Source organism: Streptomyces sp. NPDC052687 (genome assembly GCF_040678395.1).
Taxonomy (GTDB): Bacteria; Actinomycetota; Actinomycetes; order Streptomycetales; family Streptomycetaceae; genus Streptomyces.
Genome location: NZ_JBFATR010000004.1, coordinates 55,911 through 169,271 on the forward strand (window position 1 = coordinate 55,911; position 113,361 = coordinate 169,271).

Consider the following 113,361-nt stretch of genomic DNA (forward strand, 5'->3'; position numbering starts at 1 on the left):
CCAGGGCGGGAAGTACCTGATGTACTACTCCGTCTCGAAGTTCGGCTCCAACACCTCCGCGATCGGTCTCGCCACCTCCACCACCGGCCAGCCGGGCAGCTGGGCCGACCAGGGCATCGTCTACACCTCGAACGCGTCCAGCGACTACAACGCCATCGACCCCAACCTGTTCGTCGACGGCGACGGCAAGTGGTGGCTGTCCTTCGGCAGTTGGTGGAGCGGGATCAAGATGATCCAGCTCAACCCCGGCACCGGGAAGCAGCTCTCGACCAACACCACCCGCTACTCCCTGGCCTCGCGGCCGACCGGCACGAAGGCCGTCGAGGCGCCGTTCATCGTCAAGCGGGGCGGCTACTACTACCTCTTCGCCTCGTACGACACCTGCTGCGCCGGCACCAGCTCCACGTACAAGGTCAAGGTCGGCCGCGCCACCTCCGTCACCGGGCCGTACGTCGACAAGAACGGCGTCTCCCTCATGAACAACGGCGGGACGCCGGTCCTGGAGTCGCACGGCAGCGTCATCGGGCCCGGCGGACAGTCGATCCTCAAGGACGTGGACGGCGACCTGATCGTCTACCACTACTACGACGGCAACGACAACGGCACGCCCAAGCTCGGCATCAACCTGCTGAACTGGAGCAGCGGGTGGCCCGTCGCCTACTGACCCGCCGCCCGGCCCATCCCGGGCGCGTTCGGCACGCCGCCGGGGGCGGGCCAGCCCGTCGCGGGGGCCGGGCTCAGGCCGTCGGTGCCGCGGACCTGTGCGGCCGTGAGGCCGCCGCGCGCGGGCACGCCGGGCGGGGTGGGACCCACCGGGGCCACCGGACCCATCGGGGCCATCGGAGCCATCGGAGCCACCGGGGCCGGGGCCGGAGCCGGGGCCGGGAAGGACGCCGGGGACGGGAACGGGGCCGGAGCGGGGGCCGGTGCCGGTGCCGGGGGCTGGGACACCGGAAGCGCGGCGGCCGGCGCGGAGAAGGGCATCGGCTCGGCCGCGGGCATCGGCACGGGCAGCGGCTCGGGCGCGGGCGCGGTCACGGGCAGCGGCTCGGGTACCGGCACGGGCATGGGCTGCGGCGCCGCGGACCGGGCCGCCGCCGGCTGGGGCACCGCGGGCCCGGTCACCGGCTGGGGCGCGGGCTGGGCCGCCGGCGGGGGCACGCCCGCGTCGAGCCCCGCGTTCAGCCCCGCCGCGAGGCCCTGCACCCCCGCCCCGTTCGTCGCCCCCACCAGCCGGTCAACCGCCGCCGTGCCCGAGCTGTAGCCGGTCCCGGTGCCCAGCTCGGGCACGGCGGCTCCCCTCCTGGTCCCGTAGAGCACCTGTTCCAGGCCGGACACCAGGCGACGCACGTCGACCTGGGGGCGCACCACGAGCCGCAGGAAGCGACTGGACGAACCGATCTTGTTGCCGCACTCGCGGACGAGGATCCGGTGCTCGGTGAGCAGCCGGTCCCGCACCACGGTGCCCTCCGCGCCGACGGGAAGCCGGACGAAGAGGAAGTTGCCCTGTGAGGGGTAGACGGTGAGGCCGGGCAGGGCCGAGAGCAGGCTCGACATCTCCAGGCGGTCCCGGCGCACCTGCTCCAGGCTCCGCGCGTACTCCCGGCCGTGGTCACGCAGCATGAACACGACGTGCTCGGCGAACGCGTTCAGGTTCCACTTCGGCAGCATGGAGCGGATCCGCCCGGCCAGCGCCGGGTTGGCCACCAGGTAGCCGAAGCGGATGCCGTGCAGGCCGAAGTTCTTGCCGAGGCTGCGCAGCACGATCACATTGGGGCGGAGCATCGCCTCCTGGACGACGGACGGTTCGCTCTCGGCGTCGCAGAACTCCAGGAACGACTCGTCGACGATCACCAGGTCCCGGTCCGCCATCGCGTCCAGGAACTCCACCACCGCCTGCTTGCGGAGGTAGCCGCCGTCGGGGTTGTTGGGGTTGCACAGCACGACGGCCCGGGTGCCCCGCGTGCGGATGAAGTCCGCGTACCGGGCGAGGTCGAGGGCGAAACCGCCGGACTCCTGGAGCGGGAACATGTCGACCCGCTTGCCGGTCTCCATCGGCTGGTCGGTCCACCGGCCGAAGGTGGGGACGGGCACCGCCAGCGACTCGCGCACCAGCAGGTGGTCGATCCAGGTGATCAGCTCCGTGGAGCCGTTGCCCATGGCGACGCACTGCGGCGGCAACTGGAGCAGGTCGCACAGCTCGGCGGTGATGGTGTCGGCGCCGCTCGGGTAGTACGTGAGGATGTCCCGCAGCCTCGCCGCCATGTCCTCGAACATCGCGGGGGTGGGGAAGTACGGGTTGCAGGGGATGCAGAAGTCCACCGGGCCGGCCCCGTCGCCCCCGCCGTGCCGGGTCAGCGCCGCCATCGACGGGCTGTGCGCCGAGCCGCCGCGGAACAGCGCGGTGACGTTGTCAGCCATGGGGCCGGCCAAGGGAACCTCCGTCTCTGGGTGGCCCGCGCGGGGGAGCACGGGCCGCCCATGGATACGGAGCCGGCCGAGGCGCCGTTCAACTCCTGTGAAGGAAGCGTGATGTCACGCGCTGAACGAGTGCACCGTCGTCGAGCGGTACGTCTGCCCGGGGCGCAGCACCGTCGACGGGAACGACGGCTGGTTCGGCGAGTCCGGGAAGTGCTGGGTCTCCAGGCAGAGCGCGTCGCCCTGCCGGTAGACCCGGCCGCCGGAGCCGACGAGGGTGCCGTCGAGGAAGTTGCCGGAGTAGAACTGCAGGCCCGGCTCGGTCGTCGCGATCCGCAGGGTACGGCCGGAGCGCGGGTCGCGCAGCGTGGCGACGTGCTCGGGCCGGCCGGTGATGCCCTTGTCCAGCACCCAGTTGTGGTCGAACCCCTGGCCGTAGAGCACCTGCTGGTGGGCGTCCCGGATGTCCTCGCCGACGGTCTTGGCGCGGCGGAAGTCGAAGGGGGTGCCCGCGACCTTCGCCAGCTCGCCGGTGGGGATCAGGCCCGCGTCGACCGGCGTGTAGCGGGAGGCGGCGATGGACAGCTCGTGGTCGTAGACGGTGCCGCTGCCCTCGCCCGCGAGGTTGAAGTACACGTGGCTGGTGAGGTTGCAGACCGTCGGCTCGTCCGTCGTCGCCTCGTAGTCGATACGCCAGTCGCCGGCCCGGGTGAGGGTGTACGTCACCCTCGTCCGCAGCGTGCCGGGGTAGCCCATCTCGCCGTCGGCGCTCGTGTAGGACAGGCGCAGGCCCACGTCGGAGCCGCGGGTGAACGGCTCGACGTCCCACACCCGCTTGTCGAAGCCCTGCGCGCCGCCGTGCAGGCTGTTCTCGCCGTCGTTGACGGACAGCCGGTACTCCGTGCCGTCCAGGGTGAAGCGGCCCTGGGCGATGCGGTTGCCGTAGCGGCCGATCAGCGCGCCGAAGTAGGGGCTGGAGGAGACGTAGTCCTCGATGGTGTCGAAGCCCAGCGACACGTTCGCGTACCGGCCGCGCCGGTCGGGCAGCTCCAGGGACTGCACGATCCCGCCGTAGGACAGCACCTTCATCCGGGTGCCGCCGTTCTCCAGCGTCCAGCGGTGCACCTTCGTGCCGTCGGCGAGCTTGCCGAAGAGCTCCTTCACCGGCTTCCTTCCTCCCGTGGCGTGGGCGGTGCCGCTGAGCGCGGCGGTGACACCGGCGGCGGCCGCCCCGGCGATGACGGTACGTCTGCTCATGTCCATGTGCATAGTGCGGCTCCCGGATAAGGAGGGGGCCCCGCCTTCCGGCGGGGCCCCGGCTGACTTACGAACCGGACTTGCGCTTGTTCCACACGTCGAACCCGACCGCCGCCAGCAGGGCGAGTCCCTTGATGACCTGCTGCCAGTCGGTGCCGACGCTGAGGAGGTTCATGCCGTTGTTCAGCACGCCGAGGACCAGGCCGCCGATGATCGCGCCGAGCACGGTGCCGACACCGCCGCTCATGGACGCGCCGCCGATGAACGCCGAGGCGATCGCCTCGAGTTCGTAGTTCAGGCCGGCCTTCGGAGACGCCGCGTTCAGCCGGGCGGCGATCGCCAGACCGGCCAGGGCCGCGAGCACGCCCATGTTCAGGAAGACCAGGAAGGTGACCTTCTTGTCCTTCACACCGGACAGCTTCGCCGCCGGCAGGTTGCCGCCGATCGCGTAGATGTGCCGGCCGAAGACCGAGTTGCGCATCAGATAGCCGTAGCCGACCACCAGCGCGCCCAGGATCAGCAGAATGATCGGCGCGCCCTTGTAGCTGGCGAGCAGCAGGGTGACGGTGAGCAGCGCGGCGGCGATGGCGACCAGCTTGAGCAGGAACAGGTTCAGCGGGACGACGTCCAGCGCGAACTCCTGCTGCCGCTTGCGGTCGCGCAGCTCCTGCAGGACCACGAAGGCGATCAGGACGAAGCCCAGCAGCAGCGTGATGTTGTGGTAGTTCGTCTCGGGGCCGACCTCCGGCAGGAAGCCGTTGCCCATCTTCTGCAGGCCGTCGGGGAACGGGCCGAGGGTCTGGCCCTCCAGCAGGATCTCGGTGACGCCGCGGAAGACCAGCATCCCGGCGAGGGTGACGATGAACGACGGGATGCCGAGATACGCGATGAAGAACCCTTGCGCCGCGCCCGCGACCGCGCCCGCCAGCAGGCACAGGACGACCGCGACCGGCCACGCCATGTCGTGCTGCACGGTCAGTACGGCCGCGAACGCGCCCACGAACGCGGTCAGCGAGCCGACCGACAGGTCGATGTGGCCCGCGATGATCACCAGCATCATGCCGATCGCGAGGATCAGGATGTAGCTGTTCTGCAGGACCAGGTTGGAGACGTTGCGCGGCAGCAGCAGGTCGCCGTCGGTCCACACGGCGAACAGGGCAACGATCAGGCCGAGGGCGAGCAGCATGCCGTACTGGCGCATGTTGCGTCGCAGGCCGTCCAGCACCAGGTGGAGCAGGCCTCCGCCCGACGCCGGTCCGGAGGAGCCCGGCGGCGCCGGGGCCGGGCTCTTGGCGGTCACATCCGTGCTCATCGGGTTACCTCTTTGTCCTTCGTCATCTGGCGCATCAGCGATTCCTGCGTGGCCTCGGCCCGCGAGAACTCACCCGTCAGCCGCCCGGCGGCCATGGTGTAGATGCGGTCGCACATGCCGAGCAGCTCGGGCAGCTCGGAGGAGATGAAGACGACCGCCTTGCCCTCGGCGGCCAGCTTGTCGATGACCGTGTAGATCTCGTACTTGGCGCCGACGTCGATCCCCCGCGTCGGCTCGTCCAGGATCAGCACGTCCGGACCCGCGAAGATCCACTTGCTGAGGACGACCTTCTGCTGGTTGCCGCCGGACAGCTTGCCCACCGGCTCGAACACCGTGGGCGCCTTGATGTTCATCGACGTCCGGAAGCCCTCGGCGACCTGGCGTTCCTCGTGCTCGTCGACGACGCCGCGCCGGGCGACCTTGTGCAGCGCGGTCAGCGAGATGTTCCGGTTGATGGTGTCGATCAGGTTCAGGCCGTAGTGCTTGCGGTCCTCGGTGACGTACGCGATGCCGTTCGCCACCGCCTCCGCGACCGTCCTGGTGCGGATCTCCTTGCCGTCCTTGAGGACCGTGCCGCCCGCGTAGCGGCCGTAGGTGCGGCCGAATACGCTCATCGCCAGCTCGGTGCGGCCGGCGCCCATCAGGCCCGCGATGCCGACGATCTCCCCGCGCCGCACCTGGAGCGACACCTCGTCGACCACCTTGCGCTGCTGGTCGATCGGGTGGTGCACGGTCCAGCCCCGGATCTCCAGGGCGGGCGCCCGGCCCTCCTCCGGCTGGTGCGGGGTGCGCTCGGGGAAGCGGTGGTCGAGGTCGCGGCCGACCATGCCGCTGATGATCCGGTCCTCGGTGGTGCCCGGGTCCTTCACGTCGAGCGTCTCGATCGACCGGCCGTCCCGGATGATCGTCACCGAGTCGGCGACCTTGCGGATCTCGTTCAGCTTGTGGGAGATGATGATCGAGGTGATGCCCTGGTTCTTCAGCTCCAGGATCAGATCGAGGAGCTTGTCGCTGTCCTCGTCGTTCAGCGCCGCCGTCGGCTCGTCCAGGATCAGCAGCTTCACCTTCTTGGCGAGCGCCTTGGCGATCTCCACCAGCTGCTGCTTGCCCACGCCGATGTCGGCGACCCGGGTCTCCGGGTGGTCGCTCAGCCCCACCCGGCGCAGCAGCTCGGTGGCGTGCCGCAGGGTCTCGTTCCAGTTGATCAGCCCGCGGGTGGCGTGCTCGTTGCCGAGGAAGATGTTCTCCGCGATCGACAGGAACGGCACCAGCGCCAGCTCCTGGTGGATGATCACGATGCCGTGCTGCTCGCTGGCCCGGATGTCCTTGAACCGGCAGACCTCTCCCTCGAAGAGGATCTCGCCCTCGTAGCTGCCGTACGGGTGGACGCCGGAGAGCACCTTCATCAGGGTGGACTTGCCGGCGCCGTTCTCCCCGCAGATGGCGTGGACCTCGCCCTGCCGGACGGTCAGCGTGACGTCCGACAGCGCCTTGACGCCGGGAAAGGTCTTGACGATCGAGCGCATTTCCAGGACGGGTCCCGCCATGGTCGTGCCTTCCAGTCGGTGATGGGTCGTCGGTCGGTGGCGACGGCTACTTGAGGTCCGACTCCTTGATGTAGCCGGAGTCGACGACGGTCTTCTGGTAGTTGCCCTTGTCGACGGCGACCGGCTCCAGCAGGTACGCCGGCACGACCTTCGCCCCGTTGTCGTAGGTCTTGGTGTCGTTGACCTCGGGCTTCTTGTCGTTCAGCACCGCGTCGACCATGTTCGAGGCGACCTTGGCCAGCTCGCGGGTGTCCTTGTAGACGGTCATCGACTGCTCGTCGGCGATGATCGACTTCACCGAGGCGACCTCGGCGTCCTGGCCCGTGACGACCGGCAGCGGCTTGTCCTTGGAGCCGTAGCCGTCCGACTTCAGCGCGGAGAGGATGCCGATGGAGATGCCGTCGTACGGCGACAGGACCGCGTCGACCTTGCCGCTCTTGTACGACTTGGTGAGGATGTCGTCCATGCGGCGCTGGGCGGTCGCGCCGTCCCAGCGCAGCGTGGTGACCTGGGTCAGCTCGGTCTGCCCGGACTTCACGACCAGCTGCTTCTTGTCGATGTACGGCTTCAGGACGTTCATCGCGCCCTGGAAGAAGTAGCGGGTGTTGTTGTCGTCGTTGGAGCCGGCGAACAGCTCGATGTTGAACGGGCCCTTCTCGCCGCCGTCCTTCAGGCCCAGCTTCTCGACGATGTAGGTGCCCTGCAGCTCGCCGACCTTCTCGTTGTCGAAGGAGGCGTAGTAGTCGACGTCGTCCGTGCCGAGGATCAGGCGGTCGTAGGAGATCACCGGGATGTCGGCGTCCTTGGCCTGCTGCAGGACGTTGTTCATCGACTTGTTGTCGATGGCCGCGATGATCAGGGCGTCCACACCCTGGGTGATCATGTTCTCGATCTGGGAGACCTGCTGGTCGGGGTCGTCCTCCCCGTAGACCAGCTTGGTCTTGTAGCCCTTGTCCTCCAGGTGCTGGACAACGTTGTTCCCGTCGGCGATCCAGCGCTCGGAGGACTTGGTGGGCATCGAGATGCCGATGGTGGCGTCCTCGGCGCTGCCCTTGCCCTCCTCGCTGCCGCCCTCGCCGTTCTGGCCGCAGGCGGTCAGGGTGAGGGCCAGGGAGGCGGCGGTGGCGATGGCGGCGACTGCGGCTCTGCGGTTGCGCATGGTCATCTTCCTTGATGTCGGTGCACAGCGGGGTGGGGATGTGTGGGATTCTGTTGGGCTGCGTCGGCTTCTGTGAAGGGGCCGTTCGAAAAGTTATGAATGCGTTTCGAACCGCTGGAGCTTTCCGGGCAGCCGCGAACCCAGCGGTGCCATGTCCCCGTCGGCCCCGTGCCGGGCCAGCAGGTCGAGCGCCAGGCGCCCGCGGCGCACCCGCTCCTTGGCGGTGGCCAGGGTCAGCTCGCGCAGGTGGTGGCCGTAGGGGTAGATGCCGGGGGCCTTCGACAGGCCGAACTTCAGATACAGCGGCGCCCCGCGCCGGATCAGCTCGGCCACCTCGTACATCCGGACATAGCCGCCCAGGTCGTCGGGCGCCTCGATGTACATGTCCATCGGCGCGGCCGACACCCGCCGGATCTCGGTGAGGTGATCCAGCGTCAGGTCGCTCGGCACGTTGACGGAGTCCGCGCCCAGCCGCTCGTACACCGCGAACGAGGCCGGGTTGACGGGGCCGATCAGCGCCGAAACTTTCAGCGTCGTGTCGGCGGGGACGATCCCGGCCTCGCGCGCCCGGTGCAGCGTCCACAGCACGCCCTCGTCGGCCACCAGCAGGCACTTCACCCCCAGCTCGGTGGCGCGGACGGCGTCCTCGACGCAGCCGGCGACCGCGTCGTGGCCCCGGGCGCGCAGCCCGGCCCCGCGCGAGTCGGTGCGGGTGGAGCCGCCGATGTCCCAGGTGCCGCGCGGGCCGGTGAACAGGCACAGCTCGATGTCGCGTTCGGCGGTCGCCTCGACCATCTCGGTGATCTCGGCGTCGGTCAGCATCCACACGCCGCTGCCCTGGCTGATCCGGTGGATCGGCACATCGAGGCGGGAGGCCTCCTTGAGCACCACGGCCAGCGCCTCCGGACCCTCGCAGGAGGGGATCTCGGTGCGCCAGCGGCCGCCGCCGGGAAAGGAGTGCGGCGAGGCGTCGGCGGGGTCGAGGCCGGGCGCGCCCAGGCCGAGTGCGGCGAGCGCCTGCTCACCGGGTCGTCGGGGGGCCGTGGCGGAAGCGTCGGTCACAGGGTGTCCTTCGTGTTCGAGATATCGGACGAGGTTCGCGGCTCAAGGCGTACGGGGTGGGAAGTACGCCGGTACGGGGGCCGTCAGGTAACCCTCGTACCGGCGTACGGCTGGGATGACTAGGGGCGCAGCAGGACCTTGCCCACCGTCGGGTCACCGGCCCCCACCAGCTCGATGGCCCGCGAGAACTCGGTGAGCGGCAGCTCGTGCGTGACCAGCGGCACCGGGTCCAGGAGCCCCGCCCCGAACACCCGCACCGCGTGCGACCAGGCGTCCGGCGGCGCCCCGAAGACGGTGTGCACCTCCAGCTGCCGTACCACCAGGTCCGTCGGGTCCAGACCCTCCGCGCCCGGCGCCGGGATGCCCGTCAGCACCAGCCGGCCGCCGCGCCGCAGCAGCGCCGCCGAGAGCCGGGCCGCGTCCGCGGACCCGGCGGTCTCGATCACGACGTCGAAGTCGCCCGGCAGCTCCTGGTCCCTGGTCCGGAAATCGGTCGCCCCGAACCGCCGGGACAGCTCCTCGCGGTCCCGCCGGGTGCCGACCACCAGCAGCTCGGCCGGGGACGCCGCGCGCAGGAACTGCACGGCGAACATGCCGAGCGTGCCCGTGCCCACCACGGCGGCCCGCTCACCCGGGCGGGCGTTCGCCTTCAGCGCGGCGGCCGCGATACAGGCCGCCGGCTCCAGCAGCGCCGCCGCGGTCAGGTCCGCGTCGCCGGGGAGCACGTGCAGCAGCCGCGCGGGGAGCGTCAGCGTCGCGGCCATCGCGCCCGGCTGGGTGAACCCGGTCTCCTCGTACCCGGCCGTGCACAGCGTCGTCTCCCCCGCGTGGCAGCGGTCGCAGACCTGGCAGTTGCGGAAGCCCTCGCCGACGACCTTGCGGCCGACCAGGCTCTCCGGCACCCCGGCGCCGACCGCCTCCACGGTCCCGGACCACTCGTGGCCAGGGGTCAGCGGATAGCGGACGTACCCCTCGGGCCGGTTGCCCTGGTACACCTCGCGGTCACTGCCGCAGATGCCCACGGCGTGCACCCGCACCAGCGCCTCCCCGGCCTCGGGGCGGCGCGGCGTGTGCTCCACCAGCCGGTGGCTGCCGGGGGAGTCGACGACGACGGCGGAGCTCACCGGGCGTCCTTGGGGTTCCGCTTCTCCCAGCCCTCGGCCCACAGATCGAAGTGGGCCCGCTGCTGCGGGAACTCCGCGGCGGCGTCCACGTCCAGCTCCACACCCAGGCCGGGCGCGTCGGAGAGGTGGAAGTACCCGTCGATCACCTGGGGCGCGCCCTTGACGACCTTCTTGATCTCCGCGTCCGCGAAGTCGTTGAAGTGCTCCAGGATCTTGAAGTTCGGGGAGGTGAAGCCGACCTGGAGGGAGGCCGCGGTGAGCACGGAACCGCCCACGTTGTGCGGGGCGATCAGCATGTAGTGGGTCTCGGCGGTCGCGGCCAGCTTGCGGGTCTCCCAGATGCCGCCGATGTGGCCGACGTCCGGCTGGATGATGTCCACGGCCTGGCTGTCGAACAGCTCGCGGAACTCGATGCGGTCGTGGATGCGCTCACCGGTGGCGACCGGGATGTCCACCTTCGCGGCGACCTTCTCCAGCGCCTTCAGGTTCTCCGGCGGGCACGGCTCCTCCAGCCAGGCCGGCTTGAACGGCGCCATCTCCTTGGCCAGCCGGACGGCGGTGGCGGGGGAGAAGCGGCCGTGCATCTCCAGCATCAGCTCGGCGTCGGGACCGATCGCGTCACGGACGGCCTCGATCAGGGAGACCGCGTACAGCGTCTCCTGGTGGTCCAGCTCGAAGTGGCCGGTGCCGAAGGGGTCGATCTTCAGCGCCTTGTACCCGCGCTCCATGACCCCCTGGGCGGCCTTGTGGTACGCCTCGGGCGTCCGCTCGGTCGTGTACCACCCGTTGGCGTAGGCCTTCACCTTGTCGGTGACCTTGCCGCCGAGCAGCTGCCAGACCGGCACGCCCAGCGCCTTGCCCTTGATGTCCCAGCAGGCCATCTCGATGACGGCGATACCGGACATGACGATCTCGCCGGCCCGGCCGTAGTCGCCGTACTTCATCCTCTTCACGAGGTCCTCGACGGCGAACGGGTCCGAGCCGAGAATGTGGTTGACCTCGGCTTCCTTCAGATAGCCGAGGAGGGCGTCGGTGTGTCCCAGCATCCGGGTCTCGCCGACTCCGGTGATGCCCTCGTCGGTGTGCACCTGGACGTACGTCAGGTTGCGCCACGGCGTCCCGACCACGTGTGTGCTGATTCCGGTGATGCGCACGGCAGTTGCCCCTCGTGAAGCGTTCGGCTCTGTTCGAGATTTCGGCACTCGTTCGAAATGCTGGCGTGACAGTAAGGACGCGGCGGCGGGGGTGTCAATGGGTCGAACGGATAACGGTTTCGGCACTTTCGAAAGCCGTCGGCGGCGTCGCTTTCGGCCGAAGGGGGAGAGATGCCGGGGCTGTCCTCGGCTCACCATGCCGGAACTGCGCGTTTCCCACAGAACATTCACAGCGTCGACTAGGCACGTTACCGGCCCGGAACTTAATCTTCCCGCGTCATGGACTACTGCCACCCGTGCCGACGGCACCTGAACGGCGCCCTCGCCTGCCCCGGGTGCGGCACGCCGGCCGAGCAGCTCCGCGCGTACGCGGAGGAGGACGTCGCGGGCGCCGGGGGCGCGTACGAGGGCGCGCCCGCCGCCCACCACGCGCCCTCCGGCCACCCCACCGCCGGCTACGGCGCCTACGCGGCGGCCCCGGCACACGCCGCCCACGGCACGGCACCCTGGCACCCCGGCTACGGCACGTCCCCCGCACCCGCCGCCCACGGGACGACGCAGGGCTACGCCCCCCACGGCCACGCCGACTACCAGGCCACGCCCGTCCACGGTGACCACGGATCGGCTCCCGCTCACGGTGACTACGGGCCGGCCGCCGCGCACGGTGACCACGGCACGCCGGCCCCCGCGCACGGCGACTACGGCACGCCCCCTGCCCACGGCCTCCACCAGCCGGCACCCGGCCACCCCGTCGGCCGGGCGGCACCCGGCCACGGTGACCCCGCGCGCCACGGTCTCCACCAGTCGGCTCCCGGTCACCTTGTCGGCCAGGCGGCACCCGGCCACGGTGACCCGGCGCCCCAGTCCGGCGTCGTCGACCACCCCGACGACGGGACCGCACCCGACACCCACGGCCGCGACGACCACCACGACGACCAGCACGCCCACGACGAGCACGACGAGCACGACGACCGCGACGAGTCGACGTCCTCCGCCCGCCGCGACCGGCGGGCCGAGGACAGCCGCCGGGACCGCAAGGCCGCGGCGCACCGGCGCCGCCGGCGCCGGGCCCTCCTCGTCACCGCCGGCTTCGTGCTGGCCGCGGGCGGCCTGAGCCTCGCGGAACTCGGCATGGACGCCGCCGGCTCCGACCCGGCGCCCGCGGCGGCGGGCGACGCGTCCGCGGACGGCGGCGCGGAGGAGGAGGCGGGCGAGACGGCGGACCCGCTGTCCGGCACGACGGGCGCCCCCGGCACCGGCCCCGGCGGGACCGGGTCCCCCTCGGACTCGGCGTCCCCGTCCGCGTCCTCCTCCGAAGACGAGGACAAGGACAAGGACAAGAAGGGCAAAGACAAGGACGACGAAGAGGAGTCGGACGAGCCGGCGGACCGGGCCACCCTGACCAGGGACCCCCAGTCGGGCCACGCCGACCCCCCTCAGGACACGGCCCCCACCACCACGGCCGCCCCGCCCGCCCCTGACCCCACCCCGGCCCCCACCTCGGACCCGACCACCGCCCCGCCGCCCCCGGACCCCGAACCGTCGCAGACCTGCGACCGGTTCCTGTGGTGGTGCACCTAGGCGCTGGAACAGCGCCTGGACGAGGCCGCGATGGTCCCGACGGACCCCTTCCGCGCCTCGGTCGTCTGGCCGACGGGACGTCAAGTCCCCCTTGTGACGGATGAGTCGAACAGGTAGACCTCGCCGTACCGATCTCAGGAACCCCGGAGGAGGTACGCGTGCGCACCAAGAGGACCGCGAGAACCGCCCCTGCGAGACCCGTCCTGACCACCGCCCTCGCCCTCACCTCGGCGAGTGCCCTGCTGCTCGCCGCGCCCGGCCCGGCCGGCGCGGACCCGGCTCCCGTCACCAGGGAGACCGCGGAGTCCCCGGCGCTCGACCACCGGAACGCCGCCACGTCGCCGCAGAGCGCGGCCCGCAGAGCCCTCACCGACCCGGGGCCCGGCCGCCCCGGCGACACGGAACGCACCCATGACGCGCGCGGCTATCCGCGCGAGCAGACCCTCGCCCCCGACCCCGAGAACCCGGCCGACAAGTCCCTCAAGCTGGGCCTGACGCCGTATCACGCGATCGCGAGCCGGCTGAACGCCCTGCAAGCCCTCGGCGACCGGGTGAGCGTGGAGGTCGCGGGCCGCTCGGCGGGCGGCCACCGGCTGTACCTCGTCACCGTCACCGCCCCGGAGACCCCCGCCCGGACCCGCGCCCAGCACCGGATGCGGGACCTCATCGAACGGGCCCCGGCGACGGCGGCCGGGGACCCGCGGCTGAAGAAGGCGTACAAGACCCCGGTCTTCTTCAACAGCAACATCCACGGCAACGAGTGGGAGGGCACCGACGCCGCCCTCCGCCTCGTCGAACGCCTCGCGACCGCGAAGGACGACAAGACCCGTGACCTGCTCGCGCACAGCCGCCTCTACTTCAACGTCACCGCCAACCCGGACGGCCGCATCGCCGGCACCCGCGCCAACGCGAACGGCTTCGACCTCAACCGGGACTTCGTCACCGCCTCACAGCCCGAGACCCGCGCGATGCGGCAGATCCTGCTCGACAAGCAGCCCGTGGTGATGCTCGACCTGCACGGCTACGTCAACGGCACCCTGATCGAGCCCACGACCCCGCCGCACGGCGAGAACTACGAGTACGACCTGTTCCTGAAGAACACCTACGCCAACGCCCTGGGCATGGAGGCCGCCGTCAACGGCCTCGGCTACACCGCCGAAAAGGACGGCGTCCAGCCCGCGCAGATCCCCTTCCGCGACCAGGACGAGGGCTGGGACGACTGGCCGCCGATCTTCACCCCGCAGTACGCCGCCTTCCACGGCGCGGTCGCCGCGCACACCGTCGAGATCCCGCTGCGGGTGAACAACGCCTCCTACGACACCCTGCCGGCCGCCGAACTGCGCCGCCGCGCTGCCGTCAACACGGACGTCGCGCAGGCCGCCATGACCGCCACCCTCGACCATGTGCGGCGCCACCGCGAAGCACTCGTCGCCGACCAGATCGAGGTGTTCCGCCGCGGCGCGGCCGGCGCCCCGCAGGTCCCGGTGTCGCCCGCGACCGTGCCCGGCGTGCCCGGCATCGGACCGGAGGACGTCTACACCACCACCTTCCCGCGCGCCTACGTCCTGCCGCCCGGCGGCCCGGCCACCGCCCGCCTCGTCGGCCACCTCCTCGCCAACGACATTCGCGTCGCCCGCGTCGCCCACCCCGCGCCGGGCTACCCGAAGGGCGCGTACGTCGTCGACATGCGCCAGCCCAAACGGGGACTCGCGGCCGCGCTCCTCGCGGACGGGCGGGACATCAGTGACAAGGTGTCCGTCATGTACGACATCTCCGGCTGGAGCCTCGGCCGGCTCTGGGGCGCCCCGGTGCGGCCCGTCACCGGCGGCGCCCTGCCCCACGCCGCGCTGCGCCCGGTGCGCGCCGCCGCGCCCGTCGCCCACGTCGCCCCGCGCGGCGACCTGCGCCTGCGCCTGGACGACGCCCGCGAGATCGCCGCTCTCAACGGGCTGCTGCGCCGGGGCGTGCCGGTGCGGCGGTCCGCCGACGGCGCCGCCGCGATCGTGCCGGGCTCCGCGCGCCGGCAGGCCGCCGAGGCGGCCCGGACGTACGACGTCTCCTTCGACCGGACCACGGACCGGGGCACCGCCCCGCTGCGCCACGTCCGCGTCGCCGCCGCCGTGACACCGGGCGAGCTGTTCGCGCTGCGGGAGATGGGGTTCGAGGTCACCCCGGTCTCCACGGCCGTGCTGAACGCGGGCTTCGACTGGTCCGGGACGGACGTCCTGTTCGTGTCGGCGGGCCTCGACCGGGACGCCCTGAACGAGCCGGCGCGCCGCGCCCTCGACGCCTTCCTCGACGGGCACGGCTTCGTCGGCCGCGGCGCCGCCGGTGCGCAGCTGAACGCCGGCGCCGGGCTGCTCGCCGTCAAGGCCGTCCAGGGCAACGGGGACGCCAACGGCGTGGTCCGGGTGGTGAACTCCGGCCCGCTGACCCGCGGCGCGCCCGCGCACGGCTTCGTCTACGCGCCGCTGTGGTTCACCGACCTCGGCCCCGGCGTGCGCGCCGAGCAGGCGTACGCGGCCGGGAACCCGCTGCTGTCCGGCCACTGGCGCCCGGCCGCCGACGGCACCGGCGGCCCGGCGGACGCGGCCGGACGGGCCTCGGTGGTGAGCGGACCCGGTGCGGTGCTCTTCGGCACGGAACCGCTCTTCCGGGCGCATCCCAAGGGAGAATTCCCGCAGGTCGGCCGGGCTTTGCTGACCACATCACGGACACAGGTCGAGGAGAGCGGATGACACAGGAGATCCACGGCACGGTCGCCGACGGCTTCGAGGGCGTACGGGAGGAGTTCGCCGCGTTCGTCGCCCGGGAGCGGCGCGAACGGCCGGACTACGAGGGGCAGCTGTGCGCCTATGTGCACGGCAGGCGGGTCGTCGACCTGTGGGCCGGACCGGAGGTGACCGCCGGGTCCCTGTACGGCGTGTTCTCCTGCACCAAGGGCGCCGCCCACCTGGTCACCGCGCTGCTCGTGCAGGACGGCACGCTGGAGCCGGACCGGAAGGTGACGTACTACTGGCCGGAGTTCGGCGCCGAGGGCAAGGGCGCGCTGACCCTGCGCGATCTGCTCGCGCACCGGGCGGGCCTGGTCGGTCTGGACGCCGGGTTCACCGCCGAGGAGCTGGCCGACGACCGGCTGATCGCGGAGCGGCTGGCGGACCAGCGGCCGTTCTGGCGGCCGGGCACCGCGTTCGGCTACCACGCGCTGGTGATCGGCGCGCTCACCGGCGAGGTGGTCCGCCGCGCCACCGGCCGCACCCTCCAGGAGGTGTACGAGGAGCGGGTGCGCGCCCCGTACGGTCTGGACTTCTTCCTGGGCCTGCCCGAGTCCGAGGAGCCCCGCTTCCGTTCCGTGCAGCCGATGGCGCCGACGCCCGAGCAGCGGTCGGTGCTGGACGACCGGCAGACGGGACCGCACACGCTGGCCTCGATCGCGTTCAACACGCACGTGCCGGGCGCGGTCGAGCTGGTGGACCACGCCAACTCGCGGCTGGTGCGGGCCAAGGGCCCGGCGTCCGCGGGCGGGGTCGCCTCGGCGCGCGGGCTCGCCGGGATGTACGCGGCGGCGATCAGCGAGGTCGACGGGCGTCCCGCGCTGCTGAAGCCGGACACGATCGCCGAGGTCGGGCAGATCCACTCCATCGGCCACGACCTGGTGGCCCGCGCGCACAAGGCGTTCGGGCTGGGCTTCCAGGCGACGGCCGAGAACTGGTACCCGTTCCTGGGCGCCGGCGCCTTCGGGCACAGCGGGGCGGGCGGCGCGCAGGCGTTCGCCGACCCGCGCAGCGGACTGGCGTACGGCTACACGCGGCGCCGGTGCGCGTTCCCGGGCGGGGCGGCGCCGGAGAACGTGGCGTTCGTCCGGGCCGCGCACCGGGCGGCGCTGGCCCTCTGAGCGCGGGCTCGTCCGCGCGCGGGCACGGGCGGAGGCCGCACCCCACGTCCAAGGGTGCGGCCTCCGCCGTACGCAACGAGTGCCGTCAGGCGAGCGTCACGGTGATGTTCCCGCGGGTCGCCTTGGAGTACGGGCACACCTCGTGGGCCTTCTTGACCAGGCTCCGCGCGGTCTCCGCGTCCACGTTCGGGATGTCCGCGGAGATCTCGACGATCAGGCCGAAGCCCTCGTCGTTCCTGCCGATGCCGACCTTGGCGGTCACGGTCGAGCCCGAGACGTCGGCGCCCTCCTGGCGGGCGACGACGCCGAGCGCGCCCTGGAAGCAGGCGCTGTAGCCGGCGGCGAACAGCTGCTCCGGGTTGGTGCCGGCGCCGCTGCCGCCCATCTCGGCGGGCGGGTTGACGACGACGTCGAGCTTGCCGTCGTCGGTGGAGACCCGGCCGTCGCGACCGTTCTCGGCGGTGGCGACGGCGGTGTACAGGACGTCCGACTGCTGAATGGCCATGCGGTGGTCTTCCTCCTCGGTCCGCCGCGACTCGCGCCCACGATCGCCGACGGTTTCCGGAAAGAAGTTACCGCATAACGGAAAGCGGCAGAAGGGGTGTCCAGAGGTCAGACAGCGGGACCGGGCCGGGTCAGAGCTTGACGATCATCTTCCCGGTGTTGTCGCCGCGCAGGACGCCGAGGAAGGCCTCCAGGTTGTTCTCGATGCCCTCGACGACCGTCTCGTGGTACTTCAGCGCGCCCGAGGCGACCCAGGGTCCGACCTCCTGGACGAACTGCGGCTGCAGGTCGTAGTGGTCACCGACCAGGAAGCCCTCGATCCGGCCGCGGGTCTGGATCAGCCGGGCCAGGTTCCTCGGGCCGGGCGCGGGCTCGGTGTTGTTGTAGACCGAGATCATCCCGCAGACCGCGATCCGGCCACCCTCGTTCAGGGAGCCGATGGCGGCCTCCAGGTGGTCGCCGCCCACGTTGTCGAAGTACACGTCGATGCCGTCCGGGGCGGCCGCGCGCAGCTGCTCGCCGACGGGGCCGTCCTTGTAGTTGAACGCGGCGTCGAAGCCGTACTCCTCGACCAGCAGCTTCACCTTCTCCGCGGACCCGGCCGAGCCGATCACCCGCGAGGCGCCCTTGAGCTTGGCGATCTGCCCCACCTGGCTGCCCACGGCGCCGGCCGCGCCGGAGACGAAGACGCTGTCGCCCTCCTTGAAGGCGGCGGTGCGCAGCAGGCCGGCGTAGGCGGTCAGGCCGGTCATGCCGAGCACGCCGAGGTACGTGGACAGCGGCGCCGCGTTCGCGTCGACCTTGACCGCGTGCTGGGCGCTCACCGCGGCGTACTCGCGCCAGCCCAGGAAGTGCAGCACGTGGTCGCCGGCCTCGAAGCCCTCGGCGTTGGAGGCGACGACCTCGCCGACCGCGCCGCCCTGCATGACCTTGCCCAGCTCGAACGGGGCGACGTAGGACTTGGCGGCGCTCATCCGGCCGCGCATGTACGGGTCCACCGACAGGTACAGGTTCCGCACCAGCACCTGGCCCTCGCGCGGGGTCGGGACCTCCGCCTCGACCAGGGCGAAGTTCTCGGGCTCGGGCCAGCCGACCGGGCGGCTGAGCAGGTGCCATTCACGGTGGACGGCGGGAAGCGTGGGGGTGTCGGACATGAGCCGGCCTCTCGTGCGGGGTGCGCTGTCTCGTGGTTCCGGAACCAGTCGCTCGGGAACCAGTGGTTTCCGTACCGGTGGTTCCCTACCGGTTGTTTCAGGACCTGAAACAACCATGCGCCTGAATATTTCAGGATGTCAAGCAAACGGGTACCCTGGACGCCATGGCCGCCACCCCGCCCCCCGCCCGCCGCCCCGACGACCTCACCCTGGAGGTCGTCGATCTCATCGGCGCGGTCGTGGCCCGCTACCACGAGGAGTTCGAGGAGGCCGCCGCAGGGCACGCCCTCACCGGCGCCCAGGCCAAGCTCCTGTCCCTGCTCTCCCTCGGCCCGCTGCCCATGCGCAAGCTCGCCCGCAAGCTGCGCTGCGAGCCGTCCAACGTCACCGGCATCGTCGACCGCCTGGAATCCCGCGGCCTGGTCGAACGCCGCCCCGACCCCGCCGACCGCCGCATCAAGGTCGCCGCCGTCACCGACGAGGGCCGCCGCGTCGCCCGCGGCCTGCGCGAGTCCCTGCACTTCGCCCGCGAGCCGCTGGCCGCGCTCGGCGAGGCGGAGCGCCTCGCCCTGCGCGACCTGCTGCGCCGCATGGTCGAGTCCGGGGCCGGGCCCGAGGAGACCCCCGGCGGTTAAAGTGCACCCATGCGCGATCTCGGGGTGGGCTTCGGCTATCTGATCAAGGGCCAGCGTTGGGTGGCCCGGCACGGCAGGCAGTTCGGCTTCGGGCTGCTGCCCGGACTGATCACCCTCGTGCTCTACGCCGCCGCGATCACCGCGCTCGCGCTGTGGGGCGCGGACTTCGTCGCCTGGGCGACCCCGTTCGCCGACGACTGGTCCAGCCCCTGGCCCGGACTGTTCCGCGGTCTGCTCACCGCCGTGCTGTTCGCGCTGTCGCTGCTGCTGGCCGTCGTCACCTTCACGGCGGTCACCCTGCTGATCGGCCAGCCCTTCTACGAGAGCCTGTCGGAGGCGGTCGACCGGGACGTCTCCCCGGACGGCACCGCCCCCGAGTCCGGGCTGCCGCTCTGGCGCGAGCTGTGGATCTCCGGCCGGGACAGCCTGCGGATCGTGATCCGGGCCGCCCTGTGGGGCGTCGCGCTGTTCGCGCTCGGGTTCGTGCCCGTCGCCGGACAGACCGCCGTCCCCGTCCTCGGCTTCTTCGTCACCGGCTTTTTCCTCACCGAGGAGCTGACCGGCGTGGCCCTGCAGCGCCGCGGCGTCGAACTGCGCGACCGCCTCGCCCTGCTCCGCTCCCGCAGGACCCTGGTCTGGGGCTTCGGAACGCCCCTCGCCCTCGCCTTCGTCGTCCCCTTCGTCGCGGTCTTCCTGATGCCGGGCGCGGTCGCGGGCGCCACCCTGCTCGCCCGTGACCTGCGCAGCGAGGAGACCACCGGGCACGACACCACCGACCGCCGGCAGGAGGACGCCGTCCAGTGACCGAGATCCTCGCCGTGGCCGTCATCACCGTGCTCGCGGTGATCGCCCCCGGCGCCGACTTCGCCATGATCGTCCGCAACAGCTACCTGTACGGCCGCCGCACCGGCCTGCTGGGCGCCGTCGGCGTCGCCGCGGGCGTCCTGGTGCACGTCACCTACACCATGCTCGGCGTGGGCCTGCTGATCGCCTCCTCGACGTTCCTGTTCACGGTCGTCAAGCTGACCGGCGCCGCCTACCTCGTCTACATCGGCGTCCGCACCTTCCGCGCCCGCGGCGACGTCCGCGTCGACCTCGGTGACAAGACGGAACTGACCCCGCTCGCCGCCCTGCGCACCGGCTTCCTCACCAACGTCCTCAACCCGAAGACCACCCTGTTCGTCGTCTCCACGTTCGCCCAGGTCGTCGACCCCGGCACCCCGCTGTGGCAGCAGGCGGGCTACGGCCTGTTCATGTCCCTCGCCCACCTGCTGTGGTTCGCCGTCGTCGCCGTGTTCTTCTCGCAGGACCGGATGCGCACCCTGATGCTGCGCGCCCAGAAGGTCCTCAACAAGGTCATCGGCTCGGTGCTGGCCGGCCTCGGCGTCAGCCTCGCGTTCGCCCCGTCGCACTGACGGCGACCGCCACGACGGACCGCACCTGCGCGACGATGTCCCGCCGGTTGCGGACGAACTCCGGATCGGTGACCTCGGTGGTGTTCCCCGCGCCGAACCGGAGCACCGGCGTGTGGACATGCCCGCCCGGCAGGCCCTTCAGCCGCAGCCGGTCCCGCAGCAGCGTGGCCCGGTAGGCGATCTCGTTGGACAGGTAGTCCCCGCCGCCCCCGGCCCGCGCCGTCGAACCGGGGGTCGGCCCGTCCGGCCGTACGACGGGCTCGGTGCCCCCGGCCGGGATCTCCGTCACGGACGTGTTGTCGTACACCGGGAAACGGCCGGTGTCCGCCGCCACGATGTCCCGGTACGGCAGGGTCGTCGACGTCCACTGCGGCGCCGCACCCGGACCGGGGACCGGGATGGTCTCCGTGCGGCCGGTGTTCTCGTTGTCGGGGAAGCCGCCCCGCCAGGCCCCGTTGGTCCGCTCGATGTCGAACCGGCCCACCCGCCCCTGGCTGACCGTCGCGAACAGGTCCACCCCGGCCAGATACGGCCGCAGCGTCCGCTCCACCGTCCCGTCCGTGAAGTCCCGCCAGCGCACCGGGAACACCACGGTCTCCACCCGCGCCGGCCCGTCCGCCGTCTCGATCACCGTGCCGTCGAGGGCGAGCGCGGCGGCCCCGGACGGATTGGAGATCCGGATGTCCCGGTCCAGCGTGAATGGGTCGAACCCGGTGACCAGGACCCGCCTGACGCCCTCGCCGCGGTGCGGGAAACCGATGTCTTCCTGCCCGCGCGAGGTCCGCTCCAACGCGTCCAGCAGCGCCGCCCGTTGCCGCTCGGACAGAGCGAACTGCGGTCGCCACGACCGTACTTCGCGGGTCATTGCCAGCCGCGCCCAGTACAGCGGCCGGTCGTCGTCCCGGCTCAGCTCCCCGCCCGCCGGACCGCGCCCCTGCGCCCGCGCCACCGCCCGCCGCCACAGCGCCGACCCCTCACGGACGACGACGGCGCGCGCCTGCGCGTAGGAGCGCGCCGCGCCCAGCGCCTCGGCGAACCGCGGTGCGGCGCCGGCGAATCCGGAGCGCCGCAGGATCTCCTGCGGGACGGCCTGGTCGAGGCGCCGCTCCTCGACCGAGACGGCGGGAGCGGCGGCGGGGGAGTCGGCGGGGGTGGTGGTGGCGGTCGCGGCGGAGTCAGCGGGGGTGGTGGCGGTCGCGGGGGCGGCGAGGCCGGTGACGAGCGCCAGGGACAGCAGGGCGCCGATCCGGACACGGGGGGATATCAAGGCGGTGGGGTCCTTCCGTCGCCGTGGGCAGGGACGTGCTGCGCAACGGCGGAAGTCTCCCCGCGCCCCGCCCGATCTACGCGGTCACTCCTCGCCCAGCAGGCTCAGGAAGTCCCGGAACGCCCCCGGCATGTCCACCGACTCCGGGTCCAGCAGCCACTGGTACTGCAGGCCGTCCATCACGGCGACCAGCAGCGGTGCCACGCGCTCGGGCGTGAGCCCGTTCGGCAGCCGGTCGCCGTACTCGGCGCGCAGGACCTCCGTCATCGACCGGCGGACCTGGACGTACCGCTCGGTGAAGTAGCCGCGGGCGGGATGACCGCCCGTCACGCTCTCGCCGAGCAGCGCCGCGAAGGTCTGGATGATGCCGGGGCGCATCGCGTTGTACTCCACCAGCGGGGCCAGCAGGTCCATCCGCCACTGCCGGGCCGGCATCGCGTCCCAGCGGTCGCGCTCCTCCAGCACGGCGACGAGCAGGGCGTCCTTGGTCGGGAAGTAGTGCAGCAGTCCCTGCTGGGTGAGCCCGACCCGCTCCGCGACCGCCGCCATGCTCGCGCCCCGGTAGCCGCGCTCGGCGATGACCTCCAGCGCGGCCCGCACGATCGCGGCCCGCCGCTCCTCGCTTCTGACCCTCGCGCCCATGGCGTCACCGTACGACATCCGTGTGCTCGTCATATAACGACAAGATAACGAAACCTAATGCTTCACAGGCGCCCGGTGCACCATGAGGAGGCGCCCGCACCGGCCCGACAAGGAGGCACCGCCATGGCCAGCACCCCGGCACCCCTGGACACGGCCGTCGAGGCGGCCCTCGCCCGGCTCGACCTGGACACCAAGACCCGCCTGCTGGCCGGCCAGGACGCCTGGACCCTGCCCGCGCTGCCCGCGATCGGCCTCGGCTCCCTGGTGATGTCGGACGGGCCGGTCGGGGTGCGCGGCGTGCGCTGGAGCGCCGACGACCCCTCCGTCGCCCTGCCCTCGCCCACCGCCCTCGCCGCCGCCTGGGACCCGGACCTGGCCCGCCGCGCCGGCGTCCTGCTCGCCCAGGAGGCCCGCCGCAAGGGCGTCCACGTGCTGCTCGCCCCCACCGTCAACCTGCACCGCTCCCCGCTCGGCGGCCGCCACTTCGAGGCCTACAGCGAGGACCCGTACCTGACCGGCCGGATCGGCGCCGCCTATGTGACGGGCGTCCAGTCCGGCGGCGTCGGCACCACCGTGAAGCACTTCGTCGCCAACGACGCCGAGACCGACCGCTTCACCGTGAACAACGTGATCCCCGCCCGCGCCCTGCGCGAGCTGTACCTGGCCCCCTTCGAGGCGATCGTCGGCAGCGCCCGCCCCTGGGGCGTCATGACCGCCTACAACTCGGTCAACGGCACCACCATGACCGAGCACCGGTACCTCGTGAACGAGGTGCTGCGCGGCGAGTGGGGCTTCGACGGCGTCAACGTCTCCGACTGGACCGCCGCCCGCGACACCGTCGCCGCCCTGCACGGCGGCCTCGACATCGCCATGCCGGGCCCGGACACCGTTTACGGCCCCGCCCTCGCCGAGGCCGTCCGCGCCGGCCGGGTCCGGGAGGCCGCGGTCGACGACGCCGTCCGCAACGTCCTGCGCCTCGCCGCCCGCGTCGGCCTCCTCGACGGCGCCGAGCCCGCCGTCACCGAGCCGCCCGCCGACGTGGACGGCGCCGCCCTGGCCCGCGAGATCGCCCGCCGCTCCTTCGTCCTGGTCCGCAACGAGCGCAGCCTTCTGCCGCTGAGGCCCGGCCGCACGGTCGCCCTCACCGGCGCCGCCGCCCGCGACGCCCGCGTCCTCGGCGGCGGCTCCGCCACGGTCTTCCCCGCCCGCACCGTCTCCCCGCTCGACGGCCTCACCGCCGCCCTCCCCGAAGGCACCCTCACCTACACCGTCGGCGCCGACCCCAGCACCGAACTCGCCGTCGCGGGCTCGGGCTTCGAGCTGCGCGCCGACTGCCGCGACGCGCACGGCGCCCCCATCGCCACCGCCACCGCCCCCAACGGCCGGATCCAGTGGCTGGGCGACGACCTCCCCGACGGCGTCACGCACGACAACCTGCACTCCGTCGAGCTGACCGGCACCTTCACCCCCCGCGAGACCGGCACCCACACCTTCGGCGTCCAGGGCACGGGCCGCTTCACCCTCACCGTCGACGGCACCACGTACTACGACGACGACCAGCGCCCCGCCAAGGACGACCCCTTCGAGGCGGTCTTCGCCGCTCCCGTGCCGCGCGCCCGGGTCGCCCTCACCGCCGGGCAGCCGGTGCCGGTCTCCCTCACCCACGTCGTCGACCCGCCCGCCGGCGTCCGCGTCAAGGCCGTCGCCTTCTCCCTCGCCCACCAAGAGCCGCAGCGCGACCCCGACGAGCTGATCGCCGAGGCGGTGCGCGCCGCCCGCGCCGCCGACACGGCCGTCGTCGTGGTCGCCACCACCGAACACGTCGAGTCCGAGGGCTTCGACCGCACCGACCTGCGGCTGCCCGGCCGCCAGGACGACCTGGTCCGCGCGGTCGCCGCCGCCAACCCCGACACCGTGGTCGTCGTCAACGCGGGCTCCCCGGTGGAGCTGCCGTGGCGCGACGAGGTCGCCGCCGTGCTGCTGACCTGGTTCCCGGGCCAGGAGGGCGGCGCCGCCCTGGCGGACGTGCTCACGGGCGCCCACGAACCCGGCGGACGCCTCCCCACCACCTGGGGCGCCCTCGCCGACGCCCCGGTCACCCGGGTCACCCCGGAGAACGGCGAACTCCGTTACGAGGAGGGCGTCTTCATCGGCTACCGCGCCTGGCAGAAGGCGGGCCGCACCCCCGCGTACCCCTTCGGCCACGGCCTCGGCTACACCACCTGGGCCTACGAGTCCGCCGAGGTCCACGGCAGCACGGTCACGGTCCGCGTCCGCAACACCGGCGAGCGCCCCGGCCGCGAGGTCGTCCAGGTCTACCTGGCCCCCGCCGAGCCCGGCGCCGAGCGCCCGGCGCGCTGGCTCGCCGGATTCGCGGGCGTCGAGGCGGCCCCCGGCGAGACCGCCGAGGCCCGCATCGACCTCCCCCGCCGGGCGTTCGAGATCTGGGACGAGACGACCAACTCGTGGTCGTTTGTGAAGGGTTCGTACGAGATCCAGGCGGGACGCTCGATCGCCGACCGCAGGATCACCGTGCCGGCTACCGTCTGAACCCTGGGACGACTCGTCCTGCCGAGCAGCCCCGGTCCGGCACCTGACACCGGACCGGGGCTCGTCCCGTCAGCCCGCGATCCGCCGCCCGTGCCCACCCGGCCGGCGCCACCACCCCCTAGGGCGCCTCGCGGGCCGTCACCGTGCGATAGGCGATCTCCGCGAGCCGCGCCTGGCCGTCCACACTCGGATGGAACCAGTCCCACTGGCTCAGCTGCGCCACCCCGAACCGGTACGCGAACACCGCGCCGCCGTCGGAGCGGCAGTACCGGTCCTGCGCGCACACCTCGCGCAGCACCCGGTTGTACGCCTCCACCCGCTCATGCACCGTCGACCGCCGCAGCCGCGCCGCCGCGTCCAGCGCCTCGGCGTCACCCAGCATCGACGGACAGATCCCCAGCTTCCACACCTGCAGGCCGAGCGCGCTGGTCCGCCCCTGCTGCCACAGCCGCAGCAGATTGGGCACGCTCGCCACGTACACCTGCGCCTTGGGCGCGCCGCGGCGCAGGGTGCGCAGGGCCTCCGTGAAGTCCGCGCGGAAGTCGGCGACCGGCGTCATCGCGTCCGCCGAGGCCCGGCAGGCGTCGTTCGCGCCCGCCATCACCGTCACCAGCTCCGGCCGGCGCGCCGCCGCCCGCGCCATCTGCCCGGGCAGATCCGCCATCCGCGCCCCGGTCACCGCGTAGTTCCAGCTGTGCGAGGCCGCCCGCGACCGCCCCAGCAGCCGCACGGCCAGACTGTCGACCTCGGGACTGCTGCCGGTCGCCCACGACACCTCGGGGCAGTCCGACAGGACCGTGCAGGCGTCGAAGCCGCGGGTGATGGAGTCGCCGACCGCGGCGACCGACCGCGGGGTGGTGTCCCAGTCCGGGGTCGGCGTGGGCGACGCGCGGCGTTCGGCGCTGCCCGGCGGGCTCGGCGCGTCACCGCCCACGGCGTCACACCCGGTGACCCCCAGCACGGCGGCCGCGGTCATCCCCGCCAGGACCGCCCGCGCACGGCGGCGACGGTCGCGCGGCTTCCGCATGCCCTGGTCCATCCCTTGTCACCCGTGATGTCGTGTCATGTTCTCCAACCCATGACAGCGTCCCAGGGTTCCCGGCGCACCTCATGGAACGGGTCACACCCGCACAGGCGTCCTGCCGGGTGAATGGCGGAGGTTTCCCGGTACCGGGACCGACGGTACGTCACACTCCTTGCGCCGCCGCACGGTAGCCTCGCCATCAACGTGGCCTGCAGGGCCACCGCCGCCCGCCCGTCCGCCCCCAGTCCCGCTCAGCCCGGAGGTACCGGTGACGACACGTGGAGTTCTGTACGTGCACTCCGCGCCGCGCGCGCTGTGCCCGCACGTCGAGTGGGCCGTCGCCGGGGTGCTCGGCACGCGCGTCAACCTCGACTGGATCCGGCAGCCCGCCGCCCCCGGCACCTGGCGCTCGGAGTTCTCCTGGCAGGGCGAGGCGGGCACGGCCTCCAAGCTGGCCTCCGCGCTGCGCGGCTGGCACCTGCTGCGCTTCGAGGTCACCGCGGAACCCTGCCCCACCGCCGAGGGCGAGCGCTACAGCTGCACCCCGGACCTCGGCATCTTCCACGCCGTCACCGGCATCCACGGCGACATCCTGATCCCCGAGGACCGGCTGCGCGCCGCCCTGCTGCGCTCCCAGCGCGGCGAGACCGACCTGGAAGCGGAGATCGCCAAGCTGCTGGGCAAGCCCTGGGACGACGAGCTGGAGCCGTTCAGATACGCGGGCGAGGGCGCCCCGGTCCGCTGGCTCCACCAGGTCGTGTAGACCACGGCCGGGAGAACCCACCCAAGGGGCGCGGGGAACTGCGCGAGAACCCCCCACGGTCCGACCCGGCAACGCACCGTCGACAGAACGGCGAACGGCCCGCCCCCCGAAGGGGACGGGCCGCTCTTCACAACCGACGGAGTCACACCGTCCGGAACGCCAGCACCACGTTGTGCCCACCGAAGCCGAACGAGTCGTTGAGGGCAGCGATACGGCCCTCGACGGGCAGCTTCCGCGCCTCCCCGCGGACGATGTCCGCGTGCGCCTCCGCCTCCGGGTCGAGGTTCTCGATGTTGATGGTGGGCGGCGCCACCCGGTGGTACAGCGCCAGGATCGCGGCGACGGACTCGACACCGCCCGCACCACCCAGCAGATGCCCGGTCATCGACTTCGTCGCGGACACCGCGAAGTGGTCCGCCTCGTCACCGAACACCTTCCGCAGCGCCTTCAGCTCGGCCACGTCACCGGCCGGCGTCGACGTCGCGTGCGCGTTGACGTGCACGATCTCCGCCGGGTCCAGGTCGGTGCGCTCCAGCAGGTTCTGCAGCGCGTGCGCGATGCCGCGGCCCTCCGGCTCCGGCTGCACGATGTCGTGGCTGTCGGCGGAGATGCCCTGCCCGACCGCCTCGGCGTACACCCGCGCCCCGCGCTTGGCGGCGTGCTCGGCGGACTCCAGGACGATCACACCGGCGCCCTCGCCGAGGACGAAGCCGTCCCGCGCGACGTCGTACGGCCGGGACGCGCCCTGCGGGTCGTCGTTGTTCTTGGACATCGCCATCATGTTGCCGAACGCGGCGATCGGCAGCGGGTGGATGGCCGCCTCCGTACCGCCCGCGACGACCACGTCCGCGCGGCCGGTGCGGATCATCTCGATGGCGTAGCCGATGGCCTCGGCGCCGGACGCGCACGCGGAGACCGGCGTGTGCACACCCGCGCGGGCGTTCACGGCCAGACCGACGTTCGCCGACGGGCTGTTCGGCATGAGCATGGGGACGGTGTGCGGGGAGACGCGGCGGACGCCCTTCTCCTTCAGCACGTCGTACTGGTCCAGCAGGGTCGTCACACCACCGATGCCGGAGGCGATGACCGCGCCCAGCCGGTCGGGGTCGACCGAGCCGTCCTCACCGGCCTTGCCGGTGAAGCCCGCGTCGGCCCACGCCTCCTGGGCGGCGACCAGCGCGAACTGCGCGGACCGGTCCAGCCGGCGGGCCTGCGGCCGCGGGATGACCTCGGAGGGCTCCACGGCCACGGACGCGGCGATCCGGACCGCCTGCTCGGCGGCCCAGTCCTGTTCGAGGGGCTTGACGCCGGAGCGCCCGGCGACCAGGCCCTCCCAGGTGGAGGCTGCGTCGCCACCCAGCGGTGTGGTTGCGCCGATACCGGTGACGACCACGGTGCGATTGGTCGGGCTCACGGGAATTCTTTCTCCAGATCGGTGGATTCAGCGGCGCCACCGCCGGGTGGCGGGGCAGGCAGCAGCCTGATCGAGGATCAGGCCTGGTGCTTGAGGATGTACTCGGTCGCGTCGCCGACGGTCTTGAGGTTCTTGACGTCCTCGTCGGGGATCTTGACGTCGAAGCGCTCCTCGGCGGCGACGACGACCTCGACCATGGACAGCGAGTCGACGTCCAGGTCGTCGGTGAAGGACTTGTCCAGCTGGACGTCCTCAACCGGGATGCCGGCGATCTCGTTCACGATTTCGGCGAGACCGGCGACGATCTCTTCCTGAGTGGCGGCCATGTTGGCGCTCCTTCGTTGTTTTCCAGAGGGTGTGGCGGTGGCGTCCGCGACGGATCGGCTCGATCCGGCACGGAGTGCCTAGGGGAGGGTAACGACCGACGCGGCGTAGACGAGACCCGCCCCGAATCCGATGACGAGCGCGGTGTCGCCGCTCTTCGCCTCGCCGGTCGCCAGAAGCCGCTCCATCGCGAGCGGGATCGAGGCGGCCGAGGTGTTGCCGGTGGTGCGCACGTCGCGGGCGACCGTGACGGTCTCCGGCAGCTTGAGGGTCTTCACCATCGAGTCGATGATCCGCTCGTTGGCCTGGTGCGGGATGAAGACGTCCAGGTCGTCGGCGGTGATGCCGGCCGCGTCCAGCGCCTGCTGGGCGACCTTCGCCATCTCGAAGACGGCCCAGCGGAACACCGCCTGGCCCTCCTGCGTGATCGCGGGGAACCGCTCGACGTCGCCCGTGCGGTAGTCCGTCCACGGCACGGTCTGCTTGATGGTCTCGGCCTTGTCGCCCTCGGAGCCCCAGATGGTGGGGCCGATGGCGGGCTCGTCCGAGGGGCCGACGACGACGGCGCCGGCGCCGTCACCGAACAGGAAGGCCGTCGCGCGGTCCTCCAGATCGGTGAGGTCGCTCAGCCGCTCCACGCCGATGACCAGGACGTACTCGGCGGAACCCTCGACGATCATGCCCTTGGCGAGGGTGAGGCCGTACCCGAAGCCGGCGCAGCCCGCCGAGATGTCGAAGGCGGCGGCCTTGTTCGTACCGAGCTTGTCGGCGATCTCGGTGGCGACGGCCGGGGTCTGCTTGAAGTGCGTGACGGTGGAGACGATCACCGCGCCGATCTGCCCGGCGGTGATCCCGGCGTCCGCGATGGCCTTGCCGGACGCCTCCAGCGACATCGCGGCGACGGTCTCCTCGTCGTTCGCCCAGTGACGGGTCTGGATGCCGGACCGCGAACGGATCCACTCGTCCGACGAGTCGATCGTCTCGAGGATCACCTCGTTGGGCACCACGCGGGTGGGCCGGTAGCCGCCCACGCCCAGGATGCGGGCGTACGGGGCGCCCTTCGCGGGCTTGATCTTCGACATGGGTCGGTCGGCTCCTTCGGGCTCAGGCGCCCGCCGCGTCGGCGGCAGCTTCGGTGGCGGCCGCGATCAGCTCACGGGCCGCGTCGAGGTCGTCGGGGGTCTTCAGGGCCAGCGTCCGCACACCGGGCAGGGCGCGCTTGGCCAGACCGGTGAGGGTGCCGCCGGGGCAGACCTCCAGCAGGGCGGTGACGCCCATGGCCTTGAAGGTCTCCATGCACAGGTCCCAGCGGACCGGGTTGGCGACCTGGCCGACCAGCCGGGAGACGACCTCGTCACCGGTGGCGACGGTCTGCCCGTCCTTGTTGGAGACGTACGGCACCGCCGGGTCGGCGGGCGTGAGCGCGCGGGCGGCCTCGGCCAGCTTGTCGACCGCGGGGGCCATGTGGTGGGTGTGGAACGCGCCGGCCACCTGCAGCGGAACGATCTTGCGGACGCCCTCGGGCTTGTCCTCGTTCAGCGCGGCCAGCTGCTCCAGCGTGCCCGCGGCGACGATCTGGCCGGCGCCGTTGACGTTCGCCGGGGTCAGGCCCAGCTTCTCCAGGTGGGCGACGCTCACCTCGGGGTCGCCGCCGAGCAGCGCCGACATGCCGGTCGCGGTGATCGCGGCGGCCTCCGCCATGGCCAGCCCGCGCTTGCGCACGAGGGTCAGCGCGGCGGTGTCGTCGAGGACGCCGGAGAGGGCGGCGGCGGTGATCTCACCGACGCTGTGGCCCGCGACCGCACCCGGCCGGATGTCACCGAGTGCCGTGGCCGACAGGATGCCGGCGGCGACCAGCAGCGGCTGGGCGACGGCGGTGTCGCGGATCTCCTCCGCGTCGGCCCTCGTGCCGTAGTGGGCGAGGTCCAGTCCGATGGCCTCCGACCAGGCGGCGACGCGTTCGGCGGCACCGGGCAGGTCGAGCCAGGGGGTCAGGAAGCCGGGCGTCTGAGCGCCCTGGCCGGGAGCGACGAGTACGAGCACTCTCACACTCTCTCTTGGGGACGGGCACGGCCGCCCGTGGGGACAAGGACGAAGAACAGCAGGGGGTTTTGTGGATCCCGCACAAAAGCCTAGGGCTGGGCATCCCCGTCGGCCAGACGCCCCAGGATGAGCGCGATCCGCAGTGTGAAGGCGGAGCGTACATCGGAAGGGGACCAGCCGGTGACGTCAGTCACACGTCGGAGCCGGTAGCGGACGGTGTTCGGGTGAACGAAGAGCATCCGGGCGGCCCCCTCCAGACTGCTCGCCTGCTCCAGGTACACACTCAGCGTCTCCAGGAGCGCGGACCCGGCCTCCTCCAGCGGTCTGTAGATCTCCTCCACCAACTGCTCGCGGGCGCCCGGGTCTCCGGCGATCGCGCGCTCCGGCAGCAGATCGTCCGCCAGCACCGGCCGCGGGGCGTCCTGCCAGGCGGAACACGCCTTCAGCCCGGCCGCGGCGGCCTGCGCGGACCGGGTCGCGGCCAGCAGGTCCGGCACGATCGGACCCGCCACCACGGGCCCCGCCGCGAACGGCCCGATCAGCGACTTCGCGACCGCCAGCGGGTTGTCGCTGCCGCCGGCGATGACGACCAGCCGGTCCCCGAGGACCCCGGTGAGCACCTGCAGCTTGGCGTGCCGGGCCGCCCGCCGGATCGCCTCCACGGTCAGCTCGGAGTCGCCGTCGGGTGCCGTGCCCAGCACCACGCAGACGTGCTCCGGCGAGTTCCAGCCCAGCGCGGCGGCCCGCGAGACCGCCCCCTCGTCGGCCTCCCCGCTCAGCACCGCGTTCACCACCAGCGACTCCAGGCGGGCGTCCCAGGCACCGCGTGCCTCGGCGGCCTGGGCGTAGACCTGCGCGGTGGCGAAGGCGATCTCCCGCGCGTACACCAGCAGCGCCTCGCGCAGCACGGACTCGTCACCGGGCGCCGCGACCTCGTCGATGGCCGACTCCATGACCTCGATGGTGGTCCGCACCATCTCCACGGTCTGCCGCAGCGTGATCGCCCGGGTCAGCTCGCGCGGCGCGGTCCCGAAGACATCGGTGGAGATCGCCTGCGGGGCGTCCGGGCGCCGGAACCACTCCGTGAACGCCGCGATACCCGCCTGCGCGACCAGCCCGATCCAGGAACGGTTCTCCGGTGGCATGGCCCGGTACCACGGCAGGGTCTCGTCCATGCGCGCGATGGCCTGCGCGGCGAGGGATCCGGAGGACTTCTCCAGCCGCTTCAGGGTCGCGTCGTGCGGATGGGCGCGGCGTGCGGCTACGGGGCTGCTGGATTCGGGTTCGGGCACGGGGACAAGACTGCCTTATCGGAACGGGAGCATGCTCCGCCGGGTCGTCATGGACGTCTACGGTGGGATGCGTGATGGACATACGGCGCGCCGGCGAGCGCTCTCCCGGAGGGGACCCGGAGTCGGGGATCGTATCCCGGCACGCCTTCTCCTTCGGCTCGCACTACGACCCCGACAACCTGCGCTTCGGCGCGCTGATCGCCTGCAACGAGGAGCGGCTCGCCCCGGGCGCCGGCTTCGACGAGCACCCGCACAGCCACACCGAGATCGTCACCTGGGTCGTCGAGGGGGAGCTGACCCACCGTGACTCCACGGGCCGCGAGAGCGTCGTACGCCCCGGAGACGTCCAGCACCTGAGCGCCGCGGCCGGCGTCCGCCACGTCGAACGCAACGACGGCGACACCCCGCTCACCTTCCTGCAGATGTGGCTGACCCCCCTGACACCCGGCGGCACCCCCTCCTACGCGGTCACCCGGGCGCTCACCACCCCGTACCCGGTGCCCGCCGCCGGCGCCACCCTCCATGTGCTCAGCCTCACACCGGGCGGGCGGACCGCCCTGCCGGACGCGCCCCTCCGCTATCTCCACGTCGTCCGGGGCGACCTGCGCCTGGACACGCGGACACTGGGCCCCGGCGACTCGGCGAGGATCACCGGGACGCAGGCCGTGGAGGCGCGGGCGCGGACGGCGACGGACGTCCTGCTCTGGGAGATGACCGCGTAACCCGCACGCGGTCACCGCTCCCGCCGGCTCAGCCGCGCACCTCGGCCAGCACCGCGTCCGTGAACGGCGGCCACGCCTCGACCGCCCAGGGCCCGAAAGCGCGGTCGGCCAGGGCGACGCAGGCCACGCCCGCGTCCGGGTCGATCCACAGGAACGTCCCGGACTGCCCGAAGTGACCGAACGTCCGCGGCGAGGACGACGATCCGGTCCAGTGCGGTGACTTCCCGTCCCGGATCTCGAAGCCGAGCCCCCAGTCGTTGGGGTTCTGGTGCCCGTACCCCGGCAGCACCCCCTTGGTCCCCGGGTACTGCACGCTCATCGCCTCGGCCACCGTCCGCGGATCCAGCAGCCGCGGCGCCTGCACCTCCGCCGCGAACCGCAGCAGGTCCGCCACGCTCGACACCCCGTCCTTCGCGGGGGACCCCTCCAGCGAGGTCGACGTCATCCCCAGCGGCTCCAGCACCGCCTGCCGCAGATACTCGGCGAACGGGATGTCCGTGGCCTTCGCCACATGATCACCCAGCACCTCGAACCCGGCGTTCGAGTACAGCCGCCGCTCGCCGGGCGTCCCCGTCGAACGGTGCTCGTCGAAGGCCAGCCCCGAGGTGTGCGCCAGCAGATGACGCACCGTCGAGCCCTGTGGCCCGGCCGGCTCGTCCAGCTCGATCGCGCCCTCCTCGTAGGCGACCAGCACCGCGTACGCGGCCAGTGGCTTGGTCACCGAGGCCAGCGGGAAGGGCCGGTCCACCGGCCCGTGGGTCCCGAGGACCGTGCCGTCGGCCCGTACGACACCCGCTGCGGCGGCGGGAACAGGCCAGTTCTCGATCAACGCGAGGCTGTTCAGCGACATGCGTCGAGCCTAAGCGCTCACCGCTGTGCTCCCGTCGACGGGTCCGGCGGGATTCTCCTTGCCTGGAGTGCACTCCAAGGTCATAGCGTGGTGGCCATGACGGTGATGCAGACCATGCCCGCGGCCACCGACGACCAGCCCAGCACGACCGACATCTGCTCCGCCGCGCCACCCCGGCACCCCCGCCCGGACGGCCAGGACCGCTACACGATCAGCGAGGTCGCCGCCTTCACCGGCCTGAGCGCCCACACCCTGCGCTGGTACGAGCGCATCGGCCTGATGTCCCACATCGACCGCTCGCACACCGGCCAGCGCCGCTACACCAACCGCGACCTGGACTGGCTGGACCTGGTCGGCAAGCTGCGGCTGACCGGAATGCCGGTCGCGGACATGGTCCGGTACGCCGAGCTGGTGCGCCAGGGCGACGACACCTACCCCGAACGGCGCGAACTGCTGGAGGCGACCCGCCGGGACGTCCTCAAGAGGATCACCGAACTGCAGGACACGCTCGCCGTACTCGACCGCAAGATCGGCATTTACTCCGAGAGGACCCGATGACCACCACCACCCTCCCCACCGTCCGGCTCGGCGCGCACGGCCCGGAGGTGGGAGGACAGGGCCTCGGCTGCATGGGCATGAGCTTCGCCTACGGCCCGGCCGACGCCGGGGAGTCCCGGGCCACGCTGGAACGGGCCCTGGAACGCGGCGTCACCCTGTTCGACACGGCGGACGCCTACGGCGACGGGGACAACGAACGCTTCCTCGCCCCCTTCGTACGGGCGCACCGCGACGAGCTGGTCATCGCCACCAAGTTCGGGCTGTCGATACCGCCGGACGACCCCGCCCGGCGCATCATCCGCAACGACCCGCCGTACCTGCGCCGGGCCGTCGAGGCCAGCCTGAAGCGCCTCGGCACCGACGTCATCGACCTCTACTACATGCACCGCCGGGACCCGCGGGTCCCCATCGAGGAGACCGTCGGCGCCATGGCCGAACTGGTCCGCGAGGGCAAGGTCAAACACCTCGGCCTCAGCGAGGTGACGGCCGGCGAGCTGCGCGCCGCGCACGCCGTGCACCCGATCGCCGCCGTGCAGTCGGAGTGGTCGCTGTTCAGCCGCGACATCGAACGCAACGTCGTCCCGGCCGCCGCCGCGCTCGGCGTCGCCCTGGTCGCCTACTCCCCGCTCGGCCGGGGCTTCCTCACCGGCTCCTTCGCCCGCGCCGAGGACCTCACCCCCGACGACTTCCGCCGTCGGCAGCCCCGCTACACCGGCGACAACGCGGCGGCCAACGCGGTGCTGCTGGACCGGGTCCGCGAGGTCGCCGCCCGCCGCGACGCCACCCCCGGCCAGATCGCCCTGGCCTGGGTCCACCACCGGCAGACGGTCCACGGCCTCCCGGTGATCCCCCTCCCGGGCACCAGCAAGCCCGGCCGGGTGGACGAGAACACCGCGGCGGCCCGCCTCACCCTCACGGAAGAGGACCTGGCCGTCCTGGAACCGCTCGCCTCCCTGGTGGCAGGTGACCGGTACGCGGACATGGCGTTCACGTCCGCGGGGCGGGAGTGAACCCGCCCGGCCCCCGGCGGCCGCTCACAGCTCGGCGAGCAGCTCCGCCTTCTTCACGGAGAACTCCTCGTCGGTGACCAGCCCGGCCTGATGCAGCTCCCCGAGGTGCCGGATCCGCTCGGCGATGTCCGCGGGGTCGCGGCGCCGGTGCGCCACGGCCACCGCGGGCACCGGCCCCTGCGCCCGCACCGCCGCCAGCACCGCCGCCGCGAACGGCAACGACTCGTGCACGGGCCCGTACCCCAGCCCGAACACCACCGCCGCCGGATCCTGATCGGCCTGCGCGGGCTGGTCCTGACCGCACCCGTCCCGCCGCAGCAGCCGCAGATACCCCTCGAACAGCTCGGGGGAGCGCCACTCGACGCCCCCCAGCTCCGTGACGGGGAAGCTCTGGTCGCCGGCCTTCCACTTCGCCGACGACGCCCCGGTCCAGAACCACCGGAACCGCACGGTCGTCCCGTCGAAGGAGGCCTTCCCGTCGTACGCCTTGAAGGACAGCGGGGCGCCGGGCGCGGCCACGAGGAACCGGTCCGCCGGTCCCGACTCGGTCAGCCGTGCCCGCAGCTCGTCGGCGTAGTACTCGGCGAGCATCTCCTGCTCGGCCGGCAGTACCAGCCGGTACGGATCCCCGTTCTCCTTCAGCTGCCCGTCCGCCGCCTCCAGCACGGGGTCGGCGCCCGGCCGCACCTCCGCGCGCAGCACGACGGTCCCGCGCTTCCCGGGGGTCAGCGTGACCCCCTGCAACGCCGCCAGCGGCACCCGGCGCTCACCGAGCGCCTGGAACAGCTTGGGTGTCCGAATCCCCCGTTCGTAACGGATGAGCACGGAGTCGGACTCGAACTCCCAGGCGGCATGAAATCCGGCCAGTACGTCACCCATGCGGCTCATCGTATGCGGCGCACGCTCTTTCGTCCCCTCCCTGCGCATACCGCTGTTCTTCCGTCCTCTACGCGCGTCCGGCCGGGAACGCACCGGACAAACCCGCCCGGCACATGCCCCGATCGTCGGCGCAGTCCACCGCGCGGTACGCGCCAACCCCGATCTCGGCGAGGTTCGCCAGGCTCTCCGTGCCCGGTTCGAAGTACCCGGCGTGCCCCCGGGCGCCGCGCGCCGACAGCAGCCGGGCGCCGAAGGCGGCGGACATCGGGTCCGCGCCGTGCCCGAGGCCGCCGAGGTCGAGATACGGCACGTCCTGGATCCAGTCGTCGGCGTCCCGCATGGCCCACACATGGGCGGAGGTGCCCAGGTGCGCCGCCTTCGCGACCCGCATGCCGGGGCTGCCGGCCACCGCTATGTCGGCGACCCGCCGCGGCAGCGCGGGCGCGGCGACGCCGCACACCACCGAGCCGTAGCTGTGGCAGAACAGGGAGACCGGCGCGTCGCCGGGCAGCGCGCGCACCAGCGCGGTCAGCCGGACGGCGCCGTCCGCGGCGCGGTGCGCGGTGGCCGCGTCCATGCCGATGCCGCTGGGGGCGGTGTAGTCGGCCCAGGCGATCACGGCGGTGCGGGTGCCGGGGCTCGCCGCGCGTTCGGCGGCGTACAGCGACTTCGCCATGCCGACCGGGGCGGAGTGGGCGCGGCGGGTGCGCTGGAAGGTGAGCAGGTCGGTGTCGACGCCGGGGACGACGACGGAGATCCGCTCGGCCCGGGTGAGGTCGCCGAAGACCTCGGCGATCCGGCCCGAACCCTCGGGGTCGAAGGCGAGGATGTGCCGCCCCTCGCGCATCAGCGCCTCGAAGCGGTGCATCCGGCGGCCGGCCTCCTGCTGTCCGGCCGGGGTGAGCCGGCTGTCGCGCATGCGCCGCCGCTCCACTTTCCCGGCCTGGGCGAGGGCGACGCGGTTGGCGCGGTAGCGCAGGTCCACGGGGGCGCCGTTCATGTTGCCGACCGCGAGCGGATAGCGGTGGGCGAGACGGGTGCGCTGGGCCTCGGTGAGCGAGGCGAAGAAGCGGGCCAGCCGGTCGGGGCCGGAGTCCGGGTCCGGCAGCGGGTGCCCGTCGATCCGCCCCCGCTCCCAGGCGGTGAGGGAGGCCTGCAACGGGGTGGTCTCCCGGTGGCCCTTCAGCGCGGTCCAGCCGGTGGTCGCCAGCATGACGAAGACGACCGCCAGCGCGAGCAGCGCGCGCCAGAGGTTGAGTTGCGGGGAGGTGCCGAAGGAAGTCACTGGGAGGACACACTAGGAGAACGAGAGGGTCTCGCGTGACCCGTGTGACAGGCATCACGTTTGGGTGTCCGGTCGCGGAGCAGGCGGATGGGTTGCGCGTTCCGCGGGGGTGGCGAGGCGTGACCCCGTGGGGACGATGGCCCCCGTTTCCGCGGCTCTACGGCGTGCGCCAGTTCTCCGCGAGCGCCGGCCCCACCTGATCGAGGTAGGCCGCCGTCAGCGCGCGCAGCGCCTCCACGCTGAAGTCGTCCCCCGCGCTCCACAGCCGCTCGGTGACCCTTATCACCCCGCCGAAGACGGCCACCGCCACCCGGGGGCGCGGATCGGCGTCCACGTCCAGGCCCTCCCGCCGCGCGATCAGCCGGGCGATCCGCTCCTCGGCCTCCGCGGAGCTGCGCAGGTAGGCGGCGAGCAGGACCGGCGTCGACTCGATCACCCGGTACATCCGCAGATACAGCTCGATCGGCACGACGGCCTCGACGATCTCGTGCAGGGTGTCCCAGCCCTCCTGCACGGCCCGGCGCATCGCCTCCAGCGGCGGCTCCTGGGCGGGGCGGGCGCACAGGGCCTCGACGAAGTGGTCCATGGCCAGCTGCTGGGCGGCGAGGGCGGCCTCCTCCTTGCCCGCGAAGTAGCGGAAGAAGGTGCGCTGCGAGACGTCGACGGCCGCGGCGATCTCGTCGACGGTGGTCTGCTCGTAGCCCCGCGTGGTGAACAGTTCGAGGGCGGCCCGGATCAGCGCGTCCCGGGTGCGCTGTTTCTTGCGCTCGCGCAGGCCGGGCGGTGTCGCCGTGTTCATGGCACCTCTTCTCCGAACTGTCTGAACTGTCCCGCCGGCCCGGACCGTACCCAGGTGACGTGTCAGTTACCGAAACCTGAAATCGTTTGTCAACTGTCAGCGGCTGTCACTAGCCTCGAAAGTATGACTAGTCAGACCACCATCGACTCGACGGGGCCGGGGGACGGCGCATCAGCCCCGTCCGGTCCGGCACCCGCCAAGGGGCTGCGCGGCCACCCGTGGTTCACCCTCATCACCGTCGCCGTCGGGGTCATGATGGTGGCCCTCGACGGCACCATCGTGGCCATCGCCAACCCCGCGATCAAGGACGACCTGAAGGCGAGCTTCGCCGACGTCCAGTGGATCACCAACGGCTACTTCCTCGCCCTCGCGGTCTCCCTGATCACCGCCGGCAAGCTCGGTGACCGCTTCGGCCACCGGCAGACCTTCCTCATCGGCGTCGTCGGCTTCGCCGTCGCCTCCGGGCTCATCGGCATGTCCGGCAGCATCGCGCTGGTCGTCACCTTCCGGGTCCTCCAGGGCCTGTTCGGCGCGCTGCTCATGCCGGCCGCGCTCGGCCTGCTGCGGGCCACCTTCCCGGCCGAGAAGCTCAACATGGCGATCGGCATCTGGGGCATGGTCATCGGCGCCTCCACCGCCGGCGGCCCGATCCTCGGCGGTGTGCTCGTCGAGCACGTCAACTGGCAGTCGGTGTTCTTCATCAACGTGCCGGTCGGTGTCCTCGCCGTCGTCCTCGGCGTCCTGATCCTGGTCGACCACCGCGCCGAGAACGCGCCGCGCTCCTTCGACCTGCCGGGCATCGCTCTGCTGTCCGGCGCGATGTTCTGCCTGGTCTGGGGCATCATCAAGGCCCCGCCGTCCGAGTGGGGCTGGGGCGACGGCCGGACGTGGGCCTTCCTCGGCGCCTCCCTGGTCGGCTTCGCGCTGTTCACCTTCTGGGAGACGAAGGTGAAGGAGCCGCTGATCCCCCTGGGCCTGTTCCGCTCGCTCTCGCTGTCCGCGGGTGTCGTGCTGATGGTCCTGATGGCCATCGCCTTCATGGGCGGCCTGTTCTTCGTGACGTTCTACCTGCAGAACGTGCACGGCATGGGCCCGGTCGACGCCGGCCTGCACCTGCTGCCCCTCACCGGCATGATGATCGTCGGCTCCCCGCTGGCCGGCGCGATGATCACCAAGTTCGGCCCGCGGATCCCGCTGGCCGGCGGCATGGCCGTCACCGCGCTCGCCATGTGGGGCATGTCCACGCTGCGGGAGGACACCGGCAGCGGGGTGATGTCCCTGTGGTTCGCCCTGCTCGGCCTGGGGCTCGCGCCGGTCATGGTCGGCGCCACCGAGGTCATCGTGGGCAACGCCCCGATGGAGCTGTCGGGCGTCGCGGGCGGTCTCCAGCAGGCGGCGATGCAGATCGGCGGCAGCCTCGGCACGGCCGTGCTGGGTGCCGTGATGGTCTCCAAGGTCGACAGCGACCTCGCCGGCAACTGGGCCGACGCGGGCCTCCCGCCGCTCAGCCCGGAGCAGGAGGCGCAGGCCTCCGAGGCCATCCAGGCCGGTGCGGCCCCGGTCCCGCCCGGCACCCCGCCGGAGATCGCCGCGAAGATCACCGACGTCGCGCACGACACCTTCATCTCCGGCATGTCCCTGGCGTCGCTGGTCGCCGCGGGCGTCGCCGTCGTGGCGGTGTTCGTCGCCTTCCTCACCAAGCGCGGCGAGAACGCGCAGGCCGGAGCGGGCGCGGCGCACATCTGACGGCACATCCGCCCCAGGCGTCGTTTCCCCTATCAGGGTGACAACGCTCAAGATCCCTCCCCACCCGGGCGCGCCGCAGGTCACAGTGGGTCAAGCCCTCCGTACGGCATGTTCCGTCGGCACGTTCCACGCGAGCAGGGCGACCTGGGCTGCGGCGCGCCGCTGGAGGGGGGTGGCGCGCCGGCAGGCAGGATTGAGAAGCGCGACGGGGGTACCCGCACCTCATCGGAAAACCCGAGGAACCGAGCGGTTCAGGGACTTGTCGATGGCGGGCTGTCCGGACACGGACCGCGCGGGTACCCCCGCTCACGCGACCGGATGAGGCCACGGACCGGGCAGGACCGCGCAGGCCCGCCATCGCCCGACTCCCGCTTCCCCGCGCGGCAAGACGCCTCGGCGCGGGCTCTCACCTGGACTCCCGCAGGGCGGCCACCTCCGACCGCAGCGCCCGCACCTCCTGGGTCAGCGCGGCGATCGCCTCCGTCTGCCGCCGCTCCTCCGCGTCGTCGCTCTCGAACCGCGAGATGAACCACGCGGCGATGTTCGCGGTCACCAGACCCAGCAGCGCGATCCCGGACAGCATCAGCCCCACCGCCAGCAACCGCCCCACCCCGGTGGTCGGCGCGTGGTCCCCGTACCCCACGGTCGTCATCGTCGTGAACGACCACCACACCGCGTCACCCAGTGTCCGGATGTTCCCGTCCGGCGCCTCGCGTTCCACGGACAGCACGGCCAGTGACCCGAACATCAGCAGGCCCACCACCGCCCCGGCGACATACGTCGTCAGCCGGATCTGCGAGGCCATCCGCGCCCGCTGCCCCACCAGCAGCAGCGTCGACACCAGCCGCAGCAGCCGCAGCGGCTGGATCATCGGCAGCAGCACCGCGCACAGATCGATCCAGTGCCGCCGGACGAACTCCACGCGCCGCCCGGCAAGCGCCAGCCGCACCAGGTAATCGGTGGCGAACGCGCCCCACACCGTCCACTCGACGACCGCGCACGCGAACGTGACCGGCTCGCTCGCCGAACTGTGCACGATGGGCACGGCATAGGCGACGGCGAAGGCCACGGCCAGCGCCATCAGCGGTTTCTGGGTGCGCTCTTCCCACCGGATCCGCGCGGACTCTTCCCTCATGCCGGGCATCGTAGGGAACGCGGATGGGGGGCGGCGGACCCGCAGGTCCGCCGCCCCCGTCCGGCACGGCCCGTGCTACGCGTCGCCGCCCGCGACGCCGGGGTCCGCCGCCGACACGTCGAGCAGCCGGTACCGGTCCACGGCCTGCTTCAGCACCGACCGGTCCACCTTCCCCTCCTTCGCCAGCTCGGCGAGGACCGCCACCACGATCGACTGCGCGTCGATGTGGAAGAACCGCCGCGCCGCGCCCCGGGTGTCGGCGAAGCCGAAGCCGTCGGCGCCGAGCGACTGGTACGTCCCGGGCACCCAGCGGGCGATCTGGTCCGGGACCGACCGCATCCAGTCGGAGACGGCCACGAACGGCCCCTCCGCCCCGGACAGCTTCCGCGTCACGTACGGCACCCGCTGCTCCTCCTCCGGGTGCAGCAGATTGTGCTCCTCGCACGCGACCGCGTCCCGCCGCAGCTCGTTCCAGGAGGTCGCGGACCACACGTCGGCCCGTACGTCCCACTCCTCGGCGAGGATCTTCTGCGCCTCGACCGCCCACGGCACGGCCACGCCGGAGGCGATGATCTGCGCCGGGATCCGGCCGGCCGTGCCCTCGCTGAACCGGTGGACGCCCTTGAGGATGCCCTCGACGTCGACGTTCTCCGGCTCGGCCGGGTGCTGGATCGGCTCGTTGTAGACGGTCAGGTAGTAGAAGACGTCCTCGCCGTGCGGGTGCTCCTCACTGGCGCCGTACATCCGGCGCAGCCCGTCCTTGACGATGTGCGCGATCTCGAACCCGAAGGCGGGGTCGTACGCCACACAGCCCGGATTGGTGGAGGCGAGCAGCTGGGAGTGGCCGTCCGCGTGCTGCAACCCCTCACCCGTCAGGGTCGTGCGCCCTGCGGTCGCGCCCAGCACGAAACCGCGCGCCAGCTGGTCGGACATCTGCCAGAACTGGTCGCCGGTGCGCTGGAAACCGAACATCGAGTAGAAGACGTACACCGGGATCAGCGGCTCGCCGTGCGTGGCGTACGACGAGCCCGCCGCGATCAGCGAGGCCGTGCAGCCCGCCTCCGAGATGCCGTCGTGCAGCATCTGCCCGGTCGGCGACTCCTTGTACGCGAGCAGCAGATCGCGGTCGACCGCCTCGTACTGCTGGCCGAGCGGGTTGTAGATCTTCGCGCTCGGGAAGAACGAGTCCATGCCGAAGGTGCGGTACTCGTCCGGCGCGATCAGCACGAACCGCTTGCCGATCTCCTTGTCCCGCATGAGGTCCTTCAGCAGCCGGACGAACGCCATGGTCGTCGCGATGGACTGCTGACCGGAGCCCTTCTTCACGGTCGCGTACGCCTGGTCGCCCGGCAGGGTGAGCGGCTTGGAGCGCACGACCCGGGTCGGCACGTACCCGCCCAGCGACTTGCGCCGGTCGTGCATGTACTGGATCTCCTCGGAGTCCCGCCCCGGGTGGTAGTACGGCGGGAGCCCGCCCTCCAGCTCCTTGTCGGGGATCGGCAGGTGCAGCCGGTCCCGGAACCGCTTGAGGTCGTCGACCGTCAGCTTCTTCATCTGGTGGGTGGCGTTGCGGCCCTCGAAGTTCGGGCCCAGCGTCCAGCCCTTGATCGTCTTGGCCAGGATCACCGTCGGCTGGCCCTTGTGCGCGCGGGCCGCCGCGTACGCCGCGTAGATCTTCCGGTGGTCGTGACCGCCGCGCCCCAGGTGCAGTATCTGGTCGTCGGTCATGTTCGCGACCATCGCGCGCAGCCGGTGGTCGTCGCCGAAGAAGTGCTCGCGGATGTAGGCGCCGGACTCCGTGGCGTACGTCTGGAACTGGCCGTCCGGCGTCGTGTTCATCTTGTTGACCAGCACGCCGTCGCGGTCCTGCGCGAGCAGCGGGTCCCAGCTGCGGTCCCAGACCAGCTTGATCACGTTCCAGCCGGCGCCCCGGAAGACCGACTCCAGCTCCTGGATGATCTTGCCGTTGCCGCGCACCGGGCCGTCGAGGCGCTGGAGGTTGCAGTTGACCACGAAGGTCAGGTTGTCCAGGCCCTCGCGGGCGGCGATGGTCAGCTGGCCCAGCGACTCCGGCTCGTCCATCTCGCCGTCGCCGAGGAACGCCCACACATGGGACTTCGAGGTGTCCGCGATGCCGCGCGCGTGCAGGTAGCGGTTCATCCGGGCCTGGTAGATCGCGCCGATCGGGCCGAGGCCCATCGACACGGTCGGGAACTCCCAGAAGTCCGGCATCAGCCGCGGGTGCGGGTAGGAGGACAACCCGTACGGCGCCTTCGACTTCTCCTGGCGGAAGCCGTCCAGGTGCCGCTCGCTCAGCCGGTCCAGCAGGAACGCGCGGGCGTAGATTCCCGGCGAGGCGTGCCCCTGGAAGAAGACCTGGTCGCCGCCGTCGCCCTCGTCCTTGCCCCGGAAGAAGTGGTTGAAGCCCACGTCGTACAAGGACGCCGAGGAGGCGAAGGTGGCGATGTGGCCGCCGACGCCGATGCCGGGGCGCTGGGCGCGCGAGACCATCACGGCGGCGTTCCAGCGGGTGGCGTTGAGGATCCTGCGCTCGATCTCCTCGTTGCCCGGGAAGAACGGCTCGTCCTTGGTCGCGATGGTGTTGACGTAGTCCGTGCTGCGCATCTCGGGCACGGCCACGCGCTTCTCGCGGGCCCGCTCGATCAGCCGCAGCATCAGATAGCGGGCGCGCTCACGGCCCCGCTCGTCGATGGCGGCGTCGAGGGAGTCGAGCCACTCCCGCGTCTCCTCGGGGTCGAAGTCAGGAACCTGACTCGGAAGGCCGCCAATGATGATCGGATTGCGATCGGATCCGGAAGCCACGCTGGTCCTTACCTGTCAGAGGGCTGGGTGAGAGCTGTTCGAAGACGTGTGCCACAGGCTTGCGCCGTTCCCCCATCGTGTACCTCACTGCGCCGAACGTCACCTCTACCGAGAAGTAACCGCCATAGGTTCGAATGTCGTACCCCTGGATGGTTCCCAAACGCACAAACAGGGCAGATAGGTGTGGTGTGTGTCACCTTGGCCTTGGCGCACGTGCCTGAAGTTGCGGCGACACGGCCGGGATCGTCACCGTTTCGGCGGTCTGAACCGCCGGGTACTTGCGCGATCCGCCCCGCCCGTGTGGACTACGGCCAATGCTTCGCGCACGCGCGTGGCTGAGATATTCCCAAGACATGATCAGGAGGCAACCCGTGAGCGCGACCGCGGACCACGCGGAGGAGCGGACGAACCCTGCCGCCAGGCTGGGGTTCCAGCCCGGGCAGGTGGTCCAGGAGATCGGCTACGACGACGACGTCGACCAGGACCTTCGCGAGGCCATCGAGGAAGCCATCGAGGGCGACCTGATGGACGAGGAATACGACGACGTGGCCGACGCCGTTGTGCTCTGGTTCCGTGACGACGACGGCGACCTGACGGATGCGCTGGTGGATGCCACCACGTACATCGAGGAAGGCGGCGCGATCCTGCTCCTCACGCCGAAGACGGGCCGTGCGGGGTACGTGGAGCCGAGCGACATCTCGGAAGCCGCGACGACCGCCGGTCTGACGGCGTCCAAGAGCGTCAGCGTGGGCAAGGACTGGAGCGGGAGCCGCCTGGCCACGCCGAAGGCCGCCAAGTCGAAGCGGTGACCGTTCCGGTCGTCCGCTGAGAACAGCCGAGCACGGACGGGCTGAGTTCGCTCAGCCCGTCCGTCGTCTTGTGCTGGCCGCTGCGTAAGGTGTCATCGTCCGAACGGCCCACCGAAGGGATGACACGACGATGGCGATCCAGGTCGGCGACAAGGCGCCCGACTTCGAGCTGAAGGACAACCACGGCCGGACCGTGAAGCTGTCGGACTTCCGCGGCGAGAAGAACGTGGTGCTGCTCTTCTACCCGTTCGCCTTCACCGGCGTGTGCACGGGCGAGCTGTGCGAGGTGCGCGACAACCTGCCGCGGTTCGCCGACCGCGACACCCAGGTGCTCGCCGTCTCCAACGACTCCATCCACACCCTGCGCGTCTTCGCCGAGCAGGAGTCCCTGGAGTACCCGCTGCTGAGCGACTTCTGGCCGCACGGCGAGGTCTCCCGCGCCTACGGCGTCTTCGACGAGGACAAGGGCTGCGCGGTGCGCGGCACCTTCGTCATCGACAAGGAGGGCGTGGTCCGCTGGACGGTCGTCAACGGCCTGCCGGACGCCCGTGACCTGAACGAGTACGTCAAGGCCCTCGACACCCTCTGATTGTTCGTCCACAGGGCCTGCGGGGCACGGGAACCCGTCACTAGGATCGACTCGTTTGATCCGTTAGCAACGCACGACGGGGCTCCCCGCCCCAGGACACCAATGGAGGGACTCGTGGGAGTCAGCCTCAGCAAGGGCGGCAACGTATCGCTGACCAAGGAGGCCCCGGGCCTGACCGCGGTCATCGTCGGTCTGGGGTGGGACGTGCGCACCACGACCGGCACGGACTTCGACCTCGACGCCAGCGCACTGCTGCTGAACAACGCCGGCAAGGTCATCAGCGACGGGCACTTCGTCTTCTTCAACAACCTCAAGAGCCCCGACGGCTCGGTGGAGCACACCGGTGACAACCTCACCGGTGAGGGCGAGGGCGACGACGAGCAGATCAAGGTCAACCTCGCCGCTGTCCCGGCCGAGGTCGACAAGATCGTCTTCCCGGTGTCGATCTACGACGCCGAGAACCGCCAGCAGTCCTTCGGCCAGGTCCGCAACGCCTTCATCCGCGTGGTGAACCAGGCCGGCGGCGCCGAGATCGCCCGGTACGACCTCAGTGAGGACGCCTCCACCGAGACCGCCATGGTCTTCGGCGAGCTGTACCGGCACGGCGCCGAGTGGAAGTTCCGCGCCATCGGCCAGGGCTACGCCTCGGGTCTGCGCGGCATCGCGCAGGACTTCGGCGTGAACGTCTGAGCGAGCGGCCCAGCCGTCTCGAAGGTCACCGTCCGGCGTCGCACGGTTTACGTGCGGCGCCGGACGCGCAGGACAGCCAGTGAAGCATCGCCTCGGGGAGGGACAGCATCATGGGCGTCACGCTCGCCAAGGGGGGCAACGTCTCCCTGTCCAAGGCCGCGCCGAACCTCACGCAGGTGATGATCGGACTCGGCTGGGACGCGCGCTCCACCACCGGAGCGCCCTTCGACCTCGACGCCAGCGCCCTGGTGTGCAGCGGCGGCCGGGTCATGGGCGACGAGTGGTTCGTCTTCTACAACCAGCTCAAGAGCCCCGACGGCTCGGTGGAGCACACCGGTGACAACCTCACCGGCGAGGGCGACGGCGACGACGAGTCGATCCTGGTCGACCTGTCCAAGGTGCCCCCGCAGTGCGACAAGATCGTCTTCCCCGTCTCGATCCATCTGGCCGACGAGCGCGGCCAGACCTTCGGCCAGGTCAGCAACGCCTTCATCCGCGTCGTCAACCAGGCCGACGGCGTCGAGCTGGCCCGGTACGACCTCAGTGAGGACGCCTCCACCGAGACCGCCATGATCTTTGGCGAGGTCTACCGCCACCGGGGAGAATGGAAGTTCCGGGCCGTAGGCCAGGGGTACGCGTCGGGCTTGCGGGGCATCGCCCTAGACTTCGGAGTCAACGTTTCGTAAAGCCGGGTGCGGCGCGGGGGAGACCCGTACACCCCGTACACAAGGGATTGGGTAGCCAGTGGTTCTGAAAACGTTCGGCTGGTCGTTCGCGGTCACCGCGCTCGGCCTCGTCGCAGCGGTCTTCTACGGGGGGTGGACCGCCTTCGGCGTCGTGGCGATCCTTTCCATCCTCGAGATCTCGCTGTCCTTCGACAACGCGGTGGTCAACGCCGGAATCCTCAAGAAGATGAGCCCGTTCTGGCAGAAGATCTTCCTGACGATCGGCATCCTGATCGCCGTCTTCGGCATGCGGCTGGTCTTCCCCGTCGTCATCGTCGCCATCAGCGCCCAGCTCGGGCCGATCGAGGCCGTCGACCTCGCGCTCACCGACAAGGACCGCTACCAGGAACTGGTCACCGACGCCCACCCGGCGATCGCCGCCTTCGGTGGCATGTTCCTGTTGATGATTTTCCTGGACTTCATCTTCGAGGACCGGGACATCAAGTGGCTCGGCTGGCTGGAGCGCCCGCTGGCCAAGCTCGGCAAGGTCGACATGCTGTCGGTCTGCGTCGCGCTGATCGTCCTGCTGATCACGTCGATGACCTTCGCCACCCACGCCCACCTGCACGCCGGGCCCGCCGACAAGGCGGAGACGGTGCTGCTCTCCGGCGTCGCCGGCCTGATCACGTACATGATCGTCGGCGGTCTCTCCGGCTACTTCGAGGACAAGCTGGAGGAAGAGGAGGAGCGCGAGCACGAGATGGAGGAAGAGGCCGAGCGCAGCGGCAAGCAGCGCCCGGCGATCGTCCTCGTCGGCCGCGCCGCGTTCTTCATGTTCCTCTACCTCGAGGTCCTGGACGCCTCCTTCTCCTTCGACGGCGTCATCGGCGCCTTCGCCATCACCAACGACATCGTGATGATGGCCCTCGGCCTCGGCATCGGCGCCATGTACGTCCGGTCGCTGACCGTGTACCTGGTCCGCCAGGGCACCCTCGACGACTACGTCTACCTGGAGCACGGCGCCCACTACGCCATCGGCGCCCTCGCGATCATCCTGCTGGTCACCATCCAGTACGAGATCTCCGAGCTGATCACCGGCGGCATCGGCGTCGTCCTGATCGCCGCCTCCTTCTGGTCCTCCGTCCGCCGCAACAAGGCGCTCGCGGCGGCCGAGGGAAAAGCTGACTCCTCGGGCAAGACCGAGGTGTCGTCCGGGGTGTGACGCCCGCGCGGGTGAGGAACGCTCTGAGCGGGGCGGTCGTCGAGGACGTACGTGTCCTGGGCGACCGCCCCGCCGTCGTGTGCGACCGGTGATATCCAGGGTTTACAGGGGGCGGGAATGGGCTTGCTGGACGGGTTCCGGCGTGGGCGGACGGTCGAGTTCGACTCGGGCAACGCGGCCACGAACGCGATCGAGCTGACCAAGCGGCACGGCCAGGTGTCGCTGACCAAGCAGGGCGCGGCCACCGGGCACCTGCGGATCAACCTGGCCTGGCGGATGCGCAGCTCGGACATCGGGGGACCGCAGCGGGAGAGCCTGCTGCGCCATCCCCTCAAGGCGCTGCGGCCGCCGGAGGTGATGGGGCACACCCAGAGCATGGTCAACGTCGACCTGGACCTGGGGTGCCTGTACGAGCTGCAGGACGGGACCAAGGGCGTGGTGCAGCCGCTGGGCGGCTACTTCGGGGACGTCAACGCGCCGCCGTACGTGAAGCTCACCGGCGACGACCGGTTCGGGTCCGGGTCCGGGGAGACGCTCTACGTCAACCTCGACCAGCGCGAGGCGATCAAGCGGCTGCTGGTGTTCGTCTACATCTACGACCAGACGCCCGCGTTCGACCGGACGCAGGCGGTGGTGACGCTGTACCCGACCAGCGGGCCGCGAGTAGAGATCCAGCTGGACGAGCGGCATCCGCAGGCACGGTCCTGCGCGGTGGTGATGATCGAGAACGTGAAGGGCGAGATGATCGTCCGGCGGGAAGTGAAGTTCGTGTACGGGTTCCAGGCCGAGCTGGACCGGCTCTACGGGTGGGGGCTGCAGTGGGGGCGGGGGCACAAGACCAAGGCCGAGCGGTGAGCGCCCGCCCGTGCCCTCACCGTCCGATGAACTGCGGGCCCTGCGGCGGCATGCGGAACTCGGACGTGGGCTGGGGAGTGCCGTAGGACGGCGGGCTCGTCGGCTGCGGGTAGCCGTAGGCCGGCGGCGCGGCGGGCGGCTGCTGGGTGGCCGGGGGCTGCGGGTAGCCGTAGCCGGGCTGCGGAGGGATCGCCTGGGTGGGCTGTTCCGGCGGGAGGGGCTGGGAGACCTCCGCGGACGGCGGCGCCGGGGCCGGCTCGTCCGCGGCCTCCGACTCGTCCACCGAGATGCCGAAGTCCGTGGCCAGGCCCTTCAGGCCGTTCGAGTAACCCTCGCCGAGCGCGCGGAACTTCCAGGTGTCGCCGCGCCGGTACAGCTCGCCGCAGATCAGCGCGGTCTCCTCGCCCGTCTCCGGCTTCACGTCGAAGTACGCCAGCGGTTCCCCGTCCGGCGCGGCGGCGTCGTACAGCAGGATGCGCAGATCCCGTACGCGGTCGAAGGCGACGCCGTCCGCCGAAGCGACGAGGAGTATCTGTCCGACGGCGGGCTCGACACCGGCCAGATCCGTCTGGATCGTATCGGTCAGGCCCTCGGCGATCCGCTTCTTGCCGAGCCGCCAGACCGTGCCGGAGGGGTGCCGGGGCTGGTTGTAGAAGACGAAGTCCTCGTCGGAGCGCACCCGGCCGTCGGGGCCGAGGAGCAGCGCCGAGGCGTCGACATCCGGGACCCCCTGCCCGGGCGTCCAGCGCAGCACGGCGCGCACCGTCGTGGCTTCGAGCGGGACGTTCGACCCCTTCAGCATGGCGTGCGTCATGCGGTCATCCTGCCTTCTCCGTCCTGGTCACGACAACGCGGGGTCGGGTGGCGCCGAGCCCGCGATGTGGAGACCTGGTTACGTGAAATTCATGCCTGGTGGGAACCCGGGACATGGAGATCTACGTACTATTACCGGCCACCTAACGGCACTTTTCTCGACACACCACCGGCCGATCCGTCGCCACGGGGGAGCTTTATGCGTCATTTCGGGCACCTCGCCCCTGAGGTGCGGCAGCGCCTTTTCCACCGGGAGCCCTGCGAGTTCACCGCCGACTCCCCGGCCCGGCTGCTCGCCGCCGCCCTCGGCGCCACGCTGTACAGCCCGGCCACCCGGCCCCGGCTCGCCGACGACATCCTCAAACAGGCCGGACGTGGCGTGGTCTCGATGGTGCTGTGCCTGGAGGACTCGATCGACGACGCGGACGTCGGCGCGGGCGAGGAGAACCTGGTCCGCCAGTTCGCCGACCTCGCCGGCCGCCCCGGCGCCGCCGAGCCGCCGCTGCTGTTCATCCGCGTCCGCACCCCCGAGCAGATACCCGACCTGGTGCGCCGGCTCGGCCCGGCCGTGCGGCTGCTGTCCGGGTTCGTGCTGCCGAAGTTCACCGAGGAACGCGGCATCCCGTTCCTGGAGGCCCTGGCCACCGCGGAGGCGGCGAGCGGGCGGCGGCTGTTCGCCATGCCCGTGCTGGAGTCGCCGGAGCTGCTGTACCGCGAGTCGCGCGTGGAGACCCTGGAGGGCATCTCCCGGGCCGTCGACAAGTACCGCGACCGTGTCCTGGCGCTGCGCCTCGGCGTCACCGACTTCTGCTCGTCGTACGGCCTGCGCCGGGCCCCCGACATGACGGCGTACGACGTCCAGATCGTCGCCTCGGTGATCGCCGACGTGGTGAACATGCTCGCCCGCGCCGACGGCACCGGGTTCACCGTGACCGGGCCCGTGTGGGAGTACTTCCGGGTCCAGGAGCGCATGTTCAAGCCACAGTTGCGCCGCAGCCCCTTCCTTGAGGGGCAGGCGGAGGAATTGCGCGAGAGACTGATCGAGCACGCCATGGACGGGCTGCTGCGGGAGATCTCGCTCGACCAGGCCAACGGCCTGCTCGGCAAGACCTGCATCCACCCCTCCCACGTGCTGCCCGTGCACGCGCTGTCCGTGGTCAGTCACGAGGAGTTCAGCGACGCCCAGGACATCCTGCGGCCGGAACGCGGCGGCGGGGGTGTCCTCAGGTCGGCGTACACGAACAAGATGAACGAGGTGAAGCCGCACCGCGCGTGGGCCGAGCGGACCCTGCTGCGCGCCGAGGTCTTCGGCGTGGCGCACGAGGACGTCGGCTTCGTGGAACTGCTGGCCGCGGGCATACCGGCCTGAACCGGCCACCATCCGGCCTCCTGGGCCTCTATTCAAGGGACGCATGAACAAGGCAGTGAACGACGGGGTTTGGTCCGGCAGCTGGGTCGCCCAGCGGCTGGGCCTCGAACTCATGGGCGACGACCGGCTGACCGACCTGCTGGGACTCGCGCTGCGCCGCAACCCCAAGCGGGCGCACCTGCTGGTGTCGAACGTGCTCGGCAAGCACGTGCCCCAGTCACCGTCCGTGGTCTACGGCCACGGTCTCGCCCTCGGCCGCCGGGTCCGCGCCCTGCTGGGCGACGACGCGGCCCGCCGGGCGGTCGTCCTCGGCTACGCGGAGACCGCCACCGGCCTCGGCCACTCCGTCGCCGACGGCCTGGCCCTCGCCCCCTTCCTGCACTCCACCCGCCGCCCCGTGGCCGGCCTCACCCCGGCGGGCGGCTTCGAGGAGTCCCACTCCCACGCCACCAGCCACCTCCTGCTCCCCGAGGACCCGGCCCTGCTCGCGGGCTCCGGCCCCCTCGTCCTCGTCGACGACGAGTTCTCCACCGGCAACACGGTCCTCAACACCATCCGCGACCTGCACGCCCGCCACCCCCGCGAGCACTACGTCGTGGTCGCCCTCGTCGACATGCGCTCGGCGGCGGACGCGGGGCGCCTGAAGGCGTTCGCCGAGGAGATAGGTGCCCGGATAGACCTGGTGACGACGGCCTCGGGCACCGTGAAGCTTCCCGAGGGGGTGCTGGAGAAGGGGCAGGCTCTGGTCGCCGAGTACGACCCCGAGCCAGGGGCGCGACCGGCCCCCGCCGGTCCGCGGACACCCGACGGCCGTGTCACCCGAGTCGACCTGCGATGGCCCCCCGGCCTCCCCGACGGCGGCCGCCACGGCTTCACCCCCGAACACCGCACCCGGCTGGAGGCCGCCCTCCCCGCGATGGCGGCCCGACTCGCCGACGCCCTGCCCGGCGGGGCCCGCCGGGTGCTGGTGCTCGGCTTCGAAGAGCTGATGTACGCGCCGCTCCGGCTCGCCCACGAGCTGGAACGACTCCGGCCGGGGGCGGAGATACGCTTCTCCACCACCACCCGCTCACCCGTCCTCGCCGTCGACGACCCGGGCTACGCGATCCGCACCCGCCTGGTCTTCCCCGCCCACGACGACCCGGCCGACGGCCCCGGCGACCGCTACGCCTACAACGTCGCGGGTGCCGACTTCGACGCCGTCGTCGCCGTCGTCGACTCGGCCGCCGACACCCCCGCGCTGCACGCCCCCGACGGCCTGCTCGCCCGGCTCGCCGAGCACATCCCGCACGTCCTGCTGACGGTCGTCCCGTCGTACGTCCCCGGGGCCGCGACGGCCCCCGAAAGGCCCGCCATGCTGCCCGAGCCCCTCCGCGGCCCCGCCTTCTCCTCGTACGCGCCCGACGAGGTCGGCTGGCTGCTCCAGGACCTGTCGGACGTCACGCTGGAGGCGCCGACCGAGGAGCGCGAGGAGGCCATCCAGCGCGGCGGCGCCCACTACGCCGAGTCGCTGCCGGTGGAGTACCAGCCCAGCGAGGACTACCAGCGGCTGTTCCACTCCGCGCTGGACGCCTCGGCCGCCCGGATCGCCACCGCCGTCGGCGTGGTCACCGAGACCGTGCTCGCCGAGCGGTCCCCGCGCCCGGTCCTCGTCTCGCTGGCCCGCGCCGGGACCCCCGTCGGCATCCTGATGCGCCGCTGGGCGCAGCACCGCCACGGCCTCGACCTGCCGCACTACGCGGTCTCCATCGTGCGCGGCCGCGGCATCGACGCCAACGCGCTGCGCTGGCTGGCCGCCCACCACGACCCGGCCGACGTCGTGTTCGTCGACGGCTGGACCGGCAAGGGCGCGATCACCCGGGAACTCGCGGCGGCCCTGCAGGAGTTCGAGAAGGCGGAGGGCGTCACCGGCTTCGACCCGGAGATCGCGGTGCTCGCCGACCCCGGCTCGTGCGTGCGCACCTACGGCACCCGCGAGGACTTCCTGATCCCCTCCGCCTGCCTCAACTCCACGGTCTCCGGGCTGATCTCCCGCACCGTGCTGCGCGCCGACCTGGTCGGCCCGCACGACTACCACGGCGCCAAGTTCTACCGCGAACTCGCCGGCGCGGACGTCTCGGCCGCCTTCCTCGACGCGGTCTCCGCCCGCTTCGCCGAGGCCGACGACGCGGTGGACGCGCAGGTCAAGGAGTTGCTCGCCGCCGACCGCACCCCCACCTGGGAGGGCTGGGCCGCGGTGGAGCGGATCAGCGAGGAGTACGGCATCCACGACGTCAACCTGGTCAAGCCGGGCGTCGGCGAGACCACGCGCGTGCTGCTGCGCCGCGTACCGTGGAAGATCCTCGCGCGCGCGGGGGCCGGCGCGGACCTGGACCACGTGCGGCTGCTGGCCGAGCAGCGCGGGGTGCCGGTCGAGGAGGTCGCCGAGCTGCCCTACACCTGCGTGGGGCTGATCCATCCCCAGTTCACACGCGGCGCGACGGGCGCCGACGGAAAGGCGGTGGCCGTCTGATGCCGGTGCTCGTGGCGAGCGACCTGGACCGCACGTTGATCTACTCGGCGGCGGCCCTGTCGCTGACCATGCCGGACGCGCGGGCCCCCCGGCTGCTGTGCGTCGAGGTGCACGAGAGCAAACCGCTGTCGTACCTGACCGAGACCGCGGCGGGGCTGCTCGGCGACCTCGGGGACGCGGCGGTGTTCGTCCCGGCCACGACCCGGACCCGCAAGCAGTACCAGCGCATCAGCCTGCCGGGCCCGCCGCCCGCCTACGCCATCTGCGCCAACGGCGGCCATCTGCTGGTGGACGGTGTCTCCGACCCCGCCTGGCACGCCCGGGTGAGGGCGCGGCTCGCCGACGAGTGCGCCTCGCTGGACGAGGTGCGGGCCCATCTGCTGGCCACGGCCGACCCGGCGTGGGTGCGCAAGCACCGGGTCGCCGAGGACCTGTTCGCCTACCTCGTCGTCGAACGGGAGCTGCTGCCCGAGGAGTGGGTGAAGGAGCTGGCCGTCTGGGCGGAGAACCGCGGCTGGACGGTCTCCCTGCAGGGCCGCAAGATCTACGCCGTGCCGAAGCCGCTCACCAAGAGCGCCGCCCTGCACGAGGTCGCCCGCCGCACCGGCGCCGAGCTGACGCTGGCCGCGGGCGACTCGCTGCTCGACGCCGACCTGCTCCTCGCCGCGGACCGCGCCTGGCGCCCGGGCCACGGCGAACTGGCGGACACCGACTGGACGGCCCCCACGGTCACGGCCCTGCCGGAACGGGGGGTACTGGCGGGCGAGCGCATCCTGCGAGAACTACTGAGAGCGACCCGAACCGCGACCCCCAGGGCCGCGGGGAACTGCGCGACCGGCCACGACGGGCCCGCGGACGGCGACGCACCTGCGGGCGGCGACGGGCCCGCGGACGACACGGGTCCGCGGGCGGGTGTCGTGCTATCCGCAGCACCAGCCCCCGCAGCCGCCGCCCGGGCCGCTTGCCGCGCGGGGCGTGGCGGCCGGGGCGAACACAGTCCCGCCCACCGGGGAACCCCCTAGGGGCGCGGGGAACTGCGCGACCGGCCACGACGCACCCGCAGACGGCGACGCACCTCCGGGCGGCGACGGGCCCGCGGGCGGCGACGGGCCAGTGGACGACACGGGTCCGCGGGCGGGTGTCGTGCTATCCGCAGCAGCCGCCCCCGCAGCAGCCGCCGCCCCCGCCGCCTGTCGCGCGGGGCGCGGCGGACGGGGCGGACGCGGTTCCGCCCACCGCCACCGTCGACAACAGCTTCACCGTGTCGTCATGCCCGGCAGGGCACGCCGCGGGCTGCGCGGACTCCGCCATCGGACGGCTCAGTTCGAATGTGTCGCCGCAGGTCCGGCACCGGTACTCATAGCGTGGCATGCGCCCAGGTTAACGGTCCGCCTCCGGCGGACGCAGCGCCTTCGGGCGCTGTTCGGCGCGCTGCACGCGGTCCTCGTCGACCTCCCTGGCCAGCTCCGGATGGCGGGCGCGGAAGTACGGGTTGTCCGCGGGCAGGGCCGAGCCGACCCGCCCGTACATCCCGAAGGTCATCAGCACCACGCCGTAGACGAAGCTGAACAGCACGTTCTGGATGCGGAACGCGAGGAAGTTGTGCTCGGTGTTCAGCAGGCCCAGGTTCAGGAAGCCGCTGAGGATGAAGGCCACGCCGACGATCATGTTGAGCGTCGAGGCGAAGTTGCCGCCGATGACCATGCCGACGAACAGCAGCAGCCCCACGCAGATCGACAGCACGCTCAGCGCGCCGTTGGTGTTGAGCCCGGCGACCTGGTCCCCGCGCGTGTCGAAGAACCCCACCTTGTCGATCAGGCCGAGGATGCCGAACGCGATCAGCACCAGGCCCATCAGGCCCGCGCCGATCCGGTAGACCCGGTTCAGCCGGTGGTCGACAGGCAGATGGTCGTTGAAGCTGATCCGGCCCCGCGATCCCCTGTGCACTGCGTGTGTGGCCATATCCGCCTCCCTCGGGCGTCAGCGGGCGGCACGTTCATCCCTTTCGTTCACCAATATCCGCCTCCGCCGGAGGCGGCGCCACCACACCGGACCGGGGTGCCGGGGCTGTCGGGACCGCCGGGCCGTCGGGGGGCGGGGTCAGTGACCGGTGCTCGCCGCGCGCTCCTCGCGGATCAGGGCGACCACCCGCGCCACCGTCTGCCGCACCGCCTCCGTCTCCCCGAGGAAGTGCCAGTAGTCGGGGTGGCGCCCGTCCAGGCCGGCGACGGCGCGCTCCAGGCGGGCCACGGAGTCGTCCAGCGGGCGGGCGTGGCGCGGGTCGGGGGTGTGACGGCCGGCCATGGCGAGCCGCTGGGCGTCCCGGATGGCGAACCGGGTCCGGTCGATCTCGGCCTGCGGGTCCTTCTGCACGGCGTTCAGCCGCCGCAGCCGGTCCCCGGCGGCGGAGACGGCCTCGTCGGTGGAGTTCAGCAGCGCCCGTGCCGTCGACAGCAGCGCGGTGGCGTCCGGCCAGCGCTGGGCGTCGCGCGCGGCCTGCGCCTCGCGGAGCTTGGCCTCGGCCTGGCGGAGGGTCTGCGCCGCCTGCTCGGGGACCCGCTGGAGGTCCTGCCAGCAGGCCAGCGTGAAGCGCCGGCGCAGCTCGCTCAGGATCGGTTCCACCTGCCCGGCGCGGGTGGTCAGGGCCTCGGCGCGGGTGCGCAGGGACACCAGCCGGTGGTCGATCTCGGCGGCCCGCTCCGGCAGCCGTTCGGCCTGCGTGCGGATCGTCTCGGCCTCGCGGGCGACCCGCTCGGCGCGCTCCAGGGTCTGCGGGACGCCGTGCTGTCCGGCGCCCTGGTTGAGCTTGGTCAGCTCGGGCGCGAGCGCGGCGAGCCGGGCGGCGAGGTCGTCGGCCTTCAGCCCCGAGCCCCGGACGGTGTCCAGCGCGTCGGAGGCGGCGAGCAGGGCCTGGCGGGCCCGCTCGACGGCCGGGGCGAGCCGGGCCAGCTGGGTCTCGGCCTTGCCGAGCAGCGGACCGAGGCCCTCCGCGAACCGGTCGAGGTCCCTCTTGACCAGCGTCAGCTCGTCCTTGGCGGCGGTCAGCTCGGTGCGGGCCCGGGCGGCGGCCGAGGCCTCGAGGTCGTCGCGGTCGAGGTCGTGGGCGTCGACCGCCTGGATGTACCGGTGGCTGGCCTCGTCGATGCGCCGGCCCAGCTCCGCGAAGTCGGCGCCGGCCCGGCGGGCGGCGGGGGAGTCGTCGACGGCGGCGATGGTCTCGATGGAGATATGCAGGTCCCGCTGGGCGGTGTCCAGCTCGTAGAAGGCCTCGGCGGCGGCGTCCTTCGCGGCCTGCGCCTCGGCCCGCTGGCTCTCCGCCCGCCCGCCGAACCACCGCCGGGTGCCGCCCCCGGTGAAGGCACCGGGCAGCGCGAGCACGGCGACGAGCGGCAGGGCGATCAGGGCGAGGGTGTCGCGGACGGCGGCGGACCGCGGGGCTCGCGGCCGGGTGGCGCGATGGCGCCCGCGCGGCATCGACGGCGAGTACGGCTGCTGCGGTGTCGCCGTCACATCCCTCTCCCGTGCTGTCATCCGCCCTGCCCGGTGTCATTCTCCCACCGGTTGAGGACGAACACACGGGCCCGTCAGTTCACCGTACGGACCGTGACGTTGCCGTCGCCGGTGCGGGCGGAGACCACATGGCCGCTGGAGTCGTCGCGCGGGACCGACACGTCGACCGAGCCGTCGCCGGTCTCGGTGGCCACCCGGTAGGCGGCGCGGGGCAGGTCGATGCTGACGGAACCGTCGCCGCTGCGGGTCTCCACCAGGTGCGGTATCGCGCCCAGTTCGAGCCGCACCGAGCCGTCGCCGGTGCGGGCGCGGACCTCGCGGGAGTCGACGTCCGCGTGGATGGAGCCGTCCTCGGTGTGCACCCGCAGCGGTCCGCCGGCGTCCTCCACGCGGACCGAGCCGTCGCCGGTGCGCAGGTCGAGCGGGCCGGTGGCGTCGGTGACCCGCACCGATCCGTCGGCCGTACGGATGCTCAGCGCGTCCGCGAACCCGGCGGCGCGGACGCTGCCGTCGCCGTTCTCCACCTTCACCCGGATGCCGCGCGGCACCTCGACGCGGTGCTTGGAGGAGCAGTCGGAGATGAACCCGGAGCAGTCCTCCCGCAGCACCAGCCGGTTTCCGTCGCGCAGCTCCCAGGTGGGCTTCGGGTCGCCGCCCGCCACCACCGAGCCGTCGAACCAGCGGGTGACCTCGATCCGGCCTTCGGCGTGCTCGTCGGAGGCGACGATCTCCAGGGCGGAGTCCTCCGCGTCCACGGTCAGGGTGGTGCCCTCCAGCGCGAAGGAGCGCGTCTCGGGGTCCTGGTCGTCGCCGGCCGAGGAACAGGCGCCGAGCCCCACGACGAGCAGTGCGACGGCACCGGCGACTAGGGCCGCGCGAACGGGAACGGAACGGGCCATGACGGTCTCCCCCTGGGTCGGGCCGCGGCGGGACGCCCTTGCGGCTGCGATGTGCTTCGACCGTACGGATCCGCCGCCCGCCGGGGCATCCGGGACGCTCCCTGAACCGGGGTGGGGATAACCCCCGGAGATCCCCGATGCCCGCCCCTGAGCCCCGGCCGTCCCCTCCGTCCCCGGGTTTGCGGGGCAGTGCCCCGGGCAAGGTAGGCTGTCGACTCGTTCTCGGGTGCGTAGCTCAGGGGTAGAGCGCCTGCCTTACAAGCAGGATGTCGGCGGTTCGAAACCGTCCGCGCCCACCGCACGAAGACCCCGGCCGCGTCATCGGCCGGGGTCTTCGCCGTTCCGCGCCGTTCCGCGCCGCTCCCGGCGCCGTGCAGGGCGGTTCCGGGCTGTCCACGGGGGCCCTCCGGCCGCTCCGGCCGTGTTCCGGCGCCCGCCGGCTCAGCTCGGGCGGGAGTCCGCCGCGTCCTCCGGGCCCTCCGGGGTCTCGTGGGCGTGTTTCAGCTGGGAGCGGGCTTCGACGCGGTCGGAGCCGGAGAGTTCGGACCAGTAGCGGTGGGTGCTGACGAAGACCGCGAGTTCGTGCTCGCGGCGGCGCAGTTTCTCCACCTCGGCCTGCTCGTCGGCGGACCAGCCGGGGGAGGCGGGGCGCTCCACCTTGCGCCAGCCGCCGTCGTCGCTGAAGCCGTCCAGAGGCTCGACCGACCAGGGGAGCCGCTTCAGCAGGGCCGACAGTTCGGCCCGGACCTGATGCAGCTCCTCCTGACCGGCGCGGAGGTCGCTGGGGAAGTCATAGGTCGTAGCCACGAGCCAATGCTACGCCTGTTCGATTTTGGGTCGCGAGTGACTTCGCTCGTTCGGGGGAGCAATGGCGGCGGTGCGCGTCGGAGGCTGCACAGAGTCGGGGCACATCCCTCATTTTCCGACAGAGGAGAGAGAACGGGCGCACTATCCCGAGGATCGCCGTGACCGTCGTCGCCGGTGCCGCCCTGGCCCTCGGCGGGGCCGCCACCGCCACCGCCACCGCCACCGCCACCGCCGACACCGACGGCGGCAAGGGCGGCAAGGGCGGCGACGGCGTCTGCGGCAGCAGCGGCGCCTGCGCCTACGGCGTGGCCGTCGGCTCGCCCGGCGTCCTGTCCGGCAACGTCATCCAGATCCCGGTGGACCTGGACCTGAACGTCTGCGGCAACTCCATCAACGTCGGCGGGCTGGGCAACCCCGCGACGGGCAACTACTGCTCCAACGACTGACGCCCACGCCTGGAAGGACCCGGCTTTCGAGTGGAACGAGCCGGGTCCTTGTCAGTGCCGGCGCCTACCGTGGCGGTATGGACGGTGACGTGCGGCTGGTGCCGTGGGGGGAAGACGACTTCTGGCTGTTGCGCAGGACCAACAGCCCCGAGATGACCGAGCACCTGGGCGGACCGGAGAGCGAGGAGCAGCTCGCCGGCCGGCACCGGCGGTATGCCGGGCTGAGCGTGGGGCGGATGTACCGGGTGGTGCTCGCGGAGGGGGAGGAGACCGTCGGCTCGATCGGATTCTGGGAGCGCGAGTGGCGGGGCGGGACGGTGTGGGAGACCGGCTGGGCGGTGCTGCCCGAGTTCCAGGGACGCGGGCTGGCCGCGCGGGCGGCCCGCGCCGTCGTCGGGGAGGCACGGGCCGCCGGGCGGCACAGATGGCTGCACGCCTTTCCCGCGACGACGCACCCGGCGTCCAACAAGGTGTGCGAGCGGGCCGGATTCACCCTGCTCGGCCCCGTCGACTTCGAATACCCGAAAGGGCACTGGATCAGATGCAATGACTGGCGGTCCGAGCTGAGCGGTGAGGCAGGGGGTGGGCGCGAGGCGGGGTGAGAGAGGGGGTCGGGCGCGAGGCGGGGTGGGAGGGGGACGGGGAGGCCGTGGCCGCCGGGTGCCTCAGTGGCCGGCGTCGCGCAGGGCCCGTACCAGCTTCTCCGTGACCGGTACGGGAATGCCGTGCCGCTGTGCCGCGCGCAGCAACGCCCCGCCGATCGCGTCCAGTTCCAGCGGGCGGCCGGCTTCCGCGTCGCGCTGCATGGAGGACTTGGTGGCCGGCGGGAAGGCGTCGTAACGGGCCAGGGCCTGGGCCGGGTCGCCCGGTCCGCCGCAGGCGCCGCTCACCGCGGCGGTCTCCTCGACCAGCGCCGTCAGCTCCTCGCGGTGCCGGGTGCGGACCTCGCCGAGCGGGACCGCGTACCGGGTGGTGAGCAGGGCGAAGGGCGCCAGGAACGACATCTTGGCCCACAGCGTCGCCGCCTCGTCGTCCCGTACGCGGGTGGCGGGGCCGGCCGCCGTGAGCACCGCCGCGAGGGTGTCGAGGCGGGCGCGCGGGACCGCGTCGCCGGTCAGGTCGATCTCGGCGAACGGGCTGCCGTGCTCGATCTCGCCGGGCGCGACGCGGGTCGACTCCACGCGGATCACGGCCGGCGCGACCCGGTCGGGGCGGTGGCGGTCGCGGAGCAGGGAAGGATGCTCCACACCGTTGAGGAAGGGGACGAGCAGGGTGTCGCCGAGGACGTCCGGGTCCGCCGGGAGGCGGGTGAGGGCGGCGTCCAGGGCGGTGTGCTTGACGGTGATCAGGCAGGCGTCGACCGGTTCGCGCAGCGCGGTGCCGGCCTCGACGCGGGCGGTGAAGTCGCCGAAGCGCGCGCTGCGCACGCGGAGGCCGCCGGTGCGCAGCGCGCGGGCGGTGTCCTCGCCGGACAGGCAGATCACGCGGTGGCCGGCGCGGGACAGCAGGGCGGCGAGCAGGCCGCCCACGCCGCCGGGACCGAGCACGGCGAAGGTGTGTGCCACGAGTGGCTCCTCTCGTTGGTCGGCCCCGGAACCGGTGGCCGCCTCGGTGGTGATCATGGCAGACGGGTGTGGGTGCGGACAGCCCGGTTGCGGAAGGCGGGGACGGGCCCGCCGGGGGAGGAGGACACTGGAGCCATGTGCCGGAGTATCAAGACGCTTCGTCCGCCCGCGTTGCCCGAGGAGGCGACGGAGGAGGACATTCGGGCCGCCGCGTTGCAGTACGTGCGGAAGGTGTCCGGCTTCCGGGCGCCGGCCGCCCACAACCAGGAGGTCTTCGACCACGCCGTCGAGGCCATCGCCGAGGCCACGGCCGAGCTGCTGTCCGGACTGGAGGTACGCGGCCGCCCCGCCCGCAGCGCGGGCTAGTGCCGCCTCAGGCAACGTTCGCCCTGTTGTGAGGTCCTGCCTGTCGACGGGTTCGGCCGCTGGCGATAATCGACCGATGGCCATCATCGAACGCCCTATGCCACCCCTGAACGCCGACGAGCGCACCACGCTCGAAAGCTGGCTCGACTTTCATCGCACCACCCTCGCCATGAAGTGCGAGGGCCTGGACGATGAGAAGGCCGCCGTCGCATCCGTGCCGCCGTCCGCCTTCACACTGACCGGCCTCGTCCAGCACATGGCGGAGGTGGAGCGGAACTGGTTCCGCCGAGTGCTCGCCGGAGAACAGGCCCCGCCCATCTACGACCCGCAGGCTGACCCCGATGCCCCCGACGGCGGCTTCGAGCTGGCCGAGGGCGCCACCCTGCGCGACGCTCTGGCCACCTGGCACGCGGAGATCGCCCGCGCCCGCGAGCACTGCGCCGACCGCGCTCTGACCGACACCGGCCGCTTCATGGAGCAGGACGTCAGCCTCCGCTGGATCTACGTCCACATGATCGAGGAGTACGCCCGCCACAACGGCCACGCCGACCTGCTCCGGGAACGCATCGACGGCACCACCGGCGTATAGCGCTTCCGGCTCAGGCAGTGTCGGCCCGGTCGACGACGGCGCGTAGGTGCCGGTCGTCGGCGTGGCGGTTTCGCCAGATGACGTAGCGGCGGATCATGCTGCCCTGTTCCTTGTGGTCAGCGTGGTCCGTGCCGTCGAGCGTGAAGTAGCGCAGGGCCGTGAACTGGGCCTCGATCCGGTTCCACCAGGTGGCGACCAGGAAGTCCGCCGGCTTGGTCAAGCTCCAGGTGGAGAACGGCAGGTCGTGCTCGGTCGGCTTGGACGTCGCGATCTTCTTGATCTCGCGGCGCTCGGGCAGCGTGAAAGTCCTGGGCCGGCCACCCTTGTACTTCGGGTACAGCGAGTCGAAGCCGTCGGCATTGAAGTTGTGGATCACGTCCCGGACCCGGTCGGCGCTGGTGAACGACACCTCAGCGATCTTCGCTACGGGCATGCCTTGTGTGGACAGCAGCGCCATCTGGGCCCGCCGCCAGGTCACCACCGATCCGGTGCCCCTGCGGATGATCCGCAGCAGTCATTTGCCCGTGGCTCGGGCGGACTGTCTGCGGGATGGTCGGCCCTCCAAGGTGCGGGCCGGCTGCCTGCGGCACGGGCCGGCTGTCCGAGGTGCGGGTCGGCTTTCCCAGGCGCGGACCGGCGGTCCAAGGCGCGGACCGGCGGTCCAAGGCGCGGACCGGCCGTCTGAGGTGTGGGCCGGTTCAGACGCGCTCGCGTATGCGCTACGTCCGTCGCACCAGATACGTCGCCGCCGCTCCCGCCGCGAGCAGTGCCAGTGCGGACACGCCCGTCGCCAGCCAGGTGGCGCCCAGCCAGTGGGCACCGAAGTAGCCGAGGGCGACGCTGTAGGTGGCCCAGGACAGGCCGGCGAGGGCGGACCAGGGGAGGAAGTCGCGGGCGCGGCGGCGGGCGGCGCCGGCGCCGAGGGAGACGACGGAGCGGCCGGCGGGCGCGAAGCGGGCCAGGACGACGAGGGCGCCGCCCCCGCGGGACAGCGCCGTGCCGAGACGTTCCTGCGCGAGGCTCAGGCGGGGCGAGCGGGCGAGGGCGCGGTCCAGCCGGTCGCCGCCGCGCCAGGCGAGGCGGTAGGCGACGAGGTCGCCGGCGACGGACGCGGTCGTGGCGCACAGCGTCAGCACGAGGATGTCGGGCACGTCGTGCGGGACCTCGCCGGTCGCCGCGCCGGTGCCCGCCGCGGCCGCGGTGGCCGCCATGATGACCAGCACCCCGCTGGGCAGTACCGGCAGGAACACATCAAAAAGGACCGATACGGCCACCACCGCGTAGATCCATGGGCTGCCGGTCAGCGACCCCACACTCTCCAGCACCGTTACTCCCCGTTGTCCCCCGTAAGCCCCACGAGCGTACGGGGCGGCCCCGGAGCGCGGTGTCCGGGGCCGACGAGGTGCACGGCGTTCCGGCGCCGGTGCGTGCCCGTCAGGGCGTCACGCCGCGACCGCGGGCTTGCGCTCCGCGGACTCCGTCCCGGTCTCCGTCCGCGCGGAACGCCTGGCGATCAGCCGGTCCAGGCCGAACGCGCCGGAGCCGGTGAAGACCAGCAGGAAGAAGGACCAGCAGAACATCGCGGCGGCCTCGCCGCTGTTCTGCAGCGGCCACAGGGCCATGGGCTGGTGGACGTCGAAGTAGGCGTACGCCATCGAGCCGGAGGCGATGAAGGCGGCCGCGCGGGTGCCCAGGCCGAGTAGCACCAGCCCGCCCGCGACGAGCTGGATGACGGCCGCGTACCAGCCGGGCCAGGTGCCGGTGGGTATGGTGCCGCCGTCACCGCCCGAGGCGCCGCCGAGGACGCCGAACAGGGAGGCGGCGCCGTGGCAGGCGAAGAGCAGGCCGACGACGATGCGGAACAGGCCGATCACATAGGGCTGCGCGCGGTCGAGGCGTGCGGTCATGTGGGGGCTCCTTCGGTCGGGCGGGTCGCGCGGACCCGTCGGGGACAGAACCGAGTGGAGCCCTCACGGTAGGAGCGCCTCATCAATGCTTGCAAGTTCAACATTTAGCCATTGCTTAACTTCCGCTCCCGGTTCCGCAGCCGTCTCGCCCGCCGCCTCCGCCTCACGCTCCGCCTCGTCCTCCGCCTCGTCCTGCGCCGCCCGGCGCAGCACCGCCCGCGCCACCGCGTCCGCGTCCGCCAGCGTCACCGAGTCCACCCCGGGCCGCGCGCCCGCCGCGGTGACCCAGTGCACCCCTTCCGTGGGCACGCCGAACGCGAACCGGCGCGTGTGCGGGCGTCCCTGACGGTCAATCAGGAAGTAGGGGCGCGGGGTCACGTCCAGTCCACCGGTCTCGTACTCGTCGACCGTGTGCGGGCGCGCCTGGCCGGTGGCCAGCAGTCCGGCCAGCAGCTCGTCGGCCGTGCGCCGCACGTCCGGCTCCGGCAGCCGGGCCTCGATCAGCGTCGTCACCCGCACCTCCGACCCGGGTACGACCGGCGAGCGGGCCACCCACGCGCCGTCCGCGCACCGCACGTCCAGCCGCGGCCCCACCACCTCGACCACGCCCGCGGCGATCAGCGCGGCCAGTTCCTCGACGCGCCGGCGCGGCGGGCCGATGGAGAGGAAGGCGTTGAGCGGGGTGTACCAGCGGTCGAGGTGGTCCCGGCGGGACGCGCCGGTCAGTCCCGCGTGGTCCACGATCAGCCGGATCTCGTTGCGCAGATCGCGCAGCACGTCGAGCGCCGCCTTCAGCGGCCCGCGGACGTTGCCCCGCGCGGCCTGCGCGGCGTCCTCCCGCAGATGGTCCAGCAGCCACGCCCGCCACTGCCCCGGACCGGTGAACTCCCGTTCCCCGTACGGCCGGGCCAGGCGCTCCCAGGACCAGCGCTCGTCCTCCGGCACGCCCCACTCGTCCAGCAGCCGCGCCTCCTCGGGGTCCCCGTGCGGCACGGCGAGGAAGCGGTCGGTGAAGTCCGGGACGGCGAGGCCCAGTCGGGCGGGATCCGGCCCGGGGGACGCCGCGTCGGCGGTGTCCCGGCCCCGCAGCAGCGTCGCGTAGTAGACGGTCTCCACCTCCTTCGCGACCAGCGGCCATATCTCCGCGAGGAAGTCCGGCGCGTCGCCCGAGTCCGCGCGCTTGCGGAAGCCCGAGACGACCTCCGGCGTGAGCACCAGCGGGAGGTGCCGGCCGTACGGACCCTTGGCGTTGTCGCCGCGCGCCTGGTACGGGACGCCGCGCCGGGACCCGGCGTACAGCCGTGGCTCGCGGCCGGAGGGGACGTAGCGCAGTGCCCGTCCCTCACGTCCCTCCTGCCCCTGCCGCTCCTCCCGTACGAAGCGACCGCCGCGGCCCGTCGTCAACAGGGCCAGGTGGTCGAAGAAGTTGAGGCCGAGGCCGCGCAGGAGGACCGGCTCGCCGGGGGCCACGCCGGTCAGGTCGACGTCGGCCGGGTTGGCGGGCGGCACATGGCGCAGACCGTGCGCGGCGGCGTACGACGCGAGGCGGCGCTGCTCCGGGTCGGCGGTGGCCGAAAGATGACCCTGCGCGAGGACGACCGCGGCGAGCCCGGTCAGGACGCGGCCGTCGTCCAGGGTGAGGGTCTGGCGGCCGTCGGGGGCGTCCGTCAGGGCGACCGCGCGGGCCGCGTGGGTCTCGACCCGCACCCCGGGCGGGGCCGCGCGCACGACCTCGGCGAACACCCACTCCAGATAGCGGCCGTAGTGGGCGCGGGTCGGGTAGTCGTCGGGGCCGAGGTCGCCGCCGGCCCACTCGTACAGGCTCGGTCCCGGACGGATCGGGCCGGAGCAGTCCACGCTGTCGTCGGTGAAGAGGGTCACCTGTGAGGCGACCGTGTTCATCAGCAGCTCGGGGGACTGGGTGGTGCGCCAGACCCGGCCGGGTCCGGGCGGCGCCGGGTCGACGACGTGCACCGTGAGCCGGGTGCCGGGCGGAAGGAGGGACGGGGCGGAGGCGCAGAGGCGTTCGAGGACGCTGGTGCCGCGCGGACCGGCACCGACGAGGGCGACGGAGAGCGGAGCGGTGGGGGCGCTGTTCTCCGTGTTCGCTATAGACAAAGGGGGGACTCCCGGGCGAGTGGGGCGCGTTGGAGCATGAGGTCCGCCGAAGCGGACGACCTGCCGAGACGGACGACCTGCCGAGACGGACAGCCCGCCGAGACGGACGGGCCGCCGAAGCGGACGGGCCGCCGAAGCGGACGGTCCGCCTCATCATGCCGTCGGCCGCCACTCAAGCCAACGCGCGTCCCGAGAGATCCCGGAGGTCCCAGAGATCCCGGACGTCCCGGAGACCCGAGAGATCCCGGAGGTCCGGGAGGTCCGGGAGGTCCCCGGACGTACCAAACAGCCCGGACATCCCCAAGTCCCGGCGAAGCCACGGCCCCTGACCCCACGTACAGGGCTCATGGACCGGTCAGCACCGACTCCTCCACCGTGACCAGCCGGGCCCCGTCCGGATTGCCCCGCTCGCCCCGCCCGCTCGCCCGTGCCTGTTCCAGCCGCAGCCGCGCCGAACGCCCGTGCAGCGTCAGCGTCATGAGCTGGTTGCCGAACCAGGGGCCGCCCGTGCGCCGCCAGTCCACCGGCGGACGCGGGAGCCGCCCGTGCCCGGCGAGCCGGCGCCCCACGAACCGCGCGGCGCCGCCCCAGCCGAGCCGGAGGCCGAGGCGCATGGACAGGGGCACGGAGTTGTGGACGGGGGAGCAGGTCAGCTGCAGCACCCGGGCGTCGGGGCCGCGGCCGTCCGGCCAGGAGGGCTCGGCCACATAGGCGTGGTGGACGTCGCCCGACAGCACGGAGACGGTGGCCGGGGCGCCGGGCCCGGAGCCGGCCTCGGCGAGCAGGCCGGCCAGGTCGGCGAAGGACTCCGGGAAGGCGGCCCAGTGCTCCAGGTCGGCGGCCCGGCGCAGCCGTTCCCCGAGCCGCGCCCAGCGCGGGCCCTTCTCGCCCCGGCACAGGGCCGCGCTCCACCGCTCGGTGTCGTGCATCAGGTGCGGCAGCAGCCAGGGCAGGGAGCTGCCGATGAGGAGGTGGTCGCAGGAACCGGGGTCGGCGAGGGCCTGCTCGCGCAGCCAGGCGGCCTCGCCCGGGTCGAGCATCGCGCGGGCCTCCTCGTCGAGGACGCGGGCCGCGCGGCTGTCGGCCATCAGCAGCCGGACCCGGCCGAAGTCGCGCCGGTAGCTCCAGCGCACGGAGGCCAGGTCGGCGTCGGCCCGGGCGGCGAACTCGCGCAGCGCGGCGGTGGCGTCGGGGGTGGCCCGGACGGCGGCGTACAGGGGGTTCTCGGCCAGCTCCGACGGGGTGAGGTTGCCGAGGTGCTGGTACACCCAGTACGACATCAGCCCGCTCAGGATGCGCTCGCGCCACCAGGAGGTGGCCCGCATGTCGGCGAGCCAGGCGGCGGAGGTGTTCCAGTCGTCGATGACGTCGTGGTCGTCGAAGATCATGCAGCTGGGGACGGTGGAGAGCAGCCAGCGCACCGCGGGGTCGCTCCAGGACTCGTCGTAGAGCTGGGTGTACTCCTCGTAGTCCGCGACCTGCGCGCCCGGCGGTTCGTCGAGGCCGCCGCGGCGCTCGGCCAGCCGGCGGCGGGTGGCCGGGGAGAGCTCGTCGGCGTAGACCTGGTCGCCGAGCAGGAGCAGGACGTCGGGCCGCTCGCCGTCCGGATCGGCGGCCAGGCGCGTGGCGAGCGCGTCGAGGGCGTCGGGCCCGACCGGGTCCTTGCCGTCGGCGGGCGGCGCGGCCCAGCGGCAGGAGCCGAAGACGACGCGCACCGGGTCCTCGGTGAGCCCGCTGCGGATCACCGAGGGCGGGAACGGGGAGTCCGGCGGCGGCCACACGCGCGTGCCGTCGAGGATCACCTCGTACGGCGTGGACGTACCCGGGGTGAGTCCGGTGACCGGCACCAGCGCGTAGTGGTGGCCGGCCACCTGGAAGGTCCGGGCGGTGCCGTGGGCGCCGTCGGCGCAGCGCACCTCGGCGGCGCAGGGGCGGCTGGTCTCGACCCAGACGGTCGCGGTCGTGCCGTCGGCGTATCTCAGCAGCGGCCCGAGGCGCAGTTCGGCCATGGCAGTCCCCTCTCCGTCGTCCCGTACGGTACGGAACGACGGAGACGGTCGGGAACGTTCCGCGCACACGGGTGAGCGGGTGTCGCGGCGGGGGCGCGCGCCGGGCGGGATCTGGGGGTGTCGCGGCGGGGGCGCGCGCCGGGCGCGGTCAGCGGGCGCCGGGGCGGAGTCAGCAGGCGGCGAGGCGGTTCTGCAGCGCGCTCTTCTCCGCGGAGTCCACGGACAGGCCGTAGTAGTACTTCACCTGCACCCACGCGCGGACGTACGTGCAGTGGTAGGCGGTGCGGGCCGGCATCCACTCGGCCGGGTCCTTGTCGCCCTTCGCCTGGTTCACGTCGTCGGTGACGGCGAGCAGCTGGGGGCGGGTCAGGTCGTTGGCGAAGGCCTGGCGGCGCGAGGTCGTCCAGCTGTCGGCGCCGGAGTCCCAGGCCTCGGCGAGCGGCACGAGGTGGTCGATGTCGACGTCGGAGGCGGCGGTCCAGGTGGCGCCGTCGTACGGGGAGTACCAGCTGCCGCTGGTGGCGTAGCAGGAGGAGTCGGTGACGACGTTGGAGCCGTCGCGCTTGAGGACGGTCTCGCGGGTGTTGCAGGTGCCGCTGACGGTGATCCAGTGCGGGAACAGGTCGCGGTTGTAGCCGGTGCGGTCCTCGGTGGCGACGGGGAGGGAGGCGAGGTAGGTGCGGGCGGTGGCGGCGCTCACCGGGGTGGGGAGGGCGGCGGAGGCGGCGGGGGCCTGGAAGAGGGCGGCGAAGGACAGCAGTGCGCCGGCCGCCGCGGCTATGCCGAGCCGTCGACGCGCGTAGCGTGTGGGCATGCGAACTCCCTTGCGGTGTGGGGGTCTTGGCGTGCGAGCGAGGGAATGCTCGCGGTGGGGTGTTGCGGGCGGGTGTGCGCCCGGTGAGAAGCTAATGACGTGCACATGACGTGACAAGGGTCATGGTGCGGTTCGGTGCGAAAAGGTTCGTTGCGAAACGATCACGTACGATGGAGGGCGCAGAAGGGGAGTAGCTCTTCGCCGGACCGTCGACATACTGCTCAGCTCAGCTGGGCCGGCGCCCGGAGCCGGGCCTCACGTGGATTCCCGAGGGATTTTCGTGGGCCGGCCAGCGAGACCTTCGGCAAGCAGTGCACGCCCGTGCCGCACGGCACGGGTGCCGAGTGTGCTGCCCTTGCCGAGGTGTCCTGACGAATAGGGCTCAGCACTCTCGGCGGGGGCGGTCCCGACCGATTGAGGAACCTTGATCAGCTTCACCGTCACGGCGCTCGTCTTCGGCGTCGTCTTCCTCGCCGAGCTGCCCGACAAGACCGCGCTGGCCGGTCTGGTGCTCGGCACCCGCTACCGCGCGTCCTACGTCTTCGCCGGCGTCGCCGCCGCGTTCGCCCTGCACGTCGCGCTCGCCGTCGCGGCCGGCAGCGTGCTGACCCTGCTGCCGCAGCAGATCACCCACGCGCTGACCGGTGTGCTCTTCCTCGGGGGCGCGGCGGTGCTGCTGATGAAGAGGGACGAGGACGAGGAGGAGATCCGCAAGCCGGAGAACCAGTCCTTCTGGAAGGTCGCGGGGTCCGGGTTCATGCTGATCCTGGTCGCGGAGTTCGGCGATCTCACCCAGATCATGACCGCGAACCTCGCCGCGCGCTACGACGACCCGCTGTCCGTCGGCCTCGGCGCGGTGCTGGCGTTGTGGGCGGTGGCGGGACTGGGCATCGTCGGCGGGAAGGCGCTGATGAAGCGGGTTCCGCTGCGGCTGATCACGAAGATCGCGGCGATGGTGATGCTGGTGCTGGGTGTGTGGAGCCTGTGGGAGGCGGTGGCGGGCTGAGCCGCGGCCCGGAGGCCGGGCTCCCCTCCCGTCTCGGGTGCCCCCGAGTTGAACGCCCGGTGAAGCTTTCGCCGGGGCGCTGGCGGGATGCCGGATTTGTTTTGTACCGTAGAGAAACAAAGTGGCTCCCGCCCGTTTTCCCTGACCGGCGGGCGGGGCCGCTCTGTTCCCCCAAGCTCTGGAGCTGCTGCCGATGACGGCCACGACCGTGCTCACCGCCCGCGCCCTCCTGCTCGACATGGACGGCACCCTCGTGAACTCCGACGCCGTGGTGGAGCGCGTCTGGCGTCGCTGGGCCGAGCGGCACGGACTCGACGGCGACGAGGTGATGAAGGTGGTGCACGGCCGCCAGGGCTACGCCTCGATGGCCGTCCTGCTGCCGCACCGGCCCATGGAGCAGAACCACGCGGACAACGCCCGCATGCTCGCCGAGGAGACCGCCGACCTCGACGGCGTCGTCCCGGTCCCCGGCGCCCCCGCCTTCCTCGCCGCCCTGCGCGGCCTCCCGCACGCCCTCGTGACCTCGGCCGACGTGCCGCTGTCCACGGCCCGGATGGCCGCCGCCGGGCTGCCGCTGCCCGACATCCGGATCACCGCCGAGTCCGTCGGCGCCAGCAAGCCCGACCCCGAGGGCTTCCTCAAGGGCGCCGCCGAGCTGGGTGTCGCGCCCGCCGACTGCGTCGTCTTCGAGGACTCCGGCGCGGGTATCGCCGCCGGGCGCGCGGCCGGCATGCGCGTGGTCGGCGTCGGCCCGCGCGCCGCCGTACACCGGCCGGACATGCTGGTCCGGGACCTGACCGAGGTGCGCGTGGAGGACGCCGGGGACGGCACGATCCGGCTCCACGTCACCGCTCGCCGCTAGGGGGCGTCTCCCCGATCATGCCGGGCTCCCGGCGTCTGGCACCGCGCCTCGCCGCGTTGTCGTCGGTCGCCGACTCCCCACGCTCGGCTGCGCTCGCGCGGGGGCACCCCCATCGCGTCGACTCCCTCCTCCGCCTTGCGATGCACGGCACCGGACGCCGTTCGCTGATCCGGCCTGATCGACGAGACACCCCCCAGGACCGCCTGCCACCGGGTCCGCCAGGGGTGGGACCGCCAAGGGCGGGCAAGGCGGCCGGGCGGGTGCGGGCAGGCGCGGTCTCAGGGCTCCCGTGTCTCCGACTCCAGCAGGCCGCGGGTCTTCGGGCCGTACACGCTCAGCTCGTCCTGGAGGCCCCGGGACCACTGGTAGTTGCGCAGGGACTGCTCGACGGCCTCGTCGAAGTGGCCGTGGGGCGCGTCGTTGTAGAGGTAGAGCTGGTGCAGGCGCTGCTGGAGTTCCGTGACCTCCGGGCCCCGGTCGCCGCGCCGCAGTACGGGCGCGGTCTCGGCGGGGGCCTCGGGCGAGGAGGTCGCGCGGGCCGCCGTCGTGGACTCGGTCGGTGTGGGCGTCGGGGTCGGGGTCGCGGAGGCGCTGGACCGTGACGGGCTCGGCGAGGGGGACGCGCTCGCGCTCGCCGACGGGGACGGGGAGGCGGAGGCCGGCGGCGCCGACGCGGTGCTCGGGACCGGGCTCCGGGGCGGCTCGGTGGTCCGCGCCTCGGGGACGGCCTCCCGGACGTCCGTGGGCAGCGCGGTGTTCCGCGACGGCGTGTCGTACGAGAAGAGGCCACTGGTCACCGCCACCACCGTGGCGACCGCGACCACCGCTGCTGACACCAGGAGCGCGACCGTGCGGCGGCTGGTGCCCGGGCGCCCCGCCCCGGTGACGAGTTCCCCGGGCGCCGACTCCCGCGGTGCCGGCACATCCCGTGCCGGCACATCCCCGGCCGGCTCCGCGAACAGGTCCAGGTCGTCGGCGCTCGGCGCGGCGGACGGCGGTGCCAGCGGCGTGGGCAGCACGGTCGTGGGCTGCTGGGCCGTGGGCAGGGCGGCCGTGGGCAGGGCGGTCGTGGGCGGCTCCTCCGCCGGCGGGACGGTCGTGGGTGCCTCGGCCGTCGGCAGAGCGGTCGTGGGCGGCTCCGCCACAGGCACGACGGTCGTGGGCGGCTCCTCCGCCGACAGGGCGGCCGTGGGCGGCTCCTCCGCCGGCAGGACGGTCGTGGGCGGCTCCTCCGCCGGCGGGACGGTCGTGGGTGCCTCGGTGGTCGGGAGCGCCGTCGTGGGTGGTTCCGGCGCCGGCGGCTCGGGCTCGACCGGGCGCAGTGGCATGGTCGGCTCCACGTCACCGGACGACGGGGTCACCACCGGGGCGCCGGCGCCGTCCAGCTCGACGTACGGCCGGATCCGCAGCGGATCGAAGTCCTCGGCCGCCGCCTGCTCCGCCGTACGGGCGTCGCGCAGCGCCTCGGACGCCCGCGGGCCGCAGCCGCACGACGGCGTGTTGTCGGTGCCGCGGGCCGCCCCGCACTCCGGGCACGCATGCCCTCTCGGCTCCGCCACGCGTCCGCCCCCTCCCTGCACGATGTGCCCCGTGCGCGCCCCCGCGCGTACGAACTGGCGTCCGCCCCCTGCGAACTCCAGTGATTATGCAGATCCCGTGGAGGCGACGGCCGGGAGTCCTGCCGATTCACAGGACTCAACAGGCCATAACTGGACACACCGATCACGATGGAAGGTGCCGGCTCACGACGGCAGCGGTCGACCGAGCCTCGGGAGGTCCCATGGCCGAGGATGCGCGCAGCACAGCGGCACAGCCGCGCGGCCCGCAGCGGGGGGTGAGCAGCCGGGAACACGTGCCCGGCGACGTCCTCGTCTCGATCGGGGCACTGCTCCTCGGCATGCTGCTCGCCGCGCTCGACCAGACGATCGTCTCCACGGCGCTGCCCACGATCGTCAGCGAGCTGGGCGGCATGGACCATTTGTCGTGGGTGGTCACCGCCTATCTGCTGGCGTCGACCGCCGCGACCCCGCTGTGGGGCAAGCTGGGCGACCAGTACGGGCGCAAGCGGCTCTACCAGACCGCCATCGTGATCTTCCTGATCGGTTCGGCGCTGTGCGGCATGGCGCAGAACATGGCCGAGCTGATCGCGTTCCGCGCGCTGCAGGGCCTGGGCGGCGGCGGGCTGATGGTGCTGTCGATGGCGATCGTCGGTGATCTGGTGCCGCCCCGCGACCGGGGCCGCTACCAAGGCCTGTTCGGCGCGGTCTTCGGCGCCACCAGCGTCCTCGGCCCGCTGCTGGGCGGCGTGTTCACCGAGCACCTGAGCTGGCGGTGGGTCTTCTACGTCAACCTGCCGGTCGGCGTGGTCGCGCTCGCCGTGATCGCCTCCGTGCTGCACATCCCGCGCAAGGGCACCCGGCACGTCATCGACTACCTCGGCACCTTCCTCATCGCCGCCGTCGCCACCTGCCTGGTCCTCGCCGCCTCCCTCGGCGGCACCACCTGGCGCTGGACCTCACCGCAGATCACCGGCCTGGCGGTGCTCGGCGTGCTGCTCGCGGCCGTGTTCGTCGCCGTGGAGCGCAGGGCGGCGGAGCCGGTGCTTCCGCTGAAGCTGTTCCGGACCCGCACCTTCACCCTGTCCGCCGTGATCAGCCTGGTCGTCGGCTTCGCGATGTTCGGCACGATGACCTACCTGCCGACGTTCCTCCAGGTCGTCCAAGGCGTCTCGCCGACCATGTCCGGCGTCCACATGCTGCCCATGGTGCTGGGCCTGCTGCTCGCCTCGACCGCCTCCGGGCAGATCGTCAGCCGCACCGGCCGCTGGAAGGTGTTCCCGATCGCCGGCACCGGCATCACCACGCTCGGCCTGCTGCTCCTGCAGGAACTCGACGAGCGCAGCTCGGACGCGCAGATCAGCACCTTCTTCTTCGTCTTCGGCCTGGGTCTCGGCCTGGTCATGCAGGTGCTGGTGCTGATCGTGCAGAACGCCGTGTCGTACGAGGACCTGGGCGTCGCCACCTCCGGCGTCACCTTCTTCCGCTCGATCGGGGCCGCGTTCGGCGTGGCCGTCTTCGGGACGATCTTCGCCGGGCGCCTCGGCGACAAGCTCACCGCCGCCCTCCGCGGCGCGGAACTCCCGCCCGGCGTCTCGGCCGACGCCCTGGAGGCCGACCCGCGCGGCCTGGCCCAGCTGCCGCCGGAGCTGCGCCCCACGGCCCTGCACGCGTACGCGACGGCCCTCACGGACGTCTTCCTGTACGCCGCGCCGGTCGCCCTCGCCGGGTTCGTGCTGGCCTGGTTCCTCAAGGAGGACCGGCTGCGCGGCTCGGTCACCGCGCCGGACATGTCGGAGACCCTGGCAGGCAACCCGGTCGAGCGGTCCTCGCACGACGAGGTGTGCCGCGCCCTGTCCGTGCTCGGCACCCGCGAGGGCCGGCACGAGGTCTACCGGAAGATCGCCGCACGGGCGGGCTACGACCTGCTGCCCGCCGCGAGCTGGCTGCTGCTGCGGATGAAGCGGTACGGCTGGGTGGAGCCCGCCGTGCTCGCCGAACGCAGCACCGTGCCCCTCGGCGTCATCCTCGACGGCGCCCGCCAGGTCGAGGAACGGCGGCTGGCCGTGCGCGACGGACTCGACCTGGTCCTCACCGAACAGGGCCGCGAGGTCGCCGGACGGCTGGCCGCCGCCCGCGAGGAGTCCCTGGCGGAACTCCTGGGCGACTGGTGGGGACCGGACCGGCCGACCGACCTGACGGACCTCGTGCGGGAGCTGAACGACGAGCTGTGCGGCTCGGACCGGGAGGAGCCGCACGACGGGCGCCCGGCGGCGTCGAGGTCCCGCTGACGGCCGAGATCCCGCCGGCGGCCGAGGTCCAGCCGAAAGCCGAGGTGCCGCTGAGGGCCGAGGCCTCGCCGACGGCCGCGGTCCCGCCGACGGCCGAGGGCCCGCCGACGGCCGCGGTCCCGCCGACGGCCGCGGTCCCGCCGACGGCCGAGGGCCCGCCGACAGCCGAGGCCTCGCCGATACCGACCGGCGAGCCTCAGGTCGCGGCGGGGCCCACGAGGTCCTTGGCGAACCAGTGCTCGGCGTACGGCTCGTCGTTGTGCGGGGGCGTCTCCGCGTAGCCGAGCCGCGCGTACAGCGCCCGCGCCTCGCGCAGATCACCGCGCGTGTCCAGGATCAGCCGCCGCGCGCCCAGCGCCCGGGCGGTTTCCTCGGCGGCGGCCACCAGCAGCGCGGCGCCGCCCCGGCCGCGCAGCTCCGGCCGGACGAAGACCCGGGTCAGCTCGGCGACGGCCGGGTCCGCGGTGCGCCGTACACCCGCGGTGCCGGCGGGCGCGCCGCCGTAACGCGCCACCAGCAGCCGCCCGCCGGGCGGGGTGAGCCCGCCCTCGGCCCCGGCGGCGATCTCCCGCTCCAGCTCGTCCGGGTCGGTACGGCTGCCCTCGTGGAACAGGTACCAGCGGTCGCTGACCTCCGTGTAGTACGCCCGCCACAGGGCGGCGGCATCGAAGGAGCCGACGGGTTCGGGGGCGACGGTCCAGGCCGTCGTCTGCGCGGTCATGGCGGCCATTGTCGGGACCGCGCGCCGAGTGGGCTCAACCGGATTAAGGCGCCACGCGGCCCGGCGCGGCGGCCCTTTCGTTTGGGGCGGGGCCCCGGGGCAACCCGGTCAGCGTTCCGAGGTCCGAGAGCCCGGAGGCAACCTACATGTCCACTGGTTTGATCGTTGCGTTGATCGTGATCGGGGCGGTCGTCGTCATAGGCGCGGCCGTCCTGCTGACCCTGCGGCGGCGCCGCGGCGTCGGCGGACGGGACCTGAAGCGGCGCTTCGGGCCCGAGTACGAGCGGACCGTCGCCCGTTACGACGGCGACACCAGGGCCGCGGAGCGGGAACTCGCCGAGCGCCTGGAACGCCACGGCGAGCTGCGTGAACGTCCGTTGGAGGCGGAGCGGCGCCGCGCGTACGAGCAGCGCTGGCAGGCCGCGCAGGAGCTGTTCGTCGACTCGCCGCGCGACGCGGTGACCGAGGCGGACCGACTGCTCGCCGAAGTGGCCGGCGCCCGCGGCTTCCCCGACGGCGGCCACTACGAGGAACAGGTCGCCGCGCTGTCCGTGCACCACGCGGACCACGTCCACGGCTACCGACGCGTCCACCGCATCGCCCGCGCGGGCGTCGGCGCCGACGGGCAGCCCGAGCAGGCCGCCACCGAGGAGATGCGCGAGGCCATGGTCGAGGCCCGCGCCCTCTTCGAGGACCTGGTCGCGCCCACCCGCCACGACGCCGGCGGCTCCGGCGACCGCCGGTCCCCGTCCCACGCCCGCCACGACCGCGCCCGCCAGCCGTGGGGGTTCACCCGGCATCACGCGAAGGGGAGTTGAGCCCGATGACCGAGACGCCACGGCAGGGCGGGGACGACCCGCGGAGGCCGGGCACGCCGCGCTCCGCGCGGGCCCAGGAGAGCAGGGGTTCCGCATCGGGTGACGAGGCGATGCGGCCCGCGCCCGGAGGCCGGGTGCCGGGCCTGGCCGGCGAGATGCCGCCGGGCACCCGCGAGGTGCCGGGGACGGCCGGTGACGTGCCGGAAGCCAGCGGCGGGGCGGGCCGGTCCGGCACCGCCGGGGAGACCCCGTCCGGGGGCACCGCCGCCGGTGAGGCCCCGCCCGGGGCCGGCGCACCCGGCACGGCGGGCACGCCCGGCGCGTACGGCGCGTTCGGCACGCCGGGCTCAGCGGGCGCGGCGGGCACGGCGGGTCCGGCGGGCACGAGCGGGTTCCCAGGCGCGCCGGGCACTGGGGGCGCGCCTCACACCGCAGGTGCGTCCGGCACCGCGGGGACACCCGGCGGTCCCGGCGCGTCCGGTACGGCCGGTACTGGTACGGCCGGTACTGGTACGGCCGGTACTGGTGTTGCCGGTACTGGTACTGCCGGTACGCCCGGCACGCAGGGCATACCGGGAGCCCCCGGCGAGCCCGGCCCCACAGGTACGGAAACCCCGCAGGGCACACCGGGATCGGCGGGCACACCCGGCTACTCGGCCGGCACCCCCGCCCGGTCCGGCGTCGAGGCGGGCACGTCCCGCGCGCAGAAGGCCTCCCACCTCGCCCCGCTGCTGCCGCACGACGAGGCGGAGAAGCTCGCGCAGCGGCTCCAGCACGCGGTGACCGGGTTCGTCGACGGGCCGCGGGCGGCCGTGGAGGAGGCCGACCACGTCCTGGAGGACATCGTGAACCGCTTCACGGAGGCGGTGGCCCAGCGGCGCCGCACCCTGCGCCGTTCCTGGGAGTCGACCGACGAGTCCACCCCGCCGGCGACGGACACCGAGCAACTCCGGCTGGCGCTGCGCGACTACCGCGAACTCGCCGACCGGCTCCTGCACCACTGAGCACCACGGAGCACCGCGGACGGCGCCGGCGGCTCGGGCCGCCGGCGCCGTGCCGTGTCCGTCAGCCGTTCCCGCGGTCCTCGCGGGTTTCCCGCCGGCGGCGTACGACGTCCTCCACGTCGTAGGGCTTCAGGCCCAGTGGGGGTCCGGGCGGGGGCTTGAACATCATGTCGCGGATCTTCACGTTGACCGACTCGATGATCTTGCGGGCCAGTCGCTCCGACGGGGCGGCGAGTGCCGCGACCAGCGCGTCCTCGGCCTCCTTGCGCAGGGCCAGCGTCGGGGGCAGTACCGAGACGCCCTCGCGGGCCAGCTTCCGCCGGATCCACCAGCGCTCGTCGTAGTCGGCCTCGATGTCGCTCGGCAGCGGTCTGCCCGCTCCGGGAAGGTGCTCGAACTCGCCGCGGGCCAGCGCGTCACGGATCTGTTTGTCGGTCCAGGACTCGAAGCTCACGCCGGGAGGCTTTCGCTCGGTCATGCGGCCATTGTGCCGGACGCGGCCGCACCGGGCGATCTATCATGCAGCGGCGCCGACGGACGCCGGCGCCACCGGACATGAAGGAGCGGCACGTGCTCGAACTGACCATGGCCTCCGTCTCGGGCACGGACACGGGCGCCACGGCCGGCATGCTCATGGCCGACGCGCCCAGCGAGCCGGGAGCCGTGCTGCGGGTGGGCCGGGACACCTCGGTGTGCCGGCTGGCGACGCCGGAGGACTGGCTGTTCGTCTCCCGCGTGCACCTGGAGTTCCTGTGCGGCCACGACGGCGCCTGGCACCTCACCTGGCTGCGCGGCTCCCAGGCGGAGCCGTCCTCCGAGGTCCGGCTGACCGTCGGCGACCACGCGCAGCCCCTCGCGTACGGCGGCACGCTGCCCCTCCCGCGCGGCGGCAACGGAGAGGTGGTCATCCAGGACCGCACCGCCGCGCGGAGCGTCAACGTGGGCTTCTACCACGAGATCTGACGGTCATACGGCGGACTCCGGCGCCGCCGGGTCCACGAACCGCCGGACGAACGCCAGCGCCGTCTCGGCGACCTCGCGCCACCCGTGGTCGATGGTGAGCGCGTGACCGCGGCCGGGCAGCTCGGTGATCTCGGTGACCGCGTGCCGGTTGCGGGCCTGCTTCTTGTAGGAGGCGTTGGCGATGGCCCACGGCACGGTGTTGTCCTGCTCGCCGGAGATGATCAGCAGGGGGCCGCGCTCGGGAGCGGTGGTGTCGACCTTGACCTCGGTCCACGGGTTGAGGTTCGCGGCCGCCGCCTGGAAGAGCGGCTCCCCGGACGCCGGGACCGCGTAGGTGTCGTACAGCTCGCGTGCCTCGTCCTCGCCGACGGCGTTGGCGAAGGAGTACCGGAACTGCTCGTACGTCAGGGGCACCGCCCGGTGGTGGTTCGCCGGGTTGCCGAGCACCACGCTCGCCGCCCGCAGCGAGGACAGCGGCAGCGGCAGCACCCCGCGGAACGGCGCCGGGTCGATCGCGACGGACGCCCGGGACAGCCCGCGTCCCGCGCTGATCTGGGCGATCAGGCCCCCGAAGGAGTGGCCGATCACCACGGGCGCGCGGTCCAGCCGGCGGATCAGGTCGCAGAAGTGGTCGGCGACCTGGCCGACGCTCTTGCCCGCGAAGACCTCGGGGTGCTCGCGGGCCGCCTCGACCGTCTCCGGGTCGTCCGGCCAGCCCGGGGCCACGGCGGCGAACCCGGCCTCCTCGAACAGCGCCGCCCACCGCTCCCAGCTGGTGGGCAGCAGCCACAGGCCGTGCACGAACACCGCCGGGACGCGGCCCGTGGCGTTGGCCCGTTCGATCAGCGCGAGGTCGCGGGCGTAGGAGTCGGGGGACGGGGTCGGGGACGGGGTCGGGGAAGGGGGAGTGGGCGCGGGACGGGTCACGGCTGGCTCCTGTGTGGGTGGGGCGGAGGCCGGCGTCGCGGGGATCGCGGCCGGCGTCCGCGGTGGCTCGGTCGTCGCGGGCGCGCGGCGCGGCTCAGTCCTCGGCCAGCGCCCGCCGCAGCGTGTTCACCGCCAGCTCGATCGCGGACCCGGCCGCCCGCGTCTCGCGCAGTGCGTTGAGCATCACGAAGTCGTGGATGGTGCCCTGGTAGCGGACGGCGGTGACCGGTACGCCCGCGGCGCGCAGCTTGGCCGCGTACGCCTCGCCCTCGTCGCGCAGCACATCGGCCTCGGCCGTGACGACCAGCGCCGGGGGCAGCCCGGCCAGTTGCCCGGTGGTGGCGCGCAGCGGCGAGGCGGTTACGCGGGCGCGCTCCCCGGCGTCCGTCGTGTACTGGTCCCAGAACCAGCGCATGGCGTCGCGGCGCAGGAAGTAGCCCTCGGCGAACTGCTCGTAGGAGGCGGTGTCGAAGGAGGCGTCGGTCACCGGGTAGAACAGCACCTGCTGCCGCAGCGGCAGCCCGCCCCGCTCCTTGGCCAGCAGGGTCAGCGCGGCGCTCAGGTTGCCGCCGACCGAGTCGCCCGCGACGGCGAGGCGGGCGCCGTCCAGGCCGTGCGCGGCGCCGTCGGTGACGATCCAGCGGGCCACCGTCCAGCTCTGTTCGAGGGCGACCGGGTAGCGGTGCTCAGGCGCGAGGCCGTACTCGGGGAAGACCACGGCCGCGCCGGTGCCGACGGCCAGCTCCCGCACCAGCCGGTCGTGGGTGTGGGCGTTGCCGAACACCCAGCCCGCGCCGTGGACGTAGAGGACGACCGGCAGCCGGCCCGAGGCCCCCGCGGGCCGGACGACACGGGCCCGGACCTCCCCGGTGGGGCCGCCGGCGACCGTCACCCACTCCTCGTCGACGTCGGGCAGGGCCACGGGGCCGGACTGCACCTCGTCCACGGCCTTGCGGCCCTCGGCCGGCGGCAGCTCGTACAGATACGGCGGTTCGGCCGTGGCCCGGGCGAACGCCGCCGCGGCGGGTTCCAGGACGGGAGCGACGGGGCGGTGGTCGGTCATGTTCGGCCTCTCACGGGGACGGGGGCGGGCGCCGCGTCCCCGCGCCTCGGCCGCGGGGACGCAGGAACCGTATGCGCGCGCCGGCCGCACGGGTCGCCCCTGCGCGCAGGGGACTTGCCCCTCGGTGCACGGCCGGATCTGGCAGCCGGCGCCGCGGCACCGCACAATGCGCAGAAGCCAGGTCACACGGACTGAGGGGGCGGGACCCGGTGCTGCTGCTGGACCTCGACACCGTCGCGCCGCGGGAGCGGGCGGATGCCTTCCATCACGCGCTGACGGACGGGTCGGTGCCGAACGACGTCGTGCACGAGGAGCCCGAGACCGGGATACACGCTCGGTTCGAGCTCTGGCGGGTGGGCGGACTGGACCTGTTCACCGCGCGCAGCAGCGGATTCGAGGTCCGGCGCACGGCCCGGCACGTGCGCCGGCACCGGGAGCGGCCGGTGGTCTCCGTCTCGCTGCAGACCGAGGGCGTCCACCGCGCCGAGAACGGCGGGCAGCGCTACCACCTGGGCCCGGACGACATCGCCGTCTTCCACGAGCTGGCGCCGCGCCGCTACGGCTGGTCCGGGCACGGGGCCTCCCAGGCCCTCACCATCGACATGGACCACCTGGGCGTGCCCGTCGACGCCGTCGTACGCGCCTCCCTGCGCCTGCGCGCCAGCCCGATGCACGACCTGGTCCTGGGCCACCTGCGCACCCTCTGGCGGGACCCCGCCCGCCTGGAGGTCGACCCGGGCGCCGCCGCCCTGGCCGGCGCCACCACCGAGCTGGTCCGGGCGCTGCTGGTCTCGGCGGCGCACGACGAGGACGACCGGCGGGTGCGGTCGGCCCTGGACGACTCCCTCGCCGTGCGGATCATGGCGTACGTGCGCCGCCACCTGACCGATCCGGAGCTGAGCCCGGAGCACATCGCGCGGGAGCACGCCGTGTCCCTGCGCCAGTTGTACGTGGTGCTCGGCCGGGCGGGCATCGGGCTGGAGCAGTGGATCATCGGCGAGCGGCTGGAGGCGGCCTGCCGGCTGCTCGCCTCGCCCCGCCACGCCGGGCTGCCCGTGGCCGCCGTGGCGGCCCGCTGCGGCTTCACCAGCCCCAGCCACTTCACCCGCCGCTTCCGGGCGGCCTACGGCGTCACCCCGCGCGAGTGGCGACGGCACCGCGTCCACGGCCCGGCGGGCGACGGCCGGGGCGCGGCGGGAGACGGCCGGGGCGCGGCGGGAGACGGCCGGAGTGCCGTGGGCGACGACCGGGGTGCGGCAGGCGACGGCCATAGCAGGGCGGGCGACGGTCACGGCAGGGCGGGCGACGGTCACGGCAGGGCGGGCGGCGCTGCCGCGGGCGTACGGTGACCGCGCGTCCGGTCCGGGTCGCGCCGCGGCCCGGGTGAGGCAGCCGCGGAACCCGCGCCTCCTCGCCCTCATCAGCCGGCTGCCCCCATCCCGCCGCCTCCTCGCCCCCACCCTCAGCCGGCCGCCCTCATCCCACCACCCGGGCCAGCGCGAACCCGTCGTACCCCTTCGCGCCCACCGTCTGGATCGCCGTCCCGCTCAGCCTCGGGTGGGAGGCGATCAGGTCGATGGCCGCGCGGGTGCCGCGCACGTCCGGCGCGTCGGTGTCCGCGTCGGCGACGCGACCGCCGCGCACCACGTTGTCGACGACGATCACACTGCCCGCGCGGGTGAGCCGCAGCGCCCACTCCACATAGCCGGCGTTGTTGGCCTTGTCCGCGTCGATGAAGACCAGGTCGAACGGTGGCGGGTTCTCATCGGCCAGCTGCGGCAGCGACTCCAGCGCGGGCCCCACCCGCACCTCGGCGACCTTGTCCAGCCCCGCGCGGGCGAGGTTGCGGGTGGCGACCTCGGCGTGCTTCGGGTCGTACTCCAGCGAGATGAGCCTGCCGTCGGCGGGCAGCGCGCGGGCCAGCCAGATGGTGCTGTACCCGCCGAGCGTGCCGATCTCCAGGATGTGCCGCGCCCCCTGGATCTCGGCCAGCAGCTGGAGCAGCTTGCCCTGCGGCGCGGTGACGCCGATCTCCGGCAGCCCGGCGGCCCGGCTGTCGCGCAGCGCCGCCCGCAGCACCTCGTCGTCGGGGGAGAGACGGGCGGAGACGTACTCGTCGACGGTGTCCCAGATCTGCGACTCGCTCATGCGCTCAGCCTCTCCCATCCGGGGCGCCGGGACACCTGCACGGTGCGCGGCGACCGTCTTCGGACCTCAGAACGCCATATATCAGGCGAACGGGAGGCGGCCCGCGTCTTCCTGCGGGGGCGCCGTGAGCCTCGTAGGGTTCGCAACGCATACCCTTCGGCACGCTCCTGCTCGTCGTCGCCCCCGGCCTGGTCGCCGCCCACGCCCTGCCCCGCCCCGTCGGCCGCCGTACGGCCCTGCTCGCGGCCCCGGTGGCGATCAGTGTGCTGATGCTGTCGCGGAGGAACGCCCGAAGGCGGCGGCCCAGGGGATCGGGGGCCGCCGCCTTCGGGCGTGCTTGCGGGGGTGCGGGTCCGGCCGGGAGCCCTGGCGGCTCAGTACCAGCCGTTCGCCTGCCAGAACTGCCAGGCGCCGACCGGGCTGCCGTAGCGGGAGTTCATGTAGTCCAGACCCCACTCGATCTGGGTCTTGGCGTTGGTCTTCCAGTCGGCGCCGGCGGCGGACATCTTGGAGCCGGGCAGGGCCTGGACCAGGCCGTAGGCGCCGGAGGACGGGTTGGTGGCGTCGACGTCCCAGCCGCTCTCGTGCTCGACGATCTTGCTGAAGGCGTTGAACTGGGCGGCGTTCGGGATCATCTGCTTCGCGATCGCCTTCGCCTGGGCGGGCGAAGCGGTCGTCGCGGCGTGCGCCGGAGCGGCGGTCAGCGCCATGCCGGTGGCGGCGGCGGCCACGGCGGCGGTGGTGAGGGCCTTCTTCGGGGACGCGATGCGGCGGGCGATGCGGGCGACAGACACGGAGAACCTTTTCCTTCGGGGACCGGGGTGTCGCGGCAGTCCATGACCACGCGGTGCGGGGCGGGGACATGCCTCGGCGCCGAGGCCCGTGGGGCTCGTCGGCGCCGTGCGACGTCATCCAGAGAAGCAGCCCGGAAGGGGGTCCGCAATGACCCCCTTTACTAGTTGTGGTCGCATTCGAGATGAAGGTCGCTCGTGTGACGTGGCTCTCAATGCCCAGGTCAACCGGAAGATTGACGTGAGCATGGCGTCCGATTTGTCTACTATTTCCCGTCGTATGTGATCTGCGCCCTGTGGGCCGGTTCACGCCCGGAGGCCTCTTCCGGGGCCTGGAATGTGACCGCGGTCTCGAAGGCGGCGCGCCGGGTGGCCCGCCGCAGGGCCTTCAGCACGGCCGGACCGAGCGTGAACGTGAGGACCACCGTCACCAGGGCGCGGCCCAGGTCCCAGCCGAGCGAGGTGGCCAGACAGTAGGCGACGAAACGGGCGAGGTTCGCGGCGGTGCCCGCGGCCGGGTCCGGGGCGATGTCCGAACCGTCCCGCGGCAGGAAGGGCCAGCCCTGCGCGTTCATCACCAGGCCGTACGCGAACGCGGCCAGGAAGCCGTACCCGGCCAGCAGCAGCAGTTCCCCGCGGCCGCGCAGCCGGTGCGGGCCCGGCAGCAGCCCCGCCCCCATCGCGAACCAGCCCATCGACAGCATCTGGAACGGCATCCACGGCCCCACACCCCCGGTGAGCAGCGCGGACGCGAACATGCTCAGCGAACCCAGGGCGAAGCCGAACCCCGGCCCGAGGACCCGGCCGCTCAGCACCATCAGGAAGAACATCGGCTCGATGCCCGCCGTGCCCGCGCCGATCGGCCGCAGCGCCGCCCCGGCCGCCGCCAGCACGCCCAGCATCGCCACCGCCTTCGCGCCCAGCCCGGACTCCGCGATCGCCGCGCCCACCACGGCGACCAGCAGCACCAGCAGACCAGCGAAGAGCCACGGGGCGTCCTGGCTGTGCCCCGCCACCGCCGCGGCGGGCGGCGAGAGGAACGGCCACAGCAGCGCCGCCGCACCGACCGCGCCGGTGAGCAGCAGTACGGCGACCGTGCGGGGGCCGAGACGGATCGCGCGGACCTGCCGGACCTGCCGGGCCTGGGGGACCCGGCGGTCCTCGCGGGTCATGCCAGCGCCTCCCTCACCTGCGCGACCGTGAGCCACCGCTGCGGCGCGAGGATCTTCGTCACCTGCGGCGCGAACGACGGCGACGAGACCACCACGTCCGCCGTCGGACCGTCCGCGATCACCTCGCCCTCCGCGAGCAGCACCACCCGGTCGGCGAGCTCGGCCGCCAGCTCCACGTCGTGCGTGGCCAGCACGATCGCATGCCCCTGCGCCGCCAGCTCCCTCAGCCGCGCGACCAGGCGCGCCTTCGCCGCGTAGTCCAGACCCCGGGTCGGCTCGTCCAGCAGGAGCAGCGGCGGGCGGGCGGCCAGCACCACCGCCAGGGCGAGCGTCAGCCGCTGCCCCTCGGACAGATCACGCGGGTGCGTGTCGTCGGAAAGCCCCGGCAGCAGCGCCGAGACCAGGGCCCGGCAGGTGCCCGGCGCGGCGCCCGCGTCCTCGTCGGCCGCCGCGCACTCGGCGGCGACCGTGTCGGCGTACAGCAGATCGCGCGGCTCCTGTGGGACCAGGCCCACCCGGCGGACCAGGTCGCGGGGCGGCGTACGGTGCGGCGCGGCGCCGCCGACGCGCACCGAGCCGGAGTCCGGCTCGACCAGCCCCACCAGCGAGGACAGCAGCGTGGACTTCCCGGCGCCGTTGCGGCCCATGAGCGCGACGGTCTCGCCGGGGGAGACGGTGAGGTCGACGCGGCGCAGCGCCCGCACCCGGCCGCGGCGTACGGCGAGGGCGCGCACCTCGGCGGCGTACGGGGAGGCGGGCGGGGCGAGGGCGGGCGCGGCGGTCCGGTGCTTGCGCAACCAGCGGCGGGGCCGGGGCGAGGGGGCCCCGGCGTCGGCGGGGGTGGTCCGCGATGCGGTGCAGACGGGCGCGGGGACGCCAGGGGCGGTCGCGGCCGTGGCTGCATCGGTCGTGGCTGCACCGGCCGCGGGCATACTCGCGGCCGGTGCGGAGGCGGGAGAGGGAGCGGGGTCCCGGTTGCGCAGGCGTGCGCGCAGGTCCGTCGCACGGCGGCGGGCGTCGCGCACCGTCAGCGGCAGCGGGGACCAGCCCGCCAGCCGGCCCAGACCGGCCACGGGCGGGTACACCGGCGACACGGCCATGATCTCGGCGGGGGTGCCGAGGACGGGCCGGGCGCCGGGGGAGGGCAGGAGCAGGACCTGGTCGGCGTACTGCACGACCCGCTCCAGGCGGTGCTCGGCCATCAGCACCGTCGTGCCCAGGTCGTGGACGAGCCGCTGCAGGACGGCGAGGACCTCCTCGGCGGCGGCCGGGTCGAGGGCCGAGGTCGGCTCGTCGAGGACCAGCACGCTCGGGTGCGGGGTGAGCACCGAGCCGATGGCCACCCGCTGCTGCTGCCCGCCGGACAGCGTGGCGATCGGGCGGTCCCGCAGGGGCGCGAGACCCAGCAGGTCCAGCGTCTCCTCCACCCGGCGCCGCATCACCGCCGGGGGCAGACCCAGCGACTCCATGCCGTAGGCGAGTTCGTCCTCGACGGTGTCGGTGACGAAGTGCGACAGCGGGTCCTGGCCGACCGTGCCGACCACGTCGGCCAGCTCGCGCGGCTTGTGGGTGCGGGTGTCGCGGCCGGCGACCGTGACCCGGCCGCGCAGGGTGCCGCCCGTGAAGTGCGGGACGAGCCCCGCGACGGCGCCCAGGATCGTCGACTTGCCGACGCCGGACGGCCCGACCAGCAGCACCAGTTCACCCTCCGGGACCTCGAAGTCCACGCCCCGGACGGTCGGTTCGGCGGCTCCGTCGTACGTCACGGAGACGTCCTCGAAGCGGATCACGACGACTCCTCAAAGTTCTCGGGCGGTGGGGTCACGAAGGCCGGGAGCAGGCCCAGCAGGGCGGCCGCCGCCGGCCACACGGGAAGGCTCGGGGCGGTCAGCGGGACCACCCCCGGATGCAGGGCCGCCGGGTCGGCGGACGCGGCCAGGACGAGCGAGGCGGCGACCGCGGCACCGGAGCCGGAGACCAGCCAGGCCCGCGCACCCCACGGGTCCGGGCGGTACCGGGTGCGCGGCGAGCGCCGGCCGCCCAGCCACAGCCCGGCGAGCGCGGCCCCCACCCCGGCGAGCAGCACCGGCAGCCCGTACGTGCCGCCCTCCGCGGTGAGCAGCCCGTACGTCCCCGCGCAGACCCCGAGCAGCCCGCCGAGGGTGAGCGCGGCCGTCGTACGGCGCACCGCGGGCGGCACCGCGGCCGTACGGCCGTAGCCGCGCGAGTCCATCGCGGCGGCGAGCGCCACCGAGCGTTCCAGCGCGCCCTCCAGGACCGGCAGGCCCACCTGGAGCAGGCCCCGGACCCCCTTGTCCGGCCGTCCGCGCAGCCGGCGGGCGGCACGCAGCCGCCGCACGTCCGCGACCAGACTCGGCGCGAAGGTCAGGGCCACGACCACCGCGACCCCCATCTCGTACAGCGCGCCCGGCAGCGACTTCAGCAGCCGCGACGGGCTCGCGAGGGCGTTCGCGGCGCCCACGCAGATCAGCAGCGCGGCCAGCTTCAGACCGTCGTACAACGCCCGGAGCAGCACCTCCGCGGTCACCTCGCCGCCCAGGCGGATGCCCTGCGCCCAGTCGGGCAGCGGCACCTCGGGGAGGGTGAGGAGGGTGTGGGTGCCGGGGACGGGCGCGCCGAACACGACGGCGAACACCAGCCGGATCAGCAGCACCGCGAGGCCCAGCTTGAGGAAGGCGCCGTAGGAGCGGGCCCACGGGGCGTCCGGGCGGCGCACCGCGACGACGTACGCCGAGACCGCGATGAGGAGCGCGAGGAGGAGCGGATTGGTGGTGCGGGTGGCGGCGATGCCGAGGGACAGGGCCCACAGCCACCAGGCACCGGGGTGGACCGAGTCACCCATTCCCGCGTCGCCGGGTCTGCCAGATGGCGGCCGCGCCCAGGACCGCCACCGCCGCGCCGCCCGCGAGGAGACCGAGGGAGGGCCCGCCGTCGTCCTGCCCGCCGGCCGTTCCCTCGGCGGCGTCCTCCGGGGCGGCGCTCTCCGGGGAGGCGTCCTCCGGGGAGGTGTCCTTCTCGTCCCCGGCGGTGTCCTTCCCGCCGGCACCGCTCACGCTCACCTGCTCCCCGCAGCCCTTCGCCGGGTAGCCGGAGATGGCGCACAGCAGCGCGTTGGTGTCGTAGCGCAGGGGCTTGGCGACGGCGGCCAGCGCCTCCGCGGTCGTCGCGTCGGGCGCCACGCTCGCGCACACGGTCCGGCGGGCGGGCGGCGTCTCACCCGACGGGGCGTGGGCCGCCGTACCGAAGTCGAGGACGAGCGCGACCCGCTTCCGGCCGTCCCGTGCGGGCGTACGGGCGCAGATGACGTCGAACGTCGCCGTGCCGCGCGGCCGGGCGGCGTCGCCGGAGTCCTCGCTGACGGCGAAGCGGAAGCCCTGCACGTCGCCGTCGGACGGCCGGGCGGTGGCCGGGCCCTCGGTGGCGTACGTCCAGCGGTCGCCGTCGCGCTCCCAGAAGGACCAGTAGCGGTAGCCGGCGGCCTGCGCCGGGCCGGTGCTCAGCGACCCGAACAGCGCGGCCAGGAGCAGGACGGCGGCACGGCGGAGCATCACGCCTGCGGCCCCTTCTTCTTCCGGCCGCTGAGCAGGAAACCGATGCCGATACCGCCGACGAACAGGGCGCCGACGACCCACCACATGCTGGTGTCGCTTTCCTCTTCGGCCGAGTCGTCCCGCTTGCTCTCGTCCGCGCCGGCGGCCTGCGGGGCCGGGCCGGTCGCGTTCAGCCGCTCGACGAGGTCGTCGCCGCCGAAGTCACGGGGGTCGCCGCCGGTGGCCAGCGCGGCGAAGATCAGCTGGGCGTAGGCGGCGGGGCCGCTCTGCTTCGCCCAGTCCGCGGAGTTCCGCTGGAGCCACTTCAGGGGCTTCGCGGCCCGCTCGGCACCGCCCTGCGCGGCGAGCGCGACGACCGCGTCGGCGGTGTTGCCGTAGTCGGGCTGGTCCTCGGCGCCCGGCAGGGCGGAGACGAGGTGGCCGTCCTCGGCGACGGCCTCCGCGAGGTAGGCGGCACCGTTGGCGGCGGCCTGCTCGGGGGACCCGGCGTCGGCGCACTTCGGCATGCCGGCTCGCTTGCCCGGCTCGGCGTCGAGCCCCTTGCCGAGCGCGCCCAGCACACCGGCGGCCGTGGCGTCCGCGTTGGCGGCGAGCTTGCCCTTCTTGTCCGGCTGGTAGGCGAAGGCGCCACCGCCGTCCTCGTCGCAGGGGAGGGAGAGAGCGAGGAGGGCGTCGTACGGCGAGTTGCCCTTCCTCGTCACCTCGGCGGGCTTCTCCCCGGCGGCGGCGAGGGCGCCGATGACGACGGAGGTGGAGTTGGTGTCGGTCGGCGACCCGGCGCCGAAGCCCCAGCCGCCGTCCTCGTTCTGCACCGACTTCAGCCAGCCGACGGCCTTGCCGGTCTCGGCGTCGTGCCCGCCGAGCGCGGCGAGCGCCTGCACGGCGGCGGCGGTCGCGTTGGTGTCCAGCATCGTCTCGGCGTCACAGGCCTTGCCGGTGTCCGCGCGATAGGAGGCGAACGCGCCGTTCGCGCACTGCTGTCCGGTCAGCCAGTCCACGGCCTTCTCGGCGGGCCTCACGCCCACCGCGTCCTGGGCGAGCAGCGCGAGCGACTGCCGCCACACACCGTCGTAGGTCGGGTCGCCCGTGCCGTACAGCCCGGAGGGCAGGGCCGCGGACGGCGAGGCGGACGGGGACGGGTCGGCGGCGTGGGCGACCGGAGCCGCGACGGCGCCGATCACTGCGGCGGCGGCCAGGGCCGCGGCGGTGCGGCGGACGTTCATGATCGGCGGATGCCCTCTCCTGCGGGGAGCCGGGCAGCACCGGAGGACCCGGGCGGCTCGGCTCCGTAAACCTCGACGGTGCTGAGCCGTTCCACGTCCGCACGGGGCGATCCGGCTCACCGGCCCCTGCGCGGGGGTCCGGCCTACGGACAGGGGTCTCCCCTGTTCGAGCGAAGTCGAGAACTCGGGGAAGGGTCAGCGCCGGATTTGCACCGGCTTTCCCCGTACGGGTGTGATACGACGCCGCCACTTTACCGGCCGGTCAGCGGGGGTGATCCGAGTGGTTCGTCACGTGGGGCGGGGCGCGGGACCGGCGCTTCCGCGAAGGGCCCGCACGACGTGATCATCGGCGTCACGGCAGATCAGGAATCACGGACAGCCAGGCTGAGAGTTCCCTGTGCAGCGGATCCTGAGGGGGAATCAGGCTCTCGACGCCGCGCAGAGGGGTCAGCAGATTCTTGACGCGGCGGAGCCGCAGCATCTCCTGTGGAGGCAGGCTTCGCCAATGCGCGGCCTCGGCGCGAACCTCTTCGGATGTTTGCCCGATCTCTCTGAACACCCCCTCGCACAGATCGACCGGATCCAGCAGACCGCCATCCCGTGCTGCTCCGAAGGCGCGGATCGCGTTGACCCGCACGTTCGTCTCCTCGGCCAGCGCCGCCTTGCTGTCGACGTCAGACCTCTGGGCTTTTCGCCGGATCGCCGTAAGGGCGAGACCGACCCATCGCAGGCGTGTCCCGGCGGGCAGCCGATCGTCGCTGATGCGGGCGACGGCCAGTTCTCGCAGCGTCTCCCATGTCTGCACGTCCAGGTGACTGTTTTCCGGCTGGGCGGCAAAGCGTTCCAGCTCATCGATGGATCGGCCTGACAGACCTCCCGTCGTGCTGGTGTGCACAGTCGACGGGTCATTCCATGAAGATGATCCCTGCACGCTCGAACGCGTCCCTTCCTACCTGGAGACTTTCCAAAGAGGGTCTGTAGTGGCCGCTGTTCGCGCGCCGCCCGTCGCTCAGTCGCTGAGCCGTCCCGGTCTGTCCCGTTCCGGCTCCTCGTCCGGCAGGTCGATCAACCGGCACACCGTCTCGATGTCCACCTTCACCTGGGCGATCGACGCCCGCCCCGACAGCCAGGTGATGAGCGCCGAGTGCCAGGTGTGTTCGATGACGCGGACGGCGGAGAGCTGGGCGGGGGACGGGTCCTCCTGGCCCATCGCGTCGAGGATGATCGCCGTGGTCTGGCGGGAGACCTGGTCCACCTCGGGGCTGACGCCGCGGTCGGCGAAGGTGAGGGCGCGGACCATGGCGTCGGCGAGATGGGGCTCGCGCTGCAGGGCGCGGAAGGCGCGCATCAGGGTTTCCGCGACGCGCTCGGCGGGTGTGTCGCCCGTCGGGGGCTTCTTGCGGAGCGTGGCGTGCAGACGCTCCAGCTGGTCCTGCATCGTCGCGACCAGCAGATGGACCTTGGAGGGGAAGTAGCGGTAGAGGGTGCCCAGGGCCACCTGGGAGGACTCGGCGACCTCCCGCATCTGCACCGCGTCGAACCCGCCCCGGCTCGCCAGCCGCGCGCTCGCGCGCAGGATGCGGCGCCGGCGCTCCTCCTGCCGCTCGGTGAGGGGCGAGGCGGGGCCTGCGGCCGGGCGCCTGGTGGCGGCTTCCACCTTCTCCATGGGTCCCGTTCCGTGACAGTCCGTGAGGGTGTGGGATCACACAGCATGGCAGGGTTCGGGACCGGTGTGGGCCGTGGCGTGAATCACCTGATCCACTTCTCACAGCGGCGCTACCTGCCGGTAGATTCGGAGCCTCTTGAACGATCAAGTCTGAAACTTGTTCTAGGTCGGCGTCCCGGCATAATCTCGCGGGACAGTGCAGGAGAAGGGGGCCCAGAGTGACCGCTGAGGCCAGGGAGGCCAGGTCCCCGGAGGACCCGGCGTCCCCCGAGCTCGCGACTTCGCTCGGGCAGGGAGGTGCCCCCACCGGCTCGCGACCGCTCCGTATCGCACTCCTCACCTACAAGGGGAACCCGTTCTGCGGCGGCCAGGGCGTCTACGTCCGCCACCTGTCCCGTGAACTGGCCCGCCTCGGTCACCACGTCGAGGTCATCGGCGCCCAGCCGTACCCCGTCCTCGACGAGGGGTACGACAACCTGCGCCTCACCGAGCTGCCCAGCCTCGACCTCTACCGGCAGCCCGACCCCTTCCGCACCCCGAAGCGCGACGAGTACCGGGACTGGATCGACGCCCTCGAAGTCGCGACGATGTGGACCGGCGGCTTCCCCGAGCCGCTCACCTTCTCGCTGCGCGCCCGCCGCCATCTGCGCGCCCGCCGCGGCGACTTCGACATCGTGCACGACAACCAGACCCTCGGATACGGGCTGCTGGGGGATCTCGGCGCGCCGCTCGTCACCACGATCCACCACCCGATCACCGTCGACCGGCAGCTGGAGCTGGACGCCGCCGAGACCTGGCAGCGCCGCTGCTCCGTGCGCCGCTGGTACGCGTTCACCCGCATGCAGAAGCGCGTCGCGCGCCGGCTGCCGTCCGTGCTGACCGTCTCCGGCACCTCCCGCCAGGAGATCGTCGACCACCTCGGCGTACGCCAGGACCGTATCCACGTCGTCCACATCGGCGCCGACACCGACCTGTTCTCGCCCGACCCGTCGGTGCCCCGCGTGCCCGGACGGATCGTCACCACCTCCAGCGCGGACGTCCCCCTCAAGGGCCTCGTCTTCCTCGTCGAGGCGCTCGCCAAGGTCCGCACCGAGCAGCCCGACGCCCATCTCGTCGTCGTCGGCAAGCGGCCCGCCGAGGGACCCGTCGCCCAGGCCGTCGAACGGTACGGCCTCGAAGGCGCCGTCGACTTCGTCAAGGGCATCTCCGACGCCGAACTCGTCGACCTGGTGCGCTCGGCGCAGGTGGCGTGCGTGCCGTCGCTGTACGAGGGCTTCTCCCTGCCGGCCGCCGAGGCCATGGCCACCGGAACACCGCTCGTCGCCACCACCGGCGGCGCGATCCCCGAGGTCGCCGGGCGCGACGGCGAGACCTGCCTCGCCGTGCCCCCGGGCGACGCGGGCGCGCTGGCCGCCGCGCTGAAGCGGCTGCTGGGCGACGAGGAGCTGCGCCGGCGGCTCGGCGCGGCCGGACGCGACCGGGTCCTCGCCCACTTCACCTGGGCCCGCGCCGCCGAGGGCACAGTGGCCCGCTACCGCGAGGCCATCGCCGCCGCCACGGGCGCGTCGCCGGGCGGCTCGGGCACGACCGGTACCGCGGTCGCGTCCGCCGACTCCGGCGTCGCCGCGGACTCCGCCGCTCCCGGCAACACCAGCGTCACCAGCGTCTACCCCGAAAGCAGGGCCACGTGCTGACCGTCGACTTCTCCCGGTTCCCGCTCGCCCCGGGCGATCGCGTCCTGGATCTCGGCTGCGGCGCCGGCCGGCACGCCTTCGAGTGCTACCGGCGCGGCGCGCAGGTCGTGGCGCTGGACCGCAACGCCGAGGAGATCCGCGAGGTCGCCAAGTGGTTCGCGGCGATGAAGGAGGCGGGCGAGGCGCCCGAGGGCGCGACCGCCACCGCCATGGAGGGCGACGCCCTCGCGCTGCCGTTCCCCGACGAGTCCTTCGACGTCGTGATCATCTCCGAGGTGATGGAGCACATCCCCGACGACAAGGGCGTCCTCGCCGAGATGGTGCGCGTCCTCAAGCCGGGCGGGCGCATCGCGGTGACCGTCCCGCGCTACGGCCCCGAGAAGATCTGCTGGGCCCTGTCCGACGCCTACCACGAGGTCGAGGGCGGCCACATCCGCATCTACAAGGCGGACGAGCTGATCGGCAAGATCAGGGAGGCCGGGCTCAAGCCGTACGGCAGCCACCACGCCCACGCCCTGCACTCGCCCTACTGGTGGCTGAAGTGCGCGTTCGGCGTCGACAACGACAAGGCGCTGCCCGTGCGGGCGTACCACAAGCTGCTGGTCTGGGACATCATGAAGAAGCCGCTGGCCACCCGGGTCGCCGAGCAGGCGCTGAACCCGCTCATCGGCAAGAGCTTCGTGGTGTACGCGACCAAGCCGCACCTGCCCCGGATCCCGGACACCGGGACCGCCGGAACCGCCGCGACCGCCGCCGAGTCCGACACGCGGGCGGCCGCCAAGTGACCACCCCCCGCACGGAACACCTGGTCCTGCCCGGAGTGCTCACCGCCGAGCAGGCCGCCGCGACCGTCCGCGGCATCCTCGCGGTGCAGCGGGAGGACGGGGCGATCCCCTGGTTCCGCGGCCACCACCTCGACCCGTGGGACCACGTCGAGGCCGCCATGGCGCTGGACGCGGCGGGCGAGCACGAGGCCGCCGAGCGGGCGTACCTGTGGCTCGCGCGGCACCAGAACGCGGACGGCTCCTGGTACGCGGCGTACGCCGACGGCGACCCGGACGCCGTCACCGACCGCGGCCGCGAGACCAACTTCGTCGCGTACGTCGCCGTAGGCGTCTGGCACCACTACCTGTCCACCGGCGACGACACCTTCCTCGACCGCATGTGGCCGGTCGTGTACGCGGCCGTCGAGTTCGTGCTGCGGCTGCAGCAGCCCGGCGGGCAGATCGGCTGGAAGCGCGAGGACGACGGCACCGACGTCACCGACGCGCTGCTCACCGGCAGTTCCTCCATCCACCAGGCGCTGCGCTGCGCGCTCGCCGTCGCCGAGCAGCGCGAGGAGCCCCAGCCGGACTGGGAGCTGGCCGTCGGCATGCTGCGGCACGCGATACGCCGGCACCCCGAGCGGTTCCTCGACAAGGACCGCTACTCCATGGACTGGTACTACCCGGTGCTCGGCGGCGCGCTCACCGGCGCCGAGGCCAAGGCCCGCGTGGAGGAGGGCTGGGACCGGTTCGTCGTGCCCGGGCTCGGCGTGCGGTGCGTGGTGCCGAACCCGTGGGTCACCGGCGGGGAGTCCGCCGAACTCGCCCTCACCCTCTGGGCGACCGGCGAGTCCGACCGGGCGCTGGACATCCTCCAGTCCATCCAGCACCTGCGCGACCCGGAGACCGGCCTGTACTGGACCGGCTACGTCTTCGACGACGACGCCGTCTGGCCCCGCGAGCTGACCACCTGGACCGCCGGCTCGCTGCTGCTCGCCGTCGCCGCGCTCGGCGGCCACGAGGCGACCTGCGCCGTCTTCGGCGGCGAGCTGCTGCCGCGAGGGCTGGAGGACCCGGAGTGCTGCGCGGACTGAGCGCGCCGCGGCACCCGGGTCAGTGCCGGTAGATGCGGTTCGCTATGGCGTGGCCCACGAACAGGTACACGACGGCGGCCAGACCGTAGCCGCAGACCACCCGGGCCCAGGCCTCGTCGAAGGTGAACAGGTCGTGCGACCAGCCCGCCAGCCAGCGGGCCGCGTCATGGATGAACTGCACGAAGTCGTTGCCGCGGTTGGCTTCGAACAGATACATCAGGATCCACAGTCCCAGGATGAGGGCCATGATGTCGGCCACGATCGCGATGGCCCGGCCCGCCTGGGTGGAGCGATATCGAGGGGACATGTCCGTCGGGTTGCCGCTCCCCGCGGTTCGAAACCGTGTGCGGCCACCTGGCCTGATTTTGCGGGGAGTTGGTGCTTCCGCCGTCCGCCGTTCGCCGACGCCCTCGATAATCCTGCCCCCTTGAGCGGCAGGAGGGCCGTTGTCCGACGACAGAGCACCCACCACCGAGGAACCCCGCCTGACCACCCGGCGCACCGACCGCCGCCGCCCGCCCCGGCACGTCCTCGCCGTCCTGCCGTTCGCCGTGGCGGGCCTGATCTCCCTGCTGGTGTCGGGCAACACCCTGCGGCCCCTGGAGCGGATCACCGTCATCGAGGCCCGGATGGCCTCCAAGTCCGACTACTTCAAGGACCCGGAAGTCCAGCGGCTGCTGCTGCGGCACGGCGTACGCGTCGACATCCACCGCCTCGGCTCCCGCGGCATCGCCACCCAGTCCCTGGCGGGCATGGACGTCGTCTTCCCGTCCGGCCAGCCCGCCGCCAAACTCGTCCTGGACCGGCAGGACCGCTCCGTGCGCTCGGTGCGCCCCTTCGTCAGCCCGCTCGTCCTCGGCACCTTCCGCGACTACGCCGAAACCCTCGTCGAGGCCGGTGTCGCCACCCCCCAGCGGCCCCCCGACGGCAGCGCGGCCACCACCCTCTACTACCACCTCGACATGGCCCGCTTCACCCGCCTCCTCGACGGCGTCGACGACCGCGACGACCCGCGGGACGGCACCGGCCGCACCGCCGACACCTGGAACGGCATCGGCTACGGCGACATCAGCCGCGACGGCAGCAGCAACAGCGGCCGCGTCCTGGTGCGCACCTCCAACGTCTGCGAGTCCAACGCCGCCGGCACCTACCTCAGCCTCCTCGCCTTCGTCGCCAACGACAACCGCACCCCCGGCACCCGCAACGGCGACGACAGCCGGATCGCCGCCGACGCCGTGCAACGCCTCGCCGCCGAGATCAAGCCCTTGATCGACCTCCAGGGCATGTGGGCCGACGAACAGGCCGAGAGCTACTTCTCCGACCTCGGCGAGTCCATCGCGCCGATCTCCCTCCTCTACGAGCACCAGTACCTGGCCCACCAGATCGCCCACCACGACCGCAACGGCGAGCAGGACACCAGCCGCGTCCTGCTCTACCCCACGCCCTACGCCCTCACCGAACCCCAGCTGATCTCGCTCACCGACCGGGGCGACCGGCTCGTCGAGATCATCGCCGAGGACGAGGACCTGCGCCGCCGCGCCCTGGAACTGGGCTTCCGCGTGCGCTTCTCCGGCGCCGACGGCACCAGCGAACAGCTCAACGCCTACCTCGCCGAGCACGGCATCCAGGTGCCGCAGGAGAACACCGACCGCACCAAGGTCTACGAACCCGACCTGGAGGTCCTGGAGGACATCATCGACCACGTCGGCGACTGCCCACCGCCCGTCCGGGACACGCCATGAGGACCGCCGCGGCCACCAGGGCCGCCGCATCCGCCGCGTCCGCCAAACCCACTACGGCCGCCAGGTCAGCCGTACGCGCCGTCCTCGGCCTCGTCCTGCTCGCCGCCGCCCTCTCCGGCTGCACCCGTGACGACGACCTCGTCACCCTCCGCGTCCTCGCGAGCCCCGAACTCGCCGACGTCGCCCCCCTGCTGGACGACCTGGAGGACGACACCGGCGTGCGGCTGGAGCTGGACTACCGGGCCAACGCCGACCTCGCCGGCCAGTACCCGGCCCGCGACGACGCCCCCGCCCACGACCTCGCCTGGCTCGCCTCCGACCGCTCCTTCCTGCTGCGCGTGCGCGACTCCGACGGCCGCCTCACCCGCCCCGAGTCCACCCCGGTCATGCGCTCCCCGGTCGTCGCCGGCCTCGCCCCCGCCACCGCCCGCGAACTGCGCGCCCACGCCCCCGGCGGCCGGATCTCCTGGGCGGACATCGCCGACGCCGCCGCCGACGGCACCGTCCGCTTCGGCATGGCCGACCCGCGCCGCAGCGACACCGGCCGCGCCGCCCTCGTCGGCGTCGCCACCGCCGCCGCCGGCACCGGCAGCGCCCTGCGCGAACAGGACGTCTCCTGCGACCGGCTGCGCGGCTTCCGCTCCGGCCAGACCCTCACCGCCGCCAGCTCCCGCGACCTGGTCGACCGCTACCCCGGCCGCCAGGACGACACCAACACGCTCATCGCCCACGAGTCCGAACTCCTCGCGCTCAACGCCTCCGGCCGGCTGCGCACCCCCCTGGAGATCGTCCACCCCGACGACGGCATGGTCCTCTCCGACTTCCCCCTGCTGCTGCTCGACCCCGCCCAGCGGCAGGCCTACCGCGAGACCGTCGACTGGCTGCTCGCCGCGGACACCCAGCGCGCCCTCATGGAACGCACCCACCGCCGCCCGGTCAACCAGGAGGTCACCCCGACCGGACCGCTGCGCACCCCCGTCGGCAACGCGCTCTCCTTCCCCGACCGCCTGTCCATCGTCGAGCAGCTGGTCACCGACTACGGCGCCCCGGACGTCCGCACCGCCGACCACGTCGTCTTCGTCCTCGACTTCTCCACCTCCATGCGCGGCGCCCGCATGGCCGGGCTGCGCGCCGCCTTCCAGGGCCTGAGCGGCGCCGACGAGTCCTCGACCGGCAAGTTCGCCCGCTTCTTCCGCGGCGAACGCCTCACCGTGGTCCGCTTCGGCGGCCGGGTGCTGGAGGAGCGCACGGTGACCGTCCGCGGCGACGCCGACCTGCGCGACCTGAACTCCGTGGTCGCACACGGGGGTTACGACGACGCCACCGCCCTGTGGTCCGCCCTCGACCGCGGCTACCGCGTCGCCGCCGACGCCGTACGCGACGATCCCGGCCGCCCCGTCGCCATCGTGCTGATGACCGACGGCGAGAACAACGCGGGCATCGGCTACGACGAGTTCCTGCGCCGCCACCGCGCGCTGGCGCCCGAATCCGAGGCCGTGCCCACCTTCCCCGTCCACCTGGGAGAAGCCGACGCGGACGCCCTGCGGCGGGCCGCCGACGCCACCGGCGGCCGCATGGTCGACGCCGGGCGCACCTCCCTTTCCGAGGCGTTCAAGGAGATCCGTGGGTGTCATCGACAGTGAGTGGTGGGCCCTGTGGTGGCCCTGGCTGATCGTGTGGGCGGCGACGGCGGCCTGCTGGGCCGTCCTGCTGCGGTACGCCCTGATCCGCGTCGGCTGGCTGCGCCGGCGCCGCCGGCAGAGCGGCCGCACGGTCCACGGCATGTGCTTCTTCCTGCACGAGAAACGCGTCATGGACCTCTACCAGCAGGGCGGCTTCTCCGCGGCCCTGGAACAGGAGGTCGCCGACCGCATCAACGTCACCAGCGGCATCGGCCTGCGCGCCCGCTTCGGCCTCGGCGGCGGCAAGGCCAACCGCGACGTCACCAAGGAACGCGTCACCGCCTACATCCGGCAGAGCACCCCCATCACGGTGATACGGCTGCTCATGGACACCATGCGCAAGGAGGACGTGGTCGTCCACGCCGACCTCACCACCGGCCAGATCGTCCCCAACCGGGCCCTCGCCGACACCCTCCGCGAGCGCGGCGAGCGCGTCCCGCTGACCTCCGTGGCGGTGGTGTCGGCGTTCGTCTCCGTCACCGGCCGGTTCACGGCGAGCCGCTCCGCCGACACCGGCGACATCGTGCTGCGCGCCCCCTACGGCGACGGCCCGCACCCGGCCCACGTCCGGGTCACCTGCGAGGCGGCCGGCGTCCGCGAGGGCTTCCAGAACGCGGAGTACTTCACCGGCGAGTTCCAGGCCCGCTGCCTCGGCAAGGTGCAGACCTGGAACGGCGAGACGGGCGAGCTGTCCCTGAACCCGGTGGCCATCTTCCTCTGACCGGTCAGGAGTTCAGCTCGGCCAGCGCGCGCAGGGTCTCCGGGTCCGGTGCCGACACCAGCAGGTCGGTCACCAGGCCCTCCCGCCAGGCCGCCAGCCGCCGGGCGATCCGCCGCCGCGGCCCGACGAGCGAGATCTCGTCCGCGAACGCGTCGGGCACCGCCGCCACGGCCGCCTCCCGCCGCCCGGACAGGAACAGCTCCTGCACCCGGCGGGCCTCCTCCTCGTACCCCATGCGCCCCATCAGCCGGGCGTGGAAGTTGCGCTTCGCGTGCCCCATGCCGCCGATGTACAGGGCGAGCATGCTCTTGACGGGCCGCAGCCCCTCGGCGACGTCGGCACAGACCCGGGCCTGGGCCATGGGCGCGACGATGAACCCGTCCGGGGCGCCGGCGAGCGTGTCCGCGTACAGCCCGGTCCGCTCCGGTGACCAGTACAGCGGCAGCCAGCCGTCGGCGATCCGCACGGTCTGCGCGATGTTGCGCGGCCCCTCCGCGCCGAGCAGCACGGGCAGACCGGCGCGCAGCGGATGCGTGATCGGCTTGAGCGGCTTGCCCGTCCCCGTCCCGTCGGCCCCCTGGTACGGCAGGGCGTGGAACCGCCCGTCGAGCCGCACCGGCGCCTCGCGGCGCAGCACCTGCCGTACGACGTCGACGTACTCCCGGGTCGCGGTCAGCGGCGAGGACGGGAACGGCCGCCCGTACCACCCCTCCACCACCTGCGGCCCCGACAGCCCCAGGCCCAGCAGCAGCCGCCCGCCGGAGAGATGGTCCAGGGTGAGGGCGTGCATGGCGGTCGCGGTGGGGGAGCGGGCCGCCATCTGCGCGACGGCCGTACCGAGCCGGATGGTGGAGGTGTGCGCGGCGATCCAGGTGAGCGGCGTGAACGCGTCCGACCCCCAGGACTCGGAGGTCCACACCGAGTGATAGCCGAGCCGCTCGGCCTCCCGCGCCAGCGCCACCTGCCCGGGGTCGGGGCCGCGGCCCCAGTAACCGAGGGCGAGACCGAGTCGCACAGCACCTCCTGATGGACCGTCAGCCGCAGCCGCCGGGCGCGACTGTACGGCAACGGCCCCCCGCCCGGAAAGGGCGAGGGGCCGTGGGAGTGCGTGCCGTGGCGGGGTCAGCCGCGCTGGATGCCGCTGGTGTCCTGCAGGACGCCCCGGCGGCCGTCCTGCGTCTGCGCGACCAGCGCCGCGCCGCGCTGCTCGACGGCCAGGTACCAGGTGCCCGGCGCCAGTTCGGCGATCGGGGTCGGCGAGCCGTCCTCCGCGAACAGCGGCCGCGGCACCGGCACCGCGAACCAGAACGGCGAGAAGTCGCCCGCCGGCTGCTGCGGGGCCTGCGCCTGCTGCGGCTGGGCGCCGTACGGCTGCTGCGGCTGCCCGCCGAACGACGGCTGCTGACCGCCCTGGGCGCCCGGGTAGCCGTAACCGCCCTGCGGCGGCTGGGCGCCGTAGGGCTGCGGGGCGGCGGGGCGCGGGGCGCCGACGAGGGGGGCCTTGAGGGCGGGGACGAGCGGGGTGGCGACGGCGACGGCGGCCAGGATCAGCGTGGCGATGAGCGCGAGGATCAGGCCGGTGCCGGCGTCGGGGCCGTCGGTCGTGTCACCGACGTTGTTCGCGCCGCCCGCCGGGTCGAAGATGTTGCCGAGCGCGCTCCATGCGGCGAACACCGTGAAGGCGACACCGAACTGGCCCAGCTCAAGGCCCGCGACCTTGCGCGGCTGCGGCAGCCCCCGGGAGACGACGACGAGTGCGGCACCGATCAGGCCGGCGAGTACCACACCGAGGAGGGCCGGCCCGCTCGACCAGAAGTTCGGCGTGTCGTACTCGTCGGGGATCCCGTCGAGCGAGTAGAGGTCGAGGAACGACGCGATGAACAGCAATACCGCTGCTCCGATCACCACGCCGTCGCCTCTAGTGAGGGAGCGGATATTCACTTCAGGTCCTTCGTCAGTCGTCTCGTCGTCGGCAGAGGCGCCGCTGTCACCGTGTCGCCGTGGGGCCGGTGGGAAGCGCGGGGGTGGCCCCTCATCGTACGGACGACCCTATCGTCCGCCCGTCGGGGCTGTCCGCCCGGATCAGCGCGCTGATCACTACCCGCGCAGGAAACTCACGATTCCGTCAGAGATCCCCCGCGCCGCCTTCTGCCGCCACGCGCCGCTGGTCAGCAACGCCGCGTCCTTGCTATCGCGCATGTTCCCGCACTCGATGAACACCTTCGGAACCGTTGACAGATTGAGACCGCCCAGGTCCTCACGCGTGACAAGTCCGGTGCCGTCACCGACGTAGTTGGAGGGCGCGCTGCCGGTCGCGCGCACGAAGTTCCCCGCGATGCGCTCACCCAGCTCGCGCGAAGGGCCCACGATGGCCCGGGTGTCGGCGGCACCCGCCCGCACCTCGCCCGGCAGGATCACATGGAACCCGCGGTTCCCGGCCCCCGACCCGTCGGCGTGCACGGACACCACGGCGTCCGCGTCCGCCTCGTTCCCGATCCGCGCCCGCTCGTCGATGCACGGCCCGAACGGCCGGTCGGCGTCCTGCGTCAGCTTCACCGTCGCCCCCTGCCCCTCCAGCAGGTCGCGCAGCCGGTGCGCGACGTCGAGGGTGAACTCCGCCTCGGTGTACCCGTCGTCGGTGGAGGTGCCGGTGGTGTCGCACTCCTTGCGGCCCGTCCCGATGTCGACCTTCTTGTTGATGTCGGCGGTGTGCCGGAAGTTCTCCGGGTTGTGGCCGGGGTCGATGACGACGACCTTCCCCTTGAGCGGCCCGGAGGGCGCGGCGCCGGTCGGAGCGGGGCCGGGCCTGTCGTCGCCGGAGGGGGAGGACGAGGCCGTCCCGGACGGCGTTGACGCGGACGACGCGGTCCCGGCCGGGGCAGCCGTCCCCGAGGCCCGCGAACCCCCTCCGCCCGGTCCCCCGGCCCCCTGCACCGCCAGCCACCCGGCCAGCGCCCCGACCACCAACGCGCCCCCCACCACGGCGATCAGCCTGCGGCGCGGGCGACGGGCGGGGGGAGGCTCGAATTCCGGACCTGCGTACGACACGGGGGTCACCCTAGCGGTCGGGCCCGGGGATCACCGGGTGGGCGGGGAGGTCCGGCTCGTGTCGGACGCGGCTTCCGCGGCCGTGCCCGGAGCGGAACCGGGGCCCGGGTCGGCACCGGTCTCGCGGGTCCGCGGCAGCCACACCGCCATCACCCCGGCCCCCGCCACCAGGACGCCCGCCGACACCCGGAACGCCAGCGCGTACCCCTCCGTCAGCGCGGCGGCCCCCGTGCTCGCACCCGTGCGCGCCGCCGCGATGGTGGACATCACGGCGAGGCCGAGGGAGCCGCCCATCACGCGGGAGGTGTTGACCATGCCGGAGACGAGTCCGGCGTCGCCGGGCTCCGCGCCGGAGGTGGCGAGGGCGGCGAGCGGGGTGGCGGCGAGACCGGCGCCGAGCATCATGAGGACGCCGGGCAGCATGATGCCGGTCAGATAGGTGCCGTCGGCGCTCATCGCCGACTGCCAGGCGAACCCGGCAGCGGCGGTCAGCGTGCCGAGGACGGCGACCGGGCGCGCGCCGAGACGGCGCATGCCGCGCGGGGCCACCTTGGAGCCGACGACCACCGCGAGCGAGCTGGGCACGAGGGCGAGACCGGCTTCCAGGGGCGTGTAGCCGAGCACGTTCTGCGCGTACAGCGTCATGAAGAACCACATGCAGAACATCGCCGAGCCGCTGAGGAACATCGCCGCGTTCGCCGAGGACACCGGCCGCAGCGCGAGCAGCCGCAGCGGCATCAGCGGCGCCGCCGTACGCGCCTCGACCAGCAGGAACAGACCGATGAGCAGCAGCCCGGCGCACAGCGGCAGCAGGGTGGCCGTCGCCGTCCAGCCCGTCACCTCGGTCTGCGAGATGCCGTACGCCAGCGCCCCCAGCCCGGCGGTGACCAGCACCGCGCCCGGCAGGTCCAGCCGCCGGCGCTCCCCGGCGCGGCTCTCGGGCAGCCACCGCAGGGCGGCGGCGAGGACGACGGCGCCGACCGGGACGTTGATCAGCAGCACCCAGCGCCACGACAGCCCGTCGACCAGCAGCCCGCCGACGAGCCCGCCCGCCGCGCCGCCGCCCGCGCCGACGGCCGTCCAGGTGGCGATGGCGCGGGCGCGTGCGGCGCCCTCCGGGACGGCGGCGGTGAGGATGGTGAGCGTGGAGGGGGCGAGGACGGCGGCGCCGAGGCCCTGCGCGGCCCGCGCGGCCAGCAGCTGCCAGCCCTCCTGCGCGAGTCCGCCGCCCAGCGAGGCCAGGGTGAACACCGCGAGCCCGACGAGGAACATCCGCTTGCGGCCGTACAGGTCACCGGCCCGCCCGCCGAGCAGCATGAACCCGGCGAAGGCGATCGCGTACGCGTTGACCACCCATTGCAGTCCCGGACCGCTCAGCCCCAGGTCGGTGCGCATCGAAGGCAGCGCCACGTTGACGACGGACACGTCGAGCACGACCAGGAACTGTCCGGCGCAGGCGAGCGCCACCACGAGCCAGGTGGCGGGCGGGGTGCGGCGTGAGGTGCGGGCGGGTTCGGTGGGGTGAGTGGGGTCGTCGGGGCCGGTGGTGTCTGTCGCTCGGAGCATGAGTGCCATGCTCTCAACCGGCCGGCGATCCCGGCATCGGCATTTCCTCGGCATTTCGTCGCATGCGCGACTCGGCCGTACGGCCCGGTGGCGGGTCGTACGACCGAGTAAGCGCCGGTGAGTGGGGCTGCCGCGCAGGTCAGGAGGCCGTGCAGGCGCCGATGACGGGAGGCGTGGAGGTGCCGTTCTTCATGACGGTGAAGCCGAAGCTGGTCGAGGCGCCGGCGGCCAGGCTGCCGTTGCCGTTCGGCCGCATCGTCATGACGGTGCCGCTGCTGTCCCAGGTGGGCGAGCCGTTCCAGGTCGCGGAGATCCGCTGCGGCGACGTGACGGTGACGGTCGTGGTCCAGCCGCTGATCGGCGCGCTGCCCGCGGTGATGGTCACCCGGCCGTTGAAGCGGTCGCTCCACTCCTCCTGCTTGCTGTAGGTGGCGGTGCAGGTCGCGCCGCCCGGCGTGCCGGGGTCGCCACCGGAGGTGCCGCCGAGCGCGTTCAGCACGGCGGTGTACGCGGGCTTCTTGTTGTAGTTGGAGTCGAACAGCAGCGGGGTGCCGCTCGCCCGCCACGAGTACTTGTCGGTGATGCCCCAGACCGTGATGCCGGTGCAGCGGGTGACGGCGAGGCAGGCCTTGACGACGTTGGAGTAGCTGGTGGCCTGGGCGGTGCCGGAGCCCTCGATGTCGAGTTCGGTGATCTGGACGTCGACGCCGAGGTCGGCGAAGCGCTGGAGGTTGGCCTGGTAGTCGGACGGGACCGGGGAGGCGCTGTTGAAGTGGGACTGGAAGCCCACGCAGTCGATGGGCACGCCGCGCGCCTTGAAGTCCCGGACCATGTTGTAGACGGCATTGCTCTTCGCGTTGATGCCGTCGGTGTTGTAGTCGTTGTAACAGAGCTTGGCGGCGGGATCGGCGGCGCGGGCGGTGCGGAACGCCTCCTCGATGAAGCCGTTGCCGAGCTTGTCCTGGAAGGGCGAGCTGCGGCGGGCGCCGCTGTTGCCGTCCTGGAAGGCCTCGTTCACCACGTCCCAGGAGTGGATCTTGCCCTTCCAGTGGCCCATGACCTGGTTGATGTGGTGGTTCATCGCGGTCCTGAGGTCGCCGGCGCTCAGGTTGCCGACCCAGCTCGGCAGCTGGGAGTGCCAGACCAGGGTGTGGCCGCGGACCTTCATGCCCCGGCTCTGGGCGTGGCTGACGATCCGGTCGGCGTTGGTGAAGGTGAACGAGCCGCGGCTCGGCTCGACCGCGTCCCACTTCATCTCGTTCTCCGGCGTCACCGAGTCGAACTCGGTGTTGAGCGTGGAGACGTACGGCGCTTCTCCCAGGTGGTTCGCGGCGACGGCGGTGCCGAAGTAGCGGCCCTTCTCGGCGGCGGCCCCCGCCAGGGTGCTCGCGGCCTCGGCGGTGCCGGCCGAGACGGTGACGCCGGCCGCGGCGAGCAGGCCCGCGAGACCGAGGCCGAGTGCCCTTCGGGCACGGGAGGACGTGCTGGAGTGCATGACTGGCTCCCGAAAGTTTCGTGCGGGTTTCCGATTCGTTCCGATTGGTTGCGCAGACCGTACGGGCATCCGAAGATGTCGTCAACGGGGTGGGAGGGCACGGAAGTTGAATGACCGAAGAGTGCGCATGAGGTCACTCGGGTCCACTCGGACCCTCTCGGGTCCGCCGGGATCGAGTCGCGGGCGCGAAACTTTCGATGTCGGATCCGACGCGATTCGCAAAGACGTCGTTAGATCGTCGAAGCAACGGAATAGTTGCCCCGGCGCACCGAGTTCCCGCTACACATGACACACACGACGACTGACCAGCCCGCCTCCCCGAGGGCCGGCGGGGCCGTGGTCCCGGTCCTCGCCTTCGCGGGCATCGTGGTCGCGGTGATGCAGACCCTGCTCGTCCCGGTGATCAAGGACCTGCCGCAGCTGCTCGACACCGATCCCGCCGACGCCACCTGGGTCCTGACCTCCACGCTGCTCTCCGGCGCCGTGGCGACACCCATCATGGGCCGGCTCGGCGACCTCTACGGCAAGCGGCGGATGCTCCTCACCAGTCTCGCCGTGATGGTCGTCGGCGCGCTGCTCAGCGCGCTCACCAGCGCCCTGCTGCCGATGATCGTCGGCCGCACCCTCCAGGGCTTCGCCATGGGCGCCATCCCGCTCGGCATCGGCCTGATGCGCGACATGCTGCCGCGCGAACGGCTCGGCTCCGCGATGGCGCTGATGAGCTCCTCGATCGGCGTCGGCGGCGGCCTCGCCCTGCCCGCCGCCGCCCTGGTCGCCCAGCACACCGACTGGCACGCCCTCTTCTACGGTGCCGCGGGCCTCGGCGTCCTCGCCATCGCCCTCACCCTGCTCGTCGTACCCGAGTCCCCGGCGCGCGCCCCCGGCTCCTTCGACCTTCCGGGCGCCCTCGGCCTGTCCGCCGGCCTGGTGCTGCTGCTCCTGCCGGTCACCAAGGGCAGCGACTGGGGCTGGTCGTCGGCCACCACCCTGGGCCTGTTCGCCGCGTCGGCCGTCGTGCTCGCCCTGTGGGGCCTGATGGAGCTGCGGATCACCGCGCCGCTCGTCGACCTGCGCACCACCGCGCGCCGCGAGGTCCTGCTCACCAACCTCGCGTCGATCATGGTCGGCGTCTCCTTCTACGTCGTCTCCCTCGTCCTGCCCCAGCTCCTCCAGCTGCCCGCCGAGACCGGCTACGGCCTCGGCCAGTCGATGGTCGTCGCGGGCCTGTGCGTGGCCCCGCTCGGCCTGACGATGATGTTCACCGCGCCGGTCTACGCCCGCCTGTCCGCCCGCTACGGCCCCAAGGTGACCCTGATCACCGGCCTGCTCGTGATCGCCGTCGGCTACGGCGGCGGCCTCGGCCTGATGGACGCCGCCTGGCAGACCGTCGTCACGTCGGTCGTCCTCGGCGCGGGCATCGGCCTGGCCTACTCCTCCCTGCCCGCGCTGATCGTCGGCGCGGTCCCCGCCTCCGAGACGGGCGCGGCGAACGGGCTCAACACCCTCATGCGCTCCATCGGCACGTCCGTGTCGAGCGCCGTCATCGGCATGGTGCTGGCGAACACGGCGAACCAGGCCGGCGGCGTCCAGATCCCGACCATGCACGGCTTCCGCGTCTCCTTCCTCATCGCCACCGCCGCGGTCGCCGTCGGCCTGCTGCTCGCCCTGTTCCTGCCCGGCCGCGGCCCCTCGGGCAAGCCGCAGCTGCGGGCGAGCAGCGAGGAGGACGCGAACCTGGAGCGCGCGGGGGAGGCACTGTCCGGGGCCGGGGCGCTGGCTGCGACCGGGGTGCTGTCCGCCGTCGAGTCACCGTCCACGGCGGGGGCGCTGGCTGCGGCCGGGTCCCTGTCCGCCACCGGATCCCTGTCCGCCACCGGGTCCCTGTCCGCGGCCGAGTCACCGTCTGCGGCCGGGTCCCTGTCCGCCACCGGATCCCTGTCCGCGGTCGAGTCACCGTTCGCGACCGGGGCACCGTCCGCAGTCGAGTCACCGTCCGCGACCGGGGCGCCGTCCGCGGCCGGGTCCCTGTCCACGACCGCGTCCCTGTCCACGACCGTGTCACTCTCCACCGCCGCGTCCCTGCCCGCGCCCGAGGGTGTGCCCACGGCCGAGGCGGTGCCCGCCGCCGAGGCGGTGCCCGGGGCCGGACCGCTCCGCGGCTTCCGCGGCCGGGTCCTGGCCGCCGACGGCACCCCGGTCGCCGGCGCCCGGATCACCCTCATCGACCGCCGGGGCCGCCGCGCGGGCGCCACCCTGTCCGCCGAGGACGGCGGCTACGCGCTGACCGTCCCCGCCTCGGGCCCGTACGTCCTCGCCGCCCAGGCCGCGGGCCACGCCCCGCACGCCTCCGCGGCGACCCACGCGGGCGACGACCACCCGGTCGAACTGAACCTGTCACTGCCGGGCGGGACGGTCACGGCGTAGCACCGGCCCGCTCCTCCTCCCTCCCGTACCCTCTGTCGGACCCCGGCGGGGGGTACGGCAGCATGGGCCGCGGAGACATACGTACGACCGGAAGGCCCGCCCATGACCGCGGTACCCGAGCCCGAGATCCTGGCCGCGTTCGAGGCGGCGAAGGGGTTCATGCCCGTCGACGAGGGGCTGGCCCTCTACGCGGCGGCGACGGAGGCCGGCCGGCTGGGCCTGCCGCTGCTGGAGGTCGGCACGTACTGCGGCCGCTCCACGATCCTCCTCGCCGACGCGGCCCGCGCCGCCGGCGTCACGGCGATCACGGTCGACCACCACCGGGGCAGCGAGGAACAGCAGCCCGGCTGGGAGTACCACGACCCGGAGACCGTCGACCCCGAGCTGGGCCTGATGGACACCCTGCCCACCTTCCGCCGCACCCTGCACAGGGCGGGCCTGGAGGAGCACGTGGTGGCCCTCGTCGGCCGCTCCCCGCAGATCGCCGCGCTGTGGAACACCCCCGTCGCCCTGGTCTTCATCGACGGCGGCCACACCGACGAGCACGCCACCGCCGACTACGAGGGCTGGGCACCGCACGTCGCCGAGGGCGGCCTCCTCGTCATCCACGACGTCTTCCCCGATCCACAGGACGAGTTCACGGGCCAGGCGCCGTACCGCGTCTACCTGCGGGCGCTGGACTCGGGGGAGTTCGAGGAGGTGTCGGTGGCGGGGTCGATGCGGGTGCTGCGGCGCAGGGCGGCGGCATCCGCCTGAGAGCCGGGGCCGGCAGCCCTTCAGTGGCCGTGGGCAGCCTGCAGCGGCAGGCGCCTTCCCTCGCACGAGGGCACGCGTGGAGACAATCCGTGCGACGAGGCAACGGTTCCGGTGGGCCGTGGACTCCTTTGTGTGTCTAGGAGGTGCCCATGGGGGATCGGAAGCAGGCACGGGACGAGGAGTTCCAGGCCTTCGTCATCGGCCGCTGGCCGCGGCTGATGCGCACGGCATTTCTCCTCACGGGGGAGCAGCACGCCGCGGAGGACCTGGTCCAGTCGACGTTCGAGCAGGTCTACGTGGCCTGGCGCAAGGTCGGCTCGGCCGACGAGCCGGAGGCGTATGTACGGCGCGTGATGATCAACGCGCACGCGCGCAAACACCGCAGACGACTGCGGGAGTTCCTGGCGCCGAAGGACGACTCCGGCCTCGCGCACGAGCAGCCCGACACCGGTGACCGCATCTCCCAGGCGGACGACCGCAACGCGCTGCTGAAGGCGCTCGCCCAACTGCCCCCGCGGCAGCGGCAGGCGGTGGTCCTGCGGTACTGGGAGGACCTGACGGAGACACAGGCGGCGGAGGCGATGGGCTGTTCGGTGGGCGCGGTCAAGAGCAACGCGGCGAAAGGGATCGCCAAACTCCGCGCCATACCGGAGCTGGCCGAGATGGTGACGTACGGAGGGCGGAAGTGATGGGCGCGAACCGGGAGACCGAGCACGACATGGCGCACACGTCGCACGCGGACATCGCCTTCCTGCTGGCCGAGGCCGCGGACGAGGTCGAGATCGGTATAGCCCCCTACCAGTCGGTGATCCGGGGCGGACGCCGCCGCAGAGCCCGCCGCTGGGCGGTGGCGGCGGTCACGGCGCTGGTGATCAGCGGCTCGTCGGCGACGCTGGCGGTCGCGGGACTGCCCGGCGGGGACGGCGACCGGGTGGCGCCGCCGGCCGGGCGGTCGCACTCCGCGACACCGGACCCGTACGGGGCGCGGCGGACCACGCTGGCCACCGGCAGCGATCAGGGCACACAGTGGTCGGTCGTCCTCGACGTGTGGCCCGCGCCGCGCGACGCGGCGCAGGCGCAGGCACAGCTGGACGCGATGGCCGAGTACGGGGCGATCCCCGACCAGACCCGCCACGCCTACCAACTGGTCGGCAGCAGCCTGTACGTCGTGCACCGCGTCGTCGGCGACGACGAGTCGCCGGTCATGTGGGCGGCCTTCCCGGAGGGCGGCGCCCCGCCCCAGGACCTGGAGACGGCCGCGGTCCCCCTGGAGCCCGGTGACGACGGCCCGCACCGCCTGGTGGTCGGCCAGGTCACGAGATCCGTCGGGCAGGTCACCTGCACCTGGACGGACGGCACCCGCACGGTCGTCGACCGGCCCCGCGAGGACGAGGACGTCCCGACCGGCCCGAGGTTCATCCGCCACGACACGGGCTCACCGGTCGACTGGTTCGTGTGCCTCGCGCCGAAGGGCGCGGAGTACGCCTCGGCGGAGGTGACCCGGCACGCCGACTAGACCGCTCGGGGCGCCGTCACGTGCCGGCCGGGCGCTGCGGGGCCCGGCGCATCGCCCACAGCGGCGGGCCGCCGCCCGGCAGCCGCAGCTCGGCCCGCACCGCGAAACCGAAGTGCTCGTAGAAGGGGAGGTTGGACGGCTTGGAGGACTCCAGCCGGACGGGCAGTCCGGCCGTGTCCGCCCGCGCCAGGCCCGCGCGCAGCAGGGCCGCCCCGTGCCCCTGCCCCGGGCGGCCGGGTCGGCGCCGATCACCGCGAGGTACCAGTGCGGCTCCCGCGGGCCGTGCTCGGCGGCGGCCTGGACGGCGTCCCGGAACAGCGGGGCGCGGTCACCGAGGATCTCCTGGAGCTGCCGGACGGTCTCCTCGTCGGGGACGGCCTTCTCCTGTCCCTCCGGCGGGACCCAGAGGGCGGCCGCGGCGTCCGTGTGCTCGCAGACGCCGTGCCGGCCGTACTGCCGGGTGAGAAGGGTGGTGAAGTACCGGGTCAGGCCCGAGCCGCGGGTGGCGTCGTCGGGGAAGAACCAGCGCATCATCGGGTCGTCGTCGAAGGCGGCCGCCAGGGTGCGGCCGACGAAGGGCGCGTCGTGGGCGGTCGTCGGCCGCGGTGCGTGCTTTATCGGCATACGGGCCATTGTGTGCCACGTGATCTCGGAGGTTCCGAGGGACGGGTCCCCAAAGCCCGTAGCCACAGGGGCACCTGACGTACCGTTGGGCGCCATGCCGATCGACGCAGCGAAGGCGCTCGCCGCCGCACCCCGGACCGGCGAGATCACCTGGAGCCCGAAGGATGTCCTCCTCTACCACCTCGGCATCGGCGCGGGCCGCCCCGCCACCGACCCGGCCGAGCTGCGGTACACCCTGGAGTCCCGGCTGCACGTCCTGCCGAGCTTCGCCACCGTCGCGGGCGCCGGCTCACCGGGGGTGATCAGCGCCCTGTCCATGCCCGGTGTGGACGTCGACCTCGCGCGCGTCCTGCACGCCGGGCAGTCGCTGACCCCGCACCGGCCCCTCCCGGCCGCGGGCACCGCGACCGCCACCGACCGGATCACCGCCGTGTACGACAAGGGCGAGGCGGCCCTCCTCGTCCTGCGCACCGACGTCGCGGACACGGAGGGCCCATTGTGGACCGGCGAGGCGCGGATCCACGTGCGGGGCGAGGGCGGCTGGGGCGGCGACCGGGGCCCGGCCACCCGGCGCGAGCCGCCCGCCGGTCCGCCCGGTCTGACCGTCGAACGGCCCGTCCGCGAGGACCAGGCACTGCTCTACCGCCTCTGCGGCGACTGGAACCCGCTGCACGCCGACCCCGAGTTCGCCCGGCGGGCCGGCTTCCGGCAGCCCGTCCTGCACGGGCTGTGCACCTACGGCATCACGCTCAAGGCGGTCGTGGACACGCTGCTCGGCGGGGACGTCACGCGGGTGCGGGGCTACACGGCCCGCTTCGCCGGGGTGGTCTACCCGGGCGAGACGCTGAGGCTGCGGATGTGGCGGGGCGAACGGGAGATCCGGGTGAGCGCCGGCGCCGTCGAGCGGGACGACGCACCCGTCCTCGCCGACACCGTCGTCCGGTTGGCGTGAGCCGACGGGAGTGTGCGGGGTGTATGGCCTGCATGGCGTGCGTGGTGTGCGTGGTGGGTGCGGGGTGCCTCCGTTCCTCCGCTCGCGCGCACGACGAGGCCCCGCCCACCTCGTGGTGAACGGGGCCAGGCCCGCGCCGACTGACGTACCGTCAGGCAGCCGCCTCCGTCTGCTGCTCCACCGGCTTGCGGTGCCGGCCGCGGGGGGCCGTCTCGGTGTCGTGCGCCGAGACCGGACCGCGGTGCTTGCCGTGGCCGGGTGCGGTGGCGGCGTCGGCGGGCAGCGGCTGGGACGTGCTGGCGTCGCTCATCGGAAGTATTCACCCCGTCAACATGATCCTTTTACAGCCGGGGGAGTCTAACCGGCACGCCTCGGGCCGAATCCAGACGGTCACGCCGGCCGCGACTATTCCGTTACAAGTCGTCCCAACGCGGCGCCGGCCAGGGGTGCTTGCTGCAGCGGCACCGGCCGTGGCGCGGCGGGGGCCGGAGGGTCCGGTTCCGACGGCTTCCCCGAGGACGAAGCCGTGCCGTCCCGGACCGGACCCTCCGGGCTCACGTCCCCCGCGGCCCCCGAGTCCTCCGTGCGTCTTGCGGTCCCCGGGCCCTCCGCGGGTCTCACGGCTCCCGGACCCGCCCAGGCGCCATGGCCGCCACCCGTGTACGTCAAATCCCCTGCATGCACCGCAACTTGAACACCATCGGCACCTCCAGGGCCCTCGTGGCCACCCACGCCCGCACTCCCCGCCCCACTGGCAACCCCGCTCGCCCTCGCCCTCTCCCTCTCCCTCTCCGGCTCCCCCTCGCCCTGCCCCGGAACGGCCACCTCCGCCACCCCGCACGGGATGCCCGGCGTGGCGTACGGCAGGCGCAGTACGCCGTCGCGGGTCCACAGGCCGGCCCCGGCGAGCCAGCCCTGGGGGGCGGGGAGGTGGGCGACCTGCCGCTGGGCCGGGCGCCAGACGCCGATCCAGCTCCCCGCCGGACCGTCGAACCGCAGCGCCACCCCGCAGCTCTCCGGCGTGAGCACCTGCCCCGGCTGGATGGCGAACGGCGTCACCGCGCAGTCCTCCGCTACCCGCAGACAGTCCGGGAACCGCACCGGCAGGGTGCTGCCGAGCACCCCCCAGCCGAGCCGGGCGTGCCCGGGGGAGGGCGCGTCGGAGCGGATCAGCAGCAGCCCGCTGTCGGGGTCGGCGAGCAGCAGCCGGTCGTCGCTGCCCGCGGCGATCTGCAACAGCGGCGACACCTGCCCGCCCCGCTCCAGATCGACGACGACGGCCTTGGTCCGGCCGTCCAGCGCACGGTCGAGCGCGAGCATCCGCCCCGCCCGGTCCAGCCACACCCCGCCCGAGCAGTGCCCCGGCACCTCGGCCACCCGCTCCGGCCCGAAGGTGCCCCCGGCGACCAGCCACACGGTGGCGGAGCGCGGACCGGCGGCGAGGGCGTAGGCGCGGTCGCCGCCCGGTGCGGGCGGCAGCAGCCGCAGCTCGGCGTCCCCGCACTCGACCGCGCCCAGCGGCAGCTCGCCGGTGCCCGGACCGGTCGGGTAGAGCAGCGAGAAGAGGTGCCGTCCGTCGGCGTGGCGGCGGATGAGGACCCGGCCGTCGGCCATCGGCTGCACCTCGGTGCCGGGCTCCTCCGGCTGGTTGCCGGGCAGCGGCACGGCGTAGGGCTCGGGGCCGTCCAGGGTCCAGCGCTCCGGGAACCAGGAGTCGCCGCTGCGGGCGAGACGCGCGGCGTAACCGCCGTCCACCGTGATCACGCAGCCCGGCCGCGCGGAGTAGCCGTTCCGGGCGCCGCCCGGGCCGCCGTTCCGGGCGCCTCTCGGGCCGCCGTTCAGGTCCCCGTCCCGGTCTCCCGCCGTGGGCTCGATCGCACAGGCTGTCATCGTTCGGTCACCTCCGGCGACGAAGCTAGTTTTCGCACGCACAGACGGGGGAGGGGCCGACCGGCGCTTCACACATACGGGTGGCCCCGCAGCGGTTCGCCTGAGGGAACGGAGACGCGTGTGCTTCACGGGGCGACCGCCTCGTGCGCGGCGGCGGCACCGGTACAGGCGTGCGGAACAGGCAGGTAGCCTGTCTCCCGTGCCCCGTCTGTCTGAAGTCATCACCGCGCTGGAGAACCTGTGGCCCGCCGAGCGGGCGGAGTCCTGGGACGCGGTCGGCACGGTCGTGGGCGACCCCGGCCAGGAGGTCACCCGGGTCCTGTTCGCCGTCGACCCCGTCCAGGAGATCGTCGACGAGGCCGTGAAGCTCGGCGCCGACCTGCTGGTCACCCACCACCCGCTCTATCTGCGCGGGACGACGACGGTCGCGGCCTCCACGTCCAAGGGCCGGGTCGTGCACACGCTGATCAAGAACGACATCGCGCTGCACGTCGCCCACACCAACGCCGACACCGCCGACCCCGGTGTCTCGGACGCCCTCGCGGGTGCGCTGGACCTGCGCGTCGTACGGCCCCTGGTGCCGGACCCCACCGACCCGCGGGGCCGCCGCGGCCTCGGCCGGGTGTGCGAACTGGACCATCCGCTGACCGTCCGCGAGCTGGCCGCCCGCGCCGCCGAGCGGCTGCCCGCCACCGCGCAGGGCATCCGCGTGGCCGGCGATCCCGGGGCGACCGTCCGCACGGTCGCCGTCAGCGGCGGCTCCGGCGACAGCCTGTTCGACCACGTCCGCGCGGCCGGCGTCGACGCGTTCCTCACCGCGGACCTGCGCCACCACCCGGCGTCGGAATTCACGGCGGCCGTGGCCCCCAGCCCCCTCGCGCTGCTCGACGCGGCGCACTGGGCCACCGAGTGGCCCTGGTGCGAGCTGGCCGCGAGCCAGCTCGACGAGATCTCCGACCGGAAGGGATGGGGCCTGCGGGTCCACGTCTCCCAGACGGTCACCGACCCCTGGACCGCCCACGCGGCGTCCACCACATCAACTGCAGGAGCCCCCAACTGAACGCCGCGCCCGCCGACCAGATCCGCCTGCTCGACCTCCAGGACCTCGACGTCCGCCTCCAGCAGCTCGCGCACAAGCGCCGCTCGCTGCCCGAGCACGCCGAGATCGAGTCGCTGACCAAGGACCTCACGCAGCTGCGCGACCTGCTGGTGGCCGCGCAGACCGAGGAGAGCGACTGCGCCCGCGAGCAGACCAAGGCCGAGCAGGACGTCGACCAGGTGCGCCAGCGGGCCGCCCGCGACCAGCAGCGGCTGGACTCCGGCGCGGTCGCCTCGCCGAAGGACCTCGAGAACCTCCAGCGCGAGATCGCCTCGCTGGCCCGCCGCCAGGGCGACCTGGAGGACATCGTCCTGGAGGTCATGGAGCGCCGTGAGTCCGCGCAGGCGCGGGTCGCCGAGCTGACCGAGCGCGTGGCCTCGGTGCAGTCGAAGATCGACGACGCGACCGGGCGCCGGGACGCCGCGTTCGAGGAGATCGACGGCGAGGCGGCGTCCGTGACGAAGGAGCGCGAGGTCGTCGCCGGGTCCGTCCCCGCCGACCTGCTGAAGCTCTACGACAAGCTGCGCGAGCAGCAGGGCGGCATCGGCGCGGCGAAGCTGTACGCGCGCACCTGCCAGGGCTGCCGGCAGGAGCTGGCCATCACCGAGCTGAAC

The 113,361-nt window shown here is 73.0% G+C and carries 103 protein-coding genes, 1 tRNA gene and 4 pseudogenes (2 of these 108 running past the window's edge); 48 read left to right on the forward strand and 60 right to left on the reverse strand.

Going from position 1 to position 113,361, the window contains the following annotated elements:
• Positions 1-664, forward strand: partial view of an arabinan endo-1,5-alpha-L-arabinosidase gene (locus AB0K92_RS06475; RefSeq protein ID WP_365920013.1) — the 3' portion only. It extends 305 nt beyond the left edge of the window; the window shows 664 of its 969 coding nt (coding positions 306-969); its start codon lies beyond the left edge, outside the window; it ends in the stop codon at positions 662-664.
• On the opposite strand, the gene AB0K92_RS06480 is transcribed toward AB0K92_RS06475, so the two are convergent.
• The 8 genes from AB0K92_RS06480 to AB0K92_RS06515 form a co-directional block, all read right to left on the reverse strand.
• On the reverse strand, positions 658-2,421 hold the full coding sequence (locus tag AB0K92_RS06480) for a histidinol-phosphate transaminase (protein ID WP_365920015.1): 1,764 nt from the start codon (positions 2,419-2,421) through the stop codon (positions 658-660). The genes AB0K92_RS06475 and AB0K92_RS06480 overlap by 7 nt on opposite strands.
• Before the next feature lie 114 nt (positions 2,422-2,535).
• On the reverse strand, positions 2,536-3,681 hold the full coding sequence (locus AB0K92_RS06485; protein WP_365920017.1) for an aldose epimerase family protein: 1,146 nt from the start codon (positions 3,679-3,681) through the stop codon (positions 2,536-2,538).
• Positions 3,682-3,742: 61 nt separating this feature from the next.
• Complete coding sequence (gene mmsB / locus AB0K92_RS06490) at positions 3,743-4,987, reverse strand: multiple monosaccharide ABC transporter permease (protein WP_165998034.1); 1,245 nt, start codon at positions 4,985-4,987, stop codon at positions 3,743-3,745.
• Positions 4,984-6,534: a multiple monosaccharide ABC transporter ATP-binding protein gene (gene mmsA, locus AB0K92_RS06495; protein ID WP_365920019.1), complete on the reverse strand. Its 1,551-nt coding sequence runs from the start codon at positions 6,532-6,534 to the stop codon at positions 4,984-4,986. The genes mmsB and mmsA overlap by 4 nt, the downstream gene beginning before the upstream one ends.
• Before the next feature lie 46 nt (positions 6,535-6,580).
• Entirely contained in the window at positions 6,581-7,693 is a 1,113-nt protein-coding gene (gene chvE, locus AB0K92_RS06500) for a multiple monosaccharide ABC transporter substrate-binding protein (RefSeq protein WP_365920021.1), read from the reverse strand.
• A gap of 93 nt (positions 7,694-7,786) precedes the next feature.
• Positions 7,787-8,755, reverse strand: a complete 969-nt coding sequence (locus AB0K92_RS06505) for a hypothetical protein (protein ID WP_165998028.1) — start codon at positions 8,753-8,755, stop codon at positions 7,787-7,789.
• Positions 8,756-8,874: 119 nt separating this feature from the next.
• Positions 8,875-9,879 carry an alcohol dehydrogenase catalytic domain-containing protein gene (locus tag AB0K92_RS06510; protein WP_365920024.1) on the reverse strand — a complete coding sequence of 335 codons (1,005 nt, stop codon included), beginning with the start codon at positions 9,877-9,879 and terminating at the stop codon, positions 8,875-8,877.
• A complete protein-coding gene (locus AB0K92_RS06515; protein ID WP_365760212.1) occupies positions 9,876-11,033 on the reverse strand; it encodes a mandelate racemase/muconate lactonizing enzyme family protein in 1,158 nt (385 codons plus the stop codon). The genes AB0K92_RS06510 and AB0K92_RS06515 overlap by 4 nt, the downstream gene beginning before the upstream one ends.
• 279 nt (positions 11,034-11,312) lie before the next feature.
• On the opposite strand from AB0K92_RS06515, the gene AB0K92_RS06520 reads away from it, so the two are divergent.
• The 3 genes from AB0K92_RS06520 to AB0K92_RS06530 all read left to right on the forward strand — a co-directional run bounded on the left by AB0K92_RS06520 (position 11,313) and on the right by AB0K92_RS06530 (position 16,509).
• A complete protein-coding gene (locus tag AB0K92_RS06520; RefSeq protein WP_365920026.1) occupies positions 11,313-12,614 on the forward strand; it encodes a hypothetical protein in 1,302 nt (433 codons plus the stop codon).
• A gap of 158 nt (positions 12,615-12,772) precedes the next feature.
• Positions 12,773-15,352 carry a M14 family zinc carboxypeptidase gene (locus tag AB0K92_RS06525; protein WP_365920028.1) on the forward strand — a complete coding sequence of 860 codons (2,580 nt, stop codon included), beginning with the start codon at positions 12,773-12,775 and terminating at the stop codon, positions 15,350-15,352.
• Positions 15,349-16,509: a serine hydrolase domain-containing protein gene (locus AB0K92_RS06530; RefSeq protein ID WP_365920030.1), complete on the forward strand. Its 1,161-nt coding sequence runs from the start codon at positions 15,349-15,351 to the stop codon at positions 16,507-16,509. Before AB0K92_RS06525 ends, AB0K92_RS06530 begins: the two co-directional genes overlap by 4 nt.
• 85 nt (positions 16,510-16,594) lie before the next feature.
• On the opposite strand, the gene AB0K92_RS06535 is transcribed toward AB0K92_RS06530, so the two are convergent.
• Positions 16,595-17,014, reverse strand: a complete 420-nt coding sequence (locus tag AB0K92_RS06535) for an organic hydroperoxide resistance protein (protein ID WP_365920032.1) — start codon at positions 17,012-17,014, stop codon at positions 16,595-16,597.
• A 130-nt stretch (positions 17,015-17,144) separates the two neighbouring features.
• On the reverse strand, positions 17,145-18,167 hold the full coding sequence (locus AB0K92_RS06540; RefSeq protein WP_365920034.1) for an NADP-dependent oxidoreductase: 1,023 nt from the start codon (positions 18,165-18,167) through the stop codon (positions 17,145-17,147).
• A gap of 164 nt (positions 18,168-18,331) precedes the next feature.
• On the opposite strand from AB0K92_RS06540, the gene AB0K92_RS06545 reads away from it, so the two are divergent.
• From AB0K92_RS06545 to AB0K92_RS06555, 3 genes are read left to right on the forward strand one after another with little or no spacing between them, the layout of a single operon-like run.
• Positions 18,332-18,802, forward strand: coding sequence for a MarR family transcriptional regulator (locus AB0K92_RS06545; RefSeq protein ID WP_365920036.1), 471 nt, complete (start codon positions 18,332-18,334; stop codon positions 18,800-18,802).
• A gap of 9 nt (positions 18,803-18,811) precedes the next feature.
• Positions 18,812-19,606: an EI24 domain-containing protein gene (locus AB0K92_RS06550; protein ID WP_365920038.1), complete on the forward strand. Its 795-nt coding sequence runs from the start codon at positions 18,812-18,814 to the stop codon at positions 19,604-19,606.
• A complete protein-coding gene (locus AB0K92_RS06555; protein ID WP_365920040.1) occupies positions 19,603-20,217 on the forward strand; it encodes a LysE family transporter in 615 nt (204 codons plus the stop codon). The genes AB0K92_RS06550 and AB0K92_RS06555 overlap by 4 nt, the downstream gene beginning before the upstream one ends.
• Here AB0K92_RS06555 and AB0K92_RS06560 read toward each other — a convergent pair.
• A complete protein-coding gene (locus AB0K92_RS06560; RefSeq protein WP_365920042.1) occupies positions 20,189-21,484 on the reverse strand; it encodes a pyroglutamyl peptidase in 1,296 nt (431 codons plus the stop codon). The two genes, AB0K92_RS06555 and AB0K92_RS06560, sit on opposite strands and share 29 nt — an antisense overlap.
• An 84-nt stretch (positions 21,485-21,568) precedes the next feature.
• On the reverse strand, positions 21,569-22,144 hold the full coding sequence (locus tag AB0K92_RS06565) for a helix-turn-helix domain-containing protein (RefSeq protein WP_365920338.1): 576 nt from the start codon (positions 22,142-22,144) through the stop codon (positions 21,569-21,571).
• A gap of 105 nt (positions 22,145-22,249) precedes the next feature.
• Here AB0K92_RS06565 and AB0K92_RS06570 point away from each other — a divergent pair, with 105 nt between their 5' ends.
• Complete coding sequence (locus AB0K92_RS06570) at positions 22,250-24,676, forward strand: glycoside hydrolase family 3 C-terminal domain-containing protein (RefSeq protein ID WP_365920044.1); 2,427 nt, start codon at positions 22,250-22,252, stop codon at positions 24,674-24,676.
• A 118-nt stretch (positions 24,677-24,794) separates the two neighbouring features.
• Here AB0K92_RS06570 and AB0K92_RS06575 read toward each other — a convergent pair whose 3' ends face one another.
• On the reverse strand, positions 24,795-25,703 hold the full coding sequence (locus AB0K92_RS06575) for an SGNH/GDSL hydrolase family protein (protein WP_365920046.1): 909 nt from the start codon (positions 25,701-25,703) through the stop codon (positions 24,795-24,797).
• A gap of 265 nt (positions 25,704-25,968) precedes the next feature.
• Between AB0K92_RS06575 and AB0K92_RS06580 the strand changes: the two genes are divergently transcribed.
• Complete coding sequence (locus AB0K92_RS06580) at positions 25,969-26,463, forward strand: DUF3145 domain-containing protein (protein ID WP_086168131.1); 495 nt, start codon at positions 25,969-25,971, stop codon at positions 26,461-26,463.
• Positions 26,464-26,605: 142 nt separating this feature from the next.
• Here AB0K92_RS06580 and AB0K92_RS06585 read toward each other — a convergent pair whose 3' ends face one another.
• The 5 genes from AB0K92_RS06585 to fasR all read right to left on the reverse strand — a co-directional run bounded on the left by AB0K92_RS06585 (position 26,606) and on the right by fasR (position 31,536).
• The gene (locus AB0K92_RS06585; protein WP_365920048.1) at positions 26,606-27,877 is read right to left on the reverse strand and encodes a beta-ketoacyl-[acyl-carrier-protein] synthase family protein; all 1,272 of its coding nucleotides are present in this window, start codon (positions 27,875-27,877) and stop codon (positions 26,606-26,608) included.
• A gap of 77 nt (positions 27,878-27,954) precedes the next feature.
• The gene (locus tag AB0K92_RS06590) at positions 27,955-28,203 is read right to left on the reverse strand and encodes an acyl carrier protein (protein WP_029384719.1); all 249 of its coding nucleotides are present in this window, start codon (positions 28,201-28,203) and stop codon (positions 27,955-27,957) included.
• 78 nt (positions 28,204-28,281) lie between these two features.
• Positions 28,282-29,283: a ketoacyl-ACP synthase III gene (locus tag AB0K92_RS06595; protein WP_165998003.1), complete on the reverse strand. Its 1,002-nt coding sequence runs from the start codon at positions 29,281-29,283 to the stop codon at positions 28,282-28,284.
• Between the two features lie 22 nt (positions 29,284-29,305).
• Positions 29,306-30,244, reverse strand: a complete 939-nt coding sequence (locus AB0K92_RS06600) for an ACP S-malonyltransferase (protein ID WP_365920051.1) — start codon at positions 30,242-30,244, stop codon at positions 29,306-29,308.
• A gap of 89 nt (positions 30,245-30,333) precedes the next feature.
• Complete coding sequence (gene fasR, locus AB0K92_RS06605; protein WP_165997999.1) at positions 30,334-31,536, reverse strand: fatty acid biosynthesis transcriptional regulator FasR; 1,203 nt, start codon at positions 31,534-31,536, stop codon at positions 30,334-30,336.
• A 74-nt stretch (positions 31,537-31,610) separates the two neighbouring features.
• Between fasR and AB0K92_RS06610 the strand changes: the two genes are divergently transcribed.
• Positions 31,611-32,258 (forward strand): pirin family protein, encoded by a 648-nt coding sequence (locus tag AB0K92_RS06610; protein ID WP_365920340.1) that lies wholly within the window; start codon positions 31,611-31,613, stop codon positions 32,256-32,258.
• Positions 32,259-32,286: 28 nt separating this feature from the next.
• Here the strand turns inward: AB0K92_RS06610 and AB0K92_RS06615 are convergent, their stop codons facing one another.
• Entirely contained in the window at positions 32,287-33,108 is an 822-nt protein-coding gene (locus tag AB0K92_RS06615; RefSeq protein WP_365920053.1) for a serine hydrolase domain-containing protein, read from the reverse strand.
• Positions 33,109-33,204: 96 nt separating this feature from the next.
• Between AB0K92_RS06615 and AB0K92_RS06620 the strand changes: the two genes are divergently transcribed.
• Positions 33,205-33,666: a MerR family transcriptional regulator gene (locus AB0K92_RS06620; protein ID WP_165997995.1), complete on the forward strand. Its 462-nt coding sequence runs from the start codon at positions 33,205-33,207 to the stop codon at positions 33,664-33,666.
• Positions 33,663-34,676, forward strand: a complete 1,014-nt coding sequence (locus AB0K92_RS06625) for an aldo/keto reductase (protein ID WP_365920055.1) — start codon at positions 33,663-33,665, stop codon at positions 34,674-34,676. The genes AB0K92_RS06620 and AB0K92_RS06625 overlap by 4 nt, the downstream gene beginning before the upstream one ends.
• A 24-nt stretch (positions 34,677-34,700) precedes the next feature.
• Here the strand turns inward: AB0K92_RS06625 and AB0K92_RS06630 are convergent, their stop codons facing one another.
• The 3 genes from AB0K92_RS06630 to AB0K92_RS06640 all read right to left on the reverse strand — a co-directional run bounded on the left by AB0K92_RS06630 (position 34,701) and on the right by AB0K92_RS06640 (position 37,639).
• On the reverse strand, positions 34,701-35,555 hold the full coding sequence (locus AB0K92_RS06630; RefSeq protein ID WP_365920057.1) for a DUF4429 domain-containing protein: 855 nt from the start codon (positions 35,553-35,555) through the stop codon (positions 34,701-34,703).
• Positions 35,556-35,622: 67 nt separating this feature from the next.
• Complete coding sequence (locus AB0K92_RS06635; RefSeq protein WP_365920059.1) at positions 35,623-36,840, reverse strand: alpha/beta hydrolase; 1,218 nt, start codon at positions 36,838-36,840, stop codon at positions 35,623-35,625.
• A gap of 157 nt (positions 36,841-36,997) precedes the next feature.
• Positions 36,998-37,639: a TetR family transcriptional regulator gene (locus AB0K92_RS06640; RefSeq protein WP_365920061.1), complete on the reverse strand. Its 642-nt coding sequence runs from the start codon at positions 37,637-37,639 to the stop codon at positions 36,998-37,000.
• 123 nt (positions 37,640-37,762) lie between these two features.
• Between AB0K92_RS06640 and AB0K92_RS06645 the strand changes: the two genes are divergently transcribed.
• A complete protein-coding gene (locus AB0K92_RS06645; protein WP_365920063.1) occupies positions 37,763-39,385 on the forward strand; it encodes an MFS transporter in 1,623 nt (540 codons plus the stop codon).
• Between the two features lie 406 nt (positions 39,386-39,791).
• On the opposite strand, the gene AB0K92_RS06650 is transcribed toward AB0K92_RS06645, so the two are convergent.
• The gene (locus tag AB0K92_RS06650) at positions 39,792-40,520 is read right to left on the reverse strand and encodes a potassium channel family protein (RefSeq protein ID WP_365920065.1); all 729 of its coding nucleotides are present in this window, start codon (positions 40,518-40,520) and stop codon (positions 39,792-39,794) included.
• Positions 40,521-40,595: 75 nt separating this feature from the next.
• Positions 40,596-43,343 carry a pyruvate dehydrogenase (acetyl-transferring), homodimeric type gene (gene aceE, locus AB0K92_RS06655; protein ID WP_365920067.1) on the reverse strand — a complete coding sequence of 916 codons (2,748 nt, stop codon included), beginning with the start codon at positions 43,341-43,343 and terminating at the stop codon, positions 40,596-40,598.
• 371 nt (positions 43,344-43,714) lie between these two features.
• Here aceE and AB0K92_RS06660 point away from each other — a divergent pair, with 371 nt between their 5' ends.
• The 6 genes from AB0K92_RS06660 to AB0K92_RS06685 all read left to right on the forward strand — a co-directional run bounded on the left by AB0K92_RS06660 (position 43,715) and on the right by AB0K92_RS06685 (position 48,173).
• Positions 43,715-44,152 (forward strand): DUF3052 domain-containing protein, encoded by a 438-nt coding sequence (locus AB0K92_RS06660; protein ID WP_206313039.1) that lies wholly within the window; start codon positions 43,715-43,717, stop codon positions 44,150-44,152.
• A gap of 130 nt (positions 44,153-44,282) precedes the next feature.
• Complete coding sequence (locus AB0K92_RS06665; RefSeq protein WP_165997977.1) at positions 44,283-44,741, forward strand: peroxiredoxin; 459 nt, start codon at positions 44,283-44,285, stop codon at positions 44,739-44,741.
• A gap of 114 nt (positions 44,742-44,855) precedes the next feature.
• The gene (locus AB0K92_RS06670; RefSeq protein ID WP_165997975.1) at positions 44,856-45,431 is read left to right on the forward strand and encodes a TerD family protein; all 576 of its coding nucleotides are present in this window, start codon (positions 44,856-44,858) and stop codon (positions 45,429-45,431) included.
• A 110-nt stretch (positions 45,432-45,541) separates the two neighbouring features.
• The gene (locus tag AB0K92_RS06675; protein WP_165997974.1) at positions 45,542-46,117 is read left to right on the forward strand and encodes a TerD family protein; all 576 of its coding nucleotides are present in this window, start codon (positions 45,542-45,544) and stop codon (positions 46,115-46,117) included.
• 58 nt (positions 46,118-46,175) lie between these two features.
• On the forward strand, positions 46,176-47,318 hold the full coding sequence (locus AB0K92_RS06680; protein WP_165997972.1) for a DUF475 domain-containing protein: 1,143 nt from the start codon (positions 46,176-46,178) through the stop codon (positions 47,316-47,318).
• A gap of 117 nt (positions 47,319-47,435) precedes the next feature.
• Positions 47,436-48,173 (forward strand): Tellurium resistance, encoded by a 738-nt coding sequence (locus tag AB0K92_RS06685; protein ID WP_365920070.1) that lies wholly within the window; start codon positions 47,436-47,438, stop codon positions 48,171-48,173.
• 16 nt (positions 48,174-48,189) lie between these two features.
• Here the strand turns inward: AB0K92_RS06685 and AB0K92_RS06690 are convergent, their stop codons facing one another.
• A complete protein-coding gene (locus AB0K92_RS06690) occupies positions 48,190-48,987 on the reverse strand; it encodes a TerD family protein (RefSeq protein WP_365920072.1) in 798 nt (265 codons plus the stop codon).
• Between the two features lie 198 nt (positions 48,988-49,185).
• Here AB0K92_RS06690 and AB0K92_RS06695 point away from each other — a divergent pair, with 198 nt between their 5' ends.
• The 3 genes and pseudogenes from AB0K92_RS06695 to AB0K92_RS06705 form a co-directional block, all read left to right on the forward strand.
• Entirely contained in the window at positions 49,186-50,355 is a 1,170-nt protein-coding gene (locus AB0K92_RS06695; RefSeq protein ID WP_365920074.1) for an HpcH/HpaI aldolase/citrate lyase family protein, read from the forward strand.
• Positions 50,356-50,398: 43 nt separating this feature from the next.
• Positions 50,399-52,867 (forward strand): phosphoribosyltransferase, encoded by a 2,469-nt coding sequence (locus AB0K92_RS06700; protein ID WP_365920076.1) that lies wholly within the window; start codon positions 50,399-50,401, stop codon positions 52,865-52,867.
• Positions 52,867-53,658 (forward strand): annotated as a pseudogene (locus AB0K92_RS06705) (HAD family hydrolase); the annotation flags it as partial. The gene AB0K92_RS06700 and the pseudogene AB0K92_RS06705, both read left to right, overlap by 1 nt.
• A 355-nt stretch (positions 53,659-54,013) precedes the next feature.
• Here the strand turns inward: AB0K92_RS06705 and AB0K92_RS06710 are convergent.
• From AB0K92_RS06710 to AB0K92_RS06725, 4 genes are all read right to left on the reverse strand, one after another.
• Entirely contained in the window at positions 54,014-54,238 is a 225-nt protein-coding gene (locus AB0K92_RS06710; protein ID WP_365920078.1) for a zinc ribbon domain-containing protein, read from the reverse strand.
• 9 nt (positions 54,239-54,247) lie between these two features.
• Positions 54,248-54,829 carry a DUF4383 domain-containing protein gene (locus tag AB0K92_RS06715; RefSeq protein WP_365920080.1) on the reverse strand — a complete coding sequence of 194 codons (582 nt, stop codon included), beginning with the start codon at positions 54,827-54,829 and terminating at the stop codon, positions 54,248-54,250.
• Positions 54,830-54,967: 138 nt separating this feature from the next.
• Positions 54,968-56,377, reverse strand: a complete 1,410-nt coding sequence (locus tag AB0K92_RS06720; RefSeq protein ID WP_365920082.1) for a hypothetical protein — start codon at positions 56,375-56,377, stop codon at positions 54,968-54,970.
• Positions 56,378-56,451: 74 nt separating this feature from the next.
• Complete coding sequence (locus AB0K92_RS06725; RefSeq protein WP_365920084.1) at positions 56,452-57,276, reverse strand: DUF4097 family beta strand repeat-containing protein; 825 nt, start codon at positions 57,274-57,276, stop codon at positions 56,452-56,454.
• Between the two features lie 224 nt (positions 57,277-57,500).
• Here AB0K92_RS06725 and AB0K92_RS06730 point away from each other — a divergent pair.
• Positions 57,501-57,572: transfer RNA gene (locus AB0K92_RS06730), tRNA-Val, on the forward strand.
• A 145-nt stretch (positions 57,573-57,717) separates the two neighbouring features.
• On the opposite strand, the gene AB0K92_RS06735 is transcribed toward AB0K92_RS06730, so the two are convergent.
• Positions 57,718-58,083, reverse strand: a complete 366-nt coding sequence (locus tag AB0K92_RS06735; RefSeq protein ID WP_165997954.1) for a hypothetical protein — start codon at positions 58,081-58,083, stop codon at positions 57,718-57,720.
• Between the two features lie 158 nt (positions 58,084-58,241).
• On the opposite strand from AB0K92_RS06735, the gene AB0K92_RS06740 reads away from it, so the two are divergent.
• Positions 58,242-58,529 carry a chaplin gene (locus AB0K92_RS06740; RefSeq protein WP_365920086.1) on the forward strand — a complete coding sequence of 96 codons (288 nt, stop codon included), beginning with the start codon at positions 58,242-58,244 and terminating at the stop codon, positions 58,527-58,529.
• Between the two features lie 77 nt (positions 58,530-58,606).
• Entirely contained in the window at positions 58,607-59,131 is a 525-nt protein-coding gene (locus AB0K92_RS06745) for a GNAT family N-acetyltransferase (protein ID WP_365920088.1), read from the forward strand.
• Positions 59,132-59,194: 63 nt separating this feature from the next.
• Here AB0K92_RS06745 and AB0K92_RS06750 read toward each other — a convergent pair whose 3' ends face one another.
• Positions 59,195-60,094 (reverse strand): 2-dehydropantoate 2-reductase, encoded by a 900-nt coding sequence (locus AB0K92_RS06750; RefSeq protein WP_365920090.1) that lies wholly within the window; start codon positions 60,092-60,094, stop codon positions 59,195-59,197.
• Positions 60,095-60,229: 135 nt separating this feature from the next.
• Between AB0K92_RS06750 and AB0K92_RS06755 the strand changes: the two genes are divergently transcribed.
• The gene (locus AB0K92_RS06755; RefSeq protein WP_365920092.1) at positions 60,230-60,460 is read left to right on the forward strand and encodes a DUF2277 domain-containing protein; all 231 of its coding nucleotides are present in this window, start codon (positions 60,230-60,232) and stop codon (positions 60,458-60,460) included.
• Positions 60,461-60,536: 76 nt separating this feature from the next.
• Positions 60,537-61,049, forward strand: coding sequence for a DinB family protein (locus tag AB0K92_RS06760; protein WP_365920094.1), 513 nt, complete (start codon positions 60,537-60,539; stop codon positions 61,047-61,049).
• Positions 61,050-61,059: 10 nt separating this feature from the next.
• Here AB0K92_RS06760 and AB0K92_RS06765 read toward each other — a convergent pair whose 3' ends face one another.
• The 6 genes from AB0K92_RS06765 to AB0K92_RS06790 all read right to left on the reverse strand — a co-directional run bounded on the left by AB0K92_RS06765 (position 61,060) and on the right by AB0K92_RS06790 (position 67,897).
• Positions 61,060-61,563, reverse strand: coding sequence for a helix-turn-helix domain-containing protein (locus tag AB0K92_RS06765; RefSeq protein ID WP_365920342.1), 504 nt, complete (start codon positions 61,561-61,563; stop codon positions 61,060-61,062).
• Between the two features lie 205 nt (positions 61,564-61,768).
• Complete coding sequence (locus AB0K92_RS06770) at positions 61,769-62,374, reverse strand: VTT domain-containing protein (RefSeq protein ID WP_365920096.1); 606 nt, start codon at positions 62,372-62,374, stop codon at positions 61,769-61,771.
• A gap of 117 nt (positions 62,375-62,491) precedes the next feature.
• The gene (locus tag AB0K92_RS06775; RefSeq protein WP_365920098.1) at positions 62,492-62,956 is read right to left on the reverse strand and encodes a DoxX family protein; all 465 of its coding nucleotides are present in this window, start codon (positions 62,954-62,956) and stop codon (positions 62,492-62,494) included.
• 63 nt (positions 62,957-63,019) lie between these two features.
• Positions 63,020-65,074, reverse strand: coding sequence for an FAD/NAD(P)-binding protein (locus AB0K92_RS06780; protein WP_365920100.1), 2,055 nt, complete (start codon positions 65,072-65,074; stop codon positions 63,020-63,022).
• A gap of 344 nt (positions 65,075-65,418) precedes the next feature.
• Positions 65,419-67,083, reverse strand: coding sequence for an alkaline phosphatase D family protein (locus tag AB0K92_RS06785; protein ID WP_365920102.1), 1,665 nt, complete (start codon positions 67,081-67,083; stop codon positions 65,419-65,421).
• A gap of 169 nt (positions 67,084-67,252) precedes the next feature.
• Positions 67,253-67,897 (reverse strand): HNH endonuclease family protein, encoded by a 645-nt coding sequence (locus tag AB0K92_RS06790; RefSeq protein ID WP_365920104.1) that lies wholly within the window; start codon positions 67,895-67,897, stop codon positions 67,253-67,255.
• Between the two features lie 424 nt (positions 67,898-68,321).
• On the opposite strand from AB0K92_RS06790, the gene AB0K92_RS06795 reads away from it, so the two are divergent.
• Entirely contained in the window at positions 68,322-68,903 is a 582-nt protein-coding gene (locus tag AB0K92_RS06795) for a TMEM165/GDT1 family protein (RefSeq protein ID WP_365920106.1), read from the forward strand.
• A gap of 193 nt (positions 68,904-69,096) precedes the next feature.
• Positions 69,097-69,765, forward strand: coding sequence for an HAD-IA family hydrolase (locus tag AB0K92_RS06800; RefSeq protein ID WP_365920108.1), 669 nt, complete (start codon positions 69,097-69,099; stop codon positions 69,763-69,765).
• A 278-nt stretch (positions 69,766-70,043) separates the two neighbouring features.
• Here AB0K92_RS06800 and AB0K92_RS06805 read toward each other — a convergent pair whose 3' ends face one another.
• A complete protein-coding gene (locus AB0K92_RS06805; RefSeq protein ID WP_365920110.1) occupies positions 70,044-71,324 on the reverse strand; it encodes a peptidoglycan-binding protein in 1,281 nt (426 codons plus the stop codon).
• Between the two features lie 221 nt (positions 71,325-71,545).
• On the opposite strand from AB0K92_RS06805, the gene AB0K92_RS06810 reads away from it, so the two are divergent.
• Positions 71,546-73,612, forward strand: coding sequence for an MDR family MFS transporter (locus AB0K92_RS06810; protein WP_365920112.1), 2,067 nt, complete (start codon positions 71,546-71,548; stop codon positions 73,610-73,612).
• A gap of 196 nt (positions 73,613-73,808) precedes the next feature.
• Here AB0K92_RS06810 and AB0K92_RS06815 read toward each other — a convergent pair whose 3' ends face one another.
• Positions 73,809-74,333: a GNAT family N-acetyltransferase gene (locus AB0K92_RS06815; RefSeq protein WP_365920114.1), complete on the reverse strand. Its 525-nt coding sequence runs from the start codon at positions 74,331-74,333 to the stop codon at positions 73,809-73,811.
• A 146-nt stretch (positions 74,334-74,479) separates the two neighbouring features.
• Between AB0K92_RS06815 and AB0K92_RS06820 the strand changes: the two genes are divergently transcribed.
• Both AB0K92_RS06820 and AB0K92_RS06825 read left to right on the forward strand, forming a co-directional pair.
• Positions 74,480-75,151, forward strand: coding sequence for a hypothetical protein (locus AB0K92_RS06820; protein WP_365920116.1), 672 nt, complete (start codon positions 74,480-74,482; stop codon positions 75,149-75,151).
• A 728-nt stretch (positions 75,152-75,879) separates the two neighbouring features.
• Positions 75,880-76,155: pseudogene (locus AB0K92_RS06825) on the forward strand (hypothetical protein); the annotation flags it as partial.
• Between the two features lie 61 nt (positions 76,156-76,216).
• On the opposite strand, the gene AB0K92_RS06830 reads toward AB0K92_RS06825, so the two are convergent.
• The gene (locus AB0K92_RS06830; RefSeq protein ID WP_165997930.1) at positions 76,217-76,633 is read right to left on the reverse strand and encodes a DUF1992 domain-containing protein; all 417 of its coding nucleotides are present in this window, start codon (positions 76,631-76,633) and stop codon (positions 76,217-76,219) included.
• Between the two features lie 92 nt (positions 76,634-76,725).
• On the opposite strand from AB0K92_RS06830, the gene AB0K92_RS06835 reads away from it, so the two are divergent.
• Positions 76,726-77,118: a hypothetical protein gene (locus AB0K92_RS06835; RefSeq protein WP_365920118.1), complete on the forward strand. Its 393-nt coding sequence runs from the start codon at positions 76,726-76,728 to the stop codon at positions 77,116-77,118.
• A gap of 3 nt (positions 77,119-77,121) precedes the next feature.
• Here the strand turns inward: AB0K92_RS06835 and AB0K92_RS06840 are convergent, their stop codons facing one another.
• Together AB0K92_RS06840 and AB0K92_RS06845 are read right to left on the reverse strand one after the other, a co-directional pair.
• Complete coding sequence (locus AB0K92_RS06840) at positions 77,122-77,964, reverse strand: alpha/beta hydrolase (RefSeq protein ID WP_365920344.1); 843 nt, start codon at positions 77,962-77,964, stop codon at positions 77,122-77,124.
• A gap of 175 nt (positions 77,965-78,139) precedes the next feature.
• Entirely contained in the window at positions 78,140-79,108 is a 969-nt protein-coding gene (locus AB0K92_RS06845) for an alpha/beta hydrolase (RefSeq protein WP_365920120.1), read from the reverse strand.
• Positions 79,109-79,317: 209 nt separating this feature from the next.
• Here AB0K92_RS06845 and AB0K92_RS06850 point away from each other — a divergent pair, with 209 nt between their 5' ends.
• Complete coding sequence (locus AB0K92_RS06850; protein ID WP_365920122.1) at positions 79,318-80,457, forward strand: helix-turn-helix domain-containing protein; 1,140 nt, start codon at positions 79,318-79,320, stop codon at positions 80,455-80,457.
• Positions 80,458-80,584: 127 nt separating this feature from the next.
• Here the strand turns inward: AB0K92_RS06850 and AB0K92_RS06855 are convergent, their stop codons facing one another.
• The 9 genes from AB0K92_RS06855 to AB0K92_RS06895 all read right to left on the reverse strand — a co-directional run bounded on the left by AB0K92_RS06855 (position 80,585) and on the right by AB0K92_RS06895 (position 89,680).
• On the reverse strand, positions 80,585-81,256 hold the full coding sequence (locus tag AB0K92_RS06855) for an O-methyltransferase (protein ID WP_165997923.1): 672 nt from the start codon (positions 81,254-81,256) through the stop codon (positions 80,585-80,587).
• Between the two features lie 374 nt (positions 81,257-81,630).
• Positions 81,631-82,050: a transglycosylase SLT domain-containing protein gene (locus AB0K92_RS06860; protein WP_365920124.1), complete on the reverse strand. Its 420-nt coding sequence runs from the start codon at positions 82,048-82,050 to the stop codon at positions 81,631-81,633.
• A 263-nt stretch (positions 82,051-82,313) separates the two neighbouring features.
• Complete coding sequence (locus tag AB0K92_RS06865; protein ID WP_365920126.1) at positions 82,314-83,219, reverse strand: ECF transporter S component; 906 nt, start codon at positions 83,217-83,219, stop codon at positions 82,314-82,316.
• Positions 83,216-85,009 carry an ATP-binding cassette domain-containing protein gene (locus AB0K92_RS06870; protein ID WP_365920128.1) on the reverse strand — a complete coding sequence of 598 codons (1,794 nt, stop codon included), beginning with the start codon at positions 85,007-85,009 and terminating at the stop codon, positions 83,216-83,218. The genes AB0K92_RS06865 and AB0K92_RS06870 overlap by 4 nt, the downstream gene beginning before the upstream one ends.
• Positions 85,006-86,082 carry an energy-coupling factor transporter transmembrane component T gene (locus AB0K92_RS06875; protein ID WP_365920130.1) on the reverse strand — a complete coding sequence of 359 codons (1,077 nt, stop codon included), beginning with the start codon at positions 86,080-86,082 and terminating at the stop codon, positions 85,006-85,008. The genes AB0K92_RS06870 and AB0K92_RS06875 overlap by 4 nt, the downstream gene beginning before the upstream one ends.
• On the reverse strand, positions 86,075-86,788 hold the full coding sequence (locus AB0K92_RS06880; RefSeq protein ID WP_365920346.1) for an SCO2322 family protein: 714 nt from the start codon (positions 86,786-86,788) through the stop codon (positions 86,075-86,077). The genes AB0K92_RS06875 and AB0K92_RS06880 overlap by 8 nt, the downstream gene beginning before the upstream one ends.
• On the reverse strand, positions 86,788-88,014 hold the full coding sequence (locus AB0K92_RS06885) for a prenyltransferase/squalene oxidase repeat-containing protein (RefSeq protein WP_365920132.1): 1,227 nt from the start codon (positions 88,012-88,014) through the stop codon (positions 86,788-86,790). Before AB0K92_RS06885 ends, AB0K92_RS06880 begins: the two co-directional genes overlap by 1 nt.
• A gap of 352 nt (positions 88,015-88,366) precedes the next feature.
• Positions 88,367-88,909, reverse strand: a complete 543-nt coding sequence (locus tag AB0K92_RS06890) for a hypothetical protein (RefSeq protein WP_365920134.1) — start codon at positions 88,907-88,909, stop codon at positions 88,367-88,369.
• A gap of 114 nt (positions 88,910-89,023) precedes the next feature.
• Positions 89,024-89,680, reverse strand: a complete 657-nt coding sequence (locus AB0K92_RS06895) for a TetR family transcriptional regulator (RefSeq protein WP_365920136.1) — start codon at positions 89,678-89,680, stop codon at positions 89,024-89,026.
• Between the two features lie 218 nt (positions 89,681-89,898).
• Between AB0K92_RS06895 and AB0K92_RS06900 the strand changes: the two genes are divergently transcribed.
• The 3 genes from AB0K92_RS06900 to AB0K92_RS06910 are packed head-to-tail and all read left to right on the forward strand — an operon-like array spanning position 89,899 to position 93,232.
• Positions 89,899-91,374: a glycosyltransferase family 4 protein gene (locus tag AB0K92_RS06900; protein ID WP_365920138.1), complete on the forward strand. Its 1,476-nt coding sequence runs from the start codon at positions 89,899-89,901 to the stop codon at positions 91,372-91,374.
• Positions 91,368-92,159 carry a class I SAM-dependent methyltransferase gene (locus tag AB0K92_RS06905; protein ID WP_165997904.1) on the forward strand — a complete coding sequence of 264 codons (792 nt, stop codon included), beginning with the start codon at positions 91,368-91,370 and terminating at the stop codon, positions 92,157-92,159. The genes AB0K92_RS06900 and AB0K92_RS06905 overlap by 7 nt, the downstream gene beginning before the upstream one ends.
• The gene (locus AB0K92_RS06910) at positions 92,156-93,232 is read left to right on the forward strand and encodes a prenyltransferase/squalene oxidase repeat-containing protein (protein ID WP_165997902.1); all 1,077 of its coding nucleotides are present in this window, start codon (positions 92,156-92,158) and stop codon (positions 93,230-93,232) included. Before AB0K92_RS06905 ends, AB0K92_RS06910 begins: the two co-directional genes overlap by 4 nt.
• A 19-nt stretch (positions 93,233-93,251) precedes the next feature.
• On the opposite strand, the gene AB0K92_RS06915 is transcribed toward AB0K92_RS06910, so the two are convergent.
• The gene (locus AB0K92_RS06915; protein WP_365920140.1) at positions 93,252-93,539 is read right to left on the reverse strand and encodes a hypothetical protein; all 288 of its coding nucleotides are present in this window, start codon (positions 93,537-93,539) and stop codon (positions 93,252-93,254) included.
• Positions 93,540-93,678: 139 nt separating this feature from the next.
• On the opposite strand from AB0K92_RS06915, the gene AB0K92_RS06920 reads away from it, so the two are divergent.
• From AB0K92_RS06920 to AB0K92_RS06930, 3 genes are read left to right on the forward strand one after another with little or no spacing between them, the layout of a single operon-like run.
• Positions 93,679-94,974, forward strand: coding sequence for a hypothetical protein (locus tag AB0K92_RS06920; RefSeq protein ID WP_365920142.1), 1,296 nt, complete (start codon positions 93,679-93,681; stop codon positions 94,972-94,974).
• Positions 94,971-96,617 (forward strand): VWA domain-containing protein, encoded by a 1,647-nt coding sequence (locus tag AB0K92_RS06925; protein WP_365920144.1) that lies wholly within the window; start codon positions 94,971-94,973, stop codon positions 96,615-96,617. The genes AB0K92_RS06920 and AB0K92_RS06925 overlap by 4 nt, the downstream gene beginning before the upstream one ends.
• On the forward strand, positions 96,598-97,377 hold the full coding sequence (locus AB0K92_RS06930; protein WP_365920146.1) for a hypothetical protein: 780 nt from the start codon (positions 96,598-96,600) through the stop codon (positions 97,375-97,377). The genes AB0K92_RS06925 and AB0K92_RS06930 overlap by 20 nt, the downstream gene beginning before the upstream one ends.
• Positions 97,378-97,381: 4 nt before the next feature.
• On the opposite strand, the gene AB0K92_RS06935 is transcribed toward AB0K92_RS06930, so the two are convergent.
• From AB0K92_RS06935 to AB0K92_RS06955, 5 genes are all read right to left on the reverse strand, one after another.
• Complete coding sequence (locus AB0K92_RS06935; protein WP_365920148.1) at positions 97,382-98,392, reverse strand: LLM class F420-dependent oxidoreductase; 1,011 nt, start codon at positions 98,390-98,392, stop codon at positions 97,382-97,384.
• A gap of 107 nt (positions 98,393-98,499) precedes the next feature.
• Positions 98,500-99,318 (reverse strand): hypothetical protein, encoded by an 819-nt coding sequence (locus AB0K92_RS06940; RefSeq protein WP_365920150.1) that lies wholly within the window; start codon positions 99,316-99,318, stop codon positions 98,500-98,502.
• A 156-nt stretch (positions 99,319-99,474) separates the two neighbouring features.
• Positions 99,475-100,425 (reverse strand): N-acetylmuramoyl-L-alanine amidase, encoded by a 951-nt coding sequence (locus AB0K92_RS06945; RefSeq protein WP_365920152.1) that lies wholly within the window; start codon positions 100,423-100,425, stop codon positions 99,475-99,477.
• 30 nt (positions 100,426-100,455) lie between these two features.
• On the reverse strand, positions 100,456-102,000 hold the full coding sequence (locus AB0K92_RS06950) for an MFS transporter (RefSeq protein ID WP_365920154.1): 1,545 nt from the start codon (positions 101,998-102,000) through the stop codon (positions 100,456-100,458).
• A gap of 130 nt (positions 102,001-102,130) precedes the next feature.
• A complete protein-coding gene (locus tag AB0K92_RS06955) occupies positions 102,131-103,486 on the reverse strand; it encodes an endo-1,4-beta-xylanase (protein WP_365920156.1) in 1,356 nt (451 codons plus the stop codon).
• A gap of 285 nt (positions 103,487-103,771) precedes the next feature.
• On the opposite strand from AB0K92_RS06955, the pseudogene AB0K92_RS06960 reads away from it, so the two are divergent.
• The 5 genes and pseudogenes from AB0K92_RS06960 to AB0K92_RS06980 all read left to right on the forward strand — a co-directional run.
• Positions 103,772-105,418, forward strand: a pseudogene (locus AB0K92_RS06960) (MFS transporter); the annotation flags it as partial.
• Positions 105,419-105,619: 201 nt separating this feature from the next.
• Positions 105,620-105,910 carry a carboxypeptidase-like regulatory domain-containing protein gene (locus tag AB0K92_RS06965; protein WP_365920348.1) on the forward strand — a complete coding sequence of 97 codons (291 nt, stop codon included), beginning with the start codon at positions 105,620-105,622 and terminating at the stop codon, positions 105,908-105,910.
• Between the two features lie 102 nt (positions 105,911-106,012).
• Entirely contained in the window at positions 106,013-106,666 is a 654-nt protein-coding gene (locus AB0K92_RS06970) for a class I SAM-dependent methyltransferase (RefSeq protein WP_365920158.1), read from the forward strand.
• A gap of 149 nt (positions 106,667-106,815) precedes the next feature.
• Entirely contained in the window at positions 106,816-107,355 is a 540-nt protein-coding gene (locus AB0K92_RS06975) for a SigE family RNA polymerase sigma factor (RefSeq protein ID WP_165997881.1), read from the forward strand.
• Positions 107,355-108,182, forward strand: coding sequence for a hypothetical protein (locus tag AB0K92_RS06980; RefSeq protein WP_365920160.1), 828 nt, complete (start codon positions 107,355-107,357; stop codon positions 108,180-108,182). The genes AB0K92_RS06975 and AB0K92_RS06980 overlap by 1 nt, the downstream gene beginning before the upstream one ends.
• Before the next feature lie 16 nt (positions 108,183-108,198).
• Here the strand turns inward: AB0K92_RS06980 and AB0K92_RS06985 are convergent.
• Positions 108,199-108,815: pseudogene (locus AB0K92_RS06985) on the reverse strand (GNAT family N-acetyltransferase).
• 85 nt (positions 108,816-108,900) lie between these two features.
• On the opposite strand from AB0K92_RS06985, the gene AB0K92_RS06990 reads away from it, so the two are divergent.
• Complete coding sequence (locus tag AB0K92_RS06990; protein ID WP_365920162.1) at positions 108,901-109,758, forward strand: MaoC/PaaZ C-terminal domain-containing protein; 858 nt, start codon at positions 108,901-108,903, stop codon at positions 109,756-109,758.
• 151 nt (positions 109,759-109,909) lie between these two features.
• Here the strand turns inward: AB0K92_RS06990 and AB0K92_RS06995 are convergent, their stop codons facing one another.
• Both AB0K92_RS06995 and AB0K92_RS07000 read right to left on the reverse strand, forming a co-directional pair.
• The gene (locus AB0K92_RS06995; RefSeq protein ID WP_365920164.1) at positions 109,910-110,068 is read right to left on the reverse strand and encodes a hypothetical protein; all 159 of its coding nucleotides are present in this window, start codon (positions 110,066-110,068) and stop codon (positions 109,910-109,912) included.
• Positions 110,069-110,163: 95 nt separating this feature from the next.
• Positions 110,164-111,648 (reverse strand): hypothetical protein, encoded by a 1,485-nt coding sequence (locus tag AB0K92_RS07000; RefSeq protein WP_365920166.1) that lies wholly within the window; start codon positions 111,646-111,648, stop codon positions 110,164-110,166.
• 199 nt (positions 111,649-111,847) lie between these two features.
• Here AB0K92_RS07000 and AB0K92_RS07005 point away from each other — a divergent pair, with 199 nt between their 5' ends.
• Complete coding sequence (locus AB0K92_RS07005; protein ID WP_365920168.1) at positions 111,848-112,708, forward strand: Nif3-like dinuclear metal center hexameric protein; 861 nt, start codon at positions 111,848-111,850, stop codon at positions 112,706-112,708.
• Positions 112,705-113,361 carry the 5' portion of a C4-type zinc ribbon domain-containing protein gene (locus AB0K92_RS07010; RefSeq protein WP_365920350.1) on the forward strand. 87 nt of this gene lie beyond the right edge of the window, so the window shows 657 of its 744 coding nt (coding positions 1-657); it begins with the start codon at positions 112,705-112,707; the stop codon falls past the right edge of the window. The genes AB0K92_RS07005 and AB0K92_RS07010 overlap by 4 nt, the downstream gene beginning before the upstream one ends.

Excerpts from the sequence above, each read along its gene's own strand:
- AB0K92_RS06875 (WP_365920130.1), bottom strand. The coding sequence starts at position 86,082 with ATGGGTGACTCGGTCCACCCCGGTGCCTGGTGGCTGTGGGCCCTGTCC.
- AB0K92_RS06820 (WP_365920116.1), top strand. The coding sequence starts at position 74,480 with ATGTCCACTGGTTTGATCGTTGCGTTGATCGTGATCGGGGCGGTCGTC.
- AB0K92_RS06755 (WP_365920092.1), top strand. The coding sequence starts at position 60,230 with ATGTGCCGGAGTATCAAGACGCTTCGTCCGCCCGCGTTGCCCGAGGAG.
- AB0K92_RS06895 (WP_365920136.1), bottom strand. The coding sequence starts at position 89,680 with ATGGAGAAGGTGGAAGCCGCCACCAGGCGCCCGGCCGCAGGCCCCGCC.
- AB0K92_RS06630 (WP_365920057.1), bottom strand. The coding sequence starts at position 35,555 with ATGGGTGACGTACTGGCCGGATTTCATGCCGCCTGGGAGTTCGAGTCC.
- AB0K92_RS06700 (WP_365920076.1), top strand. The coding sequence starts at position 50,399 with ATGAACAAGGCAGTGAACGACGGGGTTTGGTCCGGCAGCTGGGTCGCC.
- AB0K92_RS06695 (WP_365920074.1), top strand. The coding sequence starts at position 49,186 with ATGCGTCATTTCGGGCACCTCGCCCCTGAGGTGCGGCAGCGCCTTTTC.
- AB0K92_RS06970 (WP_365920158.1), top strand. The coding sequence starts at position 106,013 with ATGACCGCGGTACCCGAGCCCGAGATCCTGGCCGCGTTCGAGGCGGCG.
- AB0K92_RS06980 (WP_365920160.1), top strand. The coding sequence starts at position 107,355 with ATGGGCGCGAACCGGGAGACCGAGCACGACATGGCGCACACGTCGCAC.
- AB0K92_RS06685 (WP_365920070.1), top strand. The coding sequence starts at position 47,436 with ATGGGCTTGCTGGACGGGTTCCGGCGTGGGCGGACGGTCGAGTTCGAC.
- AB0K92_RS06810 (WP_365920112.1), top strand. The coding sequence starts at position 71,546 with ATGGCCGAGGATGCGCGCAGCACAGCGGCACAGCCGCGCGGCCCGCAG.
- AB0K92_RS06675 (WP_165997974.1), top strand. The coding sequence starts at position 45,542 with ATGGGCGTCACGCTCGCCAAGGGGGGCAACGTCTCCCTGTCCAAGGCC.
- AB0K92_RS06745 (WP_365920088.1), top strand. The coding sequence starts at position 58,607 with ATGGACGGTGACGTGCGGCTGGTGCCGTGGGGGGAAGACGACTTCTGG.
- chvE (WP_365920021.1), bottom strand. The coding sequence starts at position 7,693 with ATGCGCAACCGCAGAGCCGCAGTCGCCGCCATCGCCACCGCCGCCTCC.
- AB0K92_RS06625 (WP_365920055.1), top strand. The coding sequence starts at position 33,663 with ATGACCACCACCACCCTCCCCACCGTCCGGCTCGGCGCGCACGGCCCG.
- AB0K92_RS06725 (WP_365920084.1), bottom strand. The coding sequence starts at position 57,276 with ATGGCCCGTTCCGTTCCCGTTCGCGCGGCCCTAGTCGCCGGTGCCGTC.
- AB0K92_RS06530 (WP_365920030.1), top strand. The coding sequence starts at position 15,349 with ATGACACAGGAGATCCACGGCACGGTCGCCGACGGCTTCGAGGGCGTA.
- AB0K92_RS06710 (WP_365920078.1), bottom strand. The coding sequence starts at position 54,238 with ATGCCACGCTATGAGTACCGGTGCCGGACCTGCGGCGACACATTCGAA.
- mmsA (WP_365920019.1), bottom strand. The coding sequence starts at position 6,534 with ATGGCGGGACCCGTCCTGGAAATGCGCTCGATCGTCAAGACCTTTCCC.
- AB0K92_RS06925 (WP_365920144.1), top strand. The coding sequence starts at position 94,971 with ATGAGGACCGCCGCGGCCACCAGGGCCGCCGCATCCGCCGCGTCCGCC.
- AB0K92_RS06540 (WP_365920034.1), bottom strand. The coding sequence starts at position 18,167 with ATGTCCGACACCCCCACGCTTCCCGCCGTCCACCGTGAATGGCACCTG.
- AB0K92_RS06950 (WP_365920154.1), bottom strand. The coding sequence starts at position 102,000 with ATGGCACTCATGCTCCGAGCGACAGACACCACCGGCCCCGACGACCCC.
- mmsB (WP_165998034.1), bottom strand. The coding sequence starts at position 4,987 with ATGAGCACGGATGTGACCGCCAAGAGCCCGGCCCCGGCGCCGCCGGGC.
- AB0K92_RS06690 (WP_365920072.1), bottom strand. The coding sequence starts at position 48,987 with ATGACGCACGCCATGCTGAAGGGGTCGAACGTCCCGCTCGAAGCCACG.
- AB0K92_RS06785 (WP_365920102.1), bottom strand. The coding sequence starts at position 67,083 with ATGGCCGAACTGCGCCTCGGGCCGCTGCTGAGATACGCCGACGGCACG.
- AB0K92_RS06775 (WP_365920098.1), bottom strand. The coding sequence starts at position 62,956 with ATGACCGCACGCCTCGACCGCGCGCAGCCCTATGTGATCGGCCTGTTC.
- AB0K92_RS06865 (WP_365920126.1), bottom strand. The coding sequence starts at position 83,219 with ATGACCCGCGAGGACCGCCGGGTCCCCCAGGCCCGGCAGGTCCGGCAG.
- AB0K92_RS06550 (WP_365920038.1), top strand. The coding sequence starts at position 18,812 with ATGCGCGATCTCGGGGTGGGCTTCGGCTATCTGATCAAGGGCCAGCGT.
- AB0K92_RS06830 (WP_165997930.1), bottom strand. The coding sequence starts at position 76,633 with ATGACCGAGCGAAAGCCTCCCGGCGTGAGCTTCGAGTCCTGGACCGAC.
- AB0K92_RS06650 (WP_365920065.1), bottom strand. The coding sequence starts at position 40,520 with ATGAGGGAAGAGTCCGCGCGGATCCGGTGGGAAGAGCGCACCCAGAAA.
- AB0K92_RS06885 (WP_365920132.1), bottom strand. The coding sequence starts at position 88,014 with ATGAACGTCCGCCGCACCGCCGCGGCCCTGGCCGCCGCCGCAGTGATC.
- AB0K92_RS06715 (WP_365920080.1), bottom strand. The coding sequence starts at position 54,829 with ATGGCCACACACGCAGTGCACAGGGGATCGCGGGGCCGGATCAGCTTC.
- AB0K92_RS06565 (WP_365920338.1), bottom strand. The coding sequence starts at position 22,144 with ATGTCGTACGGTGACGCCATGGGCGCGAGGGTCAGAAGCGAGGAGCGG.
- AB0K92_RS06880 (WP_365920346.1), bottom strand. The coding sequence starts at position 86,788 with ATGCTCCGCCGTGCCGCCGTCCTGCTCCTGGCCGCGCTGTTCGGGTCG.
- AB0K92_RS06535 (WP_365920032.1), bottom strand. The coding sequence starts at position 17,014 with ATGGCCATTCAGCAGTCGGACGTCCTGTACACCGCCGTCGCCACCGCC.
- AB0K92_RS06620 (WP_165997995.1), top strand. The coding sequence starts at position 33,205 with ATGACGGTGATGCAGACCATGCCCGCGGCCACCGACGACCAGCCCAGC.
- AB0K92_RS06800 (WP_365920108.1), top strand. The coding sequence starts at position 69,097 with ATGACGGCCACGACCGTGCTCACCGCCCGCGCCCTCCTGCTCGACATG.
- AB0K92_RS06570 (WP_365920044.1), top strand. The coding sequence starts at position 22,250 with ATGGCCAGCACCCCGGCACCCCTGGACACGGCCGTCGAGGCGGCCCTC.
- AB0K92_RS06760 (WP_365920094.1), top strand. The coding sequence starts at position 60,537 with ATGGCCATCATCGAACGCCCTATGCCACCCCTGAACGCCGACGAGCGC.
- AB0K92_RS07000 (WP_365920166.1), bottom strand. The coding sequence starts at position 111,648 with ATGACAGCCTGTGCGATCGAGCCCACGGCGGGAGACCGGGACGGGGAC.
- AB0K92_RS06790 (WP_365920104.1), bottom strand. The coding sequence starts at position 67,897 with ATGCCCACACGCTACGCGCGTCGACGGCTCGGCATAGCCGCGGCGGCC.
- AB0K92_RS06520 (WP_365920026.1), top strand. The coding sequence starts at position 11,313 with ATGGACTACTGCCACCCGTGCCGACGGCACCTGAACGGCGCCCTCGCC.
- AB0K92_RS06915 (WP_365920140.1), bottom strand. The coding sequence starts at position 93,539 with ATGTCCCCTCGATATCGCTCCACCCAGGCGGGCCGGGCCATCGCGATC.
- AB0K92_RS06995 (WP_365920164.1), bottom strand. The coding sequence starts at position 110,068 with ATGAGCGACGCCAGCACGTCCCAGCCGCTGCCCGCCGACGCCGCCACC.
- AB0K92_RS06640 (WP_365920061.1), bottom strand. The coding sequence starts at position 37,639 with ATGAACACGGCGACACCGCCCGGCCTGCGCGAGCGCAAGAAACAGCGC.
- AB0K92_RS06610 (WP_365920340.1), top strand. The coding sequence starts at position 31,611 with ATGGACATACGGCGCGCCGGCGAGCGCTCTCCCGGAGGGGACCCGGAG.
- AB0K92_RS06665 (WP_165997977.1), top strand. The coding sequence starts at position 44,283 with ATGGCGATCCAGGTCGGCGACAAGGCGCCCGACTTCGAGCTGAAGGAC.
- AB0K92_RS06575 (WP_365920046.1), bottom strand. The coding sequence starts at position 25,703 with ATGCGGAAGCCGCGCGACCGTCGCCGCCGTGCGCGGGCGGTCCTGGCG.
- AB0K92_RS06845 (WP_365920120.1), bottom strand. The coding sequence starts at position 79,108 with ATGACCGACCACCGCCCCGTCGCTCCCGTCCTGGAACCCGCCGCGGCG.
- AB0K92_RS06645 (WP_365920063.1), top strand. The coding sequence starts at position 37,763 with ATGACTAGTCAGACCACCATCGACTCGACGGGGCCGGGGGACGGCGCA.
- AB0K92_RS06595 (WP_165998003.1), bottom strand. The coding sequence starts at position 29,283 with ATGTCGAAGATCAAGCCCGCGAAGGGCGCCCCGTACGCCCGCATCCTG.
- AB0K92_RS06590 (WP_029384719.1), bottom strand. The coding sequence starts at position 28,203 with ATGGCCGCCACTCAGGAAGAGATCGTCGCCGGTCTCGCCGAAATCGTG.
- AB0K92_RS06485 (WP_365920017.1), bottom strand. The coding sequence starts at position 3,681 with ATGGACATGAGCAGACGTACCGTCATCGCCGGGGCGGCCGCCGCCGGT.
- AB0K92_RS06480 (WP_365920015.1), bottom strand. The coding sequence starts at position 2,421 with ATGGCTGACAACGTCACCGCGCTGTTCCGCGGCGGCTCGGCGCACAGC.
- AB0K92_RS06815 (WP_365920114.1), bottom strand. The coding sequence starts at position 74,333 with ATGACCGCGCAGACGACGGCCTGGACCGTCGCCCCCGAACCCGTCGGC.
- AB0K92_RS06975 (WP_165997881.1), top strand. The coding sequence starts at position 106,816 with ATGGGGGATCGGAAGCAGGCACGGGACGAGGAGTTCCAGGCCTTCGTC.
- AB0K92_RS06955 (WP_365920156.1), bottom strand. The coding sequence starts at position 103,486 with ATGCACTCCAGCACGTCCTCCCGTGCCCGAAGGGCACTCGGCCTCGGT.
- AB0K92_RS06615 (WP_365920053.1), bottom strand. The coding sequence starts at position 33,108 with ATGTCGCTGAACAGCCTCGCGTTGATCGAGAACTGGCCTGTTCCCGCC.
- AB0K92_RS06990 (WP_365920162.1), top strand. The coding sequence starts at position 108,901 with ATGCCGATCGACGCAGCGAAGGCGCTCGCCGCCGCACCCCGGACCGGC.
- AB0K92_RS06545 (WP_365920036.1), top strand. The coding sequence starts at position 18,332 with ATGGCCGCCACCCCGCCCCCCGCCCGCCGCCCCGACGACCTCACCCTG.
- AB0K92_RS06855 (WP_165997923.1), bottom strand. The coding sequence starts at position 81,256 with ATGAGCGAGTCGCAGATCTGGGACACCGTCGACGAGTACGTCTCCGCC.